Annotated in this window: 115 protein-coding genes (1 of these 115 running past the window's edge); 57 read left to right on the top strand and 58 right to left on the bottom strand. The window is 73.5% G+C overall.

Translation table 11 applies throughout. The annotated features are described in order from the left end of the window. Positions 1–7 precede the first annotated feature (7 nt). On the top strand, positions 8–712 hold the full coding sequence (locus WBQ80_RS08665; protein WP_336572127.1) for a hypothetical protein: 705 nt from the start codon (positions 8–10) through the stop codon (positions 710–712). A 19-nt stretch (positions 713–731) separates the two neighbouring features. On the opposite strand, the gene WBQ80_RS08670 is transcribed toward WBQ80_RS08665, so the two are convergent. The 4 genes from WBQ80_RS08670 to WBQ80_RS08685 are packed head-to-tail and all read right to left on the bottom strand — an operon-like array spanning position 732 to position 4,547. Continuing rightward, on the bottom strand, positions 732–2,198 hold the full coding sequence (locus WBQ80_RS08670; RefSeq protein WP_336572126.1) for a sodium/solute symporter: 1,467 nt from the start codon (positions 2,196–2,198) through the stop codon (positions 732–734). Next, positions 2,195–2,584 (bottom strand): hypothetical protein, encoded by a 390-nt coding sequence (locus WBQ80_RS08675; protein WP_336572125.1) that lies wholly within the window; start codon positions 2,582–2,584, stop codon positions 2,195–2,197. Before WBQ80_RS08675 ends, WBQ80_RS08670 begins: the two co-directional genes overlap by 4 nt. Then, positions 2,581–3,324, bottom strand: coding sequence for a LytR/AlgR family response regulator transcription factor (locus WBQ80_RS08680; protein ID WP_336572124.1), 744 nt, complete (start codon positions 3,322–3,324; stop codon positions 2,581–2,583). The genes WBQ80_RS08675 and WBQ80_RS08680 overlap by 4 nt, the downstream gene beginning before the upstream one ends. Further along, a complete protein-coding gene (locus WBQ80_RS08685; RefSeq protein WP_336572123.1) occupies positions 3,321–4,547 on the bottom strand; it encodes a sensor histidine kinase in 1,227 nt (408 codons plus the stop codon). The genes WBQ80_RS08680 and WBQ80_RS08685 overlap by 4 nt, the downstream gene beginning before the upstream one ends. A 180-nt stretch (positions 4,548–4,727) precedes the next feature. Between WBQ80_RS08685 and WBQ80_RS08690 the strand changes: the two genes are divergently transcribed. From WBQ80_RS08690 to WBQ80_RS08750, 13 genes are all read left to right on the top strand, one after another. After that, positions 4,728–5,105 (top strand): DUF485 domain-containing protein, encoded by a 378-nt coding sequence (locus tag WBQ80_RS08690; protein ID WP_336572122.1) that lies wholly within the window; start codon positions 4,728–4,730, stop codon positions 5,103–5,105. Further along, positions 5,105–6,718, top strand: coding sequence for a solute symporter family protein (locus WBQ80_RS08695; protein WP_336572121.1), 1,614 nt, complete (start codon positions 5,105–5,107; stop codon positions 6,716–6,718). Before WBQ80_RS08690 ends, WBQ80_RS08695 begins: the two co-directional genes overlap by 1 nt. Before the next feature lie 278 nt (positions 6,719–6,996). Beyond that, a complete protein-coding gene (locus WBQ80_RS08700; RefSeq protein ID WP_336572120.1) occupies positions 6,997–7,992 on the top strand; it encodes a DMT family transporter in 996 nt (331 codons plus the stop codon). Between the two features lie 92 nt (positions 7,993–8,084). After that, entirely contained in the window at positions 8,085–8,444 is a 360-nt protein-coding gene (locus tag WBQ80_RS08705) for a GntR family transcriptional regulator (protein WP_336572119.1), read from the top strand. Further along, the gene (locus WBQ80_RS08710; protein WP_336572118.1) at positions 8,441–9,346 is read left to right on the top strand and encodes an ABC transporter ATP-binding protein; all 906 of its coding nucleotides are present in this window, start codon (positions 8,441–8,443) and stop codon (positions 9,344–9,346) included. Before WBQ80_RS08705 ends, WBQ80_RS08710 begins: the two co-directional genes overlap by 4 nt. Next, positions 9,343–10,110 (top strand): hypothetical protein, encoded by a 768-nt coding sequence (locus tag WBQ80_RS08715; RefSeq protein ID WP_336572117.1) that lies wholly within the window; start codon positions 9,343–9,345, stop codon positions 10,108–10,110. The genes WBQ80_RS08710 and WBQ80_RS08715 overlap by 4 nt, the downstream gene beginning before the upstream one ends. A 116-nt stretch (positions 10,111–10,226) precedes the next feature. Continuing rightward, complete coding sequence (locus WBQ80_RS08720) at positions 10,227–10,436, top strand: heavy-metal-associated domain-containing protein (protein WP_336572116.1); 210 nt, start codon at positions 10,227–10,229, stop codon at positions 10,434–10,436. 5 nt (positions 10,437–10,441) lie between these two features. Next, positions 10,442–11,455: a heavy-metal-associated domain-containing protein gene (locus WBQ80_RS08725; RefSeq protein ID WP_336572115.1), complete on the top strand. Its 1,014-nt coding sequence runs from the start codon at positions 10,442–10,444 to the stop codon at positions 11,453–11,455. After that, a complete protein-coding gene (locus WBQ80_RS08730; protein WP_336572114.1) occupies positions 11,452–13,746 on the top strand; it encodes a heavy metal translocating P-type ATPase in 2,295 nt (764 codons plus the stop codon). Before WBQ80_RS08725 ends, WBQ80_RS08730 begins: the two co-directional genes overlap by 4 nt. 106 nt (positions 13,747–13,852) lie before the next feature. Continuing rightward, positions 13,853–14,146, top strand: coding sequence for a chorismate mutase (locus WBQ80_RS08735; RefSeq protein WP_336572148.1), 294 nt, complete (start codon positions 13,853–13,855; stop codon positions 14,144–14,146). Then, positions 14,143–15,111: an SDR family NAD(P)-dependent oxidoreductase gene (locus tag WBQ80_RS08740; RefSeq protein WP_336572113.1), complete on the top strand. Its 969-nt coding sequence runs from the start codon at positions 14,143–14,145 to the stop codon at positions 15,109–15,111. The genes WBQ80_RS08735 and WBQ80_RS08740 overlap by 4 nt, the downstream gene beginning before the upstream one ends. Beyond that, a complete protein-coding gene (locus WBQ80_RS08745; RefSeq protein WP_336572112.1) occupies positions 15,108–15,320 on the top strand; it encodes a hypothetical protein in 213 nt (70 codons plus the stop codon). Before WBQ80_RS08740 ends, WBQ80_RS08745 begins: the two co-directional genes overlap by 4 nt. Beyond that, positions 15,317–15,736, top strand: a complete 420-nt coding sequence (locus WBQ80_RS08750; RefSeq protein ID WP_336572111.1) for a pilus assembly protein CpaE — start codon at positions 15,317–15,319, stop codon at positions 15,734–15,736. The genes WBQ80_RS08745 and WBQ80_RS08750 overlap by 4 nt, the downstream gene beginning before the upstream one ends. Positions 15,737–15,790: 54 nt before the next feature. On the opposite strand, the gene WBQ80_RS08755 is transcribed toward WBQ80_RS08750, so the two are convergent. Then, entirely contained in the window at positions 15,791–16,186 is a 396-nt protein-coding gene (locus tag WBQ80_RS08755) for an SHOCT domain-containing protein (protein ID WP_336572110.1), read from the bottom strand. Between the two features lie 106 nt (positions 16,187–16,292). Between WBQ80_RS08755 and WBQ80_RS08760 the strand changes: the two genes are divergently transcribed. Continuing rightward, a complete protein-coding gene (locus WBQ80_RS08760) occupies positions 16,293–16,826 on the top strand; it encodes a hypothetical protein (protein ID WP_336572109.1) in 534 nt (177 codons plus the stop codon). A gap of 31 nt (positions 16,827–16,857) precedes the next feature. Here WBQ80_RS08760 and WBQ80_RS08765 read toward each other — a convergent pair whose 3' ends face one another. After that, on the bottom strand, positions 16,858–17,835 hold the full coding sequence (locus WBQ80_RS08765; protein ID WP_336572108.1) for an NUDIX domain-containing protein: 978 nt from the start codon (positions 17,833–17,835) through the stop codon (positions 16,858–16,860). 208 nt (positions 17,836–18,043) lie between these two features. On the opposite strand from WBQ80_RS08765, the gene erm reads away from it, so the two are divergent. Beyond that, positions 18,044–18,856: a 23S ribosomal RNA methyltransferase Erm gene (gene erm, locus WBQ80_RS08770; protein WP_336572107.1), complete on the top strand. Its 813-nt coding sequence runs from the start codon at positions 18,044–18,046 to the stop codon at positions 18,854–18,856. 63 nt (positions 18,857–18,919) lie between these two features. Here erm and purL read toward each other — a convergent pair whose 3' ends face one another. Further along, positions 18,920–21,238 (bottom strand): phosphoribosylformylglycinamidine synthase subunit PurL, encoded by a 2,319-nt coding sequence (gene purL / locus WBQ80_RS08775; RefSeq protein ID WP_336572147.1) that lies wholly within the window; start codon positions 21,236–21,238, stop codon positions 18,920–18,922. Positions 21,239–21,553: 315 nt separating this feature from the next. Continuing rightward, positions 21,554–22,369, bottom strand: coding sequence for a shikimate 5-dehydrogenase (locus WBQ80_RS08780; RefSeq protein ID WP_336572106.1), 816 nt, complete (start codon positions 22,367–22,369; stop codon positions 21,554–21,556). Between the two features lie 162 nt (positions 22,370–22,531). On the opposite strand from WBQ80_RS08780, the gene WBQ80_RS08785 reads away from it, so the two are divergent. Next, positions 22,532–25,711, top strand: coding sequence for a carbohydrate binding domain-containing protein (locus WBQ80_RS08785; RefSeq protein ID WP_336572105.1), 3,180 nt, complete (start codon positions 22,532–22,534; stop codon positions 25,709–25,711). A gap of 76 nt (positions 25,712–25,787) precedes the next feature. Here WBQ80_RS08785 and WBQ80_RS08790 read toward each other — a convergent pair whose 3' ends face one another. The 4 genes from WBQ80_RS08790 to WBQ80_RS08805 form a co-directional block, all read right to left on the bottom strand. Further along, positions 25,788–26,639, bottom strand: coding sequence for a hypothetical protein (locus WBQ80_RS08790; RefSeq protein WP_336572104.1), 852 nt, complete (start codon positions 26,637–26,639; stop codon positions 25,788–25,790). Beyond that, positions 26,629–27,192 carry an RNA polymerase sigma factor gene (locus WBQ80_RS08795; RefSeq protein WP_336572103.1) on the bottom strand — a complete coding sequence of 188 codons (564 nt, stop codon included), beginning with the start codon at positions 27,190–27,192 and terminating at the stop codon, positions 26,629–26,631. The genes WBQ80_RS08790 and WBQ80_RS08795 overlap by 11 nt, the downstream gene beginning before the upstream one ends. An 80-nt stretch (positions 27,193–27,272) precedes the next feature. Next, positions 27,273–27,806 (bottom strand): DUF3817 domain-containing protein, encoded by a 534-nt coding sequence (locus WBQ80_RS08800; protein WP_336572102.1) that lies wholly within the window; start codon positions 27,804–27,806, stop codon positions 27,273–27,275. 96 nt (positions 27,807–27,902) lie between these two features. Continuing rightward, on the bottom strand, positions 27,903–28,427 hold the full coding sequence (locus tag WBQ80_RS08805; RefSeq protein ID WP_337282522.1) for a hypothetical protein: 525 nt from the start codon (positions 28,425–28,427) through the stop codon (positions 27,903–27,905). Positions 28,428–28,541: 114 nt separating this feature from the next. Between WBQ80_RS08805 and WBQ80_RS08810 the strand changes: the two genes are divergently transcribed. The 5 genes from WBQ80_RS08810 (at position 28,542) to WBQ80_RS08830 (ending at position 33,438) form a co-directional block, all read left to right on the top strand. After that, positions 28,542–29,075, top strand: a complete 534-nt coding sequence (locus tag WBQ80_RS08810; protein ID WP_336572100.1) for an adenine phosphoribosyltransferase — start codon at positions 28,542–28,544, stop codon at positions 29,073–29,075. Between the two features lie 96 nt (positions 29,076–29,171). Next, positions 29,172–29,906, top strand: a complete 735-nt coding sequence (locus tag WBQ80_RS08815; protein ID WP_336572099.1) for a flavodoxin family protein — start codon at positions 29,172–29,174, stop codon at positions 29,904–29,906. A gap of 94 nt (positions 29,907–30,000) precedes the next feature. Beyond that, positions 30,001–30,441, top strand: coding sequence for a Fur family transcriptional regulator (locus WBQ80_RS08820; RefSeq protein WP_336572098.1), 441 nt, complete (start codon positions 30,001–30,003; stop codon positions 30,439–30,441). 128 nt (positions 30,442–30,569) lie between these two features. Beyond that, the gene (locus tag WBQ80_RS08825; protein ID WP_336572097.1) at positions 30,570–32,084 is read left to right on the top strand and encodes a catalase; all 1,515 of its coding nucleotides are present in this window, start codon (positions 30,570–30,572) and stop codon (positions 32,082–32,084) included. A gap of 205 nt (positions 32,085–32,289) precedes the next feature. Next, complete coding sequence (locus tag WBQ80_RS08830) at positions 32,290–33,438, top strand: M14 family zinc carboxypeptidase (protein WP_336572096.1); 1,149 nt, start codon at positions 32,290–32,292, stop codon at positions 33,436–33,438. A 227-nt stretch (positions 33,439–33,665) separates the two neighbouring features. Here WBQ80_RS08830 and WBQ80_RS08835 read toward each other — a convergent pair whose 3' ends face one another. The 9 genes from WBQ80_RS08835 to kynA form a co-directional block, all read right to left on the bottom strand. Next, positions 33,666–34,598: an endonuclease domain-containing protein gene (locus WBQ80_RS08835; RefSeq protein WP_336572095.1), complete on the bottom strand. Its 933-nt coding sequence runs from the start codon at positions 34,596–34,598 to the stop codon at positions 33,666–33,668. Positions 34,599–34,755: 157 nt separating this feature from the next. Beyond that, positions 34,756–35,454 (bottom strand): phosphoribosylformylglycinamidine synthase subunit PurQ, encoded by a 699-nt coding sequence (purQ, locus tag WBQ80_RS08840; RefSeq protein WP_336572094.1) that lies wholly within the window; start codon positions 35,452–35,454, stop codon positions 34,756–34,758. A gap of 26 nt (positions 35,455–35,480) precedes the next feature. Beyond that, on the bottom strand, positions 35,481–35,813 hold the full coding sequence (gene purS, locus WBQ80_RS08845; RefSeq protein WP_336572093.1) for a phosphoribosylformylglycinamidine synthase subunit PurS: 333 nt from the start codon (positions 35,811–35,813) through the stop codon (positions 35,481–35,483). Positions 35,814–35,931: 118 nt separating this feature from the next. After that, the gene (locus WBQ80_RS08850) at positions 35,932–36,297 is read right to left on the bottom strand and encodes a hypothetical protein (protein ID WP_336572092.1); all 366 of its coding nucleotides are present in this window, start codon (positions 36,295–36,297) and stop codon (positions 35,932–35,934) included. Positions 36,298–36,360: 63 nt separating this feature from the next. Further along, positions 36,361–36,663, bottom strand: a complete 303-nt coding sequence (locus WBQ80_RS08855) for a hypothetical protein (protein WP_336572091.1) — start codon at positions 36,661–36,663, stop codon at positions 36,361–36,363. Then, positions 36,660–37,145, bottom strand: a complete 486-nt coding sequence (locus WBQ80_RS08860; protein ID WP_336572090.1) for a hypothetical protein — start codon at positions 37,143–37,145, stop codon at positions 36,660–36,662. The genes WBQ80_RS08855 and WBQ80_RS08860 overlap by 4 nt, the downstream gene beginning before the upstream one ends. A 166-nt stretch (positions 37,146–37,311) precedes the next feature. Next, positions 37,312–38,535: a kynureninase gene (locus tag WBQ80_RS08865; RefSeq protein WP_336572089.1), complete on the bottom strand. Its 1,224-nt coding sequence runs from the start codon at positions 38,533–38,535 to the stop codon at positions 37,312–37,314. A 31-nt stretch (positions 38,536–38,566) separates the two neighbouring features. Beyond that, entirely contained in the window at positions 38,567–39,592 is a 1,026-nt protein-coding gene (locus WBQ80_RS08870; RefSeq protein ID WP_336572088.1) for an amidohydrolase family protein, read from the bottom strand. Between the two features lie 5 nt (positions 39,593–39,597). Then, the gene (gene kynA, locus WBQ80_RS08875) at positions 39,598–40,482 is read right to left on the bottom strand and encodes a tryptophan 2,3-dioxygenase (RefSeq protein ID WP_336572087.1); all 885 of its coding nucleotides are present in this window, start codon (positions 40,480–40,482) and stop codon (positions 39,598–39,600) included. Positions 40,483–40,587: 105 nt separating this feature from the next. Between kynA and WBQ80_RS08880 the strand changes: the two genes are divergently transcribed. The 4 genes from WBQ80_RS08880 (at position 40,588) to WBQ80_RS08895 (ending at position 43,195) form a co-directional block, all read left to right on the top strand. Next, positions 40,588–40,884 (top strand): DUF1905 domain-containing protein, encoded by a 297-nt coding sequence (locus tag WBQ80_RS08880; RefSeq protein ID WP_336572086.1) that lies wholly within the window; start codon positions 40,588–40,590, stop codon positions 40,882–40,884. A 228-nt stretch (positions 40,885–41,112) separates the two neighbouring features. After that, positions 41,113–41,754, top strand: coding sequence for a TetR/AcrR family transcriptional regulator (locus tag WBQ80_RS08885; RefSeq protein WP_336572085.1), 642 nt, complete (start codon positions 41,113–41,115; stop codon positions 41,752–41,754). Between the two features lie 12 nt (positions 41,755–41,766). Then, complete coding sequence (locus WBQ80_RS08890) at positions 41,767–42,543, top strand: patatin-like phospholipase family protein (protein ID WP_336572084.1); 777 nt, start codon at positions 41,767–41,769, stop codon at positions 42,541–42,543. 127 nt (positions 42,544–42,670) lie between these two features. Then, positions 42,671–43,195, top strand: a complete 525-nt coding sequence (locus WBQ80_RS08895) for a DUF1269 domain-containing protein (protein ID WP_336572083.1) — start codon at positions 42,671–42,673, stop codon at positions 43,193–43,195. On the opposite strand, the gene WBQ80_RS08900 is transcribed toward WBQ80_RS08895, so the two are convergent. Next, positions 43,192–44,145, bottom strand: coding sequence for a phosphoribosylaminoimidazolesuccinocarboxamide synthase (locus WBQ80_RS08900; RefSeq protein WP_336572082.1), 954 nt, complete (start codon positions 44,143–44,145; stop codon positions 43,192–43,194). The genes WBQ80_RS08895 and WBQ80_RS08900 overlap by 4 nt on opposite strands. A 51-nt stretch (positions 44,146–44,196) precedes the next feature. Continuing rightward, positions 44,197–45,507 (bottom strand): phosphoribosylamine--glycine ligase, encoded by a 1,311-nt coding sequence (gene purD, locus WBQ80_RS08905; RefSeq protein WP_337282523.1) that lies wholly within the window; start codon positions 45,505–45,507, stop codon positions 44,197–44,199. A gap of 64 nt (positions 45,508–45,571) precedes the next feature. On the opposite strand from purD, the gene WBQ80_RS08910 reads away from it, so the two are divergent. Both WBQ80_RS08910 and WBQ80_RS08915 read left to right on the top strand, forming a co-directional pair. Then, a complete protein-coding gene (locus WBQ80_RS08910; RefSeq protein ID WP_336573342.1) occupies positions 45,572–45,976 on the top strand; it encodes a sterol carrier family protein in 405 nt (134 codons plus the stop codon). 58 nt (positions 45,977–46,034) lie between these two features. After that, complete coding sequence (locus WBQ80_RS08915; RefSeq protein ID WP_336573343.1) at positions 46,035–46,511, top strand: hypothetical protein; 477 nt, start codon at positions 46,035–46,037, stop codon at positions 46,509–46,511. 37 nt (positions 46,512–46,548) lie between these two features. Here the strand turns inward: WBQ80_RS08915 and WBQ80_RS08920 are convergent, their stop codons facing one another. Both WBQ80_RS08920 and purF read right to left on the bottom strand, forming a co-directional pair. Further along, positions 46,549–46,950 carry a hypothetical protein gene (locus WBQ80_RS08920; protein ID WP_336573344.1) on the bottom strand — a complete coding sequence of 134 codons (402 nt, stop codon included), beginning with the start codon at positions 46,948–46,950 and terminating at the stop codon, positions 46,549–46,551. Between the two features lie 68 nt (positions 46,951–47,018). Beyond that, a complete protein-coding gene (purF, locus tag WBQ80_RS08925; protein ID WP_336573345.1) occupies positions 47,019–48,476 on the bottom strand; it encodes an amidophosphoribosyltransferase in 1,458 nt (485 codons plus the stop codon). Positions 48,477–48,818: 342 nt separating this feature from the next. Between purF and WBQ80_RS08930 the strand changes: the two genes are divergently transcribed. Continuing rightward, positions 48,819–49,766: a trypsin-like serine peptidase gene (locus WBQ80_RS08930; RefSeq protein WP_336573346.1), complete on the top strand. Its 948-nt coding sequence runs from the start codon at positions 48,819–48,821 to the stop codon at positions 49,764–49,766. Positions 49,767–49,961: 195 nt separating this feature from the next. Then, positions 49,962–50,915 carry a trypsin-like serine peptidase gene (locus tag WBQ80_RS08935; RefSeq protein WP_336573347.1) on the top strand — a complete coding sequence of 318 codons (954 nt, stop codon included), beginning with the start codon at positions 49,962–49,964 and terminating at the stop codon, positions 50,913–50,915. A 79-nt stretch (positions 50,916–50,994) separates the two neighbouring features. Here WBQ80_RS08935 and WBQ80_RS08940 read toward each other — a convergent pair whose 3' ends face one another. Genes WBQ80_RS08940 through WBQ80_RS08950 form a run of 3 tightly spaced genes read right to left on the bottom strand, consistent with a single transcriptional unit; the run spans position 50,995 to position 52,862 of the window. Beyond that, positions 50,995–51,726 carry a glutamine amidotransferase gene (locus WBQ80_RS08940; protein WP_336573348.1) on the bottom strand — a complete coding sequence of 244 codons (732 nt, stop codon included), beginning with the start codon at positions 51,724–51,726 and terminating at the stop codon, positions 50,995–50,997. Between the two features lie 32 nt (positions 51,727–51,758). After that, complete coding sequence (locus tag WBQ80_RS08945; RefSeq protein ID WP_336573349.1) at positions 51,759–52,193, bottom strand: hotdog fold thioesterase; 435 nt, start codon at positions 52,191–52,193, stop codon at positions 51,759–51,761. 48 nt (positions 52,194–52,241) lie between these two features. Further along, positions 52,242–52,862 (bottom strand): zinc-binding alcohol dehydrogenase, encoded by a 621-nt coding sequence (locus WBQ80_RS08950; protein WP_336573350.1) that lies wholly within the window; start codon positions 52,860–52,862, stop codon positions 52,242–52,244. A 69-nt stretch (positions 52,863–52,931) separates the two neighbouring features. Between WBQ80_RS08950 and purM the strand changes: the two genes are divergently transcribed. The 4 genes from purM to WBQ80_RS08970 all read left to right on the top strand — a co-directional run bounded on the left by purM (position 52,932) and on the right by WBQ80_RS08970 (position 56,551). Continuing rightward, complete coding sequence (gene purM / locus WBQ80_RS08955; protein ID WP_336573351.1) at positions 52,932–54,050, top strand: phosphoribosylformylglycinamidine cyclo-ligase; 1,119 nt, start codon at positions 52,932–52,934, stop codon at positions 54,048–54,050. Between the two features lie 2 nt (positions 54,051–54,052). Next, positions 54,053–54,817 (top strand): LLM class flavin-dependent oxidoreductase, encoded by a 765-nt coding sequence (locus WBQ80_RS08960; protein ID WP_336573352.1) that lies wholly within the window; start codon positions 54,053–54,055, stop codon positions 54,815–54,817. A 72-nt stretch (positions 54,818–54,889) separates the two neighbouring features. Then, complete coding sequence (locus tag WBQ80_RS08965) at positions 54,890–55,555, top strand: hypothetical protein (protein ID WP_336573353.1); 666 nt, start codon at positions 54,890–54,892, stop codon at positions 55,553–55,555. A 159-nt stretch (positions 55,556–55,714) separates the two neighbouring features. After that, on the top strand, positions 55,715–56,551 hold the full coding sequence (locus tag WBQ80_RS08970) for a hypothetical protein (RefSeq protein WP_336573354.1): 837 nt from the start codon (positions 55,715–55,717) through the stop codon (positions 56,549–56,551). 52 nt (positions 56,552–56,603) lie between these two features. Here the strand turns inward: WBQ80_RS08970 and WBQ80_RS08975 are convergent, their stop codons facing one another. Further along, on the bottom strand, positions 56,604–56,810 hold the full coding sequence (locus WBQ80_RS08975; RefSeq protein ID WP_067945635.1) for a DUF3073 domain-containing protein: 207 nt from the start codon (positions 56,808–56,810) through the stop codon (positions 56,604–56,606). 177 nt (positions 56,811–56,987) lie between these two features. Here WBQ80_RS08975 and WBQ80_RS08980 point away from each other — a divergent pair, with 177 nt between their 5' ends. Further along, complete coding sequence (locus tag WBQ80_RS08980; RefSeq protein ID WP_336573355.1) at positions 56,988–58,157, top strand: NAD(P)-binding domain-containing protein; 1,170 nt, start codon at positions 56,988–56,990, stop codon at positions 58,155–58,157. Here WBQ80_RS08980 and WBQ80_RS08985 read toward each other — a convergent pair. From WBQ80_RS08985 to WBQ80_RS08995, 3 genes are all read right to left on the bottom strand, one after another. After that, a complete protein-coding gene (locus tag WBQ80_RS08985) occupies positions 58,154–58,684 on the bottom strand; it encodes a GNAT family N-acetyltransferase (RefSeq protein WP_337282524.1) in 531 nt (176 codons plus the stop codon). The two genes, WBQ80_RS08980 and WBQ80_RS08985, sit on opposite strands and share 4 nt — an antisense overlap. A gap of 143 nt (positions 58,685–58,827) precedes the next feature. Then, complete coding sequence (locus WBQ80_RS08990; RefSeq protein ID WP_336573357.1) at positions 58,828–59,439, bottom strand: PadR family transcriptional regulator; 612 nt, start codon at positions 59,437–59,439, stop codon at positions 58,828–58,830. Beyond that, positions 59,436–60,278 carry a DUF4097 family beta strand repeat-containing protein gene (locus WBQ80_RS08995; protein ID WP_336573358.1) on the bottom strand — a complete coding sequence of 281 codons (843 nt, stop codon included), beginning with the start codon at positions 60,276–60,278 and terminating at the stop codon, positions 59,436–59,438. Before WBQ80_RS08995 ends, WBQ80_RS08990 begins: the two co-directional genes overlap by 4 nt. 206 nt (positions 60,279–60,484) lie before the next feature. Between WBQ80_RS08995 and WBQ80_RS09000 the strand changes: the two genes are divergently transcribed. After that, positions 60,485–61,243, top strand: a complete 759-nt coding sequence (locus WBQ80_RS09000; protein ID WP_336573359.1) for a MerR family transcriptional regulator — start codon at positions 60,485–60,487, stop codon at positions 61,241–61,243. A 97-nt stretch (positions 61,244–61,340) separates the two neighbouring features. Here the strand turns inward: WBQ80_RS09000 and WBQ80_RS09005 are convergent, their stop codons facing one another. Beyond that, positions 61,341–61,595 carry a hypothetical protein gene (locus WBQ80_RS09005; protein WP_336573360.1) on the bottom strand — a complete coding sequence of 85 codons (255 nt, stop codon included), beginning with the start codon at positions 61,593–61,595 and terminating at the stop codon, positions 61,341–61,343. Positions 61,596–61,747: 152 nt separating this feature from the next. After that, complete coding sequence (gene yczE / locus WBQ80_RS09010; RefSeq protein ID WP_336573361.1) at positions 61,748–62,458, bottom strand: membrane protein YczE; 711 nt, start codon at positions 62,456–62,458, stop codon at positions 61,748–61,750. 66 nt (positions 62,459–62,524) lie between these two features. Here yczE and yczR point away from each other — a divergent pair, with 66 nt between their 5' ends. After that, a complete protein-coding gene (gene yczR / locus WBQ80_RS09015; protein WP_336573362.1) occupies positions 62,525–63,967 on the top strand; it encodes a MocR-like transcription factor YczR in 1,443 nt (480 codons plus the stop codon). A gap of 10 nt (positions 63,968–63,977) precedes the next feature. On the opposite strand, the gene WBQ80_RS09020 is transcribed toward yczR, so the two are convergent. The 3 genes from WBQ80_RS09020 to WBQ80_RS09030 all read right to left on the bottom strand — a co-directional run bounded on the left by WBQ80_RS09020 (position 63,978) and on the right by WBQ80_RS09030 (position 68,841). Next, a complete protein-coding gene (locus WBQ80_RS09020) occupies positions 63,978–66,353 on the bottom strand; it encodes a neutral/alkaline non-lysosomal ceramidase N-terminal domain-containing protein (RefSeq protein WP_336573363.1) in 2,376 nt (791 codons plus the stop codon). A 164-nt stretch (positions 66,354–66,517) separates the two neighbouring features. Next, positions 66,518–67,696, bottom strand: a complete 1,179-nt coding sequence (locus tag WBQ80_RS09025) for a chaplin family protein (protein WP_337282525.1) — start codon at positions 67,694–67,696, stop codon at positions 66,518–66,520. 89 nt (positions 67,697–67,785) lie between these two features. Continuing rightward, entirely contained in the window at positions 67,786–68,841 is a 1,056-nt protein-coding gene (locus WBQ80_RS09030) for a hypothetical protein (RefSeq protein ID WP_336572018.1), read from the bottom strand. A 136-nt stretch (positions 68,842–68,977) separates the two neighbouring features. On the opposite strand from WBQ80_RS09030, the gene WBQ80_RS09035 reads away from it, so the two are divergent. From WBQ80_RS09035 to WBQ80_RS09045, 3 genes are all read left to right on the top strand, one after another. Beyond that, positions 68,978–72,475, top strand: a complete 3,498-nt coding sequence (locus WBQ80_RS09035; RefSeq protein ID WP_336572019.1) for an efflux RND transporter permease subunit — start codon at positions 68,978–68,980, stop codon at positions 72,473–72,475. A gap of 81 nt (positions 72,476–72,556) precedes the next feature. Continuing rightward, complete coding sequence (locus tag WBQ80_RS09040; protein ID WP_336572020.1) at positions 72,557–73,201, top strand: DUF305 domain-containing protein; 645 nt, start codon at positions 72,557–72,559, stop codon at positions 73,199–73,201. 128 nt (positions 73,202–73,329) lie between these two features. Next, complete coding sequence (locus tag WBQ80_RS09045) at positions 73,330–74,097, top strand: GntR family transcriptional regulator (RefSeq protein WP_336572021.1); 768 nt, start codon at positions 73,330–73,332, stop codon at positions 74,095–74,097. Here WBQ80_RS09045 and WBQ80_RS09050 read toward each other — a convergent pair whose 3' ends face one another. The 4 genes from WBQ80_RS09050 to WBQ80_RS09065 all read right to left on the bottom strand — a co-directional run bounded on the left by WBQ80_RS09050 (position 74,098) and on the right by WBQ80_RS09065 (position 77,587). Further along, positions 74,098–74,487, bottom strand: coding sequence for a hypothetical protein (locus WBQ80_RS09050; RefSeq protein WP_337282526.1), 390 nt, complete (start codon positions 74,485–74,487; stop codon positions 74,098–74,100). It abuts the gene before it with no gap. Beyond that, positions 74,484–74,891 (bottom strand): class I SAM-dependent methyltransferase, encoded by a 408-nt coding sequence (locus WBQ80_RS09055; protein WP_337282527.1) that lies wholly within the window; start codon positions 74,889–74,891, stop codon positions 74,484–74,486. The genes WBQ80_RS09050 and WBQ80_RS09055 overlap by 4 nt, the downstream gene beginning before the upstream one ends. Positions 74,892–74,976: 85 nt before the next feature. Further along, positions 74,977–75,348 carry a nuclear transport factor 2 family protein gene (locus WBQ80_RS09060; RefSeq protein WP_336572024.1) on the bottom strand — a complete coding sequence of 124 codons (372 nt, stop codon included), beginning with the start codon at positions 75,346–75,348 and terminating at the stop codon, positions 74,977–74,979. A 76-nt stretch (positions 75,349–75,424) separates the two neighbouring features. After that, the gene (locus tag WBQ80_RS09065) at positions 75,425–77,587 is read right to left on the bottom strand and encodes a copper-translocating P-type ATPase (RefSeq protein ID WP_336572077.1); all 2,163 of its coding nucleotides are present in this window, start codon (positions 77,585–77,587) and stop codon (positions 75,425–75,427) included. 404 nt (positions 77,588–77,991) lie between these two features. Here WBQ80_RS09065 and WBQ80_RS09070 point away from each other — a divergent pair, with 404 nt between their 5' ends. The 3 genes from WBQ80_RS09070 (at position 77,992) to WBQ80_RS09080 (ending at position 80,569) form a co-directional block, all read left to right on the top strand. Further along, complete coding sequence (locus tag WBQ80_RS09070; RefSeq protein ID WP_336572025.1) at positions 77,992–78,984, top strand: hypothetical protein; 993 nt, start codon at positions 77,992–77,994, stop codon at positions 78,982–78,984. 97 nt (positions 78,985–79,081) lie between these two features. Then, positions 79,082–80,035 (top strand): arginase family protein, encoded by a 954-nt coding sequence (locus tag WBQ80_RS09075; RefSeq protein WP_336572026.1) that lies wholly within the window; start codon positions 79,082–79,084, stop codon positions 80,033–80,035. A 54-nt stretch (positions 80,036–80,089) separates the two neighbouring features. After that, complete coding sequence (locus WBQ80_RS09080) at positions 80,090–80,569, top strand: SixA phosphatase family protein (RefSeq protein ID WP_336572027.1); 480 nt, start codon at positions 80,090–80,092, stop codon at positions 80,567–80,569. Positions 80,570–80,573: 4 nt separating this feature from the next. On the opposite strand, the gene WBQ80_RS09085 is transcribed toward WBQ80_RS09080, so the two are convergent. Then, the gene (locus WBQ80_RS09085; RefSeq protein WP_336572028.1) at positions 80,574–81,269 is read right to left on the bottom strand and encodes a GNAT family N-acetyltransferase; all 696 of its coding nucleotides are present in this window, start codon (positions 81,267–81,269) and stop codon (positions 80,574–80,576) included. Between the two features lie 128 nt (positions 81,270–81,397). Here WBQ80_RS09085 and WBQ80_RS09090 point away from each other — a divergent pair, with 128 nt between their 5' ends. Genes WBQ80_RS09090 through WBQ80_RS09110 form a run of 5 tightly spaced genes read left to right on the top strand, consistent with a single transcriptional unit; the run spans position 81,398 to position 85,558 of the window. Then, entirely contained in the window at positions 81,398–82,513 is a 1,116-nt protein-coding gene (locus tag WBQ80_RS09090; protein WP_336572029.1) for a ThiF family adenylyltransferase, read from the top strand. A 17-nt stretch (positions 82,514–82,530) separates the two neighbouring features. Then, positions 82,531–83,706, top strand: coding sequence for a molybdopterin molybdotransferase MoeA (locus WBQ80_RS09095; protein WP_336572030.1), 1,176 nt, complete (start codon positions 82,531–82,533; stop codon positions 83,704–83,706). Then, a complete protein-coding gene (moaCB, locus tag WBQ80_RS09100; RefSeq protein WP_336572031.1) occupies positions 83,703–84,815 on the top strand; it encodes a bifunctional molybdenum cofactor biosynthesis protein MoaC/MoaB in 1,113 nt (370 codons plus the stop codon). Before WBQ80_RS09095 ends, moaCB begins: the two co-directional genes overlap by 4 nt. Beyond that, entirely contained in the window at positions 84,808–85,227 is a 420-nt protein-coding gene (locus WBQ80_RS09105; RefSeq protein WP_336572032.1) for a molybdenum cofactor biosynthesis protein MoaE, read from the top strand. Before moaCB ends, WBQ80_RS09105 begins: the two co-directional genes overlap by 8 nt. A 34-nt stretch (positions 85,228–85,261) precedes the next feature. Continuing rightward, entirely contained in the window at positions 85,262–85,558 is a 297-nt protein-coding gene (locus WBQ80_RS09110; RefSeq protein ID WP_336572033.1) for a helix-turn-helix transcriptional regulator, read from the top strand. 16 nt (positions 85,559–85,574) lie between these two features. Here WBQ80_RS09110 and WBQ80_RS09115 read toward each other — a convergent pair whose 3' ends face one another. Genes WBQ80_RS09115 through WBQ80_RS09135 form a run of 5 tightly spaced genes read right to left on the bottom strand, consistent with a single transcriptional unit; the run spans position 85,575 to position 89,090 of the window. Beyond that, positions 85,575–85,865, bottom strand: a complete 291-nt coding sequence (locus WBQ80_RS09115) for a MoaD/ThiS family protein (RefSeq protein WP_336572034.1) — start codon at positions 85,863–85,865, stop codon at positions 85,575–85,577. Next, positions 85,858–86,925, bottom strand: coding sequence for a GTP 3',8-cyclase MoaA (gene moaA / locus WBQ80_RS09120; RefSeq protein ID WP_337282528.1), 1,068 nt, complete (start codon positions 86,923–86,925; stop codon positions 85,858–85,860). Before moaA ends, WBQ80_RS09115 begins: the two co-directional genes overlap by 8 nt. 52 nt (positions 86,926–86,977) lie before the next feature. Beyond that, complete coding sequence (locus tag WBQ80_RS09125; protein ID WP_336572037.1) at positions 86,978–87,238, bottom strand: DUF6457 domain-containing protein; 261 nt, start codon at positions 87,236–87,238, stop codon at positions 86,978–86,980. Further along, positions 87,235–87,840, bottom strand: a complete 606-nt coding sequence (gene mobA / locus WBQ80_RS09130; RefSeq protein ID WP_336572038.1) for a molybdenum cofactor guanylyltransferase — start codon at positions 87,838–87,840, stop codon at positions 87,235–87,237. Before mobA ends, WBQ80_RS09125 begins: the two co-directional genes overlap by 4 nt. Beyond that, positions 87,837–89,090, bottom strand: a complete 1,254-nt coding sequence (locus WBQ80_RS09135) for a molybdopterin molybdotransferase MoeA (RefSeq protein WP_336572039.1) — start codon at positions 89,088–89,090, stop codon at positions 87,837–87,839. Before WBQ80_RS09135 ends, mobA begins: the two co-directional genes overlap by 4 nt. A 109-nt stretch (positions 89,091–89,199) precedes the next feature. Here WBQ80_RS09135 and WBQ80_RS09140 point away from each other — a divergent pair, with 109 nt between their 5' ends. From WBQ80_RS09140 to WBQ80_RS09150, 3 genes are read left to right on the top strand one after another with little or no spacing between them, the layout of a single operon-like run. Then, entirely contained in the window at positions 89,200–89,793 is a 594-nt protein-coding gene (locus WBQ80_RS09140) for a sulfite oxidase-like oxidoreductase (protein ID WP_336572040.1), read from the top strand. Positions 89,794–89,843: 50 nt separating this feature from the next. Then, positions 89,844–90,584: an FAD-binding oxidoreductase gene (locus WBQ80_RS09145; RefSeq protein ID WP_442892695.1), complete on the top strand. Its 741-nt coding sequence runs from the start codon at positions 89,844–89,846 to the stop codon at positions 90,582–90,584. Then, positions 90,584–90,841 (top strand): DUF6510 family protein, encoded by a 258-nt coding sequence (locus tag WBQ80_RS09150; protein ID WP_336572042.1) that lies wholly within the window; start codon positions 90,584–90,586, stop codon positions 90,839–90,841. Before WBQ80_RS09145 ends, WBQ80_RS09150 begins: the two co-directional genes overlap by 1 nt. On the opposite strand, the gene WBQ80_RS09155 is transcribed toward WBQ80_RS09150, so the two are convergent. Next, the gene (locus tag WBQ80_RS09155) at positions 90,816–91,211 is read right to left on the bottom strand and encodes a DUF2200 domain-containing protein (RefSeq protein WP_336572043.1); all 396 of its coding nucleotides are present in this window, start codon (positions 91,209–91,211) and stop codon (positions 90,816–90,818) included. The two genes, WBQ80_RS09150 and WBQ80_RS09155, sit on opposite strands and share 26 nt — an antisense overlap. Before the next feature lie 101 nt (positions 91,212–91,312). Here WBQ80_RS09155 and WBQ80_RS09160 point away from each other — a divergent pair, with 101 nt between their 5' ends. After that, a complete protein-coding gene (locus WBQ80_RS09160) occupies positions 91,313–91,609 on the top strand; it encodes a DUF503 domain-containing protein (protein WP_336572044.1) in 297 nt (98 codons plus the stop codon). Positions 91,610–91,675: 66 nt separating this feature from the next. Here WBQ80_RS09160 and hutI read toward each other — a convergent pair whose 3' ends face one another. The 4 genes from hutI to hutH form a co-directional block, all read right to left on the bottom strand. Next, positions 91,676–92,935, bottom strand: a complete 1,260-nt coding sequence (gene hutI / locus WBQ80_RS09165) for an imidazolonepropionase (RefSeq protein ID WP_336572045.1) — start codon at positions 92,933–92,935, stop codon at positions 91,676–91,678. 3 nt (positions 92,936–92,938) lie between these two features. Further along, a complete protein-coding gene (hutU, locus tag WBQ80_RS09170) occupies positions 92,939–94,660 on the bottom strand; it encodes a urocanate hydratase (protein WP_336572046.1) in 1,722 nt (573 codons plus the stop codon). Between the two features lie 144 nt (positions 94,661–94,804). After that, positions 94,805–96,301 carry a M23 family metallopeptidase gene (locus tag WBQ80_RS09175; protein WP_336572047.1) on the bottom strand — a complete coding sequence of 499 codons (1,497 nt, stop codon included), beginning with the start codon at positions 96,299–96,301 and terminating at the stop codon, positions 94,805–94,807. Between the two features lie 121 nt (positions 96,302–96,422). Further along, a complete protein-coding gene (hutH, locus tag WBQ80_RS09180; RefSeq protein WP_336572048.1) occupies positions 96,423–98,000 on the bottom strand; it encodes a histidine ammonia-lyase in 1,578 nt (525 codons plus the stop codon). A gap of 99 nt (positions 98,001–98,099) precedes the next feature. Between hutH and WBQ80_RS09185 the strand changes: the two genes are divergently transcribed. Both WBQ80_RS09185 and WBQ80_RS09190 read left to right on the top strand, forming a co-directional pair. Further along, complete coding sequence (locus WBQ80_RS09185; protein WP_336572049.1) at positions 98,100–98,876, top strand: IclR family transcriptional regulator; 777 nt, start codon at positions 98,100–98,102, stop codon at positions 98,874–98,876. A 48-nt stretch (positions 98,877–98,924) separates the two neighbouring features. Then, complete coding sequence (locus tag WBQ80_RS09190; protein ID WP_336572050.1) at positions 98,925–99,869, top strand: NADP-dependent oxidoreductase; 945 nt, start codon at positions 98,925–98,927, stop codon at positions 99,867–99,869. Position 99,870: 1 nt separating this feature from the next. Here WBQ80_RS09190 and WBQ80_RS09195 read toward each other — a convergent pair whose 3' ends face one another. The 6 genes from WBQ80_RS09195 to WBQ80_RS09220 form a co-directional block, all read right to left on the bottom strand. Continuing rightward, a complete protein-coding gene (locus WBQ80_RS09195; protein ID WP_336572051.1) occupies positions 99,871–101,604 on the bottom strand; it encodes a glycosyltransferase in 1,734 nt (577 codons plus the stop codon). After that, positions 101,601–102,188 (bottom strand): antibiotic biosynthesis monooxygenase, encoded by a 588-nt coding sequence (locus tag WBQ80_RS09200; protein WP_336572052.1) that lies wholly within the window; start codon positions 102,186–102,188, stop codon positions 101,601–101,603. The genes WBQ80_RS09195 and WBQ80_RS09200 overlap by 4 nt, the downstream gene beginning before the upstream one ends. Before the next feature lie 56 nt (positions 102,189–102,244). Then, entirely contained in the window at positions 102,245–103,240 is a 996-nt protein-coding gene (locus WBQ80_RS09205) for a YihY/virulence factor BrkB family protein (protein WP_336572053.1), read from the bottom strand. Positions 103,241–103,283: 43 nt separating this feature from the next. Beyond that, positions 103,284–104,297: an alpha/beta hydrolase gene (locus tag WBQ80_RS09210; RefSeq protein ID WP_336572054.1), complete on the bottom strand. Its 1,014-nt coding sequence runs from the start codon at positions 104,295–104,297 to the stop codon at positions 103,284–103,286. A gap of 96 nt (positions 104,298–104,393) precedes the next feature. Then, the gene (locus WBQ80_RS09215) at positions 104,394–105,539 is read right to left on the bottom strand and encodes a hypothetical protein (protein WP_336572055.1); all 1,146 of its coding nucleotides are present in this window, start codon (positions 105,537–105,539) and stop codon (positions 104,394–104,396) included. A 114-nt stretch (positions 105,540–105,653) separates the two neighbouring features. Further along, on the bottom strand, positions 105,654–106,181 hold the full coding sequence (locus tag WBQ80_RS09220; protein ID WP_336572056.1) for a GNAT family N-acetyltransferase: 528 nt from the start codon (positions 106,179–106,181) through the stop codon (positions 105,654–105,656). A 293-nt stretch (positions 106,182–106,474) separates the two neighbouring features. Between WBQ80_RS09220 and WBQ80_RS09225 the strand changes: the two genes are divergently transcribed. From WBQ80_RS09225 to WBQ80_RS09235, 3 genes are all read left to right on the top strand, one after another. Further along, positions 106,475–108,430 carry a DEAD/DEAH box helicase gene (locus WBQ80_RS09225; RefSeq protein WP_336572057.1) on the top strand — a complete coding sequence of 652 codons (1,956 nt, stop codon included), beginning with the start codon at positions 106,475–106,477 and terminating at the stop codon, positions 108,428–108,430. 182 nt (positions 108,431–108,612) lie between these two features. Beyond that, positions 108,613–109,293: a hypothetical protein gene (locus tag WBQ80_RS09230; RefSeq protein ID WP_336572058.1), complete on the top strand. Its 681-nt coding sequence runs from the start codon at positions 108,613–108,615 to the stop codon at positions 109,291–109,293. Between the two features lie 246 nt (positions 109,294–109,539). Continuing rightward, positions 109,540–109,696, top strand: partial view of a thiolase family protein gene (locus WBQ80_RS09235; RefSeq protein WP_336572059.1) — the 5' end (the start) only. The gene runs 1,046 nt beyond the window's last position; 157 of the gene's 1,203 nt are visible here — the first part of the coding sequence; its start codon is at positions 109,540–109,542; the stop codon falls past the right edge of the window.

A 109,696-nucleotide genomic window follows, 5' to 3' on the forward strand; every position in this document is an offset into this window, starting at 1 on the left:
GAAGCCCATGCCCGCCCGAACGCCGGCCCCGCCCGTCCCCTCCGTCGATCCCGCCTGGCGCGGCGCCTACCGTGCGGGCGGCATCCTCGCCTTCGGGTACGTCCTCCTCGGCGTGGTGGCCCCCGCGCTGATGTTCTTCGCGGTCGGCTACCCCAGGACCGCGAGCGGCGCGGAACTGCTCGACTTCATCGCCGACCACCGGGTGTGGTGGATGGTGCTCCAGCACCTCACGCTCGGCCCGGGGTTCATCGCCATCCCCGTGTTCCTGGCGCTGTTCCTCGCGCTGAAGGAGGGCCGGCGCAGCCTCGCCGCGATCGGCGCGCTCCTCGCGATCGTCTGCCAGGCCTTGTTCGCGTCGTTCCTGCCCGCGACGCTCGGCATGCTCTACCTCGCCGACCAGCGCGAGGTCGCCGACGCCGATCGCCGCGCCGGGATCGAGGCGGCGGCTGAAGCCGTCACCGCGCCGCTCGACGCCTTCAACCCGCTCTTCGAGACGGTGTTCGCCGCCGGAGTGCTCCTCATCTCGCTCGCGATGCTGCGCAGTGCGTTCCCGCGGTGGATGGCGTGGCTCGGGATCGCCGCGGCGGTGTCCGAGTTCGTCGCGGTCGGCATCCTGTCGTTCGTCGGCATGGGCTACTTCTGGTGGTGGCTCGTGTTCTCCGTGTGGTTCGCGGCGGTGGGATGGCGCCTCCTGCGACTGGCCGCCCGCTGACCTCGGACGCGACCGACGCTCAGGCGCCGCCTTGCTCGGGCAGGTGCAGCCGGGCGAGGAACGCGTCGACGCCGCGCGGCACCCGTCGCCGGTCGGCGCGCGAGACGAGCACGGTGACGAGGACCGCGAGTGGCACCGTCCAGGCGGCGGGCTGCTCGACGAGCGGGCGGATGCCGGGCGCCGCCGCGGCCACGAACGCGCTCCCGAGGATCGCCGCCGCCGAGAGCACGGCGCCGGTCGCCATGCCCGCGATGGCGCCGCGCGCGGTGAGCCCGCGCCACCAGATGCCGAGGAGCAGTACGGGGCACAGGGTCGAGGCGGTGAACGCGAACACCAGCCCGACGCTGCCCGCCAGGCCCGCGGCCTCGGTGGCGACCGCGACGCCGAGCGGCACCGCGGTCGAGGCGAACGCCGCGATCCGGAAGCCGCGCACGCTTCCGCCGAGGAGGTCCTGCGAGATGACCCCGGCGACCGACACGACCAGCCCCGACGACGTGGAGAGGAACGCCGCGAACGCGCCGCCGATCACGAGCGCCGTGAGCAGTTCGCCGACGACGCCCGGCACGAGCCGGTCGGGGAGCACGAGCACGAGCGCGTCGGCCTCGCCCGGCGTCGCGAGGTCCGGGGCGAACGTGCGGCCGAGCAGCCCGAACGCGGTCGGGAAGAGGTAGAACGCCGAGAGCAGCGCGAGCACGATGAGGGTCGTGCGGCGCGCGGCCGGGCCGTCCGGGTTCGTGTAGAACCGCACGAGCACGTGCGGCAGCCCGAGGGTGCCGAGCAGCAGGGCGACCATGAGCGACACCGTGCGGTACACCTCGAGCGAGCCGGGCCCCGCGTCGGCGGGGAACGCCGCCGACGGGCCGAGCTCGGGCTCGACGGCACCCGTCACGAGGAGGAGGGCGACCACCGGGATGGCGAGCGCCGCGAGCTTCAGCCAGAACTGGAACGCCTGCACGAAGGTGATCGAGCGCATGCCGCCCGCCGCGACGACGACCGCCACGAGCACCGCGACGGCGACCGACCCGACCCAGCTCGGCAGGCCCGTCGTGATCCGGACGGTCAGGGCCGCGCCCTGCAGCTGCGGCACGATGTAGAGCCATCCGATCACGACGACGAGGACGCTCGTGACGCGTCGCACCGCGGGCGACTCGAGGCGCGCCTCCGTGAAGTCGGGGATCGTGTAGGCGCCCGACCGCCGGAGCGGCGCCGCGACGAAGAGCAGCAGCATCAGGTAGCCGGCGGTGTACCCGATCGGGAACCACAGCGCCGAGGCGCCCGTCAGCAGGATGAGCCCGGCGATACCGAGGAAGGACGCCGCCGACAGGTACTCGCCGCCGATCGCGGAGGCGTTCCACCAGGGCCGGACCGTGCGGCTCGCGACGTAGAAGTCGCTCGTCGTGCGCGAGATCCGCAGCCCGTACACGCCGATCAGGACCGACACCGCCGCCACCGCGACAATCGCGGCGTAGCCGACGGCCGGGTTCACGCCTGCTCCGCGAGCGACCGGTACCGGGCCTCGTTGCGCTGCGCGGCCCGCACGTACAGCGCCGCCACGCTGATCGCGAGCGGGTAGACGCCGAGTCCCAGAAGCAGCCACGACACCGGCACGCCCGCGACGAACGTCTCGTCGAGCGCGGGCAGCAGGGCGATGCCGACCACGAACACGACGGTCGCCGCGACGAAGCCGCCGGCGCAGATGAGGGCGAGGCGCAGCTGCGAGCGGATCAGCGAGCGCACGTACATCGCGTCGACGTCGCTGCCGGTGCTCGCGTGGCCGCGTGCGATCGAAGGGCGGGCGGATGGCGCCGCAGCCCCCGTGCGCGGCGCGGTGACGCGAACACGGGCGACCGCAGGGGGCGTCACCTCGCTCACGGCCGGGCTCGCGGGGTCGCCTGGTCGAGCCGCTCACGCAGCCCCGGCAGCAGTCGCCGGCTGACCGGCAGCTCGGCCTGCCCGACGACCACGGTCGGGCGCTCGCCGCCGAGCCGCACGCGGCTCACGTGCGGGAGCGCGACGAGGTACGACCGGTGCACGCGCACGAAGCCCGCCTCCGCCCACTGCCGCTCGAGGTCGGACATGGGCACGCGCACCAGGTAGCTCGCCTCGTCGGTGTGCAGGCGCGCGTAGTCGCCCTGCGCCTGCACGTACCGCACGTCGTCGCGGCGGATCATGCGCGTGGTGCCGCCGAGCGTCACGGCGATCATCTCGGGCCGGCTCGCCGCGGCATCCGTCGCCCCCGGCTGGGCCAGCCGCATCGCCTCGACGACGCGCGTGACCGAACGCTGCAGCCGCTCGGTGCGGACGGGCTTCAGCAGGTAGTCGACCGCCGCGAGGTCGAACGCCTCGAGCGCGCCCTCCTCGTCGGCCGTCACGAACACGAACGCCGGCCTGTGCTCGAAGCGCTGCAGGGCGCGTGCGAGGTCGAAGCCCGACAGGCCGGGCATGTGGATGTCGAGGAACGCGGCGTCGACCGGTTCGCGCGTGAGGATGCGGATCGCCTCGGATCCCGAGGTCGCGCGATGGATCGTGCCGATCCGCGGGTCCTGGCCGAGCAGGAACGCCAGCTCGTCCACGGCGGGCTGCTCGTCGTCGGCGATGAGGACCGAGATCACGGCACCAGTCTCCCATCCGGCTCCCCGCGGGCGCCGAGGTCGACGGATGCCGCAGCCCGGCCGGGCTGCGACTTGGGCACGCGCAGGCGCACGAGGGTGCCCGCGCCGACGTTCGTCTCGACGACCAGCCCGTGCTCGTCGCCGTACACCTGCCGGAGCCGGGCGTCGACGTTGCGCAGGCCCACGTGCTCGCCCGGCGGACCGCCCGCGAGCACGTCCGCGAGGCGCTCGGGATCGATCCCGACGCCGTCGTCCTCGACGGTGATCTCGGCGAACGCGCCCGCGTCCTGCGCCGTGATCGTGATGCGGCCGCCGCCCTCCTTGCCCTCGAGGCCATGGCGCACGGCGTTCTCGACGAGCGGCTGCATCGACAGGAAGGGGATGACCGTCGAGAGCACCTCCGGCGCGACCTGCAGCGTCACCCGCAGGCGGTCGCCGAACCGGGCCCGCTCGAGCTTCAGGTACGAGTCGATCGAGCGGAGCTCCTCGGCGACGGTCGTGAAGTCGCCCGCGCGACGGAAGGAGTACCGGGTGAAGTCCGCGAACTCGAGCACGAGCTCGCGCGCCTTGGCGGGGTCGGTGTTGACGAACGACGCGATCGCGTTGAGCGAGTTGTAGATGAAGTGCGGGCTGATCTGCGCGCGCAGCGCGCGCACCTCGAGCTCGGCGAGCGCGGCTCGCGAGGCGTCGAGCTCGCCGAGCTCGACCTGCGCCGCGACCCATTCCGCGACCTCGCCCGTCGCGCGCACGAGGCCCGCCCGGACCCGCGGCGCGAACGCGACCACCGCGCCCACGACCTCGCCGCCCGCGCGGATCGGCGCGGCCGCGGCATCCGTCTCGCCCGAGGGCGACGTGAGGCGGCGCTCGACCTGCGGCCGGCCCGACCCGACCGCGTCGGCGGCCAGGCGCTCGGCCGCGGGGAGCAGGGCCTCGTCGCCGTCGACCGCGGCCTCGCCGCCCGACATCAGGAGCGCGAGCGTGTCGGCGCCGAGCATGGCGCGCAGGTGCCGGGCGGCCCGCGCGGCATCCGCCCGGCTCATGTCGCCGCGCAGGTGCTTCGCCGCGCTCGAGGCGAGGTGGAGGGTCTGGTAGGTGGCCCGCTCGGCGTCGGTGCCGAGCTCCTTCGACTGCACCGCGAAGCGGCGCAGCAGCACGACCACCCCGACGGCGAGCGCTCCCGCGACGACGCCGACGGCAGCGGCGAGCAGCATCGACTCGGGCATGCACGTCACTGTAGCCGTCGTTCGTCGTCGTGCTCCGCCGTTCGTCGCACCGTGGGCGCCGTTCGGCGACGACGAACGGTCGGCGGCCCCGGCGCGGCATCCGCTTCGCCAGCATGGCCTGATCGCGACCGAAGCGACGCGGGCGATCCGCCCGCCGCACCCCCTCGAAGGAGAGACGCCATGGGCAACGAGGCCCTGAGCGAGGACGTCGACCTGAGCCACGTCGACTATCCCGCAGTGCAGCAATCGCCGGAATTCCAGGAGCTGAGGAAGACGCACCGGAGCTTCGTCTTCCCCGTGCTCGGAGCGTGCCTGGCCTGGTACCTGGCCTACGTGCTCCTCGCCGTGTACGCGGTCGACTTCATGTCGACGCGCGTGTTCGGCAGCATCAACGTGGCCATGCTCCTCGGCCTCGCGCAGGTCGTCACGACGTTCGCCGTGACCATGTGGTACGTCCACTTCGCCAACAAGCACCTCGACCCGAAGGCCGAGCGGATCCGCGAGGAGATCGAGACGGGCGTGTTCCTCGATCGCGCCGACGAAGGGACGGTGCGCTGATGCTCCGGTTCGAAGCGGCATCCGCCTCACCCGGCGAGCCCTGGCTCAACATCGCCATCTTCGGCGCGTTCGTCGCCGTCACGATGGTGATCGTGTTCCGCGCGAGCCGGAACAACAAGACCGCGGCCGACTACTACGCGGCCGGACGCTCGTTCACGGGCGGCCAGAACGGGTCGGCCATCGCGGGCGACTACCTCTCGGCCGCGTCGTTCCTCGGCATCGTGGGCGCGATCGCGATGACCGGCTACGACGGGTTCCTCTACTCGATCGGCTTCCTGGTGGCGTGGCTGGTCGCGCTGCTGCTCGTCGCCGAGCTGCTCCGCAACACGGGCAAGTTCACGATGGCCGACGTGCTGTCGTTCCGCCTGAAGCAGCGCCCGGTGCGCATCGCCGCGGCGACCACGACGCTCGTCGTGTGCTTCTTCTACCTGCTCGCGCAGATGGCGGGTGCAGGCGGCCTCGTGTCGCTGCTGCTCGGCATCGGCGACCAGGTCGGCCAGGCCCTCGTCATCACCGTCGTCGGCGGCCTGATGATCCTGTACGTGCTCGTGGGCGGCATGAAGGGCACCACCTGGGTGCAGATCATCAAGGCGGTCATGCTGATCGCCGGCGCCGGGCTCATGACCGTGTGGGTCCTCGCGATGTACGGCTTCAACTTCTCGTCGCTGCTCGACCGGGCGGTCGAGGTCACCCAGAACCCGGCGATCCTCGACCCGGGCCTGAAGTACGGCGTCTCGGAGATCGCGAAGATCGACTTCGTCTCGCTGGGGCTCGCGCTCGTGCTCGGCACCGCGGCGCTGCCGCACGTGCTCATGCGCTTCTACACGGTGCCCACCGCGAAGGAGGCCCGCAAGTCGGTCGTCTGGGCGATCTGGCTCATCGGCATCTTCTACGTCTTCACGCTCGTGCTCGGCTACGGCGCGGCGGCCCTCGTGGGCCCCGAGGTCATCGCGGCGGCGCCCGGCGGCCCGAACTCGGCGGCCCCGCTGCTCGCGTTCTCGCTCGGCGGCCCGCTGCTGCTCGGCCTCATCTCGGCGGTCGCGTTCGCGACGATCCTCGCGGTCGTCGCCGGACTCACGATCACCGCGGCGGCCTCGTTCGCGCACGACATCTACGCGTCCGTCGTGAAGAAGGGCAAGCCCGAGCCGGGCGCCGAGGTCAAGGTCGCCCGACGGACCGTGGTGATCATCGGCATCGTCGCGATCATCGGCGGCATCGGCGCGAACGGCCAGAACATCGCGTTCCTCGTGGCGCTCGCGTTCGCGGTGGCCGCGTCGGCCAACCTCCCGACGATCGTGTACTCGCTCTTCTGGAAGCGGTTCACGACGCGCGGCGCCCTGTGGAGCATGTACGGCGGGCTCGCCTCGGCGATCGTGCTCATCGCGCTCTCGCCCGTGGTGTCGGGCTCCGAGACGTCGATGCTGAAGACCGAGGCGATCGACTTCGCGATCTTCCCGCTGTCGAACCCGGGCATCATCTCCATCCCGCTCGCGTTCCTCCTCGGCTGGATCGTGAGCGTCGTCGACAACCGCCGCGAGGACGCCCTCAAGCAGTCCGAGATGGAGGTGCGCTCGCTCACCGGCGTCGGCGCCGAGAAGGCGGTGAGTCACTAGGCTCCGCCGGTCGCCCGCCCTCGGGCGGGCGGCCGGCGGGAACGACTGCGACGGGGTGGGAACGCCTGCCCTGGCCTCGTCGCCGTCATGACGGGGGCGGATGCCGCGGACCTCAGGGTCCGGCATCCGCCCCCGTTGCGCTGCCCGCCCCCGCCATCCCTGGCCGGCCCTGCGGGGCTGTTCCCGGCCGCGGCACGCGCCTGCCAACGTTCGGCGGGTTCCGGACATCGCGTCCGGCAGCACTCGTGCGGGTGCGCGGGCGGACGTACCGTGGGCCGGTGAGCACCCGCACCGGATCGACGACCACCCCGCGGAAGACCGCCTCGATCACCCGCGACCCCGCCGTCCGGCCCGCGGGCGGCCTGCGCACGTGGGCGCAGTTCCTCGGCGCCGGGCTCGTGTGGGGCGCGAGCTTCCTGTTCATCGCGGTGGCCCTGACCGGGCTCTCGTTCACGCAGGTCGCGTGGGCCCGCACGGTGCTCGGCGCCCTGACCCTCGGCATCGTCGTGCTCGTCGCCCGGCCCCGCGCAGCAGGCGGGACGGTGCTCCCTCGCGAGCCCGCGGTGTGGGCGCACTTCCTCGTGATCGGCGTGATCGGGTGCGTCATCCCGTTCCTGCTCTTCGCGTGGGCGCAGCAGTCGGTGACGTCGAGCCTCGCCTCGATCCTCAACGCGACGACGCCCATCATGACCGCCGTCATCGCGACGCTCGCGTTCCGGGTCGAGAAGCTCGACGCGTCCCGCTGGCTCGGCGTGCTCGTCGGCATCGCGGGCGTCGTGGTCATCATCGCCCCGTGGCGGAGCGAGCTCGCGGGCAGCCTCGCGGGCCAGCTCGCCATCCTCGGGGCGACCGCCTGCTACGGCGTCATGTTCGGGTACACGCGCCGGTTCCTGAGCGGCCGCCCCATCGCCGCGACCACCTTCGCCTTCCTCCAGGTCGGCATGGGCGGCGCGGTCATGCTGCTGCTGACCCCCGTGCTGGCGATCGGTCCCGTCCGCCTGGACGTCGCGGTCGTGCTGTGCCTGGCGGTGCTGGGCATCGCGGGCACGGGCCTGGCGTACGTGTGGAACATCGGCGTGATCCGCGACTGGGGCCCGACGAACGCGTCCACGGTCACGTACGTCACGCCCGTGGTCGGGGTGGTGCTGGGCGTGCTCGTCCTCGGCGAGCCGCTCACGTGGAACGAGCCCGTCGGCGCGCTCGTGGTGATGGCCGGCATCCTGCTGGCGCAGGGGCGTATCCGGATGCCGCGTCGCGACCTCGCACGGTCCTGACGCGAGCCGCGGGTTCGAGCGCTTGACATGCGCGCAGGTGCGTGGTTGGTTAACTACTTGAGTAACTAACCATCGAACCGAATCGGGGACGGATGGACGAATCCCGGCCGATCTTCCTGCAGATCGCAGAGCAGATCGAGAACGACATCATCGACGGCACGGTCGCCGAGGATGCCGCCATCCCGTCGACCAACGAACTCGCGGCGTTCCACCGCATCAACCCCGCGACCGCCCTGAAGGGGGTCAACCGGCTGGTCGAGCAGGGCGTGGTGGCGAAGCGCCGCGGGGTCGGAATGTTCGTCGTCCCCGGCGCGCGCGAACGGCTCGTCGCGCGGCGCCGCGCCGAGTTCGCCGCCGACTACCTCCGACCGCTCATCGTCGAGGCCGCCAAGCTCGGCATCGGCGTCGACGAGCTCGCGGGCATGCTCCGCGAGGAAAGGATCCTGTCATGACCAGCATCGTCGCCAGCACGCGCGGGCTCACCAAGCGGTACGGCGCGTTCACCGCGATCGACGGCATCGACTTCGACCTCGAGGAGGGGCGCATCTACGGCCTGCTCGGTCGCAACGGCGCCGGCAAGACCACCGTCATGCAGCTGCTCACGGGCCAGATCTTCCCGGACGGCGGCACGCTCGAGGTGTTCGGCCGGCCCCCCGCCGAGCACGCCGACGTCCTGCGGCGGCTGTGCTTCATCGCGGAGTCGCAGCGCTACCCCGAGGACTTCACGCCGGCGCACGTGTTCGCGGCGGCACCCTGGTTCTTCGAGCGGTGGGACGCCGCGTTCGCCGAGCGGCTCGTCGCCGACTTCCGCCTCCCGGTCAAGCGGCGCATCAAGAAGCTCTCCCGGGGCCAGCTCTCGGCGGTCGGCGTCATCGTCGGCCTGGCGAGCCGCGCGCCGCTGACCTTCTTCGACGAGCCCTACCTCGGCCTCGACGCGGTCGCGCGGCACCTCTTCTACGACCGGCTCCTGGAGGACTACGCCGAGCACCCCCGCACGATCCTGCTCTCGACGCACCTGATCGACGAGGTCGCGAACCTGCTCGAGCACGTGATCCTCATCGACCAGGGCCGGATCCTGCTCGATCGGGACGCCGAGGACGTGCGCGGATCGGCGACGTCGGTGGCGGGGCCGCGGGCCGTCGTCGAGCGGTTCGTCGCCGAGCGCCCGGTCATCGGGCGCGACGACATCGGCGGGCTGGCATCCGTCACGGTCGACGGCCGCCTCGATCGCGACGAGCGCATCCGCGCGGCCGAGCTGGGGCTCGAGCTCGCGCCGGTGTCGCTGCAGCAGCTCATCATCCACCTGACCGGCGCCGAGACCGCCGGCACGCCCGAGAAGGAGGTCGCGGCATGACCGCCACCGTCACCGCGCCTACCGCCGTCGCCGAGCCGTCCTCGCGCGTGCGGCCGAACGAGATCTGGCGCATCGTGCGCCTGCACACCGTGAACCCGTCGATCTTCTTCCTGGTCCCCGCGCTCGTGCTCGGCGGTGCCTGGGTGATCACGATGGTCATCGCGCTCATCCTGCTCGGCGCGGGCGTCCCCATGGAGAGTACGGGCTTCGAGTACAGCTGGGCCGTGCTGTCGCCGCAGTGGTACCTCATCGTGGTCGGCGTGCAGGCGGTGTCGTACACGTTCCCGTTCGCCCTCGGGTTCGGCGCGACCCGGCGCGACTACTGGATCGGCACGGGGGTCATGTTCGCGCTCGCCTCGCTGCTCTACGCCGTCGTCATCGCGACCCTCCTGGTGGTCGAACGCGCGACCGGCGGGTGGGGAATCGGGGCGGGGATGTTCGAGGCGCTCTGGTACGTCGGCGCCGACTGGGCCATCGCGTTCTACACGACCTTCGCCCTCCAGTTGCTCGTGCTCTTCATCGGGGCGGGGGTCACGACGGTCTTCATGCGGTGGCGGATGAGGGGGATGCTCACGCTCGCCGCCGGCGGCGTCGTCGTCATCCTCGCGATCATCGCGGCGTTCACCTTCAGCGAGTCGTGGGACGAGCTGGGGCGGTGGCTCGCCTCGATCGGACTGGTCGGCGTGTTCACCCTGCTGCTGGTGAAGGCGCTGGCCTGGGCCGTCGCCGGGTTCCTCGTGATCCGGCGCGCGACGCCGCGGTAGGGGACCGCGGCGCCCCACGCAGCCTGTTGCGGAATACCCTAGGGGGGTATATGGTTGAGCCATCGCATACCCCATGCGGGTATCATCGAACCCGATCCGACCACGAGGAGAACGAGATGACGCAGCGCGACTACCAGGTGACCGGCATGACCTGCGGCCACTGCGAGCTGTCGGTGCGCGAGGAGGTCGAGCAGCTGCCGGGCGTCACGGGCATCCAGGTGTCCGCCGCCTCCGGCACGCTGTCGATCACCGCACCGGCCGACCTCGACGACGCCGGCGTGATCGCCGCGGTCGAGGAGGCCGGCTACTCCGCCGTGCGCGTCTGACGACGATGCACGCGGCAGCCCGGCTGGGGCTCTTCGCGGCGGGCGCGGCGGCGGTCTTCACCGTCGCGCTCGTCGCGGCCCCGCTCGTCATCCCGGCCGACGCCTCGGCCGCATGGACCTCCGAGGAGGACGCCCAGATGGACAGCACCGAACCCGGCCACGGCGGCGGACCCGCCGTCGCGGCATCGGCCGACGACGTGCGCGGCCTCTCGGTCTCGCACGCCGGCTACAGCCTCATCGACCTGTCCGCGCCGGCCGCCGCCGGTGAGCCGGGCGAGATCGCCTTCAGCCTGGTGGATGCCGGGGGCGACCCGGTCACCGAGTACGAGACCTCCCACGAGAAGGACCTGCACCTCATCGTGGTGCGCACCGACGGCGCGCACTTCCGGCACGTGCACCCGACGACCGACGGCCGTGGCGGGTGGAGCATCCCGTTCGCCTTCGATGCGGCCGGGACCTACCGGGTCTTCGCCGACTTCGTGCCGGCCGGGTACGGCGAGACCGTCACGCTCACGAGCACGGTCGAGGTCGCCGGCGAGTTCGCGCCGGAGCCGCGCACCGCCGATCGGGCGGTCGCGACGGTCGACGGACTCACCGTCGAGGTCGAGGGCGAACTCGTCGCCGGCGCCGAGGGCGAGCTCGTCTTCACGGTGACCCGCGACGACGAGCCCGTGACGACGCTCGAGCCGTACCTCGGCGCGTACGGGCACCTCGTCGCGCTGCGCCAGGGCGACCTCGCGTACCTGCACGTGCACCCCATGGGCGAGCCCGGCGACGGCGACACCGAGCCCGGTCCCGAGATCTCCTTCATGGCGACCGCCCCCACGGCGGGTCGCTACCTGCTCTACCTCGACCTGAAGCTCGACGGGACCGTGAGGTCGGTGCCCTTCGTGCTGAGCGCGTCGGCCGGGTCGACGGAGGCCGCGGGCGACCGCGCCGACCGGGACGGCGGCTCGCATGGCGACCGGGGCGGTTCCCACGGCGACCAGGGCGACTCCCACGGAAGCGATCGCCGATGACGACCGAGACCGCCTCCTCGGGCACCGGAGCGAGGGTCGTCGAGCTCGAGATCGGCGGCATGACCTGCGCATCCTGCGCGGTGCGCGTCGAGAAGAAGCTGAACAAGCTCGAGGGCGTGGACGCGACGGTCAACTACGCGACCGAGAAGGCGCGCGTTATGGCGCCCGAGGGCGTCCTCGAGGCCGAGCTCATCGCCGCGGTCGAGGCGGCCGGCTACCGGGCGGCCCCGCCCGCACCGCCGGCCCCGGCGACCGGCGACGGACGCCGGGGCTCCGCCACGGGCGAGACCCGCGCCGACGCCGAGCTCCGCTCCCTGGGCACGCGCCTCCTCGTGTCGGTCGTCCTCTCCGTCCCGGTGATCCTCGTGTCGATGATCCCCGCGCTGCAGTTCACCTACTGGCAGTGGGCGGCGCTCGCCCTCGCGGCGCCGGTCGTCACGTGGGCCGCGTGGCCGTTCCACCGCGCGGCGCTCGTCAACCTGCGGCACGGCGCGGCAACCATGGACACGCTCGTCTCGCTCGGCGTGATGTCCGCATTCCTCTGGTCGCTGTACGCGCTGTTCCTCGGCACGGCGGGCGAAGCCGGGATGGTGCACCCCTTCGAGCTGACGGTCGCCCCGAGCGACGGCGCGTCGAACCTCTACCTCGAGGTCGCCGCGGGGGTGACGATGTTCGTGCTCCTCGGCCGGTACCTCGAGAAGCGCTCGAAGCGCGCCGCGGGTGCGGCGCTGCGCGCCCTGCTCGAGCTCGGCGCGAAGGAGGTCGCGGTGCGCCGCGACGGCGTCGAGACGCGCATCCCGGTCGAGCAGCTCGCGGTGGGCGACGAGTTCGTCGTCCGCCCCGGAGAGAAGATCGCGACCGACGGCGTGGTCGTCGAGGGTCGCAGCGCGGTCGACGCCTCGCTCGTCACGGGCGAGTCCGTGCCCGTCGAGGTCGAGGGCGGCGACGTCGTCGTCGGCGCGACGGTCAACGCGGGCGGCCGGCTCGTCGTGCGCGCCACCCGGGTCGGCGCCGACACCCAGCTCGCCCGGATGGCGCGGCTCGTCGAGGACGCCCAGACCGGCAAGGCCGAGGTGCAGCGCCTCGCCGACCGCGTCGCGGGCGTGTTCGTGCCGATCGTGATCCTCGTCGCCGTGGGCACGCTCGGCGCATGGCTCGGGGGCGGCTTCCCCGCCGCGGCAGCGTTCACCGCGGCGGTCGCGGTGCTCATCATCGCGTGCCCCTGTGCGCTCGGCCTCGCGACGCCCACGGCGCTGCTCGTCGGCACCGGTCGCGGCGCCCAGCTCGGCGTGCTGATCAAGGGGCCCGAGGCGCTCGAGTCCACCCGGCGCGTCGACACGATCGTGCTCGACAAGACCGGCACGGTCACCAGCGGGCGGATGGCGCTCGCCGGGGTCCACCCGGCCGCCGGCGTCGACGAGTCCGAGCTGCTCCGCCTCGCCGGAGCGCTCGAGCACGCCTCGGAGCACCCGATCGCGCGGGCCGTCGCCGACGGCGCCGCCGCGCGGGTGGGTGTCCTGCCGACGCCGGAGTCGTTCGAGAACCGGCCCGGGCTCGGCGTCCACGGCGTCGTCGACGGGAGCCTCGTGCTCGTCGGCCGCCCGGCGATGCTCGCCGAGTGGTCGATCGAGCCCGACGCCGGCGTCGCGGCAACCGTCGCCGCCGCCGAGGCCGACGGCCGCACCGTGGTCGTCGTCGCCTGGGACGGCGTCGTGCGGGGCGCGCTCACCGTCGCCGACGCGGTCAAGCCCACGAGCGCCGACGCGGTCGCGCGACTGCGCGGCCTCGGCCTCGAGCCGATCCTGCTCACCGGCGACAACGACGCGGTCGCGCGTCGCGTCGCCGCAGAGGTCGGCATCGAGCGGGTCGTCGCCGAGGTGCTGCCGGCCGACAAGGTCGCCGTGGTCGCCGGCCTGCAGGGCGAGGGGCGCACCGTCGCGATGGTCGGGGACGGCGTGAACGACGCCGCGGCCCTCGCGCAGGCCGACCTCGGCATCGCCATGGGCACGGGCAGCGACGTCGCCATCGAGGCGGCCGACCTGACGCTCGTGCGCGGCGACCTGCTCGCCGCGGTCGACGCGATCCGCCTGTCGCGACGCACGCTGCGCGTCATCAGGGGCAACCTGTTCTGGGCGTTCGCGTACAACGTCGCGGCGATCCCGCTCGCGGCCCTGGGACTGCTGAACCCCATGCTCGCCGGAGCGGCGATGGCGTTCTCGAGCGTCTTCGTCGTGGGCAACAGCCTCCGGCTCCGGGCATTCCGCTCGGCCGTCGGGAGCGCCCGGGCCTGACACGCCGTAGGGTCGAAGCATGACCGCCGAGACCTCCGATCGCGCCGCCGACCCCGCCCCCGTCGTGCCGGGGGTCGGCGGCGGGATCGACGAACGCGATGCGGCGATGAGCGAGCTGCTCGGCATCCGCTCGAGCATCGACAACATCGACGCGGCCCTCATCCACCTGCTCGCCGAGCGGTTCAAGTTCACCCAGCAGGTGGGGCGGCTGAAGGCGCGCCACGGGCTGCCGCCGAGCGATCCCGACCGCGAGAAGCGCCAGATCGCGCGGCTGCGGGCCCTCGCCGAGGACGCCCACCTCGACCCGGCGTTCGCGGAGAAGTGGTTCAACTTCGTGGTCGCCGAGGTGATCCAGCACCACGAGGAGCTCGCCGGCAACGGCGGGTCGGACGAGCTGTGACCTGGTACCCGACTCCCGTGCCGTCGCAGGCGGGCCGCGCCGTGCTCGTCACGGGCGCCAACGCGGGACTCGGGTTCTTCACCTCCGCGCGGCTGGCGAAGGCGGGCGCGCACGTCATCCTCGCAGGCCGCAGCCGGGAGCGTCTCGGCGCCGCCGTCGCCGCCATCCGCGGACGCGTGTCCGCGGCATCCGTGGACACGCTCGTCATCGACGTCGCGTCGCTCGAGTCGGTGCGCGCGGGCGTCGACCGGCTCCTCGACCGCGCCCCGCTCGACACGGTCGTGCTGAACGCGGGCATGGTGCACACGCCCTCGACCCGGCTCGAGAGCGTCGACGGCCATGAGCTGGTGCTCGCGACGAACGTGCTCGGACACTTCGCACTGCTCGCGGGCATCGTGCCGCACCTCGCGCGGGACGCCCGCGTGATCACCATCGGCTCGCTCGCGACGCGCCTGTCGACCTTCCGCGCCGACGACCTGCAGCTGCGACGGTCGTACGATGCGTGGCGCGCCTACGCCCAGTCGAAGATCGCCTCGGCCTCGCTCGCGTTCGAGTTCGACCGGCGGCTCCGGCGGGCGGCGACGGATGCTGCGGAGGCCGTCGGCGCCGCATCGGTGACGCCGCGCGTGCACAGCGTGGTCGCCCATCCCGGCTACTCGATCTCCGGCCGCACGCCCCGCGTGCCCGGCGTGAACGAGCCCACCCGGATCGACCGGTTCGCGGACGCGCTCCAGGCCCCGATCGCACAGGGCAAGCACCGCGGTGCCGACGTGATCGTGCACGCGGCCGCCGCGGACGACGTCGAGGGCGGCCAGTTCTGGGGGCCCCGCTTCGACGTGAAGGGACCGCCGTCCCTCGGCACGCCGACGCGCACCTCGCGCGACCCGCGCCTCGGGGCGAAGGTCTGGGACTTCGCCGAGGCGGCGGTGGGCGTACGGCTCGACGTCGAGGCGGTGGGGCGATGATCCGCGGCGCGCTGGGTCGCTGGTGGTCGACCCCGCGGACCCGGCAGCGCGTCGCACGCGTGCTCGTCGTGGCGGGCATCGCCCTCGTGCTCCTGGCGTTCGCGACGACCCGGTGGGGGCTCGTCTTCGCCGGCATCCTGCTGATCGGCTTCGGCGCCGCGGCGGGTCCGGCCCGGATCCGCCGCGGGCGGACGGAGCCGCCGCGATGATCAGCCGCGAACTCGCCCTCAGGCTGCGCGATGCGGGCCTCGCGTGGCATCCCGAGTCGGGCGACCGGTTCCAGCTCGACCTGCCGAGCCACGTCGAGGCCGACGTCGAAGCCGACACCTTCACCGTGTCCGACATGACGATCGAGACGCACCGGTACCCGACGGGCACGATCCTCGGCTTCAACGGCACGACCGAGTGGGCGCTCGACTCGGTCGCGCTCGCCGACGCGGTCTGGCTGCCGCGCGAGGATCAGCTGCGCGAGCTGCTCCGCGCGACGTTCCGCGGGCTCCGTCGCCTGCCCGACGCGTTCGAGGTCGAGATCGAGCTCGCCGGCGAGGCACGGCGGTTCGAGCATCCGGACCCCGCCGAGGCGTACGGGCTCGCGCTCCTCGCCTTGATCGAGCGCACGCGCTGAGCGCGCGATCGCGCGCGGCGCCCGGTCGTCACGGCGCCGCGGGCGATCGGCCGATCAGGCGGACTGCAGGGCCTTGGCCTTGAGGGTCTCGTACTCGGCGGCCGTGATCGCGCCGCTGTCGAGCAGGCGCTTGGCCGACTCGATCTCCGACGCCGCCGACGCACCCGATCCCGACCCCGCCACCGAACGGATGTACTCGGCCTGCTGCGCGTTCATCGACTGTGCGCGCTCCATGTTGCGCTGCGTCATGCCCTTGCCCCGGGCGATCAGGTAGACGAACGCCGCCAGGAACGGGAGGAACACGAGGAAGAGCACCCACAGCGCCTTCGTCCAGCCGTTCAGGGTCGGGTCGCGGAAGATGTCGACGAACACCGTGATGAAGATCCAGATGCACGAGACGATCACGTAGAACCAGAAGAGCCAGACGAAGAAGTCCCAGATGCTGTTCACGGCGTTCCCTCTCATTCGCGGTGCGGGTCGAGCCCGCGTGGCCTCGACCGTATCGGCGGCATGTCCGGGGGCGATGGGACCAAAGGCACGTCGCTAGGCTCTGGGCATGGGGGCGACGGATGCCGCAGCGGCCGTGGCGCGCGCGCGCGACGCGGTCGACACGGCCGTTCGCGCGCTCGCCGAGGCATCCGCCCGCACCGAGACGCTCGCCGAGTACGAGCCGGGGCGCCGCGTGCTCGGGCTGCCGCGGGCGCCGCGGATGAGGGCGATCGGGCCGGTGTGGCGGCTCGGCGTGCTGCTGCTCGACGCCGAGGGGCGACTGTACGCGACCGGCCGGGTCGTGCGGGCCGAGCGTCCGGCGCGACGGAGCGTCATCGCGGAGTCCGTCGCCGAGCACCGCGCCTATCGCGCGGCCGCGGTGAAGGGCGGCATCCCCGAGGGGGCCACGGTCGTGTTCGACGCGATTCCGCTCGAGCTCGGCGTCGAGTCGCTCGCCGCCGCGTCCGGCCCCCTCGTACGGCGAGGGGACGAGGTGCTCGTGCGGTGGAGTCCGAGCCGGCCCGACGCGCTCATCGCGCTCGAGGCGTACCTCCGCGACCGCGTCGACCTGCTGATCCACCCGCCGCAGGGCGCCTCGTGACCCGCCGCCGGGATGCCGACCACGATCTCCATCAGAAGCCGAACGCCGTGACCGCGGGCAGCCCGCCGTCGCGCCAGCCCTCGAGCGCGAACCGCTCGTGGTGCACCATCCGCTCGGGCAGCGCGTCGAGCGGGAACCACTCGAGCGCGCTCGCCTTGTCGGCCTCCTGCAGCGACGGGATGCCGCGCCAGGTGCGGGTCACGAAGAACACGTCGAGCCGCTGGTCGATCGGCAGCCCCGTCGGGGCGGTGCGGTGCATCGCCGTGATCGCCTCGAGGTCGGACTCGGCGACCTCGACGCCGATCTCCTCGCGGGTCTCGCGGACGGCGCCCGCCACGAGCGTCTCGCCCGGATCGACGTGCCCGGCGGCGGAGGCCGCCCACCAGCCGTCGTAGTAGCCGGTGCCCTCGCGCATCTGCAGCAGCACCCGGTCGCCGTCGACGAGGAACACGTAGGCGGCGGGGATGAGCGCGAACGCGCCGTGCGCGGCGGCGTACTCGGCCGGGTAGGTCTGGCGTCCGTCGCCGTCGCCGTCGCCGTCGACCGGTCCGGGGTCGAGGTACGCGGCGAGGTTCGCGAGCGAGGACGTGAGCCCCTCGGCGTGGTCGCGGGCGCGGATGCCGCGCGGCACGTCGCGCGCCTCGAACTCGACGAGCGTGCCGCCGTCCGCATCGCGCAGGCGCCACGTCATCCGCATCGTGCCCTGGACGGCGGGATCGTCGGACTCGAAGTCCACGAGCTGCTCGACGAGCTCTCCGGGAACGACCCGCGCGATCCGGACCTCCGAGACGTCGGAATCGGCGTCGGTCTTGCCCGGCGCGCCCGCGGTGTCGTCGTAGGTCAGCACGAGCCGGTACGAGCCGCCGCCGCGCAGGTCGAACCGCTCGAAGCGTCCGCGCATGCCCGCCGGCGGCAGCCAGCTCGCCAGCGCGTCGGGGCTGGTGAATGCGGCGAACACGGTCGCCCGGTCGGCGTGCACCAGCAGGCTCGCGAAGTCCGTCCGGCTCATGCCGCGACCCTACCGGGTGCCGGCGGCGGGCGGGTCTGCTAACCTCGACGACCGTGTCATGCATGACGTTCGCGATGATCATCCGGCCCCGCCCCGCCTGAGGCGGAGCGACCGGACCATCTGACCGCTGCTCCGCCTCGGCCCTCACCCAGGGCCGCGGTGCGGTTCGCCGTACCCGGCTGTCGATCCCCAGCCAGCGGAGCACTCCATGCGACCATCACGACCACACCACTCCTCCCCGCGCCCGTCCGCACCGCAGGGCGGCCGGCACGAGCTCGGGCAGAACTTCCTCGTCGACCGCGACGTCATCGACCGGATGACCGCGCTCGCCGCGCGCACCCACGGCCCGATCGTCGAGCTCGGGGCGGGCGGCGGCGCGCTCACGCGAGAGCTCGCGCGCCTCGGCAGGCCGCTCGCGGCGATCGAGCTCGACCCTGCGCGGGCGGCGGCGCTGCGACGCCGACTCGGCCCCGCCGCCGACGTCGTGCAAGCCGACGTGCTGCGCTGGCCGCTGCCGCGCGAGCCGTACGTGCTCGTCGGCAACGTGCCGTTCCACCTGACCACGGCGATCCTGCGCAGGATCCTCGCCGCGGACTGGTGGCGCAGCGCCATCCTGCTCACGCAGTGGGAGGTCGCCCGCCGTCGGTGCGGGGTGGGCGGCGCGAGCATGCTCACTGTCCAGTCCGCGCCGTGGTTCCGGTTCACGCTCGACCGCCGCGTCCCCGCCGGGGCGTTCCGCCCCGTGCCGTCCGTCGACGGCGGCGTGTTCCGCATCGACCGTCGGCCCGAGCCGCTCGTGCGGATGGCCGAGCGCCGCGACTACCAGCGGTGGGTCGGCGACGTGTTCCAGGGGTCCGGGCGCGGGCTCGTGCAGGTGCTCGGGCGCACCTCGCGGCCGATCGACGCGGGCGCCGCCCGACGGGCGCTCCGCGCGCGCGGGATCGACCCGGGCACGCCGGCGAGCCGCCTCACCACCGACGACTGGATCGAGTTGTTGCGGCTCGCCCGCGGTCGGGCGTGAACGACGACGCCGGCCGCGACCCTCGCGTGGAGGGCTCGCGGCCGGCGGTTGCGCGGATCCGGGTCAGTACCCGACCACCGGGCCGAACGCGTCGGCGAGCGGCGCCCGGTTCACGCCGCGGAGCTCGTCGATCGACACGGTGAAGGCGTCCTGCACCTCGAGCGAGCCCGACGCGGCATCCGTCACGCCGATGCGGCGCACCGGGACGCCACGGCCGTCGCACAGGCCGCGGAAGCGCACGTCGTCCTCGCGCGGCACGGTCACGATCACGCGCGCGGCCGACTCCGAGAACAGGGCGGTCGCGAGGTCGATGCCGGCGTCCTCGGTGACCTCGCCGAGGAAGACCCGGGCGCCCACGCCGAAGCGGGACACGGCCTCGGCGAGTGCGACCGCGAGGCCGCCGTCGCTGAGGTCGTGCGCCGAGTCGACGAGGCCTTCGAGTGCGGCCGCGGCGAGCAGGTCGCCGAGCCGCTTCTCGCGCGTGAGGTCGACCGCCGGCGGGATGCCGCCGAGGTGGTCGTGCACGACGCCCGCCCAGGCGGAGCCGTCCAGCTCGGCGTACGTCTCGCCGAGCAGGTAGATGTTGTGCCCGTCGTCCTGCCAGCCCGACGGGATGCGGCGCGCGACGTCGTCGATCACGCCGAGCACCGCGACGACCGGGGTCGGGTGGATCGGCACGTCGCCGGTCTGGTTGTAGAAGCTGACGTTCCCGCCCGTGACGGGGATGCCCAGTTCGAGGCATCCGTCGGCGAGGCCCTCGACGGCCTGCGCGAACTGCCACATGACCTCGGGGTTCTCGGGCGAGCCGAAGTTGAGGCAGTCGGAGATGCCCATGGGCGTCGCGCCCGTGACGGCGACGTTGCGGTACGCCTCGGCGAGCGCGAGCTGCGCGCCACGGCGCGGGTCGAGCTGGCAGTACCGGCCGTTCGCGTCGGTCGCGACCGCGACGCCGAGGCCCGACTCCTCGTCGACTCGGATCATCCCCGCGTCGTCCGGTGAGGCGAGCGCCGTGTTGCCGAGCACGTAGTGGTCGTACTGGTTCGTGATCCACGCGGCATCCGCCTGGTTCGCCGAACCCACGAGCTGCAGGAACTGCGCGCGCAGCTCGTCGCCCGCGTCGTCCGCCGGGCGCGGCAGCGCGGCGGCCGTGTCGGCCTGCAGCGCGTCGAGGTACGAGGGGTAGCGCATCGGCCGCTCGTAGACCGGGCCGTCGACGGCGACGGTGCGCGGGTCGACGTTCACGATCTCCTGGCCGCGCCAGGTGATGCTGAGCCGCCCGGTGTCGGTGACCTCGCCGAGCACGCTCGTCTCGACGTCCCACTTCCGCACGACCTCCATGAACCCGTCGAGCTTCTCGGGGCGCACGATGGCCATCATGCGCTCCTGGCTCTCCGACATGAGGATCTCCTCGGGGGTGAGCGTCGGGTCGCGCAGCAGCACGTCGTCGAGCACGATCGACATGCCGCCGTCGCCGTTCGCCGCGAGTTCGCTCGTCGCGCACGAGATGCCCGCCGCGCCCAGGTCTTGGATGCCCTCGACGAGGTCGCCCGCGAACAGCTCGAGGCAGCACTCGATCAGCACCTTCTCGGCGAAGGGGTCGCCGACCTGCACCGCGGGGCGCTTGGTCGGGCCGCCCTCGGCGAACGAGTCGGACGCGAGGATCGACGTGCCGCCGATGCCGTCGCCGCCCGTGCGCGCACCGAAGAGCACGACCTTGTTGCCGACGCCCTTGGCGTTCGCGAGGTGCAGGTCTTCATGGCGCAGCACGCCCACCGCGAGCGCGTTCACGAGCGGGTTCTTCTGGTACACCGGGTCGAACCAGGTCTCGCCGCCGATGTTCGGGAGGCCCAGGCAGTTGCCGTAGAAGCTGATGCCCGACACGACGCCGTGCACGACGCGCGCGGTGTCGGGGTCGTCGATCGCGCCGAACCGCAGCGCATCCATGACGGCGACCGGGCGCGCGCCCATCGAGATGATGTCCCGCACGATGCCGCCGACGCCGGTCGCGGCGCCCTGGAACGGCTCGATGAAGCTCGGGTGGTTGTGCGACTCGATCTTGAACGTCACCGCCCATCCCTCGCCGATGTCGAGCACGCCCGCGTTCTCGCCGATGCCCACCATCAGGTGCTGCTTCATCTCGGGCGTGACCTTCTTGCCGAACTGGCGCAGGTGCACCTTGCTCGACTTGTACGACGCGTGCTCGCTCCACATGACCGAGTACATGGCGAGCTCGGCGCTCGTGGGGCGTCGGCCGAGGATGTTGCGGATGCGCTCGTACTCGTCGGGCTTGACGCCGAGGGCGGCGTACGGCTGCTCCTTCTCGGGGGTCGCGGCGGCGACCTCGACGGTGTCGAGCTGCGGGGTGCGCGGCGCCTCGATGATCTCGGCCGCGGCCGGGTCGCCCGGCTCCGCGGTCGTGGTGGCAGCGGTGGGCGGGGTCTCAGTGGTCACGGGTGGCGAGCTCCAGAAGGTGGCGGCGAGCGGATGCCGCGGGGCGGATGCCGGACCCGGCAAGTCTACCGGCCGTGCTCACGTGAGCACGGCCCGGCCGTCTCCGCCGATCACGCCCGCTCCCGCGTGCCCGCCACGCGCTGGAGTGCCGCTTCTGCGGTGGAGTGCGGATCGCGTCAGTACTTCACCGCAGAAACGGCACTTCGATGGCGCGTGTGGCGGGCGAAGGTGCGCGGGGGAGGGGGGTCAGTCGGCGCGCGAGAAGGCGGCGGCGCGCTCGACCTGGTCGCGGGTCAGCGCGACGCCCGTGTAGCGCTCGAACTGTCGCGCGGCCTGCAGGGCGACGACCTCGGCTCCGGTGATGACGGGCGTGCCCGAGGCGCGCGCCGCGGCGATCAGCGGCGTCTCGGCGGGGAACGCGACCACGTCGAACACGGTCGAGGCGCGCTCGATGAACGACGCGTCGAACGCGAGCGCCGCGGCATCCGCCCCCTGCATGCCGAGCGGCGTGACGTTGACGATGACGTCGAAGGAGGCCTCGGGCTCGTCGGCGGTCCACGCGTAGCCGTACTTGTCCGCGAGCGCCGGGCCGGCCGCAGCGTTGCGCGCGAGCAGGGTGAGGTCGTCGAAGCCCGCGCCGCGGAACGCCGCGACGACCGCCTTCGCCATGCCGCCCGAGCCGCGGACGACCACCCGCGACGCGGGGTCGAGGCCGTGCTCGGCGATGAGCTGCGCGACCGCCTCGTAGTCGGTGTTGGATGCCGTGAGCCGGCCGCCGTCGTTCACGATGGTGTTCACCGACTCGATGGCCGCCGCCGAGTCCTCGAGCTCGTCGACGAGCGGGATCACGTCCTCCTTGAACGGCATCGACACGGAGCAGCCCCGGAAGCCCAGCGCCCGCATGCCGCGGATCGCCCCCTCGAGGTCGTCGGTCGTGAACGCCTTGTAGAGGAAGTTCAGCCCGAGCTCGTCGTACAGGAAGTTGTGGAACCTCGTGCCGAGGTTCGACGGGCGACCGGAGAGCGAGATGCAGACCTGCATGTCCTTGTTCAGGATGGGCATGGGCCCATTCTGGCCCCGGGCGCGCGGAACGTGCGTCTGATGCCGGTCGCGAGGCGGACGCACGTCAACCCACCGTTGAGAATACAGGTGACACGTGTCATCATGTCCGGGAGCGGCCAACGGGGGCCGCACGACTGTGACGGAGCAGACATGCAGGCAACAATGAGAGCGCTCTCACGCGGAGGCGGCGCGGCCGTCGTCGCCGCGGCGCTGCTGGTTCCGCTCGGTGCGACCGCATCGGCGGCCGCCGAGGGCACCACGACCGTGATCACCGATTTCGAGGGCGGCGCGCCCTCGGGGTTCTTCAGCTACGGGTCCGCCGGCTTCGGCGTGGTCGACGTCGCCGAGGGCAGCGCCGACGCGAAGCCCGGCCAGGTGGGCGCCACGAAGGTGCTCTCCTACGGCTGGGACGTGACCGCCGGAGGCAGCTTCGGCGGCGTCGGCGAGACGTTCGGCGCGACGCGCGACGTCAGCGCCTACGACGGAGTGGCCTTCTGGATGAACGGCTCCGGCAACGGCAGCGCGCTCCAGTTCGAGCTCTTCGACGGCGGCGCGAACCCCGACGTCTCCGAGCGCTTCGACACCACGATCGTCGACGACGTCGCCGGATGGCGCCAGGTGACGCTGCCGTGGTCGGCGTTCCAGCGCGCGACCGACTTCCAGCCCGGCGGCGCCCCGAACGACGGATTCGGCACGTCCGCGATCTGGGGCTACGCGCTCCCCGCCGTGAACGGCGCGAACACCATCCGCGTCGACGACATCGCCGTGTACTCGGGCATCGAGGTTCCGCCGGCCGTCTCCTTCGCGAGCTCGACGGCGAGTCTCATCGAGGGTGACACGGGCTCGATCGAGGTGCGGCTCGACCGTGCGCTCGAGACGCCGGTCACGGTGGCGCTCGGGGCGACGGATGACACCGCGTCGGCGGGCGACGACTATGTCGACCCGAGCACCACGATCGAGTTCGCCGCCGGTCAGACCAGCCGCACCGTGGAGCTCGCGACGGTCGCCGACGACGTCGAGGAGTCGAGCGAGACGCTCGAGCTCACCCTCGCCGATGCGACCGGCGCCACCGTCGGCTCGCCCTCGAGCACGACGGTCACGATCCTCGACGACGACGGCGAGGTCGTCGGCCCGCCGGACGGTCGCACGCTCATCGTCGACGACCACGAGGCGCCGCTCGTGCAGGGCGACGCCGGCGGCATCCCCGTCGGATGGTTCGGCGCGCAGGACCCGAACAGCTCGGTCGCCTTCGAGCGCACGGATGCCGCGCCCGCCCCGGTGCCCGGCACGCCCGCCGGCAACGCCGTACTGCAGGCCGACTTCGACGTCACGAGCTTCGGCGTCGTCGTCCGCAACTTCGCGAACGAGGCCGCCGACGCCTGGACCACGCAGGACTGGTCGACCTACGAGGGCATCGGCTTCTGGATGTACGGCAACGGCTCCGGCACCGACCTGTTCCTCGACCTGCTCGACAACCGGAACCCCGGCTCGACCGTCGACGACGCCGAGCGCTTCGTGGTGTCGTTCTCCGACGATTGGCGCGGCTGGAAGTTCCTCAGGTTCGACTTCGCGGACTTCTCGCGCAAGAACATCGGCAACAACGCCCCGAACGACGGCCTCACGCTGACCGACATGCACGGCTACGCGTTCGGTTCGCTGCGGACCGATGCGCCGCAGCGGTTCTTCTACGACGACGTGCTGCTGTACGGCCAGGCCGAGCCCGTGCCGCTCTCCGTCGGCTTCGACCGAGCCGGGTACGAGGTGACCGAGGGCGACACCGCCACCGGCGTCATCCGACTGAACCGCGTCGCCGACGAGGACGTCACGGTGAGCTGGGAGTCGCTCGCGATCGAGGCGCGCACGGCGACGGAGGACCTCTCCGCCACCGAGGACCGCGACTTCACGCCCGCGAGCGGCGAGGTCACGATCCCCGCCGGCGAACGGCAGGCGACCATCGAGCTGCCCACGCTGCAGGATGCCAAGCACGAGGTCGACGAGACCTTCGTCGTTCGGCTGTCCGACCCGTCCGGCGCCGAGTTCGGCTTCGTGCGCACCGCGACCGTGAGCATCCAGGACGACGACGAGATCGAGGCGTCGCTGGTCGACGACTTCGAGTCGACCCCGTGGCTCTTCGAGACGACCGGCAAGTCGGCGCTCACGACCCGTGAGCTCACCGCCGACTCGGGTGCCGGCTACGAGGGCCAGGATGCCTTCGAGGGCGTCGCCGACTTCGCCTACAAGGGCGAGTCGACGCTCGGCCGCGGGTTCGCGGGCGGCCAGGACTGGTCCGGCGCCGACGGGCTCAGCTTCTGGGTCAAGGGCTCGGCGAAGGCCACGCCGATCACCGTCGAGATCCAGGACGACCCGGCACCCGACGCGGGCCCCGACACCTGGGAGCTCGCGTGGAGCGACGAGTTCGACGGCCCCGCCGGCGCTCCGGCGAACCCGGAGAACTGGACCTACGAGACCGGCGGCTGGGGCTGGGGCAACGACGAGCTGCAGTACTACACCGACAGCACCGACAACGCCGCGCTCGACGGCGACGGGAACCTCGTCATCACGGCCCGCGAGATCGACCCGGCCACGACCGACCTCGAGTGCTGGTACGGACCGTGCGAGTACACCTCGGCGCGCCTGGTCACCGAGCAGAAGCAGGAGTTCGAGTACGGCCGCATCGAGTCGCGCGTGCAGGTTCCCGAGGGCTCGGGCATCTGGCCGGCCGTGTGGTCGCTCGGCACCGACTTCCGCGAGGTCGGCTGGCCGCAGACCGGTGAGATCGACGTCATGGAGTTCGTCGGACGCCTGCCCAACGAGATCTTCGGCACGATCCACGGCCCCGGGTACTCGGGCGGGCAGTCGTACGGCGGCATCTACGACTTCGGCGCCCCCGTGCCCGGCGACTGGCACGAGTTCGCGGTCGAGTGGACGCCCGAGGAGATCGTCTGGTCGGTCGACGGCATCGTCTACCACCAGGCCGACCCGGCGGACGTCGCGCCGAACGAGTGGGTCTTCGACCACCCGTTCTCGCTGCTGACCAACGTCGCGATCGGCGGCAACTTCGGCGGCGCGCTCGGCGAGGACCTCGAGTTCCCGCAGTCGCTCACGGTCGACTACGTGCGCGTCTACCAGGCGCCCGACACGGCCGAGCGGTTCACCGCGAGCACCGTGGTGCGCGGCACCGGCTGGCAGCAGGTCACCATCCCGTTCGACGAGTTCGAGCGGGCCGACGAGCAGCCCGCGGGAGCGCCCGACGACGGCCTCACGCTGACGGACGTGCAGGGCTACTCCCTGACGTTCGCCGGCAAGGGGCAGGTCTCGGTCGACCGGGTCACGGTCGAGTGATCGCCTCCTAGCCCGAAGAACGAGGGCGGGGCGGATGCCGCGGCATCCGCCCCGCCCTTCGTCGTGGGGCGACCCGTCAGCTGAAGTCGAGGTTCCCGAAGTCGAACGGTGCGGAGACCGTCGACCCGGGCCGATCGTGGAACTTGTTGGCGATGACCGAGTGGTAGTGGTCCGGTTCGTCGGTGACGGCAGGCGGTCCGGTTTCGATGATGATGAGGCTTTCGGCGCCTCCCGTGTCGGGGATGTAGTGTTTCCCGTTCTCGATCGCGTACGCCTCGATGTCCTCGCCGGGGGCGAATCCGTCCGCGTCGACTGCGACGCCGTCTCCGATGGTCGGCTGCCCGAACTGCACCCACAGGCGAGTGCCGGCGCGGTGGCTGTTCTCGGCGAAGTACTCCATCAGGGTCACCCCGTTCCACAGGTACTCACGGTCGGACAGCTCCCCGCTCGTCTGAAAGCGCTCCTCCACCTGCGGGGGCTCGCCGAACACGGTGCTGAGCACGGCGGCCGCCGTCGCGCCATCGTCCTCGTATCCGATGGTGGCGACCACGACGCCGCTGGCGTCAAGCAGTTCGAGCTGGGCGGGTCGGACGGAGATGGTCGTCACGAGGGTGAGCGGGTCGACGGGCGGGGCGGTCTCGATCCCGAACGGCGTCGGCGCGGGTGCCGGGACGGGCGCAGCCGCGACCGTCGCGGCGGGCTGCGGCTCCGAGCCCGGCTCCTCGTCCTCGCCGATCATGCCCGCGGCGATCGACGCCCCGGCTCCGAGACCCAGGGTGAGCAGGATCGCGGTGCTCGCGATGATCGTCCGGTTGCGGGCTCGTCGGCGGGCGGGCGCCGGCTCGCGGGATGCCTCGTCGAGCACGTTGCGCTTCATGGTGACGAGCATGCGGGTGAGCTCGTCACCGGCAGGAGGTTCAGTTCTCATCGACGGTCACCGCGTTCCTCAGTCGTGCGCGATTTCTGGAGACGCGCTGCTTCACGGCGCCGACGGTGAGGCCGAGCTCGTCGGCGACCTCCTGGTAGGGCCGGCCCTCCACGAGGCACAGCTCGCAGATCCGGCGGTCGGTCGGTTCGAGCCGTTCGATCTCGTCCATGACCCAGCGCAGCTCTTCGCGGGCCTGGTCGGCGCGTTCCGACGCGCCGCCGAGACCGGCGCGGTGCGCCGAGTGGGAGTCCGACAGGGCGTCGGCCCGGTTCCTCGCCTGCTTCCGGTTCGCGTTGAACGCCAGGTACCGGCAGGTGACCAGCAGCCACGGCAGCATCGACGCCTCGGCGATCGTGATCGTCGACGCCTTCCGCCACGCGGTGAGGAAGGTGTCCTGGACGACCTCCTCCACATCCATGCGGCTCGGGGCGAGCGCCCATGCGTACCTGGTCACCGCGGCGGCGTGGCGGTCGAAGATCATGGCGAGCGCCTGTTGATCGCCGTCAGCGAGCCGCCCGAGCAGTTCCGCGTCGGTGGTTCCGATGTGCTCCACGTGCACCTCCCTCACCCAGGCGATGTCGGCCGAGCCGAGAAGGTGACAGGGATGTGGAGATTCTTGTCCGGCACGCCGGTCTAGGCGTCGCGACCGCCGGGCGGGCCGATGATGAGCAGGATCGTGAACACCGCGGCGATGCCGAGCACCGACACGATCGTGAGCAGCAGCGGACGCGCGAGGAACCACCGCAGCATCCGGTTGATCGCGTTGCCGTCGGCGGGGTGGCCGGTCGCCTCGCGGCGCCATCCGCCCTCGAGGCGGCCGTCGCGCAGCATCCGGAGCTCGAACGGGATGGTGGCGTAGGGCACGACCGCGAAGAGCACGCCGAGGGCGATGAGCCCGATCGGCCAGCGCTGGTTCACGCCGACGAGCAGCGCGACGAACGCGTAGGCGAGGAACACGAAGCCGTGGATGGACCCGCCGACGAGGACGGCCCAGTCGAGGCCGAGCGTCGCGCGCATGATGAGGCCGGTGATGAGGATCGTCCACGTGATCGCCTCGGCGATCGCCAGCAGCCGGAACAGCCGCTTCGGGGTGAGGCCGGGTGCCACCGAGGTGACGGTCGTGGTCGTGGCGGGCGCGGGCAGGATGGGGGAGTCGGGGGAGCTCACCGAACCATCTTCGCAAGTCGGCCGGAGCGGCGCATCGATCGAAGGTGTGACGCGGAGGCCGGGTGCGGGCCGGCCGCGCCCGGAGCCCGCCGCCGCTCAGCCCTTGCCGCCCTTGCCGTTGCCCTTGCCCTTGCCCTTCCCCTTGCCGGAGTCCGCGCCCTTGCCCGGCTTCTCATCGGTGCCCGACGACGGGCCGTCGTCCCGACCTGCACCGGACTCGCCGCCCGACGACTCCTGCTGCTCGGTCAGTTCGCGGAGGCGCTCCTCGAGGGTCGCCTGCGCATCGAGGAGCCGCTGTCGCTCGGCCTCGCTCTCCGCTGCCAGGATCGCCGTCTCCAGGTCGGCGCGCACGAGCCGCATCGCCGCCGCGATCGCCTCGAACCGGTCGTCGTCCATGCGCCCGCGCGAGTGCTCCCGGTCGAGCCGGTCGGCCATCTCGTCGAGGCCGGCGACGGCGCCGCCCCAGTCGCCGGCGGCGCTCGCCGCGGCGATGGAGTGCACGTCGCCGCGCAGCTGCTCGGCCGTCTCCGCCTCGTACGAAGGCGCCGCGCAGCCCGACAGGGCCAGCAGCACCGCGAGTGCGGTCGCCGCGGCCGCGAGCAGGCCATGCCGAGCGGTCATCTCCCGACGGTAGGCGCCCGGTCCGCTCCGACGCACGGGGTTGACTCGCCCCGCGCTGCTCGTCCGCGCGGGCGCCCCGATGCCGCCGCCGCGCTCCGCGGCTAGGGTGGGCCGGTGGACGATGACCAGGTCCGCGAGCTCGTCGAGTCGAAGCTCGCCACGATCCCCGACTTCCCCGAGCCCGGTGTGGTGTTCCGTGACCTCACGCCCGTCTTCGCCGACGGGCCCGCCTTCCACGCGCTCGCCGAGGCCCTCACCGCGCCGTTCGCGGGCCGCTTCGACGACCTCGCGGGCGTCGAGGCCCGCGGGTTCCTCCTCGCGGGCGCCGCATCGGCGCTGTGCGGGGCGGGCGTCCTGCCCGTGCGCAAGGCGGGCAAGCTTCCGCGCGCCGTCCTGCGCGAGGAGTACGACCTCGAGTACGGCACGGCCGCGCTCGAGGTGCACGAGGGCGAGCTGCCGCCCGGTTCGCGCGTGCTGATCGTCGACGACGTCCTCGCGACGGGAGGCACGGTGGGCGCCGCCGCACGGCTCGTCGAGCGTGCGGGCTGGACCGTGGCCGGCATCTCGGTCGCGATCGAGCTCGAGGGACTCGGCGGCCGCGCGGCGCTCGGCGACCGGTATCCGGTGCACAGCATCCTGCGGTACTGAGCACGGTCGACGGATGCCGCGACGCGCGCCGTGCGTCACGTGTGCGTTCGCTGGCAACCCCGTGGCATCCGCTCGTCGTCGAGGTAGCGTCGGCCCATGGCAGGCGAACCGGATTTCAGCGACCTCACCGCGCTGTACGTGAACTGCACCCTCAAGCGCTCGCCCGAGACGAGCCACACGCAGGGCCTCCTGGATGCGAGCATCCGGCTCATGCGCAAACACGGCGTCTCGGTCGAGGACCTGCGCCTCGTCGATCACGACGTCGCGACGGGCGTCTACCCCGACATGCGCGAGCACGGGTGGCAGTTCGACGCCTGGCCCGACGAGATCTGGCCCCGGGTCGAGGCGGCCGACATCCTGGTGGTGGGCGGACCGATCTGGCTGGGCGACAACTCGTCGATCACGAAGCGCCTCATCGAGCGGCTCTACGCGATGAGCAGCGAGCAGAACGCGAAGGGCCAGTTCGTCTACTACGGCAAGGTCGGCGGCGCGATCATCACGGGCAACGAGGACGGGGTCAAGCACTGCGCCGCGAACATCCTGTTCAGCCTGCAGCACATGGGCTACACGATCCCGCCCGCCGCCGACGCGGGATGGATCGGCGAGGCCGGCCCGGGCCCGAGCTACCTGGACGAGGGCTCCGGCGGGCCCGAGAACGACTTCACCAATCGCAACGCGACGTTCATGACGTACAACCTCATGCACGTCGCGAAGATGCTGAAGGATGCCGGGGGCATCCCCGCGTACGGCAACGTGCGGAGCGACTGGGAGTCGGGGCGGCACTTCGGATTCGTGCCGGCGCCCGACGATCCGAACCCCGAGTACCGCTGACCCGGCGGCGGATGCCCCGGCCCGCGTCGCCGGTCAGACCTGCGCATGCCTCAGTTGTTTTGAGCCATTCAAAACAACTGCTACGTTCGAGCGCATGGCGACCGCGATGCACCGAGACGAGGCCGAGGCGCACCTGCGCGCGGCCGGACTCAAGGTCACGGCGCCGCGGCTCGCCGTGCTCGAGGCCGTGACCGGCAACGGGCACCTCGACGCCGACGCGGTGCACGCGCGCGTGGTCGAGGCGCTCCCCGGCACTCCGCTGCAGTCGGTCTACAACGTGCTCGGCGCACTGCACGGTGCCGGCCTGCTCCGTCGCATCGAGCCCGCCGGGTCCGCCGCCATGTACGAGAGCCGCATCGGCGACAACCACCACCACGTCGTGTGCACGCGCTGCCACGCCGTCGCCGACGTCGACTGCGTCGTCGGCGAGGCGCCGTGCCTCGTGCCGGCCGCCGCGAGCGGCTTCGCCATCCACACCGCCGAGGTCACCTTCTGGGGCCTCTGCGCCGACTGCCAGCGGCAGGCCGCCGGCTAGCCCGGCGGCATCCGCTCGCCCCCGGCGCCCCTGCGCGCCGACCCGCCCCGACCCGGGCGGTGCTCGTCGTGCCCGCACGTCGTGCGCCGCCGCGGCCGCGGCATCCGTCACCGAAGAGAGAAGGACACATGTCGAACCCCGCGACCCCGCCCGTCACGACCACGCAGACGGGCACGCCCATCGCGAGCGATGCGCACTCGCTCACGGTCGGCGCCGACGGCGCCACCGTGCTGCACGACCGGTACCTCGTCGAGAAGCTCGCGCAGTTCAACCGCGAGCGGATCCCCGAGCGCATCGTGCACGCGAAGGGCGGCGGCGCGTTCGGCCGCTTCGAGGCGACCCACGACGTGTCGGCCTACACGCGGGCCGCGGTGTTCCAGCCGGGCGCCGAATCCGAGACCCTCCTGCGCTTCTCGTCGGTCGCCGGCGAGCAGGGCTCCCCCGACACCTGGCGCGACGTGCGGGGCTTCTCGGTGAAGTTCTACACGTCCGAGGGCAACTACGACATCGTGGGCAACAACACCCCGGTGTTCTTCATCCGCGACGCGATCAAGTTCCCCGACTTCATCCACTCGCAGAAGCGCCTGCCCGGCTCGGGCCTGCGCGACGCCGACATGCAGTGGGACTTCTGGACCCTCTCGCCCGAGTCGGCGCACCAGGTCACCTACCTCATGGGCGACCGCGGCCTGCCGAAGTCGTGGCGCGAGATGCAGGGCTACGGCTCGCACACGTACCAGTGGATCAACGCCGCCGGCGAGCGGTTCTGGGTGAAGTACCACTTCCGCTCGCGGCAGGGCGACCTGCACCTGGATGCCGCGACCGCCGAGGCGATCGCGGGCGCCGACGCCGACTTCTACCGGCGCGACCTCTACGAGGCGATCGAGCGCGGCGAGTTTCCGCAGTGGGACCTGCACGTGCAGGTCATGCCGTACGAGGACGCGAAGACCTACCGCTTCAACCCGTTCGACCTCACCAAGGTGTGGCCGCACGCCGACTACCCCCTGATCCCCGTCGGCACGCTCACGCTCGACCGCAACCCGCAGAACTTCTTCGCCGAGATCGAGCAGGCGGCGTTCTCGCCGGCGAACACCGTGCCGGGCATCGCGATCAGCCCCGACAAGATGCTCATGGCGCGCGTGTTCAGCTACCCCGACGCGCAGCGCTACCGCGTCGGGACCAACTACAACCAGCTGCCGGTGAACGCGCCGCACGCGGCATCCGTGCACGACTACTCGCAGGACGGCGCGCAGCGCCATCGCTTCAACGCGCCGAACGCGCCCGTGTACGCGCCGAACTCGTTCGGCGGCCCGGTCGCGTCGCCGGATGCCGCGGGCGAGGGCGGCTGGGAGGCGGACGGCGCACTCGTGCGCACCGCCTACACGCTCCGCGCCGACGACTCCGACTTCGGGCAGGCCGGCACGCTCTACCGCGACGTGTTCTCGGCCGAGGCGAAGGCGCGCCTCCTCGTGACCCTCTCGGGCCAGGCGCATGCGATCACGATCGACGGAATCCGCGAGCGGTTCTTCGAGCACTGGACGAACGTCGACGCCGGGCTCGGCGCCGCGCTGCGCTCGGCGTACGCCGCGGGAGTGAACGCCGACGCGCCGCAGCAGCCGGAGGCCGAGGAGGAGGCCGCGGCCTAGTCGGCGGCACCCGACTGCTCCGCTTCGCGCCGATTGTTGGACAATCGGTGCGGAGCGGAGGGTCGACTCCGGACGCCCGTCTCTTGCCGCGCCCGGGCGCGCTCCGTAGGCTCGGCGCAAGCCCTCGGGAAAGCCCTCTCCGGAGAGCGGGCCCGAGGGTCTGCGCCGCCTTCACCGGCGCATCCGTCTCAAGGGGGAGTCGAAGATGATCCTGCACCCGAGGCCACCGCGCCGCCGTCGCACCACCACCGCCATCGCCGCCGCAGCGGCATTCGCCGTCGCCATCCCGTTCACCGCCGGAGCGCCGGCCTTCGCCGACCCGAACTTCCCGTCGACCGAGGGCAACACCAACATCTCGAGCATCGCCACCTACGCCGACCTGATCGCGGAGCTCGAGCGACTCGAGAAGACCTCGCGCTTCGGCGTCGACGTGTTCACGCTCGCCGAGGCCGGCACCGAGGTGTCGACGTCGGAGCAGGGCCGCGACCTCTACGTCGCGACCGTCGGCGACGGCGACGAGCACGTGTGGCTCCAGGGCCGCATCCACGGCAACGAGCCGTACGGCACCGAGTCGCTGCTCGCGGTGCTCAAGGAGATGGGCACCAACGGCTCGCCCGACTGGACGCTGCTGCGCGAGACCTACACCTTCCACGTCATCCCGATGTACAACCCCGACGGGTCGGAGCTGAACATCCGGCAGACGGTCCTGCAGGACGGCACGGACAAGCGCATCGACCTCAACCGCGACTGGGGCGTGGGCAAGTTCGAGGCCGCCGAGTCCGAGGCGTTCTACGAGTACTGGACCATGGTCGACCCGGCGTTCGCGGTCGACATCCACCACCAGGGCCTGAAGCGCGAGTACGGCACCGGCGACGAGGTCACGCTCTCGCTCGGCATCTCGCTCGCCCCCGGCGGCCCGACGCTGCCCGGCGTCGAAGGCGGCGCGTACGACGTGCTGACCCGCCAGATGCACGTGCACGTGTACGACGAGCTCCAGAAGGCGGGCTACGTCAACATGGACCGCTACCAGGTCGGCGGCAGCCTCGAGATCGACATCAAGGGCGGCGTCGTCTCGGCGATGATGCTCGGCCTCGACCACGAGGGGCTCAACCCCGAGGGCCACAGCAACCCGGCGATCTTCTTCGAGACGAGCGGCAACACGAGCGACGGCAGCCTCGGCCAGAAGGCCCGCGGCAAGTCGATCCGCCAGAACGTCCTCGCGCTCACCGAGCTGCTCGTCGGCATGGCGACCGGCGAGGTGCAGCAGGAGGACCCGGAGCGCTGGGAGGACATCCCCCACGCGCCGGTGACCGGCTACCAGACCGACACCGGGGTGATCCCGATCGGGTACTGACCCTTCGCGGTGCAGGAGGGCGGGGCGGCCGGCGGCCACCCCGCCCTTCGCCGTTCCCGCCCCGTCCCCGCCCCACCCCTCTCGCCCTCCCCGTCCCGCCCACCCTGGTCCGTCCCCGCCCCGTCCCCGCCCGCGGCGAGTCTCCACAAAGCGACCCAACCGTCCGCGGTCGGAGCAGTCTCTGGCAACTCGCGGGGCGGGTCCTCGCGTCGCGACGCGTGCGGCGCTCAGGCGCCGGGTCGAGCGGCGGCGAGTGCGCGCCGAACGCGGTCCACCGTGTCATCCGGATGCCGGAAGAGCCCGCGTGCGCGCACGCGCACCACGCGCCATCCGGCCTCGTGCAGTCGGTCGAACCGCGCGATGTCGTGCTCGTAGGCGAGCGTGCTCGTGCGATGGTGATCGCCGTCGTACTCGACGGCCACCCTGAGGTCCGGGTACGCCAGGTCCACTCGTGCGACGAACCGGCCGTGCGCGTCGCGCACCGCGACGTTGACCTCCGGCTCGGGCAGTCCCGCTCGCACGAGCAGCAGCCGGAGCAGGGTCTCCGGCCGCGACTCGGCGCCGGGACGCGTGAGCTCGAGCGCCGCGACGAGTGCGCGTCGCCCTCGCCCTCGGAAGTCGCGCAGCGCGGCCGCCAGTTCCGACTCGGCGACGTACGGTCGCGGGTCGCGCGGGTCGAGCACGACGGGATCGAGGGCGAGGTGATCCGCGGCCGCGACGAGGTCGGCGACCCCGAGCACGGAGCCGAGCTGCAGCCAGGTCGACGCCGGGGCGGCGACGGGAAGTCCCGCTCGCAGGCGCACCTGCACCGTGCCGGGCCGGAGCTCGTGACCGACCACGCCGCGAGTGCGCGGTGGTCGGTTCGGCGCGAACGCCGACACGTGCAACGGTGCCCACGGGCCCTCCTCGGCCGGCAGCGGCACGCCCCACAGGCGGGCAGCGGTCTCGTGCGAGAAGAACTGCCCGTCGCGCAGGCGCGGGAGGTAGCTGCGGCACCGATCCGCGAGGTCCGTCGCCTCGGCCGTCGACCGCACGCCGTGGAATGGTCGGTGCAGGTCGCCGCCGCGCAGGCGGCCGTCACCGAGGCCGGCTCGGTGCGCTTCGTCCGTCGAGAACGCGCGGTGGCGGAACTCGGTCGGGAGGGGGACCAGTCGCGGCATGCACCTCACCCTGCCCGACGGCGGCGAACCGGCACGCTGCTCGTCCACAGGATGCCGCGGCCGTCGAGCGAGTCGCCGAAAAGCGCGCCACCCGAGCCGCGGAAGGTCGGTTCCCGGCGACTCGACGGGGTGAGTGCGCCCGGGAGGGAGCGCGCGGCTACGCCTCGACGAGGGCGCGGCGCACGACGCTCGTGAAGAAGCCGAGCCCGTCGACGCCCGAGCGCATGGCGGCGGGGGTGTCGGGGCCGAAGCCGGGCTCGACGGCGTGCTCGGGGTGGGGCATGAGGCCCACCACGTTGCCGCGCTCGTTCGAGATGCCGGCGATGTCGCGCAGCGAGCCGTTGGGGTTCACGCCGACGTAGCGGAAGACCACGCGGCCCTCGCCCTCGAGCCGGTCGAGGGTCTCCTCGGATGCGATGAACCCGCCCTCGCCGTTCTTCAGCGGGATCGTGATCTCCTGGCCGGACTCGAAGTCGCGGGTCCAGTCGGTCGAGTCGTTCTCGACGCGCAGCACCTGGTCTCGGCAGATGAACGCGCCGTGGTCGTTGCGGATGAGGCCGCCCTCGAGCAGGTGCGCCTCGGTGAGCATCTGGAAGCCGTTGCAGATGCCGAGCACCGGCATGCCCGCGTTCGCTGCGTCGATCACCTCGGTCATGATCGGGCTGAGCGAGGCGATCGCGCCGCAGCGCAGGTAGTCGCCGTAGCTGAACCCGCCGGGCAGGATGAGCGCGTCGACGCCCTCGAGGTCGTGCGACCCGTGCCAGAGCGCGACGGGCTCGCCGCCCGCGAGCCGCACGGCGCGCTGCGCGTCGCGGTCGTCGAGCGAGCCGGGGAAGGTGATGACGCCGATGCGCATGCGGGTGCCTCCGGGAGGGGTCGGGGTCAGTGGGTCTCGCCCGCGGGCGCTTCGTACCCGTCGTGGTGGGCGGATGCCGCGGCGGCGGCCTCTTCGGCCAGCTCGGCGTTCGACTGCTCGTAGTGGATGCCGACGACGTCCTCGATGACCGAGTTCGAGAGCACGTTCTCGGCCAGGGCGGCCACCTCGGCCTTGACGGCGTCGTCGATCGGTCCCGCGACGGTGAGCTCGAACCGCTTGCCGACGCGGACGCCGCTGATGGACCCGTGCCCGGTGCGGGCGAGGGCGCCGGCGACGGCCTTCCCCTGGGGGTCGAGCAGTTCGGCCTTGGGCATCACGTCGACGACGATGGTGGGCACGGCGGTGCTCCGTTCGGTGGGGACGGTGAGGGTCGCTCCGATTCTACAGAGCACCTGCCGCCGTCGTGTCGCGAGCAGCCCGGGCCGGCTGGGCGCGTCCACCGCCCTCACCGCGGGATCAGCGACGGAAGATCGCCCGGGCGATCGCCCCGACGCCGACGAGCAGTGCGATGCCCGCCGCCGCCGCGATGCCGAGCACCAGCGCCGGGTTCTCGCGGTACTTCTCCTCGAGCCAGTCCGAGGCGTCCTCGAGGAGGTCCTCGGCGTCGTCGAGCGCGTCCACCGTCACGGCCCTGGCCTGGCTCGCGGCATCGGCCAGCGCCGCGGCGCCGCGTTCGGCGGCATCGGCGGCGGCGGTGCGCATCGCGTCGAGGGTCTGGTCGGCCTCGCGTGCGGCGCGGTCGGCGGCGGCCTTCGCCTCGTCGATCGCGGCCTCGACCCGGTCGTCGAGCTCCTCGTTCGACGGGTTCGTCGCATCGGTCATGGAACCGCTCCTTCCCTCGACGCGCGGTCGCCTCTGGCAGGGCGGTCGCGTGATGCCGTCATGCTACGCGCGTCCGCCCACCCCGTGGTCCTTGGAGGCGTCGTCCGCGACGACGCCGTCCTCCGTCGCGGGGAGGTCGCGGAGGTCCGGCCCGCCGTGCGCCGCCGGGTCCTCAGGCGAGGCGGCGTCGCCGTCGGCGGCCGCCGTGTCGATCGACGTGACCGGCCGCTTGGGATCGGGCGAGGCGCTGCCCCGCACGCCGTACGAACCGCTCGCGCCGCTCGAGGCGCCCGTGTCCTGGGTGCCGTCGGATCCGCCCATGCCGTCGGTTCCGTCGATGGCCTCGTCGGCCCCCGCCTTGCTCATCGGCGCCGTCCGAGTGCCCGCGCGATCGTGCCGAGCACCACGAGGCCGGCGACCGCGGCACCGATCACGACGCCCGGGCGGCGCCGGTACTCCTCCTTGACCTTCTCGCTCCATTCGCCGGTGACGCGCTTGGCGTCTTCGGCGAACTTGTCGAGGTCGGCGTTGTCGGCGGCCTCCCTGAAGCGGGCGGCGGCGTTCCTGGCGGCTTCGGCGGCGGCATCCGTCGCCTTGCCGATGGGCGAGCCCGAGGGCGCGCCGACCGAGTCGACGGCCTCGCGGTCACCGCTGTCGACGTCCTCGCCGGGTCCTGCCGGCGCCGCCGTGGGTCCGCTCGAGGGCGTGGTCGGGGCCGTCGAGCCCGAGGCGGTGGAGGTGCCGGTGACCGACTCCGATCCGATCGGCGCGGTCGCGGGCATCGTGGTCGGCGCCTCGGCTCCCGCGCCCCCTCCGATGTCGGTGCGTGTCGTCTTGTCGTCGCTCATGCTCGTCGCTCCTTCGGTCCGGGCGTCCCCACCGTGCAGGGGAGACGCCGCCGAAGCAGTCTCGTCCGTTCCACGCACGGGGTCGAGGCCGTTGACAGGCGGCCGGTCAGCGCGTATCCCGCCGACCGCGCGAGCCTTCGAGCCCGCCAGCCGGGTCCTGCCGTCCCTAGCCGAGCCCGGCGCGCTCGGCGAGCACCGCGCGAAGCACCTCGCGCGTCACCTCGAGCCCGCGATGCAGCTCCTCGAAGCTCGTCGACAGCGGCGCGAGCCCGATGCGCAGCCCGCCGACGTCGCGGTAGTCGGGGATCACGTCGCGCTGCCACAGCCGGGCGGTGACTTCGCGCATGGCGTCGTGCTGCAGGATCACGTGGCCGCCGCGCTCCTCCGGGTCGCGCGGGGAGCCGAGCGTGACACCGAGGGGGGCGAGCCACTCGTCGGCGAGGTCGATCGCGAACTCGGTGAGCGCGACCGACTTCGCTCGGATCGCGGGCATGCCGGCGTCCTCGATCATGTTGAGGGTCTCGCGCATGGCGATCATCGCCGAGATCGGCGAGGTGCCGCTGACGAAGCGACGGATGCCGCTCGCGGGCACGTACTCGGGCCCCATGGCGAACAGGTCGGCGGTGCCGAACCAGCCCTGGATCGGCTGCCGCAGCAGGCGGTGGAGGTCGTCGCGCACGTAGGCGAACGCCGGCGAGCCCGGGCCCCCGTTGAGGTACTTGTACGTGCAGCCGACGGCGAGGTCGAAGTCCCACAGGTCGGCGTGCACGGGCACCGAGCCGGCGGAGTGGCAGAGGTCCCACAGCACGAGCGCGCCGCTGTCGTGCGCGATGCGGGTCAGCTCCGGGGCGTCGGCGAGGTAGGCCGAGCGGTACGAGACGTGGTTGAGGACCACGAGCGCCGTCTTGGGACCGACGGCGTGCGCGAGCTGTTCGGAGGTCACGCCGCGCGTGAGGTCGACGTCGATCCAGCGGAGGCGGCATCCGGTCTCGTGGGCGATGCCCTCGAGCACGTAGCGGTCGGTGGGGAAGTTGTCGCGGTCGACGACGATCTCGCGACGCTCGGGATCGCGCGCGAGCTGGGCGTCGACGGCCGCACGGGCGAGCTTGTAGATGAGCACGGTCGTCGAGTCGCCGATGACCGTCTGGCCGGCCCTGGCCTGGATGACCGCGCGGCCGATCTGGTCGCCGATCTCGTAGGGCAGGCCGAGCCACGACTCGTCCCAGCCGCGGATGAGGCGACCGCCCCATTCCTCGCGCATGAACGCGGCGACGCGGTCGATCGCCGAGGCCGGCGGCCTCCCGAGCGAGTTGCCGTCGAAGTAGACGAGGTCGGTGTCGGCGCCGACGAAGCGCTTGCGGTGGTGCGCGAGGCCGTCGGAGCGGTCCATTCGGCGGGCGTAGGCGAGCCGGGGGTCCATGTCAGCTGGGCTCCAGTTCCTCGGTGGGCACGATCCGGGCGGTGGCGAGCCAGGCGGCGAACTCGTCGGGGTCGACCGGGTCGGCTCCGGCGGGCATCGGGTCGGGGACGAACGTGGCGACGCCCGCGTCCGTCCAGTCGACGTTGCGCTCGGGCCAGGGATCGGCGAGGGCGGCGACGACGGCGGATGGCGCGAGGCCCGCGCGGACGAGCGCGGCGATCTCGTCGCGATTCACGCCGGCAGCGAGGTCGCCGTTGCCGAGGTCGGTGCCGTAGAGCACGCGTCCGCCGGCGCCGTGGAATCGGCGCACGTTGTCGATCGCGATCTCGGCGGCGGCGGCGTCGTCGCGGACGTGGACGGCGAGGGTCGAGATCCATGCCTGGCCGTCGTCCGCCGCGCGGGCGACGAGGGCGTCGTCGAGCCGCTCGGTGAAGGGCGCATGGACGAGCACGTCGACGCCGGCCTCGATCGCGAGGGCCGCCATCCCGGCGCCCTCGGCGTGGACCGCGACGGGGAGCCCGTTCGCCCGGGCGGCCGCGACGACCGCGACGAGCGTCGCGCGGTCGAAGACCGGACCGGCTGCGGTGTTCAGCGCGACCTTCACGACGGAGGCGCCGAATCGGCGCTGCTCGTCGACCGCCGCCTCGACGGGGCTCGCGAGCGCGTGGTGCTCGCGTTCGCGGGCGTCGCCCCCGGTGTCGACCGGGCGGAGCTCGCGCACGCTGCCCGCCGGGGCCCACGGCCGACCGGACGGGTAGCCGCCCGGCGCGGTGAGGAAGGCGCCCGCGTACCGGACGCGGGGCAGGCCCTCGGTGCGCGCGATGGTCGCGATGGCGCCAGGGTCGGCGCCGAGGTCGACCACCGCGGCGATGCCGCCCGCGACCGCATCGTCGGGGTGCGCGAGCTGCAGGTGCACGTGATGGTCGACGAGCGGCGGAAGCATCGTGCCCGTCTCGCCGGGGTGGTCGCCGTTCATCGAGCGCCGCACGCGACGCGCGAGCGGCCCGAGCACGGCGGCATCCGTCATCCGCATCACCCGGGGATCTCGGTGCGGACGGCGAACAGCTCGGGGAAGAACGTGAGCTCGAGCGCGCGGCGCAGGAACGGCGCCCCGCTCGATCCGCCGGTGCCGGTCTTGCCGCCGATGATGCGCTCGACGGTCTTCAGGTGCCGGAACCGCCAGAGCTGGAAGTTGTCCTCGAGGTCGACGAGTTCCTCGCAGGTCTCGTAGGCCGACCAGTTGTGCTCGGGGTCGGCGTAGATGGCGGCGAACACCGGCACGAGCTCCGGCCGGAAGGTCCACGCCTGCGTCACGTCCCGGTCGAGCACCTCCGCGGGGATGTCGTAGCCGGCGCGCGCGAGCAGCCGCAGGAACTCGTCGTACACGCTCGGCGACTGGAGGGCGTGGCGCAGGATGTCGGTCGCCGCGGCATCCGCTTCGAAGACCTGCATCATCTTGGCGTTCTTGTTGCCGAGCACGAACTCGACGGCGCGGTACTGGTACGACTGGAACCCGCTGGCGTTGCCGAGCACGCCGCGGAACTGCGCGTACTCGGTGGGCGTCAGCGTCGCGAGCACCGACCACTGCTCGGTGAGCGTCTTCTGGATGTGCTTCACGCGGGCGATGCACTTCAGCGCCGGGGCGAGCTCGTCGGCGCGCATGAGGTCGCGCGCGGTCTCGAGCTCGTGCAGCACGAGCTTCAGCCAGAGCTCGGTGGTCTGGTGCTGGATGATGAACAGCAGCTCGTCGTGGTGCTCGGGCCGCGAGATGGGCCGCTGCGCCGCGAGCAGGGTGTCGAGGTCGAGGTAGCCCCCGTAGCTCATGCGGTCGCTGAAGTCGGTGACGACGGATGCCTCGATGCGCCGGGTGTTCGCCTCGACGCCGTCGTCGGCGCGCTGCTCGTCGTGTGCTGCCACCCGGCCAGCCTAGCCAGCGGGCCCGGCGGTCCGTCAGGGGTGGCGGCCGGCGCGGGTCCGGGCACCCGGACGGCCGCGTCGGGGGCCGGCGGTAGGGTCGGCGCCATGGAGGAGACGTACCGCTTCACGAGCGAGGTCTACCGGTGGACCGAGCGCGCGTCCGACTCCTGGTACTTCGTCGACGTGCCTCAGGAGGAGTCCGACGAGATCCGGGATCGGCCGAGGATGCCCCGGGGGTTCGGTTCGGTCCGCGTCGAGGCGACGATCGGCGGCACGAGGTGGCGCACGTCGATCTTCCCCGGGCGGGAGCGCTATGCGCTGCCGCTCAAGCGCGCCGTCCGGGACGCCGAGGGCGTCGAGCCCGGCGAGCGGGTCGAGGTCGTCATCCGCACGCTCGACTGACGTGCGCCGCCCGGGAACGGGGAAGGGGCGGTGCGGCGGATGGCCCCCCGGGCAGTGGGCTGCCCGCCATCCGCCGCGCCGCGAACTCGCCCCGAGGGCGAGGTTCCTCCGGTTCGGGTGAAGCGGAGGAGACCTTCCGAATAGTACCCGTGAGACCCCGCCCGGCCAAAGCCGTCCGCGGGCACAACGACCCGGGGCGCCGCACTGCGGGCGGCGTAGATTGTGCTCGTGGAAACGACCGTCACCATGCGCAGGGATGCGCGACGCAATCGCGAGCGCCTCATCTCCGAGGCCAAGCGGCTCTTCGCGGAGCGCGGCATCGACGCCCCGCTCGACGAGCTGGCCAATCGCGCCGAGGTCGGCGCCGGCACGCTCTACCGGCACTTCCCCTCGCGCGACGCGCTCATCCAGGCGCTCTACGACGACGCAGTCGCCGAGCTCCACGCCTACGGACCGCAGATCCTCGCCGCGCCGACCGCATGGGAGTCGGTCGAACGGTGGCTCGAACTGCTCTCGGGCTGGCTCGCCGAGCGCCCCTACATTCCCGGGATCCTGCGCCGGATGGCCCAGATCGACCCCGATCATCGACCCGGCCTGGAGTTCGAGGAGCTGCTGGACGGGATCGTCGAACGCGCCCAGGCGGAGGGGTCGCTGCGCCCCGACGTCACCGCCGTCGACCTCAGCATCCTCATCGACATGCTGGGCTCGCTGGGCCAGTACGGAGGCGCCTACCTCCCGTACTGGCGTCGGCAGCTCACCGTCGTGACCGACGGGCTCCGCGCGCGACCGGATGCCACGCCGCTCCCCGGCGCGGCGCTCGAGTTCGGCGAGTTCCACGACATGTCGCACCGGAAGCGCCCGGCCGACTGACGAGCCGGCCGAATGCCCGCCGACGTCGTGGCCGTTCCGCGCCCGGGAGGACCACCAGAGGGCGACGACCCGTCGCTGGGCCTGGCGCTGAGCGGCGGCGGCGCGTTCGGTGCAGCGCACGTGGGGGTCCTCCAGGTGCTCGCCGAGCGCGGCCTGGCGCCGGGGATCGCCGTCGGCACCAGCTCGGGCGCACTCGTCGCCGCCGCGTACGCGGCGGCGCTCGACCCCGCGGCGATCGAGCGGGCGACGCTCGAGTTCCGCTGGCGCACGATCGCCGGATGGTCCCCGCGCCTGCGCTGGGGTCTCCTCGACTCCCGCGTGCTCGAGGCCGGAGTGCGCCGCGCGCTCGGTCGCGACCCGCTCATCGAGGAGCTTCCCCGTCGGTTCGCTGCGCTCGCCACCGATCTCAGGACCCGGCGGGCGGTCGTCATCGACGACGGGCCGCTGAGCCTCGCGCTGCGTTCGACGATCGCCGTCCCGGGCCTTCTCGCCCCCGTGCCTCGCCGCGGCGCGCTCCTCGCCGACGGCGGCATGGTCGACAACGTCCCCGTCGCGGCCGCCCGCGCGCTCGGCGCGTCGAGGGTCATCGTCGTGCGGCTGCACGCGAAGTGGGAGAACGCGCGCATGATGCGCACCGACGCTCGCGCAGCGGAGCTGGCGCGCGACCCGACGGTCGTGCTCATCCAGCCGGAGATGGAGCGCATGTCGCAGTGGTCGACGTCCGACGTCCCGCGGCTCATCACGGAGGGTCGGCGCGCCGCCACGTCGGCGCTGGACGGCGCGCGCTGAGCCGGCTCCATCGACCGCCGTCCGCTCGGCGACGCCGCCCCCGGGACGAAGGGCCCGACGGACCGGCCGAGCACTTCGTAGGTTGTCGTGCACCGCGGCCCTCCGGGCCGATCCGAAGGGAGTGGACATGTCGACCGACAACCTGATGCTCTACATCGCGACGTATCCGGATGCCGCCTCCGCGGCGGAGGACTACCGGCAGCTCCAGGCGGCGAGGGAGGCCGACCTCGAGGTCGTCTCCTCGGTCGTCATGCACCGGGACGCCGACGGGAAGGTCAGCGTCGACGAGCACGGGACCGGGCAGGTTCCGACGGGCGCGGTCATCGGCGGAGCCGCGGGCCTCGTGGTCGGCCTCTTCGCCCCGCCGCTGCTCGCCGCGACCGCGGTCGGCGCCGGGATCGGGGCGGTCGCCGGCAAGATCGCGGAGCGCCGCGAGGAGAAGAAGATCGGCGTCGACCTGGAGGAGGCGCTGCCGCCGGACTCGTCCGCCATCGTGGCGATCATCGACGATCGCTACCTCGACCGCGTCGACGCCGCGCTCGAGAAGTCGCTCAGGAAGGTCGAGAAGGCGATCGACGCCGACGATTACGAGGCGCTTCAAAAGGCGATCGACGAGGGCGGCGACCGGATCGCGAAGGCGATCGCCTCCTAGCCCGCGTCGGCCGCCTGCGTCAGCCGGTCCACGAGGGCGCGGTAGCGCTCCGCGGTCTGCTCCACGATCTCGGCCGGCAGCGTCGGCGGCTCCTCGGACGCCGAACGGTCCCAGTTCGCGGCGAGCCAGTCGCGCACGATCTGCTTGTCGAAGCTCGCCATGCGCACCTCAGGGGTGGGGCCGGTGAGGTACGCCTCGAGGTCCCAGTAGCGGCTGGAGTCGCTCGTGAGCACCTCGTCGGCGAGGGTCACGATGCCGAGCTCGCGATCGGCGCCGAACTCGAACTTGGTGTCCGCCAGGATCAGCCCGCGCTCCTCGGCGACCTCCGAGGCGTGCGCGAACACCTCGAGCGAGATCGCCCGCAGCTGCTCGGCGACGGTCTCGCCGACGAGCTCGACCGTGCGCTCGTACGAGATGTTCTCGTCGTGCTCGCCGAGCGGGGCCTTCCACGCGGGCGTGTAGATCGGCTCGGGCAGGCGGTCGCCGTCCGACAGGCCCGCGGGCAGGCGGATGCCGCCGATGCCGCCGGTCGCGACGTACTCCCTGTATCCGCTGCCGGTGAGGTAGCCGCGCACGACGCACTCGACCGGGAACATGTCGAGCGCCCGGCACAGCATCGCGCGGTCGGCGACGTGCGAGGGGATCTCCGGCAGGTCGGCGTAGCGGTCGTCCTCGGCGTAGGCGAGGTGGTTCGGCACCTCGGGCAGCTGGTCGAACCACCACCGGGTGAGCGACGTGAGCAGCGCGCCCTTGCCGGGGATCTCCGGGTCGAGCACCTGGTCGAACGCACTGACCCGGTCGCTCGCGACCACGAGGACGACGGGCGAGAGACCGAGCGGGTCGCCGGTCCACGTGTCGTCGTCGGTCATGAGCGCGGTCGGAACGTACAGGTCGCGCACCTTCCCCGAGTACACGAGGGTCCAGCCGGCGAGGTCCGTCACATGGTTCATGCCCGTCTCCTTCTCGGTGCCGCCGCCGACCGTCGGCCGGCCGCGCGTTCGTCAGTCCGCGACCCGCGCGGCGATGTCGGTGCGGTACTGCCCGCCCTCGAGCCGCAGGTGTCCCAGCGCCTCGTAGGCGCGGCGGCGGGCCTCGGCGAACCCGTCCCCGACCGCGACAACGTTGAGCACGCGGCCGCCGGTCGCGATGAGGTGCGGCTCCCGGTCGTCGGCGCTCGACCCGACGGCGGTCGCGGCGTGCGCGAGGTGCACGCCGGGCACGGATGCCGCGGCGAGCAGCCCGTCGATCCGGCGGCCCGTCTCGGGCGCCTCGGGGTAGCCCTCGCTGGCGAGCACGACCGTCACCGCGGCATCCGGCCGGAACTCGGGCCGCGGGTGCTCGGCGAGCCGTCCCGTCGCGGCGGCGTAGAGCAGGCCGGAGAGCGGCGTGGACAGACGGGGGAGCACGACCTGCGTCTCGGGGTCGCCGAAGCGTGCGTTGAACTCGATGACGCGGATGCCGCGGCTCGTGATGATGAGCCCCGCGTACAGCAGCCCGATGAACGGCGTCTGCTCCTCGTCGAGGCGGCGGATGGTGGGCAGCGCGATGGTCTCGATGACCTCGTCGACGAACGCCTGCTCGCTGCCGAAGCGCTCGTCGAGCCAGGGCAGCGGCGAGTAGGCGCCCATGCCGCCGGTGTTCGGGCCCTCGTCGCCGTCGCGGAGGCGCTTGTAGTCCTGCGCGGGCGACAGCGGCACGACGTTCGAGCCGTCGGAGAGCAGGAACAGGGACACCTCGGGTCCGTCGAGGAACTCCTCGACGAGCACCGGCCCCTGCTGCAGGTAGTGGGCGGCGTGCGCGAGCGCGGCCTCGCGGTCGTCGGTCACGAGCACGCCCTTGCCCGCGGCGAGCCCGTCGGCCTTGACGACGTACGGCGAGCCGACCTCGTCGAGCGCGGCGACGACCTTGGGGAGGGAGTCTACGAGCGCGGCGCGGCCGGTGGGCACCCCGGCGGCCTCCATCACGCGCTTCGCGAAGGTCTTCGAGCCCTCGAGCTGGGCGGCGGCCCGGGCCGGGCCGAACGTCGCGATCCCGCGGGTCCGGAGGGCGTCGGCCACGCCGGCCACGAGCGGCGCCTCGGGGCCGATCACGACGAGCTCGATGTCGTTGTCCATCGCGTAGTCGGCGACGATCACCGGATCGGTCGGGTCGAGCGCGATGGTCTCGACGCTGCCGCGGGCCGACGACGTGGCGGATGCCGCGATGCCCGCGTTGCCGGGGGCGGCCACGATCTCGTGCCCCGCCTCCTCGTCGAGCAGGGCCAGGATGATGGCGTGCTCGCGCGCGCCCGAACCGAGGACGAGGATTCTCACTCCGTCAGGCTACCGGAGCGCCCTCGCCGCGACACCGGGCGTGACGTGGGGGAGGATGGGGTGCATGGCACGCGCGCGGATCGGCGACGACATCGGGAGGGCGGCCGTCGGCGTGGTCGCGCGGGTCGGCGGCGACGGGCTCGCTGCGGGGGAGCCGCCGGCGGTCGATCGCACGACCCTCGCGCTCGCGGTGCGGTACACGCTGCAGCTGCTCGCCGAGCAGGCGCCCGGCGGTTCGGTCGAGGTGCGCGTGCCGCCGTACGGCGCCGTGCAGTGCGTCGAGGGCCCGAGGCACACCCGGGGCACCCCGCCGAACGTCGTCGAGACGGATCCCGCGACCTGGCTCGCGCTCGCGACCGGTCGCCTCGACTGGGAGGGCGCGCGGGCGACCGGTCGCGTGCACGCCTCCGGGCAGCGAGCCGACCTCACGGGCGCGGTCCCCGTCATCGACGCCGACCGGTTGCGGTGAGCCCCGCACCGGGCACCGCATCCATCGCGCGCCGAGGTGCGTGGGGGAGAATGGCCCCGTGACCGATGCGCCGAACCGACCCGACCCGACCGAGCGCGAGCCGACGGCCCCCGGCGAGTCCGCATCGCCGGGGGCGCCGGAGTCATCCGTCGAGCGCGTCGAGCACCCGGACGCCGCGCATCCCAGGGTCGAGCGCATGGAGGTCGACCCGGACCAGCCGGGCGAGCACCTCGAGACCGAGGTGACGAGCGACGCCGTGACGGTGCGCCGCGCACCGCGCTACCCGGCGTTCATCCTCGCCGGCGTCGCCGTCGGCGTCGTCGTCGCGCTCGTGCTGACGTTCGCGTTCCCCGAGAACGCAGAGTTCGATCGCGGGCAGGTGTTCGGGTTCCTCCTGCTGTGGGCGGGGGCGATCGGCGCGGCGCTCGGCGGCGTCGTGGCGCTCGTGGTCGACCGGATGCTCACGAAGCGCGGCCGCGAGGCGGTGGCCGAGCACGAGGCCACGCACTACGTCGAGGACGACCGGGCCTCCTGACCGAGGGCGCCGCCGGGCCGGGGTCGGGTCGCGGCCTTCAGCGCGCCCGAGCGGCGACGAGCATCCGCTCGAACGCGTCGACGCTGCCGGCCGCGCGCTCGAGGTCGGCGCGGCGCAGCACCGGATGCCACGGGCCGCCCGACTCGCGCACGAGCACGACGGGCAGCCCCGCGACCGCGATCGCGGCGAGCGCGGCGGCATCCGTCACCTCGTTGCGGTGCGCGAGCGCGAACGGCGCGCCCAGCCGGACCACCATCGCGTCCCACGCGGGCTTGCGCCGCCACGTGTGCGTGATGTCGCACAGGGCGCACTCCGCCCGGCCGAGCAGGTGCCCGATGACGTAGCTCGCCTCGCCGATCACGCCGCCGTCCGCGTCGTACACGCCGAGGTACTCGATCGTCGCCGCAGCGGATGCCGCGGCATCCGTCGTCTCACCCATGACGGCATGTTCGCAGCGAAGGCTGGGGCGATGCCGTGGCGCGGCTGGAAGGCCGCCCGGACCGGGCGTCAGCTGAGCTGGGTGCGCTCGACCCAGTCGAGGTACTCGGGCGTCACGGTGCCCGTGACGTACTCGCCCGTGAAGCACGAGAGGTCGAGCTCGCCGATGCCGGTGCCGTCGGTGATCGCGGCCTGCAGGTCCGCCACCTCCTGGTAGATCATGTGGTCGGCGTTCAGCTCGCGCGCGATCTCGGGGATCCTGCGGCCGTGCGCGATGAGCTCGGCGCGGCTCGGCATGTTGATGCCGTACACGTGCGGGTAGCGCACGGGCGGCGCCGCCGACGTGAAGGTCACCTTGTTGGCGCCCGCGGCCCGGGCCATCTCGACGATCTCCTTCGAGGTCGTGCCGCGCACGATCGAGTCGTCGACGATGAGGATGTTCTTGCCCTTGAACTCCGTGCCCATGGCGTTGAGCTTCTGGCGCACCGAGCGCTTGCGCTGCGCCTGGCCCGGCATGATGAACGTGCGGCCGACGTAGCGGTTCTTGTAGAACCCCTCGCGGTACTCGATGCCGAGCTTCTGGGCGACCTGCATCGCCGCGGGCCGCGACGAGTCGGGGATCGGCATGACGACGTCGACGTCGCCCTTGTCCATGTGGGTCTCGATGGTCGTCGCGAGGCGGTCGCCCATCCGCAGGCGCGCCTCGTACACCGAGATGCCGTTCATGATCGAGTCCGGGCGGGCGAGGTAGACGTACTCGAACGAGCACGGCACGAGCCGGTGGTCCGGAGCGCACTGGCGCGAGATCATCTCGCCGTCGAGCGTGACGAAGATCGCCTCGCCCGGCTCGACGTCGCGCACGACCTCGTAGTCGCCGTTCTCGAGGACGAGCGACTCGGAGGCCACGATCCACTCGTCCCTGCCCCCCTCGGTCGTGCGCTTGCCGAGGATGAGCGGCCGGATGCCGAACGGGTCGCGGAAGGCGAGGAGGCCGTAGCCCGCGATCATCGCGATGACGGCGTAGGAGCCCTCGACCCGCTCGTGCACGAGCTCGACGGCGCGGAAGACCTGGTCGGGATCGAGCTCGAGGCCCGTGATCCGGCCCTGCAGCTCGGTCGCGAGCACGTTGAGCAGCATCTCGGTGTCGCTCGTGGAGTTCACGTGGCGCCGGTCGATGCGGAAGAGGTCGCCCGAGAGCTCGCGCGTGTTCGTGAGGTTGCCGTTGTGGACGAGGATGATGCCGTACGGCGCGTTCACGTAGAACGGCTGCGCCTCCTCCTCGCGTTCGGCGGCGCCCTTGGTCGTGTAGCGCACGTGCCCGAGGCCCATGGTGCCGAGCAGGGAGCGCATGTCGCGCGTGCGGAACGCCTCGCGCACCTGGCCCCGCGCCTTGTGCATGTGGAAGACGGAACCGTCGGCCGTGGCGATGCCCGTCGAGTCCTGGCCGCGGTGCTGCAGGAGCAGCAGGCTGTCGTAGATCTGCTGGTTGACGGGCTCGGTGGAGACGATGCCGACGATGCCGCACATGCGCGCGATGGCTCCTCGTGGGGGTGGGTGGGAGTCCGAGCTGGACGATCAATCCTCCCACACGCGCGCGTGTGAGCCGGCTGGGCGGATGGCGCTGCTCACGTGAGCACGCGACCGCGCGCGACGCCCGGCGTGGATGCCGACCGCGCAAACGGTGAACGCTACTGCACCTCGTCGGTTTCGCGCGGAGTTTTTCGGGTGAGCGCGACCACGCTGTCGGAATCCGCGAAATCCGGACCCCCTCCTACCCCCGTACGGGGGTCACGTGGCAGGCTCACCGCACCGAACACCCCGGGCCGGAACCCTACCTCCGGCTCGGACCGCCTACAGAAAGGGCAACCGATGAAACGCTCCTTCCGTGCCGGCCTCGCCGGCGTGGCGCTCGTCGCCTGCGGCCTGCTGGCCGCGCCGCTCACGGCGAACGCCGCCCCGCCCGAGGTGCCGCCGGGCGTCGAACGCCGTGCCGTCCCGGCCGCCGAGCAGGCCGCCGCCGCGGGGTACTGGACGCCCGAGCGCATGCGCTCGGCCATCCCCGCCGACGTGCTCGTCGAGGGCAAGCGCGCCGCCACGCCCGCGCCCCAGGTCGCCGCGGGCGCGCCCGTGACGTACGGCAAGCCGGTCAAGGGCGGCGCCCCCCAGCCGAACGCCACGAACGAGAACCCGGTGCGGAACGTCGGCAAGGTCTTCTTCACGCTCGGAGGCGCCAACTACGTGTGCTCCGGCAACTCGGTGAGCGCTCCGAACGCGAGCCTCGTCTCGACGGCGGCGCACTGCGTGCACTCGGGCCCGGGCTCGTACGCCACGAACTGGGTCTTCGTCCCCGCGTACCAGAACGGCAGCGCACCCTACGGTCGCTGGACCGCGACCGCGCTCGTCGCCCCGTCGCAGTGGACGCAGAGCGGCGACCTGAGCTACGACGTCGCCTTCGCCAAGGTCGCCCCGCTCTCGGGCCGGACCCTCTCGGCGACCGTGGGCTCGACGCCCGTCGCCTTCAACCAGGCGCGCGGCCTCTGGTACAAGGCGTACGGCTACCCGGCGGCGTCGCCGTTCAACGGCCAGACGCTCAAGGGGTGCTCGGGCACCGCGACCCAGGACCCGTACCGGCAGACCGTGTCGCAGGGCATCCCGTGCGACATGACCGGCGGCTCCTCGGGCGGCCCGTGGTTCCTCTCCTCGGGGGCGCAGAACTCCGTGAACAGCTTCGGCTACAACGCCATCCGCAACACCATGTTCGGGCCGTACTACGGCTCGGTGGCGCAGAGCACCTACTCGGCCATCGCGTCGTACTGACGCGATCAGCGGGGCGCCGCGGGACGGGCGCCCCGCACCCTCCCCGGGCGCGCACCCCGCGTCCCGAGGTGCCGAGCAACGACTTCCGGGCGTTCCCGGGAGCGGGAAGCCGATCCGGCTCCCGGCGATCGACGACGACGCGACGACCGGCTCACCGACGACCGGGCCGCCGCCCGACGAAAGGACCATCCGTCCATGAAGCTCACCTCGTTCCGCGCCGCCCTCACCGGCGCGGCCCTCGTCGCGTGCGGCCTGCTGGCCGTGCCGACCGCGGCCTCGGCCGCACCGCCCGCCCCGCCGCCCGGCATCGACCAGCGCGCCGTGCCCGCCGCCGAGGCGGCCGCCGCCGCCTCGTACTGGACGGCGGAACGGATGCGCTCGGCGATCCCCGCCGACGTGCTGCTCGCCGGCAAGTCGGCGTCGACGCCGGCGAAGCAGGTCGCCGCCGGTGCGCCCGTGACGTACGGCAAGCCGAGCGCCGGCGGCGGGTCGGCGACGCCGATGGCGGCCGCCGAAGCCCCGGTGGCGAACATCGGCAAGGTCTTCTTCACGCTGGGCGGGAAGAACTACGTGTGCTCCGGCAACTCGGTGAGCGCCGCGAACGCGAGCCTCGTCGCGACGGCCGCGCACTGCGTGCACGCCGGGAAGGGCAAGTACGCGACGAACTGGGTGTTCGTGCCGGCGTACCAGAACGGGAGCGCGCCGTACGGCCGCTGGACGGCGACGACCCTGACCGCGCCCACCCAGTGGACCCGCGGCGGCGACATCACCTACGACACCGCGTTCGCGAAGGTCGCTCCGCTGAACGGCCGCACGCTCGCGGCCGCGGTCGGCGCCACGCCGATCGCCTTCAACCAGGCCCGCGGCCTCGCGTACGAGGCGTTCGGCTATCCCGCCGCCGCGCCGTTCGACGGGCAGACCCTCCAGTCCTGCGCGGGCACCGCGAGCGCCGACCCGTACGGCCAGACGCAGTCGCAGGGCATCCCGTGCGACATGACGGGCGGGTCGTCGGGCGGACCCTGGTTCCTCTCGTCGGGCGCGCAGAACTCGGTGAACAGCTTCGGGTACAACAACATCCCGAACGTGATGTTCGGGCCGTACTACGGGTCGGTCGCGCAGTCGACCTACGCGACCGCCGCGGCGGGCTGATCCGCTGCACCGGAGCGCCCCGCGCACTCGTCGGTGCGGGGCGCTCCGTCGTGCCGGCGGGCGGCCCGGAGGGCGATGGTCACCGGGCGTGCAGCTCGACGAAGCTCCGCAGCATCCGGCTCGGCTCCGACACCGGCGCCCGCCGGGCCGCCGCGAGGGTGAGTTCGAGCTCGCCGTCGGCGAAGTAGCCGTAGCTCGCATACGCGTGGATCCGCACGACGATGCCCTCGAGGTCGAGCTCCGGGTGGAACTGCGTCGCGTAGACGTTCCGGCCCACCCGGAACGCCTGCACGGGACACTCGGGCGAGGACCCGAGGAGGGTCGCCGGGCCGGGAAGCGTCCGGATCGCCTCCTTGTGGCCGACGAATGCGTTGAACGTGGGCGGCAGTCCCGCGAGCAGCGGGTCGGCGGCCCCCGCCTCGGTCAGCGTCACCGGCACGACGCCGATGCGCTCCCCGAACGTGCGGTCGATCGTCGCGCCGATGTGCACGCCGACGGTGCCGACGCCGTAGCACGCGCCGAGGAACGGGAAGTCGCGCGCGACGACCTCGTCGAGCAGCGCCGCGAACTCGGCCTCGACCCGGTGCTGCACCGCCGACTTCCGCTCGGGCGGGTCGGACGCGTTGAACGGCCCGCCGCCGACGAAGATGCCCGACAGCGCGTCGAGGTCGAGCGGCGGCATGGGTCGGGCCTCGAGGCGCACCCGGATCAGGTCGCGCTCGTCGAGGCCCGTGCCGCGCAGGAAGAGCGCGTACTCCTCGTCCGCGGGCACGTCCTCGGCGCGCGTGGCGAGGAGGACGAACGGCTTCACGGCCCCACGATACGCGCGGGTCGCGTCGGGCGTCAGTACTGCGAGGGCGTCGCGAGCACGGCCATCGTGCAGCGCGAGACGCACACGAGGCGGCCCTGCTCGTCGGTGATGCGGATGTCCCAGACCTGGGTCGTGCGGCCGCGCGTGATCGGGCGCGCCTCTGCGTACACCCACCCCTCGGTGACCGGACGCACGTGGTTCGCGTTGATCTCCATGCCGACGCAGTAGTATTGCGCGGGATCCACCGTGAACGAGGCGCCCCAGCTCGCGAGCGTCTCGGCGAGCGCCACCGACGCCCCGCCGTGCAGCACCCCCGCGGGCTGCCGCGTTCGGTGGTCGACCGGCATGCGGCCCTTCAGCGAGTCCTCGGTCAGCTCGGTCATCTCGATGCCGAGGGTGCGGATCATGGCCTGCTCGCCGCGCGAGTTCGCCCACTCCAGCGAGGGCTCGCCGAACCAGATGCTCATGCGCTCGAGTCTGCCACGACGCCCGGGTGCCGCTCGGCGCCGCCCGGCTCAGGCGAGTTCGGCGATGATGGGGTGGATCGCGTCGTCGAACGCCGCGGCATCCGCTCGCAGCTGGTCGGTGACGGCGACGGTCTTGCGGCCGATCCACCAGACACCCGATGCCCCGAGCGGCAGCACCTCGACGTTCAGCTCGAACGAGTGCGCGCGTCGCCCCACCTCGCGCTCGTGCTCCGCGATCGTGCCCGCGTAGGCCCGGTAGGTGTCTCCAGAGCGCGCCGCGGATGCCGTGCGGTACCGCTCGTGCGCCCACTCGGTCCACGCGAGCGCGGCCTCGGCGTGCGGTGGGATGGCGGCGGCCAGCGCCTCGGCCCCGGAGACGGGCAGCGCGACGGCCGTGCCGTACTCGTCGACGAGCTCGAGCGGCACCGGCGACGGGTGCTCCTCGGGCTCGACCGTCATGGTCCACCACTCGCGCCACTGCCTCTCGAGGGCGTCGTGGGCGTCGACGTCGCGCGGGCGGGCGTCGGGGCCGACGCGCCCCACGTCGCGCAGGCGCGGCAGCTCGGCGGGTGAGGCGATGCCGAGCACCTCGCGCAGGTAGAGCGCGAGCAGCACCCCGGTGCTCGCGTTCTCGCGAATCACCCACGACGGCGTGGACCCCGCGTGCATACCCGGATTCTACCGTCCGCCCCCGGCATGCGGCCCGGCGCCGCGCAGTCGCACCGGTACCCTTGACAGGTGAGCGCCAACTCGTCCTACGCCGCTGCCGGAGTCGACACCGCCGCCGGCGACCTCGCCGTCGAGCTCATGAAGGAGGCGGTGGCGAAGACCCACGGCCCGAACGTCCTCGGCGGCGTCGGCGGGTTCGCCGGCCTCTACGACCTCTCGTTCGCGAAGGACTACCGCCGTCCCCTGCTCGCGACGTCGACCGACGGGGTCGGCACGAAGATCGCGATCGCCCAGGCGCTCGACCGCCACGACACCATCGGCCAGGACCTGGTCGGGATGGTCGTCGACGACATCGTCGTGGTCGGCGCGACCCCGCTCTTCATGACCGACTACATCGCGTGCGGCCGGGTCGTGCCCGAGCGCATCGCGTCGATCGTCACGGGCATCGCGCGCGCGTGCGCCGAGACCGGCACGGCCCTCGTCGGCGGCGAGACGGCCGAGCACCCCGGACTCATGGGCATCGACGACTACGACGTCGCGGGTGCGGCCGTCGGCGTCGTCGAGGCCGACCGGGCCCTCGGCGCCGAGCGCGTCCTCGACGGCGACGCGGTCATCGCGATCGAGTCGAGCGGCCTGCACTCCAACGGGTTCTCGCTCGTCCGGCACATCCTGTCGAACGCGGACCTGCGGTACACGGATGCCGCGGCGGACCTCGGCACCACCTGGGGCGAGGCGCTCCTCGAGCCCACGCGGCTCTACTCCGGCCCGCTCGTGAAGCTGCTCGCGCACGACGCGCTCGGCACCGCCGTGCACTCGCTGTCGCACGTGACGGGCGGCGGCATCGCCGCGAACCTCGCGCGCGTGCTGCCGCGCGGCTCCCGGGTCGAGGTCGACCGGTCGACCTGGTCGCCGCAGCCGGTCTTCCGCGTGCTCAACGACCTCGCGGGCACCACGCTCGAGTCCACCGAGGGCACCTGGAACCTCGGCATCGGCTTCTTCGCGGTCGTCGCAGCCGATGCCGCGGCATCCGTCATCGACGAACTCGGCGCGCTCGGCCTGCCGGCCTGGCAGGTCGGCACGGTGGCGATGGGCGAGCTGCGCGCGATCGCACCGGCAGACGGGTGGGAGCAGGGCGCCAAGGGCGTCGACGGCGGCGCGGTGCGCCTGGTCGGGTCGTACGCGGACTGACCGTGCGGGCGTCCGTCTCGATCGGCCTGGCCGGTACGACCGACCACGACGTCCTCCGTGCGCTCGCGCCGCGGATCGAGCGGCTCGGCCTCGACGCGCTCTGGCTGAACGACGTTCCGGGCGGCGATTCGCTCGCGGGCCTGCGCGTCGCGGCCGAGGTCACCGAACGGCTCCGGCTCGCGACCGGCGTGATCCCGCTCGACCGGCGACCGGCGTCCAAGCTCGACCTCGCGGGGCTCCCCGCCGATCGCACGACGATCGGCATCGGGTCGGGCGGTGCGCGGCATCCGCTCGAGGTCGTCGCCGACGGCATCGCCGAGCTGCGGGCCCGCACCGGGGCCGCGATCGCCGTCGGCGCGCTCGGTCCGCGCATGCGACGGGTGGCCGCCGAGCAGGCCGACGCCGTCGTGCTGAACTGGCTGACGCCCACGGCGGCGACGCACGCCATGGAGGACCTGCGGCACGACGCGGGCCGGCGCGCGCGCGCCGTGCGCGGGGTGCTGTACGTGCGCACCATCGTCGACGGGGTGGCGCGGGCGGCGCTGCAGCGCGAGGCGGACCGGTACGGGTCGTACTCGTCCTACGCCGCGAACTTCGCGCGCCTCGGCGTCCAGCCGATCGACGCCACGATCGACCGGGGCGCCCGCCTGGCCGCCTACGACGTGGTCGACGAGGTCGTCCTGCGCGCGATCACCGCGGGCGGCACGCTCGACGAGCTCGAGCGCTTCGCCGACGAGGCGGCGCGCTGGCGGGCGTCCGCCGGCTGACCCGGCGCGCCCACGGTCCGACGGGACCATGGGCCGTGTCGTGCGCCGCGAGGGCGGGCTACCGTGGCGCGCATGACGACCCGATCCGAGGCGCCGCCCGTGGTCGCGGGCGAACGCGATCGCGTTCCCGTGGCGCTCGGCCGGTGGGTCGGCCTGACGGTGGTCGGCGAGGGCGTCGGATTCCTCGTCCCGGTCACCGGGTTCTGGCTCGCCGCGTCGCTCGGCCTCCCGGCGTGGTCGACGTGGGCGGTCCTCGTGGTGGCCGGGGCGGGCGAGGGCGCGCTCCTCGGGCTCGGCCAGTCGCTCGCGCTGCGCGGGACGCGTGCAGCCGTCCCGGTGGGGCGCTGGGTCGCGGCGACCGCGGCCGCGGCGTCCGTCGCCTGGTCGATCGGGATGCTGCCGCCGACGCTCGACGACCTCGGCATGCCGCTCGACTTCGGTGCACCCGTGACGTGGATCGCCGTCGGCGTCGGCGGCCTCGTCCTGCTCGCGACGATCCCGGTCGCGCAGTGGCCGGTGCTGCGGGCGGCGGGCATCACGCGGGCGTGGCGCTGGATCCCGCTCAACATGGCGGCGTGGCTCGTCGGCCTCGTGTTCACGTTCCTGCCGTCGCCGTTCGTCGACGAATCCACGGCGCCCGCCGCGGTGTTCGCCGGGTTCGCCGTCGCGGGCGTGCTCATGGCCCTCACCGTCGCGATCGTCACCGGGTGGGGCCTGCGGCGGATGACGCGGCGCTGATCGTTCCTCGGCACGCGGGACCTTGTGCCTTCCGGGCGTCGGGCGCGACGCCGGTACGGTGATCGCAGTCGCCGACGACGGATGCCGCGAGCACGGTCCCCGGGCGCGGCGGCCGGCAGCGACGGGGCGTGCCGGAGGACCGATCGTGGGGGGAGCGCGATGGGGGAGCCGATCGAGTCGACGTCCCGGACGGGACCGGAGGCCGCGGGTGCGCCGTCCGCGCCCGAACGTCGCCCGGGTCGCGCGCGGACCATCGCGGGCGCCGGTGCCCTCGTGCTCGCGATCGCCGGCGCCGCGGTGCTGGGCGTGCAGCTCCTCGGCTCGGATCCCGCGGCGGACCTCGTCCCGCTCCAGTCGGTCGACTTCGCCGACGAGCCCGACGGCCCGGTCGTCTCCGACGACGGCTGGACCGCCGAGGTGGTCGGCTCCGTGCTGCAGCTGCGGGCGGACCACCCCGGAGCGATGCACCCGTTCTGGACCGCCTCGCCGGCGACCGATGCCATGGCCGTCGCGGCGACCCTCGCGCTGCCCGCGGGTTCCGCCGCCGACGCCGACGCCGTCTACGTCGGCGGCGTGACCGTGCTCGGCGAATCGGGGGCCGGGTGGGGCGTCGCGTGCGGAACCGACGGGAGCGCCTACGTGCTCGCCGTCTGGGACGGGCGGAGCCAGGCGCTCGACCGCATCGAGGAGGCGGGCTGCGACGGCGACGACGTGGCGCTCGAGCTCGTCGCCGAGCGGTCCGGCGACCGGACGGACACCCTCGAGGTGCGGCTGCCCGACGGCGGGCGCGTCGTGCTGAAGCCCGGCGAGGTGCGCGGACCGTTCACCGGCGCCGGGTTCGTCATGGCCTCGACCGATCGCGAGGCGACGGTGCCGGGCCTCGACGTGAGCAGGTACGAGCTTCGCGTCGCGCCCGCGCCGACGCCCGTCGCCGCTTCGCGGCCGCGCTCGGGCGACCTCGGCCCGACGGGCGCACGATCGTACGCCCCGCGGTGATCGCGCCGTTCGGTCGGCCGAGCGACGCCTCAGCGGGAGCGTGCCGTGGTGGTCAGGAGGCCCGGTGGGTTCCGTCGTCGGCCACGAACGAGTCGTCGTCGGCGGCGTACTCCGCCCACTTCGACGCTTCGTCGTCGTAGTGGTCGTGGTTGGAAGCCGTGAGCTCGCGCTCGAGAGCGCTGTAGTCGGTGGCGGGGCTGAAGTACTTGAGCTCCCGCGCGACCTTGGTGTGCTTGGCTTTCTGACGGCCGCGCCCCATGCGTGACCCCCTTACGACGTCTGGCCGGGTGGGATATGCGTCACCCGGCTCTTCTGATAATGATCAATCCCGGCCGATAGTTTAGCACCGCCGCGAGGTCCGGACGCCGTCCCCCGCGGCGGTGCGCGGAGGGCCGGAGCGACCGCACGGAGTGCGCGGACATGCTGAGATAGACGGGTGGATGCGATCCCCGAGCGCGTGAAGGTGGCGGTGATCGGCGCCGGTCAGGCGGGCCTCTCGGTCGCGTTCTACCTGCGCCGCTTCGAGCTCGTCGCCGACGAGGACTTCGTCATGCTCGACCGCGCCCCGGGGCCGGGCGGCGCCTGGCAGCACCGCTGGTCGTCGCTGCGCCTCGGCACGGCCCACAAGGTCAACGACCTCCCCGGCATGGCCGAGCTCGGCATCAGCTTCGAGACGGCCGATCGCTCGCTTCCGGCGAAGGAGGTCGTCGCCGACTACTACGGCCGTTTCGAGCGGCACTACGACCTCCGCGTGCACCGCCCCATCGACGTGCGCCGGGTCACGAATGACGGCGTCGACCTGCGCATCCAGTACGGCGACCTGACGCCCCAGCCGGTCGAGGAGCAGAAGGCCCGCGGGTTCTTCGCCCGCCGCCGCCGGACCTTCCAGGAGGCGGAGGAACCCGAGACGCCCTCGGGCGAGGTGCGGACCCAGTTCCTCGTCAACGCCACGGGCACGTGGGGATCCCCGTTCGTGCCCTACTACCCGGGCATGGCCGAGTTCCGGGGCCGGCACGTCCACACGTCGGACTACGTCGACGCCGAGGACTTCCGCGACCTGCACGTCGTGGTCGTCGGCGGCGGCACGTCGGCCATCGGGTTCATGCTCGAGCTCGAGGGCGTCGCGGCCGGGCTCACGTGGGTGTCGCGGCGTCCCATCGACTGGCTCGACCGCCAGGAGCTCGACCTCGAGGGCGCCTCGGCCGCGGTCGCGGCTCAGGACGAGGCGGCCCGCGCGGGCCGCGCGCTGCCGTCGATCGTGAGCGGCACGGGCGTGCCGAAGAGCCGCCGCATCGCCGCCGGCATCGACCGCGGCCTGCTCGTCGCGAAGCCGATGTTCGACCGGATCGAGGCCGACCGGGTCGTGTGGAGCGACGGGACGTCGGCGCGCGCCGACGCGATCATCTGGGCGACCGGGTTCCGGCCCGAGCTGCGTCACCTCGCTCCGCTCAAGCTCCGCGAGAAGGCCGGCGGCGTGACGGTGGGTCAGGGCGCGTCGTGGAACGACCCTCGCGTCTTCCTCGCCGGGTACGGTCCCCAGGCGTCGACGATCGGCGCGAACCGCGCCGGGCGCATGATCGCCCGCCAGATCATGGCGATGATCTAGGCCGTCGCGGGCGCACCGTCGCCGGCCCGGACGAGGTCGGCCACCCAGTCGTTCGCGTGCAGCACGCGCCCCGGTGCGATCTCGAAGTCGGCCTCGCCGACGAGCCGGAAGCCCGCCTTGCGGCAGACCGAGTTCGACGCGGGGTTGTCGACGCGCGGGAACGCGTGCACGGGTAGGCGGTCGCCCCGTTCGCGGGCGGTTCGGAGCATCTCGATCACCGCGGCCGGCGCGATGCCGCGGCCGCGGTGGGCCGCCTCGACCGACCAACCGGCCTCGAGCACCGGCTCACCGCGCCACTCGCGCTGCCAGTAGCCGACGATGCCGACGCCCTCGGGGTGATCCGGGATGACGATGCGGAACTGGTGCGCCGCGCCCTCACGGCCCAGGCGGAGGTAGCGCTCGTGGCGGGCGCGGACCTCGTCGTCGGTCTCGGGGCCGCCGAGCTGGTCCATGAGCTCGGGGGTGTTCGCCCGGCGGAGCAGGTCGAGGTCGTCCTCGGACCAGGGGATCAGTGCGACATCCGTCATCATCCGAGTGAAGCGGATGCCGCCGACATCCGCTCGCGTCGCCGCGACCACCCGCGTCTCGAGAGCGGGAGGATCCGCACCGTCGGCCGGAATGGCGGCCGTGATGCGGGTCCTCCCGATCGAGTGCGTCGCTCGCGGCGGGATCAGCGCTGCGCGAGCTCGCGCAGCACCTCCGAGCGCACGTCGGCCAGGCGCGAGCGCAGCAGCGACACGGTGTCGGCGTTCACCCGGCTGCGGTTCGCCTGGTTGCGCAGCTCGAGCCGGATCTGCTGCCGGAACTCGGTGATCGCGAGGTCGGCCTCGTGCATCGCGCGGGTCGACTCCGCGCTCGGGTGCGGAGCGGGCGACTCGGTCGTGGCGGCCTTCTTGGCCTCGCGCGCGGCGTTCGCGAGCTCGGCGCGCAGCGTCCGCATCGCGGCATCCACCTCGGCGCGGACGCCCTGCGCGAGCCGGCGGACCGAGTCGGTCACGTCGTCCTCGATCGCGTCGAGCTCGTGGCGGCGCGACTCGAGCTCGGTGCGACCGGCCCCGGTGATCTCGTACACCGACTTCCGGCCGTCGGTCCGCTTGGTCACGAGGCCCTCCTCCTCGAGCTTCGCGAGGCGGGGGTAGATCGTGCCCGCGCTCGGCGAGTAGGTGCCGCCGAAGCGGTCGGACAGGGCCTGGATCAGTTCGTACCCGTGACGCGGCTGCTCCTCGAGCAGGGCGAGCAGGTAGAGGCGCAGGTTGCCGTGGGCGAAGACGGGCGGGGTCATGCGGACGCCTCGCCTGCGCCGGCGGCGGTCCCCGCCGTCTGGCGGCGGATCACCGAGATGCTGCCCGAGACGCTGTTCGCGGCGAGGTCGAGCCAGGTGCCCTGCAGCTCGCCCGTGATGCGCTCGAAGCCCTTGCCGAGCATGCCCCGCATCTGCGTGTCGTCGAGCAGCAGTGAGCCGCTCACCGTGTTGACGCGGTAGCGCGCACCGCTGCCGGCGTCGAAGCGCACCGTGAGGTCGCCCGACACCGTGTTGGTGTCGACGCGGCTCGGGGTGCCCCGGACGTCGAGGATCATGTCGCCCGACACGGTGTCGGCCTTGAACGAGCCGACCTCGCCCGTGACGGTGACGTCGCCCGAGACCGTGTGGGCGACGACGCGACCGGTGTGGTCGCCCACCGACACCTCGCCCGACACGCTCGAGCACTCGATGTCGCCCGAGTGGTTGTCGATGACGAGGTCGCCGTTGACGGCGCTGAACCTGCCGTCGTTGTCGAAGCCCGACACGAGCGCGTCGCCGGACACGACGCCGAGCTTCATCGCGACGGCGCGCGGCGCGAGGATCGAGATCTCGGCCTTGGCGTTGCCGCGGAAGCCCTTGAAGACCTCGATGAAGTTGTCCCACCGCAGCTGCGGGTGGTCGATCTCGAGCGAGTCGCCGTCGATCTGGATCATGAGGTCCTTGCCGGAGACGCTCGACACCTCGATGCGGGCGCCGGGCTCGTCGTGGGCGATGATGTCGACCTTGCCGCCGATCAGGCTGACCTTGAGCTTGCGGACGAGCTCGAGGTCGATGACCCGGGTCTCGCCGGGGTTCACGACCCACTTCTCGATGGCCATGCGGTTTCTCCTTCGTTCCTGGGCGAGCGGATGCCGCTGCGCCGGCGCCTCCTCGGGCGCTGATCGCGATATATCGCGTTGTCGCAATCACGATATATCGCGTTCGAGCGGCGGTCAAGCGTCGGCTCGCGGCACCCGCTTGACCTTGACGTCGCGTCAACTTCTACCATCGAGGTGAAGCGGATGCCGGAGGAGAGGAGGCGGTGATGGACTGGTCGATCCAGGAGGTCGCCAGGCTCGCGGGCACGACGAGCCGCACGCTGCGTCACTACGACGACATCGGGTTGCTCGAGCCCGCCCGCGTCGGATCCAACGGCTACCGCTACTACGACCGGGCCGCGCTCGTGCGCCTGCAGCGCATCCTGCTGCTGCGCGAGCTGGGGCTCGGCCTGCCGGCCATCTCCGAGGTGCTCGATGGGCAGCGCGACGAGTCGCGCGCCCTCGCCGGGCACCTCGAGTGGCTCCGGCAGGAGCAGGACCGGCTGGCGCGCCAGGTCGCGTCGGTCGAGCGGACCATCGAGGCATTGGAAGGAGGTGAACAGATCATGGCGAAGGACATGTTCGACGGGTTCGACCACACGCAGTACCGCGACGAGGTCGAGCAGCGCTGGGGCGCCGAGGCGTACGCGCAGGGCGACCGCTGGTGGCGCGGAATGAGCGACGACGAGCGGCGGGCGTGGAAGGAGCGCACGGCCGCCCTCGGCCGCGACTGGATCGCGGCCGCGGAGTCGGGCGTCGCGCCGGACGGCGCGGAAGCGCAGGAGCTCGCCCGGCGCCACGTGGAGTGGCTCACCGGGGTGCCCGGCACGCCGGCCGCCCAGCCGGGCGGCGACGTGAAGGGCTACGTCATCGGCCTCGGCGAGATGTACGTGGCCGACGAGCGCTTCGCGGCGAACTACGGCGGCGAGGCAGGGGCGGCATTCGTGCGCGACGCCCTGCGTGCGTTCGCGGAAGCGAACCTCTAGGCGCGGCCGCGGAAGCGAACCTCTAGGCGCGGTCGCAGCCGTCGGCGCGAACCGAGTCGGATGCCGCGGGAGCGCGCCCCGCGGCATCCGATGGGGCTCACCCGGCGCAGTCCTCCCAGCGCGCGAAGTCGCTGATGATGCTGCCGAAGCTGCCGAAGCCGAAGCCCTTGATCTCGGCGATGCGCTCCGCGATCGCGCCCGGATCGCCCGTCGCCTGGGGAACGAACGTCTGGCCGACGCACGAGGCGTTCGGGTTGGCCGCCGGCTCGGCGGCCGATGCCGGAGCGGTGAGGCCGAGCGAGGCGATGACCGCCAGTCCGGCGCCGGAGAGGGCGATGGTGCGTCGACGCATGTGCTTCCCCTTCATTCGTCGCGAGACGCGATCGGGCCACCCGGGTCCGCTCCCGCGAACTGATGCGGCTCACGCTATCGGGGGATGGTCTCCGCTCCCGGGCGCGGCGCGCCGCGCGGCCCCCGGCGTTCGCGAGGCCCGGCGCGGTCCGGTCAGGCCTGGGCGGCAGTGGCGCCCGTGACGGGGTGCGGGATGTCCCGTTCCGGCACCCCGCCACGAGTGGTCGTGGCATCCGCTCGGCGTCGCACCGCGAACAGCGGGATCGTGTACCCGCACAGCGGGCCGATGAGGAGAGCGAACGCGAGCGTGCCGATGCCGACGTTGCCGCCCAGGAGGAAGCCCGTGATGAGCACGGTGACCTCGATGCCGGTGCGGACGATCCAGATGCGCCATCCGGTGCGGCGGTGCAGGCCGGTCATGAGGCCGTCGCGCGGTCCGGGCCCGAAGTGCGCGCCGATGTAGAGGCCCGTCGCGACGGCGAGCCCCACGATGCCGCCGAGCAGCATGACGATGCGCGCCCAGAGGTCGAGGCCGGTCGGGATCATCCAGAGCGACAGGTCGGCGAACGGCCCGACGAGCAGGGCGTTCATGACGGTGCCGAAGCCCGGCTTCTGGCGGATCGGGATCCACAGCAGGAGCACCACGCCGCTCGTGAGGATCGTGATGAGGCCGAAACCGAGGCCCGTCTGCTTCGCGATGCCCTGCGTGAGCACGTCCCACGGGGCGACGCCGAGTTCGCCGCGCACGATGAGCGCGATCCCGAGCCCGTAGAGGTACAGGCCCACGACGAGCTGCACGAGGCGGCGCGCGAAGATCGGGGCGGAGTCGGTCGTGCGAAGGCCGCGCGGGAGACGGAACGACATGCTGACAATCCAATCCGCCGATTGGCCTTTCCGCAAAGAGCCAATTCGCCTATTCTGGCTCGCAACATGGATGCCACCCTGAGTGCCCGCGCACTCGACACCCTCCTCGGCGACTGGCGTTCGGGCGGCGGCAGCGCCTACCGTGCGCTCGCCGACCGCGTCCGCCTGCTCGTGCTCGACGGCCGGATCCCGGTCGGCACGCGGCTGCCCGCCGAGCGCGACCTCGCCGAGCGGCTCGGGCTCAGCCGCACGACCGTGACGGCGGCGTACCGCGAGCTGCGCGACCAGAACCTGCTGCACAGCGTCCGCGGGTCCGGCAGCGTCGCCCGGTTGCCCGGCGCGCCCGCGATGCTGCCCGCGCCGCCGGGTGCCGACTACGTCGACTTCTCGAAGGCCGCCCCGCCCGCGGTCCCGTGGCTCGCCGACGTCGCCCGCGAGGCGGCCGACGAGCTGCCGGCGCACCTGGGCGACCCGGGCTTCGACCCGATCGGCACCCCGGCGCTGCGCTCGGCGATCGCCGACCGGTACACCGCGCGCGGGCTGCCGACGAACCCCGAGCAGGTCATGGTGACCATCGGCGCCCAGCACGCCATCGCGCTGCTCTCGCGGGCGCTCATCGGCCGCGGCGACCGCGCCCTCATCGAGGCGCCGACGTATCCGCACGCGTACGAGGCGCTCCGCGGCTCGGGCGCGCGCCTCGTACCCGTGTCGGTGTCGCCGGCGGATGCCGGGCCCGAGGGGTTCGGCGCCGTCGACGAGGCCGAGGACCTCGTGCGCGCCATCCGCCACTCGAACCCGGTCGCCGCGTACCTCATGCCGGACTTCCAGAACCCCACGGGCCGGTCGCTCAGCGCGGATGCCCGCGAACGCGTGCTCGACGCCGCGGCCCGGCAGGGGTCCGTGGTCATCGCCGACGAGACCACGGCCGAGCTCGACATCGACCGACGCGAGCACCCGCTCCCGCTCGCCGCGTACGGCCCCGCCGTGATGGTCGGCTCGGTCGGCAAGACGGTCTGGGGCGGCATCCGCGTGGGATGGATCCGGGCCGACCGGGCGCTGATCCGACGCCTGCTCGCCGTGCGCTCACCGGGCGACCTCGGCACGCCCATCCTCGAGCAGCTCATCGTCGCCCGGCTGCTCGGCCGCATGGACGACATCCTCGCGCTCCGACGCGAACAGCTCCGCGCCGGACGAGCGCACCTCGAGGCACGACTCGCCGACGCGTTCCCCGACTGGCACGTGCCGCACGTCGACGGCGGCATCGTCACCTGGGTCGGCCTCGGCGCGCCCGTGAGCTCGCAGCTCGCGCTCGCCGCGCGCACCCAGGGGCTCATCGTGGCGGCCGGTCCGCGATTCGGCATCGACGGCGCCTTCGAGCGGTTCCTCCGCCTGCCGATCTGCTATCCGGCCGACGTGACGGATGCCGCGGTGCGCGCGCTCGGGCGCGCCTGGGGCTCGCTCTCCCGCACGCCCGTGCCCGACCAGAGCGTGCTGGCCGCAGTGGTCTGATCGCACCGGCTCACCGTCGCTGCGCGACGTACGGGCCGCTCGCGACCCGCCCGTCGGGCAGGAGGGAGACGAGTTCGTTCGTCCGCGCGTGCGCCGTCCGCTGCGTCGTACGGCCGGTGCGGGGGGAGGTGGACTCGATCTCGACCTGCACGCGCTGAAGCCAGGCGAGGTGCAGCGGGAAGACGAGGGCTCGATCGGAGGGCACGACCTCGCCGCTCACCTCGGTCCGTGCCGCGCCGACCTCGAACTCGCCTCCGGCCCAGAGCGCCCACTTCCGCTGGCGGTCGTCTGCGAGGAAGATGCGCACCCGCATCGGTGCGGCGGTGTGGTTCCGGAACGTCATGCGGGTCTTGGTGAACACGCCGGCGTCGAGTTCGTCGAACGGCGGCGGGTCGTCGGCCGCCGGTGCGGTGCCGTTGCGCAGCGCGCTCGCCAGTCCGGCGAACGCGCCCGCGTAGGCGTCGCAGGTGCGGGGACCGTGCAGCGTCGACGCGCCCTCGTAGTGCTGAGCCCGGTACTCCGCTTCCGTGGTGATGTACGACGCGTACCCGTTGGCGTACCCGCCGACCACGACGTGGCCGACGCCGGCGCCCGTGAACCGCTTGGCGACGGCCCTCTGCATCGCCAGGCCCGCGGCCGTGGTCGGCTCCGCAGGCACGGACAGCAGGACGAGGTCGCCGATCCGGATCAGCTGGAGCGGGACGACGTTCGGGGTGAGCGGCTTGGGCCGGGTGGCACCGGTCCGGAGCATGATGGGCTTCGGATGGTGGGCTCCGTCGGATGCGAAGGTCTCGTCGGCCACCGAACGGGCCAGCGAGTGCATCCACGCCACGGGGTTCGGAAGCGCGAGCAGCAGCTGGACGATGGGGTCCACCACATACGACGCCACTGCGGACAACGCTCCGGTCGTCACGAGGTCGGGCACTTCGAGCAGGCCGTCGGCATCGAGGCGGAGCCCCTCGGGGACCGGTCCCGGACCTCCGTCCTCGGTGCTGCCGGCTCCCATCGACAGGCCGAGTGCGCCCCACGCGCCGGTCCGCTCCACGAGGTTGATCCGCTGGTGGACGCTGCCGATGGGCCCCTTGAGCACGGACTCGGCCCGCTCGAACAGCTGCATGGCGAACTCGGCCTGTCGTTCGCCCACATCCCGCATCCGCTCGGCATGGGCCTGCAGCGCCTCCCGGCCGTCGGGGACCGGATCGAACACCCCGCGGCTCGCATCGAAGTTGCCGGAGACGTCTCCGGCGGCGGAGTTGGCGAAGGCGGCGACGAAACCGGTCCGCGTCTGCGGAAGCTCTCGTGCCCGCTCCTCGAACCGGATCGACGCCCATCCCTTGTTGTCGCCGTTGACGAGCGTGTTCGCCTCGCCGCGATTCGTGGGGTGGACCGCGAACCAGTTGATCGCGCCGATCCCGACCGCGTCGCCCGAACGGGGATCGCCGTGATCGAAGCGCAGGAGCGTCATCCGCTCGTCGACGCCCTCGGGGAAGCGTCGTCGTACGTCCTCCGGGTTGCGCTGGAACGCCTCCAGGGACCGGTTGAACCCGACGCCCCGCAGGTCTCCCGTGCTGACGCGGACGGTCCCGGGCGCGAGGTCGACATGGGCGCGCTCGATCGCTGCGACGATCCCGCAGACCAGGGACTCGAAGACATGCGGGTCGAACCCGCCGGCCGTCAGGTTGTAGAGCAGGTGGTGGGTGTACCCGGCGAGCCCCGAGTGGGTGTGGGTCCCGGCGATGTGCACGTTGTCCATCCGGTAGGGGATCCCGTCGCCTCCGAGGCGCTCGATCACCGCCTCCTTCAGCGCGATCGAGCAGCTCCAGATGTCGGCCACCACCAGCACGACGCGTTCTCCGCTGGACGGATCGCCGACGATGAACGCCCGCGCCATCAGCGGGGACTCGACGCCGGAGCTGAGCTGGCCGGGGTCGGCCCAGCCCTGCAGGGGCAGCGAGCTGCCGTCGTGGTACGCCGCCGCATCCGTCACCTCGGCCAGCCCGACTCCCACGACGTAGCCGTCGGCGTCGGGAAGCGGACGACGCAGCTCCTCCTCGTCCAGTCGCGGCGTGGGATCGGCCTCGCGGGGCCGGTTCAACCAGACGATCTCGCCCGCGGCGTCGATCTCCAGCTGCGCGTCGGAGGGGTAGACCTCCGAGGTGGGCGTGCCGAGGTAGGGCTCGAATGCGGCGAGGGGGCCGCCGACGCCTCGCTTGACGCCGAGGTGACCGGCATCGAACAGCTCCTTCATCCCGCCGACGTGGATCGGAAGCTCCGAGTGGGCGAGGGCCAGGGGAGGGCCGCCGTCCACCGTCAGCGCCCAGAGCAGGTCGCCGGGGGTGTACTGGTAGACGCAGACGGGTTCGCCGAACCGATTCGTGATCTCCACGAGCACCCTCCGATGGCCGCCGCCTCGTGGCGGCAGGTTGGGCACAACGTACTCGTCGCCACCCGACGAGTGCCTGCTGGGGAGACGGCGCGTCGCGGTCGACCGAGCGGGCGCCGCCGCGGGTCGACCCGGCGCCGGTAGGGCGGCGCCGGGCCGTCACCCGATCAGCGGCGGACGGCGAACCGCCGCATCCCGACGAGCAGGGCGCCAGTCAGCAGGAGGATCAGCGCGAGCCGCTCCCAGAACCCGGCGTCGAGGCCGGTCGACGCGAGCGCGTCCGCGCCCGCCGCGATCGGCGTGCCCGCCGACGCGACCGTCGAACCGGCGTCCGACGTGCCGGCGTGGCCGCCGTCACCCGGCGTGCCGGGGGTCGACGGGTGCGCCGGGTCGGTCGGGTCGGTCGGGTCGGTCGGGTCGGTCGGGTCCGTCGGGTCGGTCGGGTCGGTCGGGTTCACGATCGTCGTCGAGCCCCCGGTCGACGAGTCGCCGATCACGGAGACGGCGTTGCCGCCGATGGTGATGGGCAGCGACAGGTCCGGCAGGACCTGGGTTCCGCCGAGGATGGAGTCCTCGCCGGAGGTCCAGGCGTCGCCGCCCGAGCCGGAGCCCGGTCCGGTGGTGACCTCGGTGCGGGCGTCCTCGGTGGAGGAGTCGCCGATCACCGAGACGGCGTTGCCGCCGATGGTGACGGGCGCGACGGCGTCGAGGATCACCTGGGTTCCGCCGAGGATGGAGTCCTCGCCGGAGGTCCAGGCGTCGCCGTCCGAGCCGGAGCCCGGTCCGGTGGTGACTTCGGTGCGGGCGTCCTCGGTGGAGGAGTCGCCGATCACCGAGACGGCGTTGCCGCCGATCGTCACGGGGGCCGAGACGTCCACGATTCCCTGCGTGCCGCCGAGGATCGAGTCCTCGCCGGAGGTGGCGGCATCCGCGTCTCCCGCGCCGCCGCCCGATGCGACCTCGGTGGTCGCGCCGCTCGAGGACGAGTCGCCCACGACCGAGACGGCGTTGCCGCCCACGGTCACGGGTGCGGCGACCTCGACGATCGCCTGGCTGCCGGAGCCGATGCCGTCCTCGCCCGAGGTGACGGCGACGGGGCTCGACCAGCCGGCCGAGTCACCCGTCGACACCTCGGTGGAGGCATCCGACGACTCGGAGTCGCCGATCACCGAGACCGCGTTGCCGCTGATCGTCACGGGCAGTTCGACCGAGATCCCGAGCTGGGTGCCCGAGAGGATCCCGTCCTCGCCCGTGGTCTCCGACGCGTTCGCCACGCCGGCCCCGAGGAGCATGAGCCCCCCGGTGAAGAGGGTCGCGTACAGCGCCCTCGAGACGTATCGCTTCATGATTCGTACTCCTGAACTGGTTAGGTGTGCGCGCTGCCGGATGGCAGCGGCGACCGTCTTCCGCCGGCGGAGCGGCGGAACGGCACCCGTCAGTCAGGGGTGGTGTCGGTGTCGTAGACCGGGGACGACGGCAGCGCGTCGTCGACCGCGTGGAGCACCAGCGACGCGAGTGCGTCGAGATCGTGGGCGGCGAAGGCCGCGTCGGATCCGGCGATGCCGCCGGACCCGGAGGTGCCCGCGGCGGAGCCGCCGGACGGCGCGCCCGTGCCGAGCGGGGCGTCGGACCCGCCGCCGGGCGAACCCGTGGCGGGCGCGATCGCGCCGAGTGCCGACGCCCCATTGACGCCCGTGGTGCCGAGGGCGTCGGACGCGGGCCCGCGTGCGCCGGCATCGCCCCGCAGTGTCACCGGATCGGCAGTGCCGTCCCGGGCCCCGGGAGACGCCTCGGCGGGGACGGAACCCGGGTCGGCCGGATCCACGGTGCCGGGGGGGACCACGGGTGGGATCCCGAGGTCGGGCAGCGAGGGCAGGATGCCGCCGTCGGGCAGCGGCCCGAGGTCGCCCACGACCGCACCGATCGTGCCGTCGACTCCGTCGACGACCGGTCCGAGCAGTCCCCCGAGCGTCTGGTCGCCGAGCACCGGTCCGATGACCGGCAGTGCGCCCGTCAGGCCGTCGATCGTCCCGATGACGGGGTCGGCGATCCCGGACACCGGCGAGCCGCCGGCGAGGTCGCCGACCGCGCCGCCGACCTCGGCGACCACGCCGGTCGCGATCGAGTCGACGGCGTCGACCGTGCCGCCCGCGGCATCCGTCGCGGTCTCGACGACCGGCGGGACGGCGGCGATGACGGGCCGGACCGGGGTCGGGGCGACCGGCACGACCGATTCGACGGTCTCGGCCACCGGAGCGGCCACGGCGCCGACGACCGGCGCGACGACCTCGTCGACCACGGAGTCGACCGTGCCGTCGACGACGCCTGCGACGGAGCCCACCGTGCCGAGGAGTCCGTCGGGGCGCTCGTCGGCGGAGGCGCTCGACGGCCCGGAGACGAGGCTGACGACCACCCAGGCGGCGGCCAGGCCGGACCCGAGGAGAGCGGCGCGCAGGAGCGGCATCCGGTCCACTGCGATCGCGGTCTGCACGGCCCACCCCCTTCGCGCGTCGTCGACAGGTGATTCGGACCATATCGCGGGAGCGGATCGGAATCCATCCCCTCGGCGGGATGTTCCTCCTTTCGGAGGACTCGGGGCGGCATGCGCCGCTGAGAGAATCGAGTCCATGTCCCTGCTCGCGAAGCTCAGCATGCGAAATCGCGCCCTCATCGCGCTCGTCACGATCGTGGTCGCCATCTTCGGGGGCATCGCGCTCACCAACCTCAAGCAGGAGCTCGCGCCCTCGATCCAGCTGCCACAGCTGAGCATCATCACCGCGTACCCGGGCGCCTCGCCGGATGTCGTCAACGCCGACGTGTCGACGCCGATCGAGACCGCCATCCAGGGCATCAGCGGCCTCGACTCGACCTCCACGACGAGCTCGACGGGCGTCTCGCGCGTCGTCGCGAGCTTCACCTTCGGCACCGACCTGGCCTTCGCCGAGCAGAAGCTGCTCTCGGCGGTCAACCGCATCGCGCCGCAGCTGCCGGAGGACGTCGACCCGCAGGTGGTGGCGTTCAGCTTCGACGACCTGCCCGTCACCGCGGTCGCGGTGACCGGCGCCGAGGACCCCTCCACGCTGTCGGACGAGCTGCGCCGCACGACGCTGCCGGAGCTGCGCGACATCGACGGGGTGCGCGAGGCGACCCTCGTCGGCGACCAGGGCCGGCGCGTCGTCATCACGCCGGACCCGGCGGCGCTCGCGCAGTACGGCCTCACGACGCAGGCGATCCGCGACGCGCTCGCCCAGAACGGCGTGCTGCTTCCCGCAGGCGAGATCACCGAGGACGACTCGACCTTCGCCGTGCAGGCCGGCACGCGCCTCGGCAGCGTCGAGGACGTGGCCGCGCTCCCGCTCATCGGCGCGACCGAGCAGCAGCCGGCGCCCGAGTTCCCCGAAGGCGAGCCCACGACCGACGAGGGCGCGCTCCCCGGCGCCGAGGAGCTCCCCGGCGCCGAAGGCCTCCCCGGCGTCGACGGCGCCCCGACCGTGGCCGTCCCCGTCCCGCTCACGATCGGCGAGGTCGCCACCGTCGAGCTCGCGCCGAACCCCCAGGCGAGCATCTCGCGCGTGAACGGCGAGCCCGCGCTCGCCATCTCGATCACGAAGCTGCCGTCGGCGAACACCGTCGAGGTGTCGAACGCGGTGGCCGCCGCCCTGCCCGACCTGCAGGCATCGCTCGACACCACCAACCCGGGCACCGAGTTCACGGTCGTCTTCGACCAGGCGCCGTACATCGAGAAGTCGATCGAGTCGCTCGCGGTCGAGGGCCTGCTCGGCCTCGTCTTCGCCGTGCTCGTCATCCTCGTCTTCCTGCTGTCGGTGCGCGCGACGCTCGTCACCGCGATCTCGATCCCCACCTCGGTGCTGATCACGTTCATCGGGCTCCAGGCCGCCGACTACACGCTGAACATCCTCACGCTCGGCGCGCTGACGATCTCGATCGGACGCGTGGTCGACGACTCGATCGTGGTGATCGAGAACATCAAGCGGCACTACGTCGCGGGCGTCGACAAGGCCTCGACGATCATCCACGCGGTGCGCGAGGTCGCCGGCGCGATCACCGCGTCCACGATCACGACGGTCGCCGTGTTCCTGCCGATCGCGCTGGTCGAGGGCGTGACGGGCGAGCTCTTCCGGCCGTTCTCGCTCACGGTCACCATCGCGCTGCTCGCGTCGCTGCTCGTGTCCCTCACGATCGTGCCCGTGCTCGCGTACTGGTTCCTCAAGCCGGCCAAGCCGGCGAAGGGGCAGACCGAGGCGGATGCCGCGGCCGCGGCCGCATTCGTCGACGACGTGTGGCTCGCCCCCGAGCTGCGGGACCCCGACGGCGGCACGGGACTGCGGCCGAAGCCCAAGCCCGAGCCGGGGTCGGCGACGGCGGCGCCGCCCGCCGCGGCGCCCGCCACCGCGACCGCGACGCCGCCCGGCGCCGCGGCATCCGCCCGCCCGGCCGGGGCCGGCGCACCCGTCGACGAGCTCGAGCACCCCTCGCGACTGCAGAAGGGCTACCTGCCGGTCCTCGGCTGGACCCTCCGCCACTCGGCGATCACGATCATCGCGGCCGTGCTCGTGCTCGCGGGCACCGTCGCGCTCGCGCCGTTCATGAAGACGAACTTCCTCGGCGACAGCGGGCAGAACACCTTCCGCGTCACCCAGGAGCTCCCCGTCGGCTCGAGCCTCACCGCCCTCGCCGAGGCGGCGGTGCCCGTCGAGGAGGCGATCCGCGGGGTCGAGGGCGTCGAGACCGTGCAGGCGTCGATCGGCACCGCGACCGGCGGCGGCGCGCTCGCCGCGTTCGGCGGCAGCGGCGACACCGTCGCGTACAACGTCACGACCGATGAGGGCGCCGACCAGGTGGCCCTGCAGGCCGAGGTGCGCGCCGAGCTCGAGGACCTCGAGGACGTCGGCGAGCTCACGCTCACGGCCCAGAGCGGCTTCGGCGCGTCGAGCGACATCGAGGTCGACATCACGGCCTCCAATCAGGAGGACCTGCGCGCGGCGACGCAGGCCGTCGTCGACGAGCTCGCCGAGCTCGACTCGCTGACGCAGGTGACCTCGAACCTCGAGGAGTCCCGGCCCTACATCGCGGTCGCGATCGACCGCACGGCCGCTGCCGAGGCGGGCTATTCCGAGGCGGCGCTCGGCGGCATCGTGTCGGCCTCCATGCAGCCGCAGTCGGCGGGATCGATCGTCATCGACGAGCAGACGCTGACCATCTACCTCGCGGCGGAGGAGCCGCCCACGACGATCGAGGCGCTCTCGGCGCTCCCCGTGCCGACGCCGGCGGGCACCGTGCGGCTCGATTCCCTCGCGACCGTGCAGCAGGCCGACGGGCCGGCGTCCGTCACGACCGTCAAGGGCCTGCGGAGCGCGACCGTCGCCGCGACGCCGGACGGCGACGACCTCGGCACGGCGAGCGCCGAGGTGCAGGCCGCGGTCGCCGAGGTCGACCTGCCCGAGGGCACGTCGGCGTCGATCGGCGGCGTCACGGCCGACCAGCAGGAGTCGTTCTCGCAGCTCGGCCTCGCGTTGCTCGCGGCGATCCTCATCGTGTACATCGTCATGGTGGCGACGTTCCGGTCGCTCCTGCAGCCGCTGCTGCTGCTCGTCTCGGTTCCGTTCGCCGCGACGGGCGCGATCCTGCTGCAGGTCGCGACGGGCATTCCGCTCGGCGTCGCGTCGCTGGTCGGCGTGCTCATGCTCATCGGCATCGTGGTGACGAACGCCATCGTGCTCATCGACCTCGTGAACCAGTACCGCGATCGCGGCATGACCGTGCGGGACGCGCTGCTGCACGGCGCGTCCCGGCGACTCAGGCCGATCCTCATGACGGCGCTCGCGACGATCTTCGCGCTGCTGCCGCTCGCGCTCGGCCTCACGGGCAGCGGCGGGTTCATCTCCCAGCCGCTCGCGCTCGTCGTGATCGGCGGCCTGCTGTCGTCGACGGTGCTGACGCTGCTCGTCCTTCCCGCGCTGTACGACCTCGTCGAGGGCTCGCGCGAGCGACGCCGGGTCAAGCGAGCGGCTCGTGAGGCGGAGACCGGCGCGGCGTCGCCCACGGCGGCGACGACGGCGACCGAGCGTCCGGATGGCGCGGCATCCGTCGAGCCCCGCGTCTAGGAGTCGCGGCGAGCGGGCGCGTACCTGCGTTCGAGGAGTACCCTGAGGGGTATCATTCCCCATCCTCGCGGAGGTCCGCTGATGCGCCATCCGAACCGGTCGCCGTACTCGGTCGCGGGAGCCCGCCGGCTCGCGATGACGGGGGCCGTCGCCGCACTGCTCGTCGCCGGACTCGGCGGCTGCGTCATCGTGACGCCCGATCGGGACGCCGATCGCGACCACGACGGCATGGGCGGCATGTCGGGCGGCTCCCAGTCCACCGAGGACTTCTCGCAGGGCGACGTGATGTTCGCGCAGATGATGATCCCGCACCACGAGCAGGCGATCGAGATGAGCGACCTGATCCTCGACAAGGAGGGGGTCGCCCCGGACGTCGCCGAGCTCGCCGAGGAGATCAAGGCCGCACAGGGCCCGGAGATCGAGCAGATGGAGGACTGGCTCGACGAGTGGGGCGTCCCGAGCATGATGGACGGCGGGCACGGCGGGCACGGCGGCATGGACGGCATGCTCACCGACGAGGAGATGGACGAGATCGAGTCGGCGGATGGCGCGACCGGCGAGCGGTTGTTCCTCGAGGGCATGATCGAGCACCACGAGGGCGCGATCGCCATGGCGGAGCAGCATCAGGAGAACGGCGAGAACGAGGACACGCTCGAGCTGTCGGCGTCGATCATCGAGTCGCAGACGGCCGAGATCGAGCGCATGGAGGAGCTGCTCGGCCGCTGACGAGGCGCCGTTCGCACGGTCGACCACGGTCCCGGGCGGTCCCGCGCGCATCGCGGTTCACCGAACCTTCACCGGAAGGTCGCGTTGCGCCCACTCGCGGCGCGATGCGGAGTCCGTACGTTCGATGCATGTCCACCGAGGTGCCGCTCCACGAACACGTGCACGACGCGCTGCGCGAGCGCATCGGGCGCGGGACGTGGACGGCCGGCATGCGGCTGCCCAGCGAGGCCGCGCTGTGCCGCGAGTTCGGCACCTCGCGCGGCCCGGTGCGGCGCGCGCTGCTCGCCCTGCGCGAGGAGGGCTACATCGTCGGGGGGCGCGGGCGTGCTCCCGTGGTCGCGCGGGTGGTGCCCTCGCAGCCGTTCTCGACGTTCTCCTCCTTCACCGAGTGGGCCCGGTCGATCGGTCGCACTCCGGGACAGCGGACGATCGAGGCGGCACGGCGTCCCGCCCCGTCCGCGGTCGCGGGCGTGCTCGGGCTCGACGAGGGGGCGTCGGTCGTGCAGGTGGTGCGCGTGCGGCTGCTCGACGACGTGCCGACCATGGTCGAGCGCACGTCGTTCGCCCCGGACATCGGGGCGCTGCTCGCCGACATGGACGCGGATCGCGGCTCCCTCCACGCCCACCTCATCGGGAAGGGCGTCGACCTCCGCCGTGCGCGGCACACGATCGACGCGGTCGCCGCGAATCCCCTCGACGCCGAGGTCCTCGACGTCGGCGCCGGGAGCCCGCTCCTGAGGGAGCGCCGGATCACCTTCGACACCGCGCGCCGGCCCCTCTCGTACGCCGACGACCGCTACCGGCCCGAGCTCGCGACCTTCACCATCGAGAACGAGGTCGACCGCCGGACGCCCCTGCGGCGGTCGCACCCGAGCACCGAGGCGCGGCGCCGATGATCACGCTCGCGATGCCGGCGGCTCCGGCGCCCTGATCGTCGCGTCCGGCGCGGGCGGCCGGCCTTGCTCGTCGGCGTCGTCGTGCTCGCGTCGCAGGTACTCGGGCGCCTGCACGCGCCACGCCTCGGTCACGAGCTCGACGAGGTGATCGTGCTCGATGCCGGCCATGCGGAAGGCGACCTTCGGCTCGCCCCACGAGGTCGTGGTGCGGAGGAACACGTCGGGAGCCATCTCGACGAGGGCGAGGGCGTCGACGCGGTCGGCGACCTTCACGCCGACGACCAGCTCGCTCGCGATCACCCGGCGCACGTCGTCGGGGATGCTCGGCCACGGATGGCACTCCCACGCGAACAACCGGCCGCGGACGAACCAGGCCGCTCCGCCGGTCATCGCTCGCTCCTCGCTGCCCGGCAGGGCGTCGGCGAGGCGCCGCACGTCGTCGAGGGTGGCCACAGCGCGAGGCTACAGTCCACCCCCGACACGGCGGGTCCCGCCCGCTCGAGCACCGCCCTGGCGGACGCCTCCGGCCGGAGATCGAGGCGGCGCAGCAGCTGGGCGTCGGCCGCGACGATCACGGTCGAGGGCGACATCAGGATCGCAGCCATCGACATGGGCGGGACAGCGCCGTCGGGTCGGAGGACGCGGCGGAACTCGGCGCAGACGCCGGCGAGATCGTCGTGTCGGGTGTGGATGATCGAGTACCAGGCGAGGACGGCATCGGCTCCGCCGTCGGCGACGGTGAGTCTCCGCAGGTCGCTTCCGCGCCTCGTCTCATCGCGCAGTGAGTCCGTCACCGCTCGAATCTCCCGGCCGGGTCCCACGGCCTCGGATCCGACCGCCATCCGTGCGGGATGGCGGCGGGCTCCGGGTTCGACGGCGTCAGCCGACGTGCGGGCCGAGGGGCGTCCCCTGGTGGAACAGCATCCGCGGGCGGTCGCCGGCGATCCGCCAGAGCGAGCTCCGGCGGCTCCGCATGCCGTCGGCGTCGAGCGTGTAGGTCAGCAGCGCGAGATCGGACGCCACGAGCTCGACGTGCTCGCCGGTGACCACGGCCGACTGCAGGTCGACCGCGTCGGGTCCGGTCATCACGTCGATGAGTTCGTCGCGCGTCCACAGCCGCCCGCTGCGGCCGATCTCGCGGAACGACTCGTGGAGCAGGTCCTCGAGGGCGCTGGCGTCGCGTCGGGTCTCGGGCTCGAGCAGTCGGCGCTCGGCTCCGGTCACGAGCACGGCGATGGACTCGTCTTCCATGCCGCGAGCCTACGCCCGTCGGCAGGCGCGCGCCGAGGCGGACCGGACGCGAGCGCGACGATCCGCCCCGCCGGAGTCACCCGGTACGCTCGAGCACGGCCTTCGCCGACGCCTCCGGTCGCAGGTCGAGCCGGCGCAGCAGTTGCGCGTTCGCCGCGACGATGACCGTGGACAGCGACATGAGGATGGCGCCGACCGACATCGGCAGCACGAACCCGATGGGCGCGAGCACGCCCGCCGCGAGCGGCACCGACACCAGGTTGTACCCGGCCGCCCACCACAGGTTCTGCTGCATCTTGCGGTACGACGCCCGCGAGAGCTCGATCACCGACAGCACCGAGCGCGGGTCGCTCGAGGCGAGGATGACCCCGGCGGAGGCGATCGCGACATCCGTGCCGGCACCGATCGCGATGCCCACGTCGGCCTGCGCGAGCGCCGGGGCGTCGTTGACGCCGTCGCCGACCATCGCGACCGAGAGGCCCTCGCGCTGCAGCTCCTGCACCTTCGCCGCCTTGTCCTCGGGGCGGACGCCCGCGAAGACGCGGTCGATCCCGATCTGGACGGCGACGGTGTGCGCCACCGTCTCGGCGTCGCCAGTGATCATCACGACCTGGATGCCGAGCGCGTGCAGTGCGTCGACGGCCTCGCGCGACTCGGGCCGGATCTCGTCGGCGAGCGCGAGTGCACCGGCGACCTCGCCCTCGACGACCACGTGCAGCACGGTGGCGCCGCCATCGGCCCACGCGTGCGACTCGACGAGCGGCTCGAGGCCCTCGCGGGCGAGCATGCCCGGCCCGCCCACGTGCACCTCGCGGTCGCCCACACGGGCGGTGACGCCGACCGCGGCTGACGCCTCGAACGCGGATGCCGCCTGCAGGGCGAGTGCGCGCCGGCCCGCGTCGGCGACGATCGCCTTCGCGAGCGGGTGCTCCGAGTCGTGCTCGGCGGATGCCGCGAGCGCGAGCACCTCGTCGAGGTCGTGTCCGGGTGCCGTCGCGGCATCCGTCACCGCGGGCTCGCCCCTGGTCAGGGTGCCGGTCTTGTCGAAGAGCACCGCGTCGACGGTGCGCATGGTCTCGAGTGCGAGCCGGTCGGTCACGAGCACGCCGCCGCGGGCTGCGCGCTCGGTCGCGATCTGCACGACGAGCGGGATGGCGAGGCCGAGCGCGTGGGGGCACGCGATCACGAGCACGGTGACGGTGTGGATCACGCCCTCGTCGGGGAGCCCGACGTACCACCAGGCGACCGCGGTGATCGCGGCGGCGACGAGCGCGAACCAGAACAGCCATCCCGCGGCGCGGTCGGCGAGGCGCTGCGCGCGCGAGCTGGAGGCCTGCGCCTCGGCGACGAGCCGCTGGATGCCGGCCAGGGCGGTGTCGTCGCCGATCGCCCCGACGCGCACGCGGATCGCGGTGTCGGTGGCGACCGTGCCGGCGACGACCCGGTCGCCGGGACCACGGCTCACGGTGCGGGACTCGCCCGTGATCATCGACTCGTCCATCGCGGCGGTGCCGTCGACCACGTCGCCGTCGGCCGGGACGCGGCCGCCGGGGCGGACGATGACGATGTCGCCGATGACGAGGTCGGAGGGCGAGACGACCTCGATCCCGGGAGAGCCGGTCGAGCCCGTCGAGACCACGCGTTCGGCCTCGTCGGGCAGCAGCGCCGCGAGGGCGTCGAGCGCCGACGAGGTCGCGGCGAGCGAGCGCATCTCGATCCAGTGGCCGAGCAGCATGATGACGATGAGGAGCGCGAGCTCCCACCAGAAGTCGAGGTGGTGCGGGAAGAACCCGAGGCTCGCGCCGAGCGAGGCGACGTAGGCCACGGTGATGGCGAGGCCGATGAGGAGCATCATGCCGGGCTTGCGGGCCTTGAACTCCGACCACGCGCCCGTGAGGAAGGGCGATCCTCCCCAGAAGTAGAGCACCGAGCCGAGCACCGGCGGGATCCAGGCCACGATCGGGTCGTCGGGCAGCTCGTAGCCGATGAGACCGGCGAACATGCCCGAGAACGCGATCGTCGGGACGGCGATGACGAGCATGATCCAGAAGAGCCGGCGGAACCGGCCGACGTGGTCGCCGTGGCCGGAATGCCCGGCGTGGCCCGCGTGCGGGTCGTGCCCGGCGTGCGGGTCGTGTCCGGCGTGCGGGTCGTGCCCGGCGTGCGGGTCGTGTCCGGCGTGCGGGTCGTGCCCGGCGTGCGGGTCGTGCCCGGCATGCGCCTCGTGCCCGGCATGCATCTCGTGCCCCTCGGCGAGTGCGGCGGCGTCGTCGCCGCCGTGGCGGTCGCGTGCGGGCGATCCGGAGCTCGTGTCCATGGTGCCTTCCCTGTCCTGCGGTGAAGCATACCCCTAGGGGGTATTATCCACAACGCTCACGACGCGCATCCATTCCCGCCGGGCGGCGCTTCGAGCGCAAGACGATGCCGCCCGCCCGCCGGCACGAGCGTGGCGACCTCGTGGGGCTCGGCAATGGCGCCCGACGTGCTGCTGCGGCCCTGCACGCGACGGCAGCGTCCCCGCTGGATGCCGCTGAAGCCGGCATCCGCCTGGCCGGGCGACGACGCGCGGACGCCGCAGCCGCACCGGTACGCGCTGGGTGAACACGCACGCGCCCGCGGGCTCGGGCGTGCTGGGATGACGGCATGGACCTGCTCATCCTCGGCGGAACCCAGTGGCTCGGACGTGCGATCGCCGCCGAGGCGATCGAGCGCGGGCACGCGGTGACCTGCCTCGCGCGCGGCGGGGCGGGCGGGGTCCCGGCAGGCGCCCGACTCGTGGTCGGCGACCGCGACGGGCCGGGCGAGGGCCCCTACGCCGAGGTCGCCGGGTCCGACTGGGACGCGGTGATCGACCTCACGCGGCAGCCCGGTCATGCGCGCGGTGCGGCGGCAGCGCTCGGGGCCCGCGCCGGGCACGTGACGCTCGTGTCGTCGGTCAGCGTCTACGCCCGGCACGACGAGCCCGGCGCCGACGAGTCCGCCGCCCTCCTGCCGGCGCTCGAGGCCGACCGGGCCGAGCCCGAGACCTACGGCGAGGGCAAGGTCGCGTGCGAGGCGGCGTGGCGTGCGGCGCGGCCGCGTCGACTGCTCATCGTGCGACCCGGGCTGATCGCGGGCCCCGGCGATCCCAGCGATCGAGCCGGCTACTGGGTCGCTCGCGCGGCGCGGAGCGACGAGCCCATGCTCGTCCCCGACATCCCGGATGCCGCGGTGCAGGCGATCGACGTGCGCGACCTCGTGCGATTCGTGCTCGACGGCGTCGAGCACGGCCTGGCGGGCACCTTCGACGCGGTCGGGGAGCGCACGACGTTCGCGGACTGGCTCGCGACGTCCCGGGAGCTCGGGGGTCGCGGGGGTGAGGTCGTGGCGGTGTCCGGCGACCGGCTCGCGGAGCTCGGCGTCGCCGAGTGGTCCGGGCCCGACTCGCTTCCGCTGTGGGTCGCCGATCCGACCTGGAACGCGTTCCTGGACCGCTCGAATGCGGCCGCGGTGCGCGAGGGCCTCCGGCTGCGGTCGACGCGGCAACTCCTGGCGGACGTGCTCGCGTGGGAGCGGGAGGCCGGCCTCGACCGCGAACGCCGGGCGGGGCTCGACGCGGCTCGGGAACGCGAGCTCCTGGCGGCGCTCCGAGCCTGAGCACCGCGTCGCGGGGGCCCCGCGTCGTCCGGGATCGCGGACGGGGGCGACGCGCGCGTCCCGGGTCGCGGCATCCGCGGTTGCTAGCGTCGGTCGCATGACCGCGACGGGACTCTCGCACGATCCGCTCTGGCCGCGGGCCGGCGACCGGCCGGCGTTCGACGACCTGCCGGCCGACGTCCGAGCCGACCTCGCGCTGCTCGGCGTGCCCGCCTTCCGCACGTCGCTCTCGCCGACCGCGGCGCACGCGACGCCCGCCGCGATCCGGGGCGCGCTCCGGAGGTACAGCCCGGCCCTGGTTCCCGACCGGTCGCGGGACCTCGCGCCGGACCCGGCTCCCGGGCCGGTCGACCTCGGCGAGCTCCGGATCGTCGACGCGGGCGACGTCCGCGACCCCGACGGCGAGGCCGGCGAGGCGCGCACGCGGGAGCGGGTCGCCGAGGTGCTGGCGCGCTCGGACGCGATCATGGCGTTGGGCGGCGACAACTCGGCGACGTTCGCGACGGCCCTCGGCGCATGGGGCGACGACCTCGGCCGGGCCGGGCTCGTCACGATCGACGCCCACTTCGACCTGCGCGACGGCGTCTCGAACGGCTCGCCCGTCCGGCGGCTCGTCGAGGCGGGGCTCGACCCGAGCCGGATCGTCCAGGTCGGCATCCAGGACTTCGCGAACTCCGCGGCGTACGCGCGCCGCGCCGCCGATCTGGGCATCACCGTCGTCCACCGCGACGAGCTGCACCACCGGCGCCCCGCGGCGGTCATGGCCGAGGCGCTCGAGATCGCGGGCGCTGCGGGCGGCCCCGTGCACCTCGACGTCGACGTCGACGCGTGCGACCGGAGCGTCGCGCCGGCCTGCCCCGCGTCGGTCCCCGGCGGACTCGCGGCGTGGGAGCTGCGCGCGCTGGTCCGCGCTGCGGCATCCGACCCTCGCGTGCGCTCGGCCGACCTCGTCGAGATCGACGCGACGACGGACGTCGCGGACGGTCGCACCGTGCGCCTCGCCGCGCTGTGCGTGCTCGAGTTCGCCGCCGGGCTGGCGCTGCGCCGGTGACGGCCGCGGACCCGCGACCGTGACGTGGCGGCGGCCCGGTGGCAGACTCGGCGCATGAAGACGCTCGTGCTGGTCCGCCACGCGAAGTCGGCGTGGGACGATCCGACGCTCTCCGACCACGACCGGCCGCTCAACGACCGCGGCCGACGAGACGCCCCCGAGATGGGCCGGCGGCTCCGCGAACGGGGCACGTCGCCCGACGCGATCCTGTCGAGCACCGCCGTGCGAGCGCGCACGACCGCCGAGGCCATCGCGGAGGCGCTCGACGTCGGCACCGCCGTCGTGCTCGACGACCGGCTCTACGGCTCGTCGGCCGAGACGATCCTCGACGTGGTCGCCGAACTCGACGACGCCCTGACGACGGCGATGGTCGTCGCGCACGATCCCGGGATGTCGCACCTCGCGTTCCGGCTCTCGGGCGAGATCGAGCACATGCCGACGTGCGCCGTCGCGGAGTTCCGGTTCGACGCGCGGTCGTGGGCCGACGTGCCGGACGCGGAGCCGGCCGAGGTGCGCCTCGACACCCCGCGCTGAGCGATCACGCCGCGGGCGGAACGGTCTCGCCGCCGTCGGCGGCACCGCCCGACGACGGGTCGCGGCGCAGGGCGCGGTAGCGCTCGGCGGTGAGCACCGTGAGCCGCTCGCCGTCGCGCTCGCCGACCTCCTCGAAGCCCAGCCGGGTCGCGAGCAGGAGCGACGCCTCGTTGCCCATGGTCATGACGGCCTCGACCGAGGCGGCGTGCAGGCGGTCGAACGCGAGCCCGAGCATGCCCTCGGCGGCCTCGCGGGCGAATCCGCGGCCCTGCCACTCGGGCCCCACGAGCCAGCCGATCTCGAGACGACGGGTCGCCGGGTCGAGCGAGCGCAGGTGCAGCGAGACGTCGCCCACGAGTGTGCCCTCGTACTCCACGCCGAGGGCCAGGAAGTCGTTCAGCTGCTCGAGCCGCGTGTGGCGCGTGCGGTGCATGAGGTGGATGAACGACTCGGCGCGCGTGCGGAGCGGCCACGACAGGTGCTCGATGACCGCGGGGTCGGACTGCCAGGCGTACCAGATGCCGGCGTCGGCGAGGCGGTGCGGGCGCAGGAGCAGGCGCTCGGTGCGGATCACGGGCGATCGGACCGGATCGGCGATGCGCGCGCCGCGCATGAACCGCGGCCGACGCGGCAGGAGCGAGCGGATCACATGCCCGAGGCCGGCCTCGCGCTTCGGTGGCCCCTCACCCGTTCGACTCATCGGCGGCCCCTTCGTGGTCGCATTGCCCCTATTCTCGCGGAATCCCGCCTGTGAGAGCGCCTCATATCCGACGGGTTGACAGAACCGATTCCGGTCCGGACCTCCCGGCGGGCTGCGAGAATCGAGGCATGCCGCCACTCGACCCCTCCTCGCCGCGGTACGCACGCCAGCGGGTGCTGCCCGGCGTCGGTGCGGCCGGCCAGCGACGCCTCGCGGAGGCGCACGTCGTCCTCCTCGGTGCGGGCGGACTCGGCAGCGCCGTGGTGCCGATCCTCGTGGCGGCCGGGGTGGGCCGCCTCACGCTCGTCGACGACGACCGCGTCGACGAGACCAACCTGCACCGCCAGATCATGCACGCTCCCGCCGACGTGGGGCGGCTGAAGGTCGAGTCGGCGACGGATGCCGCGGCCGCGCTCTCGCCGGCCACCGCGGTCGTGCCCGTGCCCCGCCGGTTCGACGAGACCAACGCGAACGGACTGCTCGCCGGCGCGGACCTGCTGGTCGACGGCACCGACGACATCCTCACGCGCTACGTGGCCGACGCGGCGGCCGCGCGTGCCGGCATCCCGCTGGTGTGGGGTTCGGCGGCGCGGTTCGGCGGGCAGGTCGGCGTCTCGTGGGAGGCCCGCGGCGTGTCGTACCGGGACCTGTTCCCCGAGCCGCCGGGCGACGCCGGACTCAGCTGCGAGATCGACGGCATCCTCCCCTCGGTGTGCACGGTGACCGGGGGGCTCATGGCGAGCGAGGTGCTCAAGCTGCTGACCGGGATCGGCGAGCCGCTGCTCGGGCGTGTGGCGCTCTACGACGCGCTCTCCGGCCGCACGCGCGAGATCGCATACCGACGCGACACCCCCGCCGGTCGAGGCGGACGCGAGGCGCCGGTCCCGACACCGCGGACCGCGGTCCGCGGGGAACCCGCAACGGGACCGGCCGACCTCGACCCGCGAACCCTCGCCGCCGAGCTGGCGGACGCCGCGCCGCCCGTGCTCCTCGACGTCCGCGAGCCGTGGGAGGCCGAGATCGCCGCGATCGAGGGGTCGGTGCTCATCCCCCTCGGCGAGCTCGGCGACCGGCTGGGCGAGCTCGACCCCGCGGCATCCGTCGTCGTGTACTGCCACCTCGGGGTGCGGTCGGAGTACGCCGCGCGCATGCTCGCGGGCGCGGGCTTCGCCGACGTGCGCAACCTCGCGGGCGGCATCGACGCATGGTCGCGCACGGTCGACGAGGGCGTGGTGCGGTACTGATGCGCGAGCGGATCCCGGTGGACGAGCACGCGCGGTTCGTGCGGTCGCTGCTCGCGCCGCTCGGGGCGCGCCCGTCGGAGGTCGTCGCGCTCGAGGACGCGCTCGGCCGCGTCACGGCCTCGCCCGTCGAATCGCCGCTCGACCTGCCGCCGTTCCGGAACTCCCAGATGGACGGCTTCGCGGTCCGCGCGGCCGACGTCGCCGATGCGCCCGTGGTGCTCCCGATCGCCGGCGAGGTGGCCGCCGCACCCGGCTCGCCCGCGCCGCTCCCGCCCGGTGCCGCGGTGCGGATCATGACCGGGGCGCCCGTGCCCGACGGCGCCGACGCGGTCGTGCCCGTCGAGGACACGGAGCCCGACGGGGACGGCGTCCGGGTCCGGCGGGCGCGCTCGGCAGGGGAGTACGTGCGCGAGGCCGGGTCCGACCTCGAGGCGGGCGGTGACGTGCTGCCCGCGGGCGTGCGGCTCGGCTCGCGGCACCTCGCCGCCGCCGCGGCATCGAACCTCACCCGGCTGCTCGTGCGCGAGCGCGTGCGCGTCGCCGTCGTGAGCACGGGCAGCGAGCTCGTCGCGCCGGGAGACGCACCCGGACCGGGAGAGATCCCCGACGCGAACGGGATCGCGCTCGCGGCGGCGGTCCGCGCGGCCGGCGCCGTCGTCGTGCACGCCGCGCGCGTCCGCGACGACACCGCGCGACTGCGCGGCGAGCTCGACGCCGCCGTCGACGCGGGCGCGGAGCTCGTCCTCACGAGCGGCGGCATCTCGCAGGGTGCGTACGAGGTCGTGCGCGAGCTGCTCGAGCCGCTCGGCGCCTGGGTCGGCTCGGTCGCGATGCAGCCGGGCGGACCGCAGGCGACCGCCGTGTACCGGGGTGCTCCGGTCATCGGCTTCCCCGGGAACCCCGTGAGCGCGCAGCTCTCGTTCGAGCTCTTCGTCGCGCCGACGCTGCGGGCCATCGCCGGCCTGCCGCCCGCGCGCACCGACCGGATGCCGCTCGCCGAGCCCGTGCGCTCGATCCCCGGCCGCCGTCAGTTCCTCCGCGGTCGTCGCACCGACGACGGCCGCGCCCTGCCGGTCGGCGGGCCGGGGTCGCACCTCGTCGCGGCGCTCGCGGCATCCGAGCTGCTCATCGTCGTGCCGGAGGACGTCGAGGCGCTCGACGCGGGCGACGCGGTCGATACCGTGGACCTATGAGCGAGCTCACCCATCTCGACGACGACGGCCGCGCGCGCATGGTCGACGTCGGCGGCAAGCCCGTCACGCGCCGGGTCGCGATCGCCGAGGGGCGGCTCGACACGACCGCCGAGGTGGTCGCGCTCGTGCGCAGCGACGGGCTGAAGAAGGCCGACGTCCTGCCCACCGCCCGCATCGCGGGCATCCAGGGCGCCAAGCGCACGAGCGAGCTGATCCCCCTCGCGCACATCGTTCCGCTCGACGCGGTGTCGATCGACTTCGGCTTCGAGGATGCCGCCGTCACGATCCGCGCGACCGCCACGACGACCGCACGCACGGGCATCGAGATGGAGGCGCTCACGGCCGTCGCCGTCGCGGGCCTCGCGCTGCACGACATGGTCAAGGCCGTCGACCCCGCGGCGACCCTGGGCGGCATCCGACTCGTCGAGAAGCGCGGCGGCAAGCGCGGCGTCTGGCGAACGGACGGCGCCGCCGGCACCGCCCGCGCCGACGGCACGGACGAGCCCGCGGATGCCGCGCCGTCCCGACGCGCGATCGTGCTCGTCTCGTCCACGCGCGCTGCGGCCGGCACGGCCGACGACACCACGGGGCCCGCGATCGCCGCCTGGCTGGCCGACCGCGGCCTCGAGCCCGACGCCCCGCGCGTGGTCGCCGACGCCGACCTCGCCGACGCCCTGCGCGCCGCGGTGGCCGAGGCGCCCGCGGTGATCCTCACGACGGGCGGCACGGGCGTGAACCCGACCGACCGCACGCCCGAGGCCACTCGCGCGGTGCTCGACCAGGAGCTTCCGGGCGTCGCCGAGGCGATCCGCGCGGCGGGCCGGCCGGCGACGCCGACGGCGGCATTGAGCCGGGCGCTCGCGGGCGTCGCCGGCCGCACGATCGTCGTGAACCTGCCGGGATCCCGGGGCGGAGTCGCCGACGGGCTGGCCGTGCTCGCCGAGCTGCTGCCGCACCTGCTCGACCAGGTCTCCGGAGGGGACCACGCGCCCCGGCCGCGGCATCCGCGGCACCCGGACCCCGGATCGGCGCACCTCGCGCACGGCGGCGCGGGCGAGGCCTCCGGCGAGGCCGACCGCCTCGAGCACGGAGGCGCCCCGCATGCCTGAGCCCGAGGTGCTCGCGCTCGTCACCGACGCGCCCATCGACCGCGCGGCGGTCGAGGCGTTCGTGCTGTCCCGACGGGACGGCGCCCTCGTGACCTTCGAGGGCGTCATCCGCGACCACGACCACGGCGAGGCGGTCACCGCGCTCGACTACTCCGCCCATCCCGACGCCGAGCGGTTCCTCAGGGAGACGTGCGCTGAGGTGGCGCGGGAGACCGGGCTGCGCGTGGCGGCGGCGCACCGCGTCGGCGCGCTCGCGATCGGCGAGGTCGCGCTCGTCGCCTCCGTCGCGGCGCCGCACCGCGCCGAGGCGTTCGCGGCGTGCGCGCTGCTCGTCGACCGGATCAAGGAGCGGACCCCGATCTGGAAGCGCCAGCACCTCGACGGCGGTGCGACCGAGTGGGTCAACCTCTGACGCCGCGCCGCGCCGAAGCTGCGAGGATGGGCTCATGCGCGAATGGACCTTCCTGACCCATCACGCGCACGTGCTGCTCGCGGTCGCCAACGATCGCGACGCCACCGTGCGGTCCATCGCCGGGACGGTGGGCATCTCGACGCGCGCCGCCGTCACGATCCTCAACGACCTCGAGGACGCCGGGTACCTCGAACGCGAGCGGCGCGGCCGGCGGAACCACTACATCCTGCATCCCGAGCGGCCCCTGCGGCATCCGTCGAACGCCGCGCACACCGCGGGCGAGCTGATCAGGACGCTCGCCGACCTGCCCGTGCGGCCGAGCCGCGACTGAGGATCGCGCCGAGCGCTCAGCCGCCCGCGAAGGGCGGGAGCACGTCGACCTGCGCGCCGATCGGCGTCGCCGGATCGCGTCGCACCACCCCGTCGACGAGGAACGAGCCGTTCGCCACGACCCGCGCCATCGGGGCGCCGTAGCGGGAGACGAGCACGTCGCGGAGCTCGCCGAGCGTCGGCGTCGGACCGAGGCGCTCCTCCTCGACCCCCGCGGCCTCGGCGGCGGCGGCGAAGTAGCGGACCAGCACCGTTCCGGCTCGCGTGGCGGTCTCCGTCGCGCTCGTGGTCGTCGTGCCGTCAGCCACCGATGCCTCCCATCGTCCGCACCGGGCGCACGAAGTCGAGGTCGTCGATGCCGTGCCCGGCCTTCTTGGCCCACATCGCCGCGCGCCACCGGTCGGCGAGCTCGTCGTCGGACGCGCCGGCGCGCAGCATCCCGCGCAGGTCGGTCTCGTCGTCGCCGAACAGGCAGGAGCGCACCGACCCCTCGGCCGTGAGGCGCGTGCGGTCGCACGCCCCGCAGAAGGGTCGAGTGACCGACGCGATCACGCCGACCGTCGCGGGCCCGCCGTCGACGAGCCATTCCTCGGCGGGAGCCGACGGATCCTCGCGCCCCACGGGCTCGAGGGCGAACCGGGTGCGAAGCACCGCGAGCAGCTCGTCGGCGTCGACCATGTTCGCCCGCTGCCACGCCTCGTCGGCATCGAGCGGCATCTGCTCGATGAACCGCAGGCGGCATCCGTGCTCGATCGCCCAGGACAGCAGGTCGGGGGCGTCGTGCAGCGTCTCGCGCATGAGCACGGCGTTCACCTTCAGCGGGCCGAGCCCGGCCCGGTGCGCGCCCGCGATCCCGGCGAGCACCGCGGGGAGCCGGTCGCGTCGCGTGAGCCGGGTGAAGTGCTCCCGATCGAGCGTGTCGAGCGAGACGTTCACGCGCACGAGCCCGGCCGCGCGGAGCGCCTCCGCCTTGCGGTCGAGCCCGATGCCGTTCGTGGTCATCGAGAGCGACGCCCGGGGTGCGGCCAGCGCGCTGAGCCGCACGATCTCGACCAGGTCGGGGCGCGTCAGGGGCTCGCCGCCCGTGAAGCGGACCTCGCGCACGCCGAGGCGGTGCACGGCCACGCCGACCAGGCGCGCGATCTCCTCCGCGGAGAGCAGTTCGTCGCGGGGGATCACGGGCAGCCCCTCGGCGGGCATGCAGTACGTGCACCGCAGCGAGCACGCCGAGGTGATCGAGATCCGCAGGTCGTGCGCGACCCGGCCGAAGCGGTCGACCAGCCCGGCGACATCCGGCCGCCCCTCGGTCGACGGCGCCGCCGACGGCGCCCGGCGCAGTGCGGGCATCCCGAGGGCGATCGCGGTCATGCCCCCACGATACGCAGGCCCACGTTTCCGGCCTATGACACGGCGGGAATCCTCAGGCTCCGGAGGCGTGCGCCTCGGCGGCGTCGCCGAGCCGGTCGGCGAGCACCCCGACGCCCTCGGGGCGTCCGGCGCCCACGGCGAGCCCGAGGAGGAAGGCCGTCACGGGCGCCGCCGGCCTGGCCACGCCGTGGGCGACCCGGCGCGCGAGGTCGAGCACGGTCGCGACGGGCACGTCGGCGGGGTCGAGGCCGAGCAGCTCGGCGGCCTCGGCCACCCAGTCGTCGAGCGCCTCGGGTGCGAGCGGTTCCGTCATGGGGTTCCCTCCGGTCCGGTGGCGCGAGCGAGGTCGCCCCACGTGTCGATGTCGTGCGTGCTGCCGCCGTCGGCGACGGTGACGAGGTCGAGGGATGCCGCGAGCCGGCGCATCGCGGCGCCGTGCAGCGCGGCGCGGTCGCCCTCCGGTCGGGCGGCGGCGTCGAGCGCGGCGTCGAGCGCGGCTCGCGAGTAGATCGCCGCGAGCCACTGGGTGCGCCCGGACGCGTCGACGAGGCAGACGCCGTCGGCGTCGGGGTCGGCCGCCCGCGCGGCGGTGAGACGTGCCACGGCGGCGCCGGCCTCGGGCATGTCGCACGCGAGCACCAGGACGTGCTCCGGCCGGTCGCCGAGCGCGCCGAGCCCGGCCGCGAGCCCCGCCACGGGACCGCCGAACGGCGGATCCTCCTGCACGTGCAGGCATCCGTCGGCCCGGAGCTCCGGCGGCCCGACGACCACGATCCGCTCGCAGCCCGCCGCCCGCGCGGCGGAGATCGCGGTGGTGAGCAGTCGCTGCCCGCCGACCATCAGGTCGGGCTTGCTCACGCCACCCAGCCGCGTCGCGCGCCCGCCGGCGAGGATGACCGCGCCGAGCCCGCTCATCGCGTGATCGCCGCCTCGACGAGGTCGCCCGCGGCGACGTCCTCCACGTCCTCCGGCACGATCGCGAAGCCGTCGGCCATCGCGAGCCCGGCGGCCAGGTGCGATCCGGCGCCGCCCGTCGTCGCCGGGCGCACCGCGGGGCGACCGTCGCGCATCGACAGTGCGACCGGCATGAACTGGCGACGGCCCGCGGGGGAGCGCCAGCCGAGCTCGACCACCGCCTGCCACGTCGGGCGTCGGATGTCGGCGCGCCCGAGCATCCGCAGCAGCGCCGGCCGCACGAACGCCTCGAACGACACCGCCACGCCCACCGGGTTGCCGGGCAGGCCGAACACGGGCGTGCCGCCCGGCAGGGTGCCGAACGCCTGCGGCGCACCGGGCTGCATCGCCACGCGCGCGAAGCCGACCGTGCCGAACTCGGCGAGCACGTGCCGCACGACGTCGTGCGCGCCGACGCTCACGCCGCCCGCGAAGACGACGAGGTCGCACGGATGCCGCGTGGCGAGACAGTCGCGAAGGGCGCCCGGCTCGTCGGCGATCCGCCGGGTCTCGCTCACGATGCCGCCGGCCTCGGCGACGAGCGCCTCGAGCAGCAGCGAGTTCGAGTCGTGGATGCGTCCGGGCCCGAGCGGGGCGCCCGGTTCGACGAGCTCGCTGCCGGTCGCGACGACGGCGACGCGCGGCGGTGCCGCGACCGGCAGCTCGGCCAGTCCCGCGGCGGCGGCGGCCGCGACGCGCCGCGCGTCGAGCATGAGGCCCGCGCCGAGCACGCGGTCGCCGGCGTGCAGGTCCTCGCCGCGCCGGCGGATGTGGTGCCCGGGCCGCGGGGCGGCCAGGATCGCGACCCGGTCGGTGCCGGCATCCGTGCGCTCGACCGGGACGACGGCGTCGGCGCCCGCGGGAACCGGTGCGCCCGTCATGATGCGCGCCGCGCGGCCCGGTCCGACGGCGACGTCGCCGGCCGACCCGGCGGGCAGGTCGGCGACCACCTCGAGCACGACCGGCGCGTCCCCGGCGGCGTTCGCGACATCGGCCCGCCGCACCGCGTACCCGTCCATGGCCGAGTTGTCGAACGAGGGCAGGTCGACGCGGGCGTCGACGGATGCGGCGAGCGTCCGCCCCGCGGCATCCGCGAGCCGCACCGCCTCGACCCGGCGCAACGGCGCGACGGTCGAGAGGACCCGCTCGAGGTGCGCGTCCACCGAGACCCGGGCAGCGACGCCGTGGGGCGCCGGCGTGAACGTCGGCATGACCCCACGGTAGACCTCGGGCGCGTCGGATGATCGGCTCGTGACATGACGGGCTCGCGTGGCTAGGGTCGAACCCGACGGCGTCCGGTCCGAGCGGGAGGAGACGGGCATGTCGTTCATCACGAGGGGATTCACCGGTCGAGGGCGCGAGCGGGACGACCGGTTGCCGCCGGGCCAGACGCTGGTGGGCGACTTCCCGGTGCTGTCGGCGGGGCCGACGCCCGACATCGACACCGCCGACTGGTCGTTCACGATCCGCACCGAAACCGGCACGGAGCACTCGTGGACGTGGGACGAGTTCATGGCGCTGCCCATCGAGGACGTCACGACCGACATCCACTGCGTCACGCACTGGTCGAAGCTCGGAACCGGATGGCGCGGCGTCTCGCTCGACACGCTGTTCGCCGACGTCGAGACCGAGCTCGAGTACACGATGGCGCACAGCTACGGCGGGTACACGACGAACGTGCCGCTCGACGACCTGCTCGACGGCAAGGCGTGGGTCGCGTTCGAGTTCGACGGGGAGCCGCTCGATCCCGAGCACGGAGGGCCCGCGCGGCTGCTCGTGCCGCACCTCTACTTCTGGAAGAGCGCGAAGTGGGTCCGCGGGCTCGAGATGATGGCCGACGACGAGCCCGGCTTCTGGGAGCAGAACGGGTACCACCTGCGGGGCGACCCGTGGAAGGAGGAGCGGTACTGGTGAGCGCCGACGGGGTGGCGCCGGTCGCGTCGCGGGCCGCGCCCATCCGCGCGATGCCACGGGCCGGATGGCACCTCGCCACGGTCGCCGCGACCCGCCGCGAGACGCCCAACGCGGCGCGACTCGAGCTCGAGGTCGACGGCTGGCCCGGCAACGAGGCGGGGCAGCACCTCGACGTGCGGCTCACCGCTCCGGACGGCTACACCGCGACGCGGTCGTACTCGATCGCGTCCTCGGGGCCCGGGTCCCGCGTCGTGCTCGCGGTCGACAAGCTCCCCGAAGGCGAGGTGTCGCCGTACCTGGTCGACGAGCTGCGCGCGGGCGACCGGCTGGAGGTGCACGGGCCGCTCGGCGCGTTCTTCGTCTGGCGGCCGGCAGCGGTGACGGACGACCCGCGGCCGGTGCAGCTCATCGCCGGAGGCTCGGGCGTGGTGCCCCTCTACGCGATGGCACGCGCCCATGCGGCGGCCGACGACCTCACGCCCTTCCGGTTGCTGTACTCGGTGCGGACGCCGGACGACGTGTACTTCGCGTCGGAGTGGGAGCAGCTCGCCGCGGCATCCGCGCCCCTGCGATTGGACCTGGTGTACACGCGGCGCGCGCCCGACGGATGGCCGGCGCCGCCCGGGCGCATCACGCGCGAGGCCCTCGCGGCCGCCGTGGTGCCCGCCGAGGAGCGCCCCCGCGTCTTCGCCTGCGGGTCGACGGGGTTCGTCGAGCGCGTCGCCGACTGGCTGGTGGAGCTCGGACACGAGCCCCGCGACATCCGCACCGAACGCTACGGAGGCACGTGATGACGGGTCACCTCGACGGCAACGCCCTCGCGGGGCCGCTGGCCGACTTCTTCTCGTTCGACATCACGACGACGACCGGGCGCTGCAACGCCTGCGGCACCGTCGCGGAGCTCGCGCGCGCCATGGTCTACGTCAGCGGCGCCGGCACGGTCGTGCGCTGCGCGACGTGCGACCACGTGCTCGCGGTGCTCGTCGACACGGGCGAGCGCGCCTGGATCGATCTCGCCGGCGTCAGCGCGATCGAGGTGCGGCGCTGACCTCGCCGACCCGGTCGACCGAGCCGCGGAGGATCGACGTCATCTTCTTGCCGCGCGCGACCTCGTCGACGAGCTTGTCCATGTAGCGGATGCGCTGCATGAGCGGGTCCTCGATGTGCTCGACCCGGACGCCGCAGATCACGCCGGTGATGAGCTCGGCGTTCGGGTTGATCGCGGGCGCCTCCGCGAAGAAGGTCGCGAGGTCGCGTCCGTCGTCGATCGCCTCCTCGAGGCCGGCCTCGTCGTACCCGGTGAGCCAGCTGATGACCTCGTCGACCTCCGCCCGGCTGCGCCCCTTGCGTTCCGCCTTCTGCACGTAGAGCGGATGGATCCTCGCGAAGCTCATCCCGAAGATTCGGTGTCCGTCCATGGTGCCCTCCCCGCGGTCGCGTCGCGTTCGTTCCGCTCCCTTCGAGGATAGGCTCCGCATCGTGCCCGTCTCCGCACGGGAGCCTGTGCGAGGCTGGCCCCGTGTGGATCGGATGGGTCGAGTTCGACGTGCTGCTCGGCGACGTGCACTCGCTCAAGGAGAAGCGCGGCGTGCTGCGTCCGGTGCTGGCCGAGCTGCGGCGGGCGACCGAGGCATCCGTCGCCGAAGTCGGCGAGCAGGACCTGCACCGTCGCGCCGTCATCGGGGTCGGCGTCGTGGCATCCGATGCCGATCGGGTGACGGAGGTGCTCGATCGCGCCGAACGGCTCGTCGCCGCCCACCCCGAATTCACGCTGCTCTCCGCGCGCCGACGTCTGCGCCGAAGCGACGACGACTGAGCGAGCCGTGGGTCGGGGCCTCGCCGCGGCCGGCTCGCCGGTCGCTCCTCGCCCGCAGGACGGCGCTCACGCCACGCGCGCGCCGTCCTTCCAGGTCTCCGCGACGAGCGGCACGCCCGGCCGGTACGCGAGATGCACGTGCGAGGGCGCGTCGAGGAGCGCGAGGTCGGCACGCGCCCCGGGCCGCAGCGCGCCGACATCCGCGCGACGGAGCGCCGCAGCGCCGCCCGCGGTGGCGGCCCACACCGCCTCGGCCGGGGTCATCCCCATGTCGCGCACGGCGACGGCGATGCAGAACGGCATTGAGCTCGTGAAGCTCGACCCCGGGTTGCAGTCGCTCGCGAGCGCGACCGTGACGCCCGCGTCGATGAGCCGGCGCGCGTCGGGGTACGGATGCCGCGTCGAGAACTCCACCCCCGGCAGCAGGGTGGCGACGGTGTCCGAATCCGCGAGCGCCGCGACATCCGCGTCGTCGAGGTAGGTGCAGTGGTCGACGGATGCCGCGTCGAGCTCGACCGCGAGCCGCACCCCCTCGCCTTGCCCGAGCTGGTTGCCGTGCACGCGGACGCCGAGGCCCGCGGCTCGGCCGGCCTCGAGCACCCGCCGCGACTGCGCGGCGTCGAAGGCGCCGCGCTCGCAGAACGCGTCGACCCAGCGCACGTGGGGTCGGCATGCGGCGAGCATGTCGCCCGAGACGAGGTCGACGTAGGCGTCGGCGCCGGGCCCGTCCGGTTCGCGGAACTCGGCCGGCACCACATGCGCGCCGAGGAATGTCACCTCGTCGGTCACCTCGGCGGCGAGGCGCGCGAGCCGCTCCTCGTCCACCACCGAGAGGCCGTAGCCCGTCTTCACCTCGAACGTCGTCGTGCCCTGACGATGCAACTCGCGCACGAACCCGGCGAGCCTGGCACGGAGTTCGCCATCGGTGGCCGCGCGCGTGGCCGCGACGGTCGAGCGGATCCCGCCGGCTTCATATGCCCGTCCGGCCATGCGCGCCGCGAACTCGTCGGCGCGGTCGCCGCCGAACACGAGGTGGGTGTGCGAGTCGACGAAGCCGGGGATCACGGCCCGCCCGCGGGCGTCGACCACTTCGACGTGGAGGGCGTGCGGCGCGTCGGGCGTGCCGGCGGGTGAGGACGAGGGGACCGGCGCATCGGCCGAGCGGCCGATCCACGCGATGACGCCGTCCTCGGCGAGGAGGGCCGCGTCGCGCACGATGCCGAGCGGGCCGCCCTCGCGTCCGGGAGCGGGGTCGTTCGTGACGAGCTCGCCGATGCCCGTGACGAGCAGGCGCGAGGCGGCCGTGCGGCCGGCGAGGGGCGACATCCGTCAGCCCTCGAGCATCGGCACGCGGAGCCCGCGTTCGCGCGCGACCTCGACGGCGCGGTCGTAGCCCGCGTCGACGTGCCGCATGACGCCCGTGCCGGGATCGTTCACGAGCACGCGCGCGATCTTCTCGGCGGCGAGGTCGGTGCCGTCGGCGACGATCACCTGGCCGGCGTGGATCGAGCGGCCGATGCCGACGCCGCCGCCGTGGTGGATGGACACCCAGGTCGCGCCCGACGCGGTGTTCAGCAGCGCGTTGAGCAGCGGCCAGTCGGCGATCGCGTCGGATCCGTCGGCCATCGACTCGGTCTCGCGGTACGGCGACGCGACGGAGCCCGAGTCGAGGTGGTCGCGGCCGATCACGACGGGCGCGGAGAGCTCGCCCGACGCGACCATCTCGTTGAACTTAAGCCCCGCGAGGTGGCGCTCCTTGTAGCCCAGCCAGCAGATGCGGGCGGGCAGGCCCTCGAAGTGCACCTTCTCGCCGGCCTGCTCGATCCAGCGGCGCAGGTGCGCGTCCTCCGGGAAGAGCTCGAGGATCGCGTGGTCGGTCGCGGCGATGTCGGCCGGGTCGCCCGAGAGCGCCGCCCAGCGGAACGGCCCCTTGCCCTCGGCGAAGAGCGGGCGGATGTACGCCGGCACGAAGCCGGGGAAGTCGAACGCGTGGGCGTACCCGCCGAGCTCGGCCTCGCGTCGGATCGAGTTGCCGTAGTCGAACACCTCGGCGCCCTCGGCCTGGAAGCCGACCATGGCCGCGACGTGCCTGGCCATCGAGCGCCGGGCGAGCTCGGTGAACTCGTGCGGGTCGGATGCCGCGAGTGCGTGCCATTCCGCGACCGACACGCCTTCGGGCAGGTACGACAGCGGGTCGTGGGCGCTCGTCTGGTCGGTGACGACGTCGATCGGCACGCGGCGCTCGAGCAGCTCCGGGAACACGGAGGCGGCATTGCCGACCACGCCGACGCTGAGGGCGGTGCCCGCGGCCTTCGCGTCGAGGACGCGCTCCACCGCGGCATCCAGCGACGGCGCCACCTCGTCGAGGTACCCGTGCTCGACCCGACGGCGCAGGCGCGACTCGTCGACGTCGACGATGAGCACGGCGCCGCCGTTCATCGTGACGGCGAGCGGCTGCGCACCGCCCATGCCGCCGCAGCCCGCGGTGAGCGTGAGCGTGCCCGCGAGCGTCGCCGTGGCGGCCTCCGAGGCCGAGGCGCCGCGCTTGGCGGCGAGCGACCGGGCGACGGCCCCGAAGGTCTCGTACGTGCCCTGCAGGATGCCCTGCGTGCCGATGTAGATCCACGAGCCGGCGGTCATCTGGCCGTACATCGTGAGGCCGAGCTGCTCGAGCCGGCGGAACTCGGGCCACGTCGCCCAGTCGCCGACGAGGTTCGAGTTCGCGATGAGCACACGGGGCGCCCACTCGTGGGTGCGGAACACGCCCACGGGCTTGCCGGACTGCACGAGGAGCGTCTCGTCGGACTCGAGGCCCTCGAGCGTGCGGACGATCGCGTCGTACGCCTCCCAGTTGCGGGCGGCCCTGCCCGTGCCGCCGTAGACGATGAGGTCCTCGGGCCGCTCGGCGACCTCGGGGTCGAGGTTGTTCATGAGCATGCGCAGCGGCGCCTCGGTCTGCCAGCTCTTCGCGCTGAGCTCGGTGCCGCGCGCGGCGCGGACGGTGCGGGGGCCGGCGGCGGTGCCGGCCGAGGTGGGTGCAGCGGTGGTCATGGTTCGATCCCACACCGTGCGCGCGGTGCGGGCAACGGATGCCGCGGGCGTGCTGTCCGGTATCCCGGACCGCCCCGTGTCCCGAGCGGGGACGCCGAGCGACCGCCGACGGTGCGGCGGTTCACCGCGGGGACGGCCGTACGCTCAGCCGAGCTGGACGCCGCGGGCCGCCATGAACGGCACGGCGTCGATCGCGGTGCCGTCGATGCGCACCTCGAAGTGCAGGTGGCAGCCCGTCGAGGCCCCCGTCGTCCCCACGGCCGCGATCAGCTCGCCCGCCGCGACGCGCTGGCCGGGTTCGACGAGGATGCCGCCGTCGGCGATGTGCGCGTACCCGGTCTCGACGCCGTCGCCGTGGTCGATGAGCACCCAGTTGCCGTAGGTGCCGAGGCGACCGGCGTCGGTCACCACTCCCGCGGTCGCGGCGAAGATCCCCGTGCCGCACTGCGCCGCGATGTCGGTGCCGCGATGGAACTCGTTCACGCCCGCGACGGGTCGGACCGGACGGGGACCGAAGACGTCGGAGATCACGCCGCTCACGGGATCGGCCCAGCCCTGTGCGCTCAGCTGACCGGCGTCGGTCGGGAGGTTCTGGAAGGCGTCGACCTCATCGGAGGCCAGCACGGTGCGCGCGCCCTTCAGCTCGGACCGGGCGGTGGACACGGCGGTCTCCGCCGCGCGCACCTCCTTCTCGAGGGCGTCGATCGGGATCGCCTCGACGGCTTCCCATGCGGCGGCGGCGCGCTCCTCGGCCTGGACGGCCTCGGCGTCGCGTCGCTCGGCGATCTCGCGCAGCCGGCTCGAGTCGCCGGCGAGGCTCTGCAGGCGCTCCATGCCGGCGAGCCCGGCGAGGAGGTCGTTCCCGGCGTCGAACGCGGCACCCATCGACGAGAGCGCCGCGCCGTCGCCCTCGACCGCGTCGAGGTAGACGCCAGCCGCCACCTCGGCGGCCCGTCGCTTGTCGGCCGCGCGCTCGTCGAGGCGCTCGGCGACCGCCGTGGCCGTCGCCTTGGTGCTGCGGGCCGCCTCGAGTGCGGACTGGGCCGAGCGCAGCTCGACCGTCGCACGCTCGAGCTTCAGGCGGAGGCCGGCGAGTGCGGACGACTCGACTCGCGAGGTGTCGGCCTGCGACGTGGAACGCATCTGGGCGACGGGTCCGTCGCCGACCAGGACGTACGGCGCGTCGACCCGCGGTCCGGACGGCTGCCCGGTCCCGCCCGGGGTGGGCGTCGGGGTCGGGGTCGGCGTGGGAGTGGGCGTCGGCGTGGGAGTGGGCGTCGGCGTCGGGGCGGGCGTCGGCGTCGGCGTCGGCGTGGGTGTTGGCATCGGCGTGGGTGTCGGGGTCGGCGTCGGCTCCTCGGTCGGCGTCGGCTCCTCGGTCGGCGTCGGAGCGGGCTCCTCGGTCGGGGTCGGAGCGGGCGCCGGGGCCGGCTCTTCGGCCGGGACCGTCGGCTCCTCGGTCGTCGAGACGGTCGACGACTCGGTGGTGGTCGCCTGCTCGGTCTCGCTCGCAGCGGCGGGCGTCAACGTGCCGAGCGAGAGGAGCAGCCCGCTGGCCAGCGCCGTGACGGCGATCGCGCACCGCCGGGCGGGTCTCGCTCGGAACGGGTCGTGCTCGTCGGGATGTGGCTGCTGAGTCATAGGGCTTCCGGGGTGCCGCCCGCGTTGGCGACGAAGCCCAGTCTGTCATCGGCTCCGGAACGGCACAACCACGGGTGCGCAACGTCGTGCCCACAGTTCGGGGGGTGCCCCGCGGCGGGGTTCAGACGAGGTCGACGACGGATGCCGCGCGCCGGAGCACCTCGCCGGATGACACCGCCCCGACGAGCGCCTCGATCTCGGGCGCGAGGAAGCGGTCCGGCCCCGGGGAGCCGCCGTGCTCGGCTGCGAGCGCCGCGACGGCGCCCGTCGCCGCGCCGGGCGTGAGCGGAGCGCGCAGCGCGAGCCCGCGTGCGGCGGTCAGCACCTCGATCGCCAGGACCCGCGCGAGGCCGTCGATCGCGCGGCGCAGCTTGCGGGCGGCGGCCCAGCCCATCGAGACGTGGTCCTCCTGCATGGCCGACGACGGGATCGAGTCGACGGAGGCGGGCACGGCGAGGCGCTTGAGCTCCGACACGATCCCCGCCGCCGTGTACTGGGCGATCATGAGCCCCGAGTCGACGCCGGCCTCGTGCGCGAGGAAGGGCGGCAGCCCGTGGTTGCGGGCGCGGTCGAGGAACCGGTCGGTCCGTCGCTCGCTCATGGACGCGACATCCGCCACCGCGATCGCGAGGAAGTCGAGCACGTACCCGACGGGCGCCCCGTGGAAATTGCCGTTGGACTCGACGCGGCCGTCGGGCGTCAGCACCGGGTTGTCGATCGCGCTCGCCAGCTCGGCCCCGGCGACCGATGCCGCGTGGGCGAGCGTGTCGCGCGCGGCTCCGTGCACCTGCGGCGCGCAGCGCAGCGAGTACGCGTCCTGGACGCGCGTGCACTCGGGCCCCTTGTGGCTCGCGACGATGGGCGACCCGGCGAGCAGGCTGCGGAGGTTCGCCGCGGACCGGGCCTGCCCGCGCTGCGGTCGCAGCTCGTGCAGGTCGGCGGCGAAGACGGCGTCGGTGCCGAGGAGTCCCTCGACGCTCATCGCCGCGGCGACGTCGGCGGTGGCGAGCAGCATCCGCAGGTCGTGGATCGCGAGGGCGAGCATGCCGAGCATGCCGTCGGTGCCGTTGATGAGCGCGAGGCCCTCCTTCTCGCCGAGGCGCACCGGAGCGATGCCGGCCGCCGCGAGGGCGCTCGCCGCGTCCGTCGGCTCGCCCGAGGCATCCCGGACCTCGCCCTCGCCCATCGCGACGAGGGCGCAGTGCGCGAGGGGCGCGAGGTCGCCCGAGCATCCGAGCGAGCCGTACTCGCGCACGACCGGAGTGATGCCGGCGTCGAGGATCGCGGCGTACGTCTCGGCCGTCTCGCGCCGCACCCCGGTGCGACCCGTCATGAGCGTCGACAGGCGAAGCAGCATGAGCGCGCGCACGACCTCGCGCTCGACCTCGGCGCCCGACCCCGCGGCGTGCGAGCGGACGAGGCTCGCCTGCAGCTGCGCTCGGCGGTCCTCGGCGATGAACGTGGTGGCGAGCGCCCCGAACCCCGTCGAGATGCCGTAGTGCGGCTCGGGGTCGGCGGCGAGGGCGTCGATGACCGTCCGGCTCGCGGCGACCGCGTCGAGGGCGGCCGGGTCGAGCACCACGCGCGCATCGTGGCGCGCGACGGCGACGACCTCGTCGATCGTGAGAGGTCCGGTGCCGACGATCACGGCGTCGACGGATGCCGCGGTGCGGGCGTTCTCGGGCGCGATGGTGCTCATGCCTCCGATTCCACACCGCGCCGGTGCGGGCCGGAACGGCCGGCGGTACGCTGGCGTCCGAGATCCCGGACGCGCCCGACCCGGGGCGGGGAGGTGGCGATGGCCGAGTCGAAGGCACCGGCAGCCGACCAGGCGCTGGCGATCCTCTCGCACCTCGCGTCGCAGCGGGGCCCCGCGCCGGCGGCGGCGATCGCCGGCGCCCTCGGACTGCCCCGGTCGACGACCTACCAGCTCCTCGCCGTGCTGCAGGAACGCGGCTTCGTCGTGCACCTGCCCGAGGAGCGCCGGTACGGCCTCGGCGTCGCGGCGTTCGAGCTCTCGAGCGGATTCAGCCGCCAGCAGCCGCTCACCAGGCTCGGCCGTCCGCTCGTCGCGGGCATCGTCGACCGGCTCGGGGAGTCGGGGCACCTCGCGGTGCTCCACGGCCGCGACGTGCTCTACCTCGTCGAGGAGCGAGCGGCCCGCCGCCCGTCGCTCGTGTCCGACGTGGGCGTGCGGCTGCCCGCCCACCTCACGGCCTCGGGCCGGGCGATGCTGGCCGCGCTGCCCGCGGCGCAGCTGCGAGCGCTCTACCCCGACCGCGCGGCGTTCGCCGATCGCGGCCCGACGTCCGCGGATGCCGCCGCCTGGACCTACTCGCGTCTCAAGGCCGTGCTCGCCGAGGTGCGGGCGGCCGGCGTCGCGGGCGAGCACGGCGAGGTGACGGGGGGACTCGCCTCCGTGGGCGCGGTCGTGCTCGATCACCTCGGCTGGCCGGCCGCCGCCATCGCGGTCACGTTCGCCGAGGGCTCGGCGGCCGAGCTCGTCGCCGACGCGACCGCCGCGGTGGCGGAGGCCTCGACGACCCTGTCGCGCCGCATCCGCGGCGCGCGATGAGCGCCCCGAGACCCGGCTAGCGTGGAGATCCACGACGAGGAGGCGACCATGGCGCAGTTCATCCGGTACACCGAGCACGGCGGGCCCGAGGTGCTCACCCCGGTCGAGGGCCCGGTGCCCGAACCCCCGCCGGGCCGCGTGGTCGTCGAGGTGCGGGCCGCCGGCGTGAACCCGGTCGACTCCAAGATCCGCAGCGGCAGGCGCGGCGCGCGCGACTTCAGCCGGCCGCAGGGCGTCGGGGCGGATGCCGCGGGCGTCGTCGTCGCGATCGGCGACGGCGTCGACGACGTCCGTGTCGGCGACGAGGTCATCGTGCACGGCGCCGCGGGCGCCTACGCGACGCACCTCGTCGCGACGCCCGCGCAGCTCGTCCCCAAGCCCGCCGAGGTGGGCTTCGAGGAAGGCGCCGCGCTCGGCATCCCGGCGGGCACCGCGTACCAGGTGCTGCGGTCGCTGGGCCTCCGCGAGGGCGAGGCGCTCCTGCTCCACGCGGGCTCCGGCGGCGTCGGGCAGGCGGCCATCCAGTTCGCACGGGCGTGGGGCGCGGACGTGGTCGCCACCGCGTCGCCCGCGAACCACGCCCGGCTCCGCGAACTCGGCGCGGTGCCCGTGGCCTACGGCCCCGGGCTCGTCGAGCGGCTGCGCGAGGCATCCCCCCGCGGCTACGACGTCGCGCTCGACGGCGCCGGAACCGACGAGGCCGTCGAGGCGAGCCTCGAGCTCGTGCCCGACCGTTCCCGGGTCGCGACGATCGTGCGCATGGCCGACGCCGACGACCTCGGCATCCGGACGTGGTCGAGCGCCATTCCGTCGACGATGGGGCCGGAGGAGGTCCGGCTGCGCGCCGAGGGCGTCGCCGAGGCGGCGCGCCTCGCCGCCGCGGGCCGGTTCCAGGTCGAGGTCTCGGGCCGGTACCCGCTCGCCGCCGCGGCCGACGCGCAGCGCGAGAGCGAGGCCGGCCACGTGCGCGGCAAGATCGTGCTGGTGCCCTGACTCAGCCGCGGCCCTCGCGCCGCGGCAGGCGCGAACGGATGCCGCCGGCGACCCGACGGGGAAGGGAGCGCGTGTCCGGGTGGAGGCGGCCCGCCGCCGCCTCGGCGCGCCGGTCGCCGTCGAGCACCACGAAGCCCACGTGGAGCGCGCCGGGCCCGAGGAACGCCGTCTCCTCCGGCGTGAGCCGGAGCTCGACGCGTCCGTGCCGGTGCTCGGCGGGCCGTCGCAGGAGCACCCCCGAGGCGCGTCGCTCGAGCCGGACGATGACCTGCGCGGCGTCCGGAACCCGCTCGAGCCGGGCCGACAGCCGCAGCCGGTCGCCCGGGCGTCGCAGCCGCAGGCGCCGGACCTCGAACGCGGGCAGCGGGGCGGCGCCGTGGCGGTCGGCCGCGCGGCGCTGCACGGCGCCCCAGCGCGCCACGACCGCCGCGTCGTCGAAGCGGGCGGCGGCGCGGCGGGCCGCGGCGCGGAGCCGCGCTCGGTCGGACTCGGGGAGCGAGGCGACACGCGCCACGGTCGCCGCGAGCGCCGCGACGTCGCCGGGAGCGACGAGGAAGCCGTTCACGCCGTACTCGATGAGGTCGGCGGGACCGTAGGGGATGTCGTAGGCGATCGGCACGCACCCGCGCGACATGGCCTCGAGCAGCACGAGCGGCGCGCCCTCCGACGTGCTCGTGAGCAGGGTGACGGATGCCTCGGCGAACGCCTCCGCGGCGTCCGCGCGGTGCCCGGCGAACTCCACCTCGTCGCCGAGGCCGCGCTCGCCCGCCTCGGCGACCAGGCGATCCAGCTCCGGACCCGTACCGAACACGCGGAGCCGCGCCGGCGCGCCCTGGGCGCGGGCGAGCGCGACCGCCTCGATCGCGTGATGGACGCGCTTGCGCCGCGTGAGGCCGGCGACGACCACGACCGCCGCCGGGTCGCGGGGCGCATCCTGCGGCGCCGACGACCCTCCGGGGGGCGGCGCCGGTGCGGGCGTCGCGTTGGGCACGACGGCGAGGTTGCCGCCGTCAGCGAGCAGCGTCGTGGCATCCGCCCGCTGCCGCTCGGTCAGGAACACGATCGCGTCGAACCGCTCGGGGCGCGCGAGGACGTCGCGGCGCGACGCCCGGAGCGGACCCAGCGGCCGGTCCGCGCCAGCCAGGTGCGCGTTGTGCACCATGTGCAGCGTCACCACCTCGGGCAGCCGGATGCGCGCCATGAACCTCGCCGCGGTCTTGCTGTCGACGATCGCGAACGCGCGCTCGCCCGCAGCCGTCTCGGCGATCCAGTCGGCATAGCACGCCCACGCCGAGTCCCACCGGTGCACCGGGCGCTCGTCGTGGTCGAACCGCGTGATGCGGCGGCGCTCGCCGCGGTCGCGCGGCCGCTCGTCGAGCACGGCGAGCGACCCGTCGGCACGACGGTGCTCGACGCGGAGGCCGCGACCGTCCTCGAGCGTCGCGACGGTGCCCGGGCCGGCATCCGCCGCGTCGCCCCGCAGCTCCTCGTAGAGGTTCCGCAGGCGCAGGCCCGGCACGAGCTCGCCGAGCCGCGTCAACCGGTCGCGCACCGCGCCGTAGTCGGGCCGCGCGTCGAACGTCAGCACGTCGACCCGGGCGCCCGCGAGCTCCACGAACGAGCGGGAGCGACGCAGCATCGCGCCGGTCATGCCGCCCGGCGCGTCCGGGATGCTCCACGTGACCGCGAGCTGCCGTCCGGAGGGCAGCAGCCCCTCGCGCTCGTCCGGCGTCATGCCGCCGGCACCAGCCAGCCGCGCAGCATCCGCGTCACCCACGGCAGGACCCAGTACGTCATGATCGGCGTCAGCACGAGCGTCGTCGCGAGCACGCGCAGCGCGAGCGGCACGTCCTCCCAGCCGGGCACGAACGCCATGAGCAGCGCGAAGGCCAGGTTCACCGGGAAGAACCCGAGCCAGATGCTGACCGCCTGCTTCCAGCGCGGCGGCGCCGCGGGCATCGTCGCGCCCGCCGCGGCATCCGTCACCGAGGGCACCGAACCCGTGGGCGGATCGTCGAACCAGCCCTCGATGCCCGTGCGGCGCCGCGAACGCTCGTCGCGCACGAAACCCCGGCCCATCTCGAGCCACCAGGCCCGCTCGGGCGACTGCTCCCAGGCCGCGAGGGTCGTCTCGTCCGAGAAGCGGTAGAGCATGTGCCACACGGTCGAGTCGTCGCCGGCGCGCACCCAGCCGGAGCCGAGGAAGCCCGGGTACCGGTTCGCCAGGTTCACCCCCGTCTGCACCCACACGGTCGCCTCGGCACTTCGGTCGGGATCCACCTCGCGGCGGATCGACACGGTGATCGGTTCGCTGGCCATGCCTCCATCGAACCCCACGCCCGTTGCGGGCGCGTAACGGACGCCGGCGCGCGCGCTCATTCGGCGCCTCCGCCCGGTGCATGGGCCAGCATGCGCTCCGAGGCGCGGATGTCGGCCTCGCGCTGCTCGCGGTTGATCCTGATGAGGCGCTCGTCGCGCAGCTCGAGCCGGAGGGACTCCTGCGCGGGGATGCCCTGGCGCAACTGCCGGGCGCGCTCGACCTCCGAGTCGAGCACCGCGCCGACGAGCACGGCCATGTTGCCGAGCCACGTCCAGAGCAGGAACGCGATGATGCCCCCGAGGACGCCGTAGACGCGGTCGTAGCTGGCGAAGTTCCACACGTAGAGGCCGAAGAGCACCGTCGTCGCGATCCACACCGCGAGGGCGACGCCCGCCCCGATCGAGATCAACCGGCGGCGGGGCCGGCGCACGTTCGGCGCCGCCCAGTAGAGGACCGCGAGCATGAGCCCGGCGAGCAGCGCGATCACGGGCAGCTTGCCGAGGTCCCAGACGAGCACCCAGTCGTCCTCGATGCCGAGTGCCGCGAAGACCGCCGTCGCGACGGTGCCGCTCACGACGAGGGCGACGGCCACCAGCGAGCCGAGCACCACGAGCACGGCCGCCGCACCGAGCATGGCGGGCCGCGACTTCCAGAAGGGCCGCCCCTCGGGCACGCCGAGGATCCGGTTCATGCCGCGCCCGAACGCGCCCAGGTACCCCGACACCGTCCACAGCGTGACCACCAGGCCCGTCGCGAACGCGAGGCCGGCCCTCGAGGCGTTGAGCAACTGGTCGAGCGGCTCCGTGAGCGCCTTGGCGACATCCTCGCCGCCGAGGTCGCGCACCGCGGCGAGCGCGCCCTCGGCGACCTGCTCGGCGCTGCCGAACACGCCGATCAGGGCTGCGGCCGCGAGCATGGCCGGGCACACGGTGAGCACCACGTAGTACGTGAGTGCCGCGGCCAGGTCCCAGCACTGGTTGATGCGGAACTCGTGCACCGCACGGGTCGCGATCACCTGCCAGTCGGGACGGGTCGGCGTCGTCGTGAGCATGACCCGAGCCTAGGGATGACCGCGGGCCGTCGCAGGGGATTGCCTACCCGAGGTGCGTATGCAGGAATCCGGCCACCCGCTCGCGCAGCGGCGCGTCGAGGATGCCGATCGAGTGCGCGTCGCCCGGCACGACGGCGAGCTCGACGGGGACGGCCGACGCACTGAGCGTCGCCGCGAACCGCTCCGCCTGGCCGACGGGGACGACCTCGTCGGCCGCGTGTCCGATGAGCACGGGCGGGTCGCTGGGGTCGACGTGCGCCGTCGCCGACGCCTCGACCGCCTGCGGGCACGTCCCGTCGTCGTCGGCGGGCTCGCAGCCGAGGAAGTCCGCCACGATGCCCCGCAGCCAGGGGGAGGCGCCGTCGGCCTCGAGCTCGGCGGCGGCGAGCCCCACCGGGCCCGAGAGCTGCGCCACGGCGGCGACGCGGGACCCGGTGTCGGTCGGCCCGTCGCCGAGGGTGCCGAGCAGCGCCGCGAGGTGACCGCCGGCCGAGCCGCCGAACACGCCGATCCGAGCGGGGTCGATGCCGAACCGCTCGACCTGGGCCGGCTCGCGCAGCCAGGCGACCGCGGCCGCGACGTCGTCGATCTGCGCCGGGTAGCGCGCCTCGGGCACGAGCCGGTAGTTGACGGATGCCGCGACGAAGCCCTCGCTCGCGAGCCACAGGCACACGTTCCGCCAGTCGCTGTTCGCCTTGTCGCCGCGCGCCCAGCTCCCGCCGTGGACCGAGACCACCGTCGGCTGCGAACCGCCCACGGCGTCGGCGGGCGGGCGGCAGACGTCGAGCGTGAGCAGCGTGCCGTCGGCGGCGACGCCGTACTGGAGGTCGGCGTCGACCCGCAGGCCGGCGGGCGGCTCGAAGGTGCGGATGCCGATGACCTCCGTGCCGGCGACCTCGCTCGAGGCCTGCTCGGCGGTCGGGTCGAGCTCGCGCACGGGCTGGTGGAAGGCCGAGACGGCCGCGGCGATCGCGAGGGCCGCGGTGACGGCGAGGGCGACCCGGACGGACCGGCGACGCCGGCCTCCGCGACCGCCGGAGAGTCGGGTGGGGGTCACGGGGGCTCCGGGTTCAGGGGTGAGGTGATGCTACCCCAGGTTCAGGCGGATGCCACCGTCCGGATTCCCTTCGCCTGCGCAGTGCCGTGCCCGGGGTCAGCCGACCACGGCGCCGGTCGCGACGTCGATCGGCACCGACGCGTCCTCGTACGTGGAGTCGAGCATGACGAGCGCCCGGACGGGCCGCTCGCCCGAGGCATCCGCCACCGGCATCCGCTCGACCGACACGATCACCGACGTCGGCTCGGCGATGCCCGAGTGCTGCTTCGCGGTCTCGATGAAGTCGGGGATCGCCGCCCAGTCCACCTCGCCGGCGTCGAAGAGCGCCGCCGCAGGGTCGTCGGGCTGGATCAGTTCGGGGCCCTGGTGCTCGGTGCGGTCGTACCGGAACTGGTAGGTGTCGATCGTCAGCGCGCCGGGTGCGCTCGGCGCCGCGGCCAGCGCGTAGGAGTCGTAGAACCCGATCCGGACGAACTGCGTGCCGCCCGTCTCCGCCGCGAGCGCGTCCACGATCTCGCCGTGCCGGTCGCCGAGCACGACGCCCGCCGATGCCGGGTCGCCCGCGGCGAAGGCCTGCACCGAGCGGCCGAGGGAGTCGTACGCGGGCACGAGCGTCACCGCGGCGGCCGCGACCCCGACGGCGACGAGCAGCGCCGTCCGCAGCGGGCGCCGCGGCGCCTTCGCCGCGCCGGAGAGCGTCTGCGGCTCCGCAGCCCACAGCGTCGCCTGCTCCGCCAGCGGCACCGTCCGGTCGGTGCCCGTGCGCAGTCGCTCGGCGTCCCGCACGCGCGCCCAGTCGAGCGGCGGGTTCCACGCGATCTCGACGTTGGCCTTCGCGTCGTCCGGCCGGTGCACCACGATGATCGAGCCCGGCTGCAGCTGGGCGAGCGCCACGATGTCGACGATCTGCCGATGCGTGGTCGTGTAGGCCCGACGATGCCGTGGGACGACCGTGAGGCCCAGTTCGACCTGCGGCTGGCCGTTCACCGTCAGGCCCGTGCGGCCGATCTGCTCGACCCGGGCGAGCGCGAGCTCGCCGACCGGGGCGACCGTGGGACCGGCCTGACGCGGCCGCCCGCCGAACAGGCCCGCGGAGCGGAGCCCGGCGAAGGTGCCGGCCGTGATCGCGACGGTGAGCGCGATGCTCCACAGGATCGAGTAGAGCGGGTCGCCCGTGGCGACGGCGCCGACGACGCCGCCGATGGTCACGCCGAAGGCGACGGCCGAGATGAACGCGAGCATGGGTGAGGTCCTCCGGGATCGATGCGGTGATCCGAGGATGCCGCGTCGGCGCGGACGGCGGATGGGTACGGGTTGCTCACTCCCCTTCCGGGCATGCTCATGCCCGCCGGGGACTCACTCGCCGACGGCGATCGGCAGCTCGTCGGTGCGCGGACCGCTCGAGAACCCGACGAGCGACTTCGACATGCACACGCTGAAGCGTTCGCCGACGTACTGGCCGAACTGCTCGATCCGGAGGTAGCCGTGCTTGGCGTACAGGGCGAGGGCGGGATGGTGCAGCGGACCGGTCTCGAGGAGGATCTCGCGGATGCCCCGCTCCGCGGCATCCGTCTCGATGCGCTCGATCAGGGCGCTGGCCACGCCGAGGCCGCGCGCATCGTCGAGGACGAACATGCGCTTCAGCTCGCCACTGGCCGGGCCCAGGTCGTCGGACTCCACCAGCGCCGCCATGCCCAGCGCGGTGCCGTCGGCCGTGCGCGCGACGTACACCGTCGTGCCGGGCGTCTCGAGCTCCGAGACGTCGAGCAGGAAGTTCGACTCCGGCGGGTACAGGGACTGCGCGTGCGCCGTACTGCCCTCGAGCAGGCGATCGATGCCCGGCTCGCGGGGCGACTCGATGGAGATCGACAGCGGTGTGGTCACGTCGAGAGCGTACGCGACTCGCGTTACCGGGTCGTTACGTTTCCGGATCGGCGGATGCGGCGCCCTGCCGATTCACAGGACCGCCTCCGGTACCCTTGACGAGTCGGTTCTGGGCACCGCGCCGTGCGCGGATGGGTTTGTGAGTCCTGAGGGCCGGTTCCGCGTCGCACCCGTCGCGGAAAGTCACACGTATGTGAACGGCCCCGGTCGACGACTGCCCGGGTTCTCAGTCAGGCTGCGCGAGCAACGCGCGCCTGCCTGCCATGTACACGAGTACAACCCAGGAAGCACCCATGCCGAAGAACAAGAAGCCCGCAGGCGGACGCCCCGCGAAGAACTTCGACCCCTCGTACGCGAAGGGCGGCCGCTCCGGCGGATCGGCCTCTCACAAGCCCGGCTCTCGCAGCCCCGGCCACCGCGGCTACCGCGCCGACGAGGCCGTGGCGCCCCGCAAGGCGCGCTGGAGCCGCGAGGAGCGCGTCGAGTCCGGCCGCACGCCGCATCGCGCCGAGCGGCCCGGTCGGGCCGACCGCGACGACCGCGCGCCCCGCCGGTTCGACCGCGACGAGCGTGCAGGCGTCGGTCGAGGAGCACCGCGGAGCGGCGGGTCTCGAGATCGTGACGACCGCGCCCCGCGTCGGTTCGACCGCGATGACCGTGCGCCGCGCCGGGACGACCGTGACGAGCGTGCGCCGCGCCGGTTCGACCGTGATGACCGTGCGCCGCGCCGGGACGACCGCGGCGACCGCGCCCCGCGCCGGGACGACCGGCCCTCTCGCTCGCACGATCGCGTCGACCGCGCTCCGCGCCGGTTCGACCGCGACGACCGCCCGGTCCGTTCGCACGACCGGGGCGACCGGGCTCCGCGCCGCGACGACCGGGACGACCGCGCTCCCCGCCGCGACGACCGGGCTCCCCGCCGCGACCGCGAGTTCGACCGTCCCGGCTTCCGCGACTCCGAGCGTCGTCCGTCCTCCTTCTACCCGGCCGGCGACCGCGCGGAGCGCTTCGCTCCGGCCGACGACGTCGTGCTCGAGCGGCTCGAGGCCGAGGCGATCCAGGCCGAGGAGGTCGACGGCATCGGCTTCGCCGACCTCGGCCTCGGGGGCAACATCGTCCGTGCGCTGAAGGAGCTCGGCGCCGAGTCGCCGTTCCCGATCCAGGCCGCGACCATCCCGGTCGTGCTCGAGGGTCGCGACGTGCTCGGCCGCGGCCGCACCGGCTCGGGCAAGACCATCGCGTTCGGCGCCCCGACGGTCGAGCGGCTGATGACCCTGTGGAGCGAGAACGGCGGCCGGGCGGGCGGCAAGCGCCAGTTCGGCCGCAAGCCCCGCGCGCTGATCCTCGCGCCGACCCGCGAGCTCGCGCTGCAGATCGACCGCACCGTCCAGCCCATCGCGCAGAGCGTGGGCCTGTTCACCACGCAGATCTACGGCGGCGTGCCGCAGGGCCGCCAGGTCGGCGCGCTCCAGCGCGGCGTCGACATCGTGATCGGCACCCCGGGCCGCGTCGAGGACCTCATCGAGCAGGGCCGCCTCGATCTCAGCGAGGTCGCCATCACGATCCTCGACGAGGCCGACCACATGTGCGACCTCGGCTTCCTCGAGCCCGTGCAGCGGATCCTGCGCCGCACCGGCGAGGGCAGCCAGAAGCTCCTGTTCTCGGCGACGCTCGACTCCGGCGTGGCGACCCTCGTCGACGAGTTCCTCGTCGACCCGGCCGTGCACGAGGTCGCGGGCGAGGACCAGTCCTCGGGCACGATCGAGCACCGCGTGTTCGTCATCGACAACCGCGACAAGCGCGACATCGTGGCGCAGCTGGCCGACCGCGAGGGCAAGACCCTCGTGTTCTCGCGCACGCGCGCCTTCGCCGAGGACCTCACCGACCACCTCGCCGACGCCGGCATCCTCGCGGTCGCGCTGCACGGCGACCTGAACCAGTCGCGCCGCACGCGCAACCTGCAGCAGCTCACCAGCGGCCGGGTCGACGTGCTCGTGGCGACGGATGTCGCCGCGCGTGGCATCCACGTCGACGACATCGACCTGGTGATCCAGGCCGACGCGCCCGACGAGTACAAGACGTACCTGCACCGCTCCGGCCGCACGGGTCGCGCCGGTCGCGAGGGCCGCGTCGTCACCCTCGTGCCGCGCAACCGCCAGCGTCGCCTGTCGGAGCTGCTGGACCGCGCCGAGATCGAGGTCGACTTCGAGGATGTGCGCCTCGGCGACGAACTGCTCAGCGCGCTCTGACGCGCTGCCGCCGCAGACGCGAGGGCCTCGACCGCACGGTCGGGGCCTTCGTCGTCCGCGGCCTTCGGGCGCCGTGGGACCAAAGGCGCATCTGCGCCCCGCCCGCGGCCGTAGCCTCGCGGCGGATCATCCGCTCCGGTGCATGCCGGGCCGAGCGAGGAACGAAGTGGGGACGGGACGACATGGCCGATGCGCAGCCTCCGATCGACGAGCCGACGCCGGCGTCCGCCAAGGACGCGCCGACGCCACCGATCACCCGAGGGTGGCTGATCGGCTTCGGCATCGCCATCGTGGTGCTGTCGTTCGTCGCCGCGTTCCTCGGCGGTTGGCTGGCACGCTCGGCCTCGACGGAGGCGGCGCCGACGCCCGAGCCGACGCCGACCGCGGAGTCCGTCGACTACGAGGAAGCGCTCGCCGACATCCTCCCCGCGGGCTCGGCGGTGCGGGCCGGCACGGGCGCGCCCGAGGCCGGGAAGGGGGACGAGGGCGACGTCTACATCGACATCTCGAGCGCCGACGTGTGGCTCTTCCAGGACGACTGGGTGCTCGTGGGGAACATCCGGACCTCGGCCGCCGAGAACCTCACCGGCGAGCAGGGGCCGCAGGGCGAGCCTGGCGCTGCCGGCGAGCAGGGTGAGCAGGGTGAGCAGGGTGAGGCCGGCGCCGCCGGCACGCAGGTGACGCTCGGCCTCGGCGCACCGGAGGCGGAGCGGTGCACGACCGACGGCGACCTCTACATCGACACCGAGACGGTCGAGTTCTACGAGTGCGCCGCGGGCGAGTGGACGCTGTTCGGTCCGGCCGGCGGGCCGGCGCCCTCCGAATCGCCGACCCCGGAGCCGACCGAGGGCGACGAAGGGTGACGGGTCGGCGACGGTTGGCGCGGACCGCCGTCGGCTGAGGCCGTCGACGACGATCCCCGACCGGACCGACGGCGGTGCGGCGCGGGTCGATGGAGGCTCGCATCGGCGCTCGACTGGCGGATGCGGCATCCGTTCGGCATACTTACTGACTGAACGGTCGGTTGTGAAAGCGCAACCGAGAGCGGATGCCGCGCTCGCCGCTGGGCCGGCGACGGGACATCCCCGACAACGTGGTCAGGAGAGAGCATGGCGGACGCGTACCTCGTCGGCGGAGTGCGGACCCCGGTGGGTCGCTACGGAGGCGTCCTCGCGAGCGTGCGGCCCGACGACCTCGCGAGCCTCGTGGTCGGCGAGGCCGTTCGCCGGGCCGGGCTCGATCAGGCCGCCGTCGAGGCGGGTGCGA

Origin of the sequence: Agromyces sp. CCNWLW213, from assembly GCF_037199545.1 — a bacterium.
Classification (GTDB): domain Bacteria; phylum Actinomycetota; class Actinomycetes; order Actinomycetales; family Microbacteriaceae; genus Agromyces.

Excerpts from the sequence above, each read along its gene's own strand:
- WBQ80_RS08665 (WP_336572127.1), top strand. The coding sequence starts at position 8 with ATGCCCGCCCGAACGCCGGCCCCGCCCGTCCCCTCCGTCGATCCCGCC.
- WBQ80_RS08685 (WP_336572123.1), bottom strand. The coding sequence starts at position 4,547 with ATGCCCGAGTCGATGCTGCTCGCCGCTGCCGTCGGCGTCGTCGCGGGA.
- WBQ80_RS08690 (WP_336572122.1), top strand. The coding sequence starts at position 4,728 with ATGGGCAACGAGGCCCTGAGCGAGGACGTCGACCTGAGCCACGTCGAC.
- WBQ80_RS08695 (WP_336572121.1), top strand. The coding sequence starts at position 5,105 with ATGCTCCGGTTCGAAGCGGCATCCGCCTCACCCGGCGAGCCCTGGCTC.
- WBQ80_RS08705 (WP_336572119.1), top strand. The coding sequence starts at position 8,085 with ATGGACGAATCCCGGCCGATCTTCCTGCAGATCGCAGAGCAGATCGAG.
- WBQ80_RS08710 (WP_336572118.1), top strand. The coding sequence starts at position 8,441 with ATGACCAGCATCGTCGCCAGCACGCGCGGGCTCACCAAGCGGTACGGC.
- WBQ80_RS08715 (WP_336572117.1), top strand. The coding sequence starts at position 9,343 with ATGACCGCCACCGTCACCGCGCCTACCGCCGTCGCCGAGCCGTCCTCG.
- WBQ80_RS08720 (WP_336572116.1), top strand. The coding sequence starts at position 10,227 with ATGACGCAGCGCGACTACCAGGTGACCGGCATGACCTGCGGCCACTGC.
- WBQ80_RS08725 (WP_336572115.1), top strand. The coding sequence starts at position 10,442 with ATGCACGCGGCAGCCCGGCTGGGGCTCTTCGCGGCGGGCGCGGCGGCG.
- WBQ80_RS08730 (WP_336572114.1), top strand. The coding sequence starts at position 11,452 with ATGACGACCGAGACCGCCTCCTCGGGCACCGGAGCGAGGGTCGTCGAG.
- WBQ80_RS08735 (WP_336572148.1), top strand. The coding sequence starts at position 13,853 with ATGAGCGAGCTGCTCGGCATCCGCTCGAGCATCGACAACATCGACGCG.
- WBQ80_RS08745 (WP_336572112.1), top strand. The coding sequence starts at position 15,108 with ATGATCCGCGGCGCGCTGGGTCGCTGGTGGTCGACCCCGCGGACCCGG.
- WBQ80_RS08750 (WP_336572111.1), top strand. The coding sequence starts at position 15,317 with ATGATCAGCCGCGAACTCGCCCTCAGGCTGCGCGATGCGGGCCTCGCG.
- WBQ80_RS08760 (WP_336572109.1), top strand. The coding sequence starts at position 16,293 with ATGGGGGCGACGGATGCCGCAGCGGCCGTGGCGCGCGCGCGCGACGCG.
- WBQ80_RS08765 (WP_336572108.1), bottom strand. The coding sequence starts at position 17,835 with ATGAGCCGGACGGACTTCGCGAGCCTGCTGGTGCACGCCGACCGGGCG.
- erm (WP_336572107.1), top strand. The coding sequence starts at position 18,044 with ATGCGACCATCACGACCACACCACTCCTCCCCGCGCCCGTCCGCACCG.
- WBQ80_RS08780 (WP_336572106.1), bottom strand. The coding sequence starts at position 22,369 with ATGCCCATCCTGAACAAGGACATGCAGGTCTGCATCTCGCTCTCCGGT.
- WBQ80_RS08785 (WP_336572105.1), top strand. The coding sequence starts at position 22,532 with ATGAGAGCGCTCTCACGCGGAGGCGGCGCGGCCGTCGTCGCCGCGGCG.
- WBQ80_RS08790 (WP_336572104.1), bottom strand. The coding sequence starts at position 26,639 with ATGAGAACTGAACCTCCTGCCGGTGACGAGCTCACCCGCATGCTCGTC.
- WBQ80_RS08805 (WP_337282522.1), bottom strand. The coding sequence starts at position 28,427 with ATGACCGCTCGGCATGGCCTGCTCGCGGCCGCGGCGACCGCACTCGCG.
- WBQ80_RS08815 (WP_336572099.1), top strand. The coding sequence starts at position 29,172 with ATGGCAGGCGAACCGGATTTCAGCGACCTCACCGCGCTGTACGTGAAC.
- WBQ80_RS08820 (WP_336572098.1), top strand. The coding sequence starts at position 30,001 with ATGGCGACCGCGATGCACCGAGACGAGGCCGAGGCGCACCTGCGCGCG.
- WBQ80_RS08825 (WP_336572097.1), top strand. The coding sequence starts at position 30,570 with ATGTCGAACCCCGCGACCCCGCCCGTCACGACCACGCAGACGGGCACG.
- WBQ80_RS08830 (WP_336572096.1), top strand. The coding sequence starts at position 32,290 with ATGATCCTGCACCCGAGGCCACCGCGCCGCCGTCGCACCACCACCGCC.
- WBQ80_RS08835 (WP_336572095.1), bottom strand. The coding sequence starts at position 34,598 with ATGCCGCGACTGGTCCCCCTCCCGACCGAGTTCCGCCACCGCGCGTTC.
- purQ (WP_336572094.1), bottom strand. The coding sequence starts at position 35,454 with ATGCGCATCGGCGTCATCACCTTCCCCGGCTCGCTCGACGACCGCGAC.
- WBQ80_RS08850 (WP_336572092.1), bottom strand. The coding sequence starts at position 36,297 with ATGACCGATGCGACGAACCCGTCGAACGAGGAGCTCGACGACCGGGTC.
- WBQ80_RS08855 (WP_336572091.1), bottom strand. The coding sequence starts at position 36,663 with ATGAGCAAGGCGGGGGCCGACGAGGCCATCGACGGAACCGACGGCATG.
- WBQ80_RS08860 (WP_336572090.1), bottom strand. The coding sequence starts at position 37,145 with ATGAGCGACGACAAGACGACACGCACCGACATCGGAGGGGGCGCGGGA.
- WBQ80_RS08865 (WP_336572089.1), bottom strand. The coding sequence starts at position 38,535 with ATGGACCGCTCCGACGGCCTCGCGCACCACCGCAAGCGCTTCGTCGGC.
- WBQ80_RS08870 (WP_336572088.1), bottom strand. The coding sequence starts at position 39,592 with ATGACGGATGCCGCCGTGCTCGGGCCGCTCGCGCGTCGCGTGCGGCGC.
- WBQ80_RS08880 (WP_336572086.1), top strand. The coding sequence starts at position 40,588 with ATGGAGGAGACGTACCGCTTCACGAGCGAGGTCTACCGGTGGACCGAG.
- WBQ80_RS08890 (WP_336572084.1), top strand. The coding sequence starts at position 41,767 with ATGCCCGCCGACGTCGTGGCCGTTCCGCGCCCGGGAGGACCACCAGAG.
- WBQ80_RS08895 (WP_336572083.1), top strand. The coding sequence starts at position 42,671 with ATGTCGACCGACAACCTGATGCTCTACATCGCGACGTATCCGGATGCC.
- WBQ80_RS08900 (WP_336572082.1), bottom strand. The coding sequence starts at position 44,145 with ATGAACCATGTGACGGACCTCGCCGGCTGGACCCTCGTGTACTCGGGG.
- WBQ80_RS08910 (WP_336573342.1), top strand. The coding sequence starts at position 45,572 with ATGGCACGCGCGCGGATCGGCGACGACATCGGGAGGGCGGCCGTCGGC.
- WBQ80_RS08920 (WP_336573344.1), bottom strand. The coding sequence starts at position 46,950 with ATGGGTGAGACGACGGATGCCGCGGCATCCGCTGCGGCGACGATCGAG.
- purF (WP_336573345.1), bottom strand. The coding sequence starts at position 48,476 with ATGTGCGGCATCGTCGGCATCGTCTCCACCGAGCCCGTCAACCAGCAG.
- WBQ80_RS08930 (WP_336573346.1), top strand. The coding sequence starts at position 48,819 with ATGAAACGCTCCTTCCGTGCCGGCCTCGCCGGCGTGGCGCTCGTCGCC.
- WBQ80_RS08935 (WP_336573347.1), top strand. The coding sequence starts at position 49,962 with ATGAAGCTCACCTCGTTCCGCGCCGCCCTCACCGGCGCGGCCCTCGTC.
- WBQ80_RS08945 (WP_336573349.1), bottom strand. The coding sequence starts at position 52,193 with ATGAGCATCTGGTTCGGCGAGCCCTCGCTGGAGTGGGCGAACTCGCGC.
- WBQ80_RS08950 (WP_336573350.1), bottom strand. The coding sequence starts at position 52,862 with ATGCACGCGGGGTCCACGCCGTCGTGGGTGATTCGCGAGAACGCGAGC.
- WBQ80_RS08965 (WP_336573353.1), top strand. The coding sequence starts at position 54,890 with ATGACGACCCGATCCGAGGCGCCGCCCGTGGTCGCGGGCGAACGCGAT.
- WBQ80_RS08970 (WP_336573354.1), top strand. The coding sequence starts at position 55,715 with ATGGGGGAGCCGATCGAGTCGACGTCCCGGACGGGACCGGAGGCCGCG.
- WBQ80_RS08975 (WP_067945635.1), bottom strand. The coding sequence starts at position 56,810 with ATGGGGCGCGGCCGTCAGAAAGCCAAGCACACCAAGGTCGCGCGGGAG.
- WBQ80_RS08985 (WP_337282524.1), bottom strand. The coding sequence starts at position 58,684 with ATGACGGATGTCGCACTGATCCCCTGGTCCGAGGACGACCTCGACCTG.
- WBQ80_RS08990 (WP_336573357.1), bottom strand. The coding sequence starts at position 59,439 with ATGACCCCGCCCGTCTTCGCCCACGGCAACCTGCGCCTCTACCTGCTC.
- WBQ80_RS08995 (WP_336573358.1), bottom strand. The coding sequence starts at position 60,278 with ATGGCCATCGAGAAGTGGGTCGTGAACCCCGGCGAGACCCGGGTCATC.
- WBQ80_RS09000 (WP_336573359.1), top strand. The coding sequence starts at position 60,485 with ATGGACTGGTCGATCCAGGAGGTCGCCAGGCTCGCGGGCACGACGAGC.
- WBQ80_RS09005 (WP_336573360.1), bottom strand. The coding sequence starts at position 61,595 with ATGCGTCGACGCACCATCGCCCTCTCCGGCGCCGGACTGGCGGTCATC.
- yczE (WP_336573361.1), bottom strand. The coding sequence starts at position 62,458 with ATGTCGTTCCGTCTCCCGCGCGGCCTTCGCACGACCGACTCCGCCCCG.
- yczR (WP_336573362.1), top strand. The coding sequence starts at position 62,525 with ATGGATGCCACCCTGAGTGCCCGCGCACTCGACACCCTCCTCGGCGAC.
- WBQ80_RS09025 (WP_337282525.1), bottom strand. The coding sequence starts at position 67,696 with ATGAAGCGATACGTCTCGAGGGCGCTGTACGCGACCCTCTTCACCGGG.
- WBQ80_RS09035 (WP_336572019.1), top strand. The coding sequence starts at position 68,978 with ATGTCCCTGCTCGCGAAGCTCAGCATGCGAAATCGCGCCCTCATCGCG.
- WBQ80_RS09040 (WP_336572020.1), top strand. The coding sequence starts at position 72,557 with ATGCGCCATCCGAACCGGTCGCCGTACTCGGTCGCGGGAGCCCGCCGG.
- WBQ80_RS09045 (WP_336572021.1), top strand. The coding sequence starts at position 73,330 with ATGTCCACCGAGGTGCCGCTCCACGAACACGTGCACGACGCGCTGCGC.
- WBQ80_RS09050 (WP_337282526.1), bottom strand. The coding sequence starts at position 74,487 with ATGACCGGCGGAGCGGCCTGGTTCGTCCGCGGCCGGTTGTTCGCGTGG.
- WBQ80_RS09060 (WP_336572024.1), bottom strand. The coding sequence starts at position 75,348 with ATGGAAGACGAGTCCATCGCCGTGCTCGTGACCGGAGCCGAGCGCCGA.
- WBQ80_RS09065 (WP_336572077.1), bottom strand. The coding sequence starts at position 77,587 with ATGCATGCCGGGCACGAGGCGCATGCCGGGCACGACCCGCACGCCGGG.
- WBQ80_RS09070 (WP_336572025.1), top strand. The coding sequence starts at position 77,992 with ATGGACCTGCTCATCCTCGGCGGAACCCAGTGGCTCGGACGTGCGATC.
- WBQ80_RS09075 (WP_336572026.1), top strand. The coding sequence starts at position 79,082 with ATGACCGCGACGGGACTCTCGCACGATCCGCTCTGGCCGCGGGCCGGC.
- WBQ80_RS09080 (WP_336572027.1), top strand. The coding sequence starts at position 80,090 with ATGAAGACGCTCGTGCTGGTCCGCCACGCGAAGTCGGCGTGGGACGAT.
- WBQ80_RS09085 (WP_336572028.1), bottom strand. The coding sequence starts at position 81,269 with ATGAGTCGAACGGGTGAGGGGCCACCGAAGCGCGAGGCCGGCCTCGGG.
- WBQ80_RS09090 (WP_336572029.1), top strand. The coding sequence starts at position 81,398 with ATGCCGCCACTCGACCCCTCCTCGCCGCGGTACGCACGCCAGCGGGTG.
- moaCB (WP_336572031.1), top strand. The coding sequence starts at position 83,703 with ATGAGCGAGCTCACCCATCTCGACGACGACGGCCGCGCGCGCATGGTC.
- WBQ80_RS09105 (WP_336572032.1), top strand. The coding sequence starts at position 84,808 with ATGCCTGAGCCCGAGGTGCTCGCGCTCGTCACCGACGCGCCCATCGAC.
- WBQ80_RS09110 (WP_336572033.1), top strand. The coding sequence starts at position 85,262 with ATGCGCGAATGGACCTTCCTGACCCATCACGCGCACGTGCTGCTCGCG.
- moaA (WP_337282528.1), bottom strand. The coding sequence starts at position 86,925 with ATGACCGCGATCGCCCTCGGGATGCCCGCACTGCGCCGGGCGCCGTCG.
- WBQ80_RS09125 (WP_336572037.1), bottom strand. The coding sequence starts at position 87,238 with ATGACGGAACCGCTCGCACCCGAGGCGCTCGACGACTGGGTGGCCGAG.
- mobA (WP_336572038.1), bottom strand. The coding sequence starts at position 87,840 with ATGAGCGGGCTCGGCGCGGTCATCCTCGCCGGCGGGCGCGCGACGCGG.
- WBQ80_RS09135 (WP_336572039.1), bottom strand. The coding sequence starts at position 89,090 with ATGCCGACGTTCACGCCGGCGCCCCACGGCGTCGCTGCCCGGGTCTCG.
- WBQ80_RS09140 (WP_336572040.1), top strand. The coding sequence starts at position 89,200 with ATGTCGTTCATCACGAGGGGATTCACCGGTCGAGGGCGCGAGCGGGAC.
- WBQ80_RS09145 (WP_442892695.1), top strand. The coding sequence starts at position 89,844 with ATGCCACGGGCCGGATGGCACCTCGCCACGGTCGCCGCGACCCGCCGC.
- WBQ80_RS09150 (WP_336572042.1), top strand. The coding sequence starts at position 90,584 with ATGACGGGTCACCTCGACGGCAACGCCCTCGCGGGGCCGCTGGCCGAC.
- WBQ80_RS09155 (WP_336572043.1), bottom strand. The coding sequence starts at position 91,211 with ATGGACGGACACCGAATCTTCGGGATGAGCTTCGCGAGGATCCATCCG.
- hutI (WP_336572045.1), bottom strand. The coding sequence starts at position 92,935 with ATGTCGCCCCTCGCCGGCCGCACGGCCGCCTCGCGCCTGCTCGTCACG.
- hutU (WP_336572046.1), bottom strand. The coding sequence starts at position 94,660 with ATGACCACCGCTGCACCCACCTCGGCCGGCACCGCCGCCGGCCCCCGC.
- WBQ80_RS09175 (WP_336572047.1), bottom strand. The coding sequence starts at position 96,301 with ATGACTCAGCAGCCACATCCCGACGAGCACGACCCGTTCCGAGCGAGA.
- hutH (WP_336572048.1), bottom strand. The coding sequence starts at position 98,000 with ATGAGCACCATCGCGCCCGAGAACGCCCGCACCGCGGCATCCGTCGAC.
- WBQ80_RS09185 (WP_336572049.1), top strand. The coding sequence starts at position 98,100 with ATGGCCGAGTCGAAGGCACCGGCAGCCGACCAGGCGCTGGCGATCCTC.
- WBQ80_RS09190 (WP_336572050.1), top strand. The coding sequence starts at position 98,925 with ATGGCGCAGTTCATCCGGTACACCGAGCACGGCGGGCCCGAGGTGCTC.
- WBQ80_RS09195 (WP_336572051.1), bottom strand. The coding sequence starts at position 101,604 with ATGACGCCGGACGAGCGCGAGGGGCTGCTGCCCTCCGGACGGCAGCTC.
- WBQ80_RS09200 (WP_336572052.1), bottom strand. The coding sequence starts at position 102,188 with ATGGCCAGCGAACCGATCACCGTGTCGATCCGCCGCGAGGTGGATCCC.
- WBQ80_RS09205 (WP_336572053.1), bottom strand. The coding sequence starts at position 103,240 with ATGCTCACGACGACGCCGACCCGTCCCGACTGGCAGGTGATCGCGACC.
- WBQ80_RS09215 (WP_336572055.1), bottom strand. The coding sequence starts at position 105,539 with ATGCTCGCGTTCATCTCGGCCGTCGCCTTCGGCGTGACCATCGGCGGC.
- WBQ80_RS09225 (WP_336572057.1), top strand. The coding sequence starts at position 106,475 with ATGCCGAAGAACAAGAAGCCCGCAGGCGGACGCCCCGCGAAGAACTTC.
- WBQ80_RS09230 (WP_336572058.1), top strand. The coding sequence starts at position 108,613 with ATGGCCGATGCGCAGCCTCCGATCGACGAGCCGACGCCGGCGTCCGCC.